We start from the raw sequence: 115,343 nt of genomic DNA, 5'->3' as shown, positions 1-115,343 counted from the left end.
TAGACCGATCAGTTCATCATACGGTATCGTCATCGTCGATAGAACGATCGGTCTATCGAGAGAGGGCACGATGACCACCACCACACACCACCCCGAAACGCCGGATTTCGCGACCATGAGCGGCCTCGACCTGCTCCGCGCGGCTGCCGCGATGCCCGATCGAGTAGGAATCGGCTCGCTGCTCGGGATGACGATCGAGGAACTCGAGTTCGGCCGGGTGTCGTTCAGCCTCGTCACCCGACCCGATTTCGCGAACCCCCTCGGCACCACCCACGGCGGCATCTGCGCGACCTTGCTGGACTCGGTGATGGGTTGCGCGATTCATTCCGCGCTGGAGGCCGGGGTCGGTTACGGCACGTTGGAGCTGAAGGTCAACTACATCCGATCCGTGCCGATCCACGGCCGCTGGCTCAACGCCACCGGCTCGACGCTGCACGTCGGCCGCACCACGGCGACAGCGGAAGGCAAGGTGCTCGACGAAGCGGGCAAACTCGTCGCCCACGCCACCACCACCTGCATCATCCATCGCTGACGGGAGAAGTCGATGCCGGTCGAGGAGGCTCACGTGACCAACGACAGCGGGGAATGGCAGGCCAGTGCGTGCATTCTGTGTGAGAACAACTGCGGAATAACCGTCAAGGTCGAAGGACGGCGGTTCGCGAAGATCCGCGGCGACAAGGCCCATCCCGGGTCCGCCGGGTACACCTGCAACAAAGCGTTGCGGCTGGACCATTATCAAAACGGCGGCACCCGGATCACCTCACCGCTGCGCCGCGAGAACGACGGCACCTACACCGAGATCAGCTGGGATGTCGCGATCACCGAGATCGCCGAACGGCTGCGCGCGGTGCGCGACACCCACGGTGGGGAATCGATCTTCTTCTACGGTGGCGGCGGACAGGGCAACCATCTGGGTGGCGCGTACAGCAGCGCGTTGCTGCGTGCGGTCGGCGGACGCTATCGCTCCAACGCGCTCGCCCAGGAAAAACTCGGCGAGGCCTGGGTCGACGCCCATCTGACCGGCGGACACACTCACGGCGACTTCGAACACGCGCAGGTCAGCGTGTTCGTCGGTAAGAATCCGTGGCAGTCGCACGGCGTTTCGCGTGCCCGCACCGTGCTCCAGAACATCGCCAAGGACCCCGCGCGCACCATGATCGTGCTCGACCCGGTGCGCACCGAGACCGCCGATATGGCCGACATCCACCTGCAGATCAGACCGGGCACCGACGCTTGGTGCCTGGCCGCGATCCTCGGCGTGATCGTCCAGCAGGATCTCCTCGACCACGAGTTCCTGGCAGCGCACACGACCGGGGCCCAGCCGGTGCTCGCCGCCCTGCGCACCATCGATGTCGACGCGTATGCCCACCTGAGCGGCGTCGATCCCGCATCGGTCCGCAGGGCCGCGCAGGTGATCGGGACCGCGGAGAGTGTGTCGACCTACGAGGACCTGGGTGTGCAGCAGAGCCCGAACAGCACCCTGGTGTCGTATCTGAACAAGCTGACCTGGTTGCTCACCGGAAACTTCGCCGCCCGCGGCGCCATGCAGATGCACTCCTGGGTCGTCCCGCTGATCAACTACTCGGTGAAGCTGAAGACCACGCCGGTGACCGGGGTGCCGATGCCCGGCGGTCTCGTGCCCGCCAATGTCATCGCCGAGGAGATTCTCACCGACCATCCGAAGCGGTTCCGCGCGATGATCGTCGAATCCTCGAACCCGGCGCATTCGCTGGCGGATTCGCAGCGCTTCCGCGAGGCGTTCGATTCCCTCGAACTCAGCGTCGTGATCGACGTCGCGATGACCGAGACCGCTCGTCGCGCCCACTATGTTCTTCCGGCGGCGAGTCAGTTCGAGAAGTGGGAAGCGACCTTCTTCAACCTCGAATTCCCGATCAACACCTTCCAGCTGCGTGCCCCGCTGCTCGAGCCGCTGCCCGGGACGTTGGCCGAGCCGGAAATCTATGCCCGACTCATCCGCGAGCTCGGGGCCGCCCGCCCGCTGGCCTTGTCGGTGCTCAAAGGCGCGTTGCGCTTCGGCCGCACAGTCTATGGTCTGACGTTTCTCGCGCTGCTCGCACTCGACAAGAAGGCCGCGGGCATGGCCCCCTTCCTGCTGCACGAAACGCTCGGCCCGACCCTGCCGGGCGGCGCGCGGTCAGCGGCAGTGCTGTGGGCGCTGGCCCAGCGCGTCGCGCATCGGCATCGGAAATCCATGCGCCGTGCCGGCCACGCGAACGCCGAGGCACTGTTCACCGCGATGCTCACCGAACGATCCGGCGTCGCGGTGACCGTCGACGAACTCGACGGCGGCTGCTGGACCTACGTGCCCGCACGCAATCTGCCGATCAACCTGACCATCACACCCCTGCTCGAATCCCTGCGAGGTCTCGACCGCGGGGAATGGGCGCACACCAGCGACGAATACCCCTTCGTGCTCTCCGCGGGCGAGCGCCGCGCGTTCACCGCGAACACGATCTTCCGTGACGACAGTTGGCGGCGCCGCGACGCCACCGGCGCACTGCGTATCAGCCCTGCCGACGCCGAGCGCCTCGGATTGACCGACGGCGGTCGAGCGCTGATCACCACCAACCGCGGCTCCGCGATCACGACAGTGGAACTCAACGACCGAATGCAGAACGGCCACATCTCCCTCCCCAACGGTCTCGGGCTCGACCTCCCCGGAACCGACCAGCGCACCGGTGTGGCGCCCAACGACCTCACCGATCTGCGACGGCGCGACGAGTACTCCGCCACCCCCTGGCACAAACACGTACCCGCCCGGGTCGAACCGCTCCCGACAGCCTGACCCGGGCCCTTTTCACTGATTACGTTGTGGCGCTTCGGCATTCGAGTGGCGCAGCGGGGCGCCGACGCGGTGCAGGTGCGTCAGTGCCTCGCGGTAGGAGCTGACGAGTCCGGTTTCGTGGTACGGCACGCCGATCTCGGCGCAGTAGTCGCGGACGATCACCTGGGCGTGGCGCAGGTTCGGCGTCGGCATACTCGGGAACAGGTGGTGTTCGATCTGGTAGTTGAGTCCGCCGAGGGCGAGATCGGTCACCGCGCCACCGCGCACATTGCGGGAGGTCAGGACCTGGCGACGGAGGTAGTCGGGGCGGTCGTCACCGGTCAAGGTCGGCATGCCCTTGTGATTCGGGGCGAAGATGCAGCCCATGTACAGGCCGAAAAGGCCCTGGTGGACGGCGAGGAACACGAGCGCTTTGTCGGCGGGCAGCACCGCGAACACCGCGGTCAGGTAGAGGGCGAAGTGGGCCAACAGCAGCGCACCTTCCCATCCGCGGTGTTTGACCGACCGATTGCGCAGCGCGCGGACGCCGGCCACATGAAGGTTCAGACCCTCGAGCAGCAACAGAGGAAAGAACAGGAACGCCTGGGCCCGTCCGATGAGCCGGGGCAGACCGCGGCTGGACCGGGCCTGCTGCTGTGACCAGACCAGAATGTCGGGCGCGACATCGGGGTCGAGTTCCTCGTGGTTCGGATTGGCGTGGTGCCGGGTGTGCTTGTCCTGCCACCAGCCGTAGCCCAGGCCGATGCCCGCGTTGCCGACGAGTCTTCCCACGAGCTCGGTCGGCTGTCGTAGCCGGAAGACTTGACGGTGTGCGACATCGTGCATCACGAGCGCGACCTGCGCGAACGTCACGGCCATGAACGCCGCGACCAGCAGCGTCCACCACGAATCGCCGACGAGGACGAACGCCGCCCACCCGCCGACGAACGCGATCCCGACGAGGCCGAGCCGCACGGCGTAGTAGCCAGGACGTCGGTCCATCAGCCCTGCCTCGGAGATTCGGCGGAGCAGGCGGGCGTAGTCGCCGTCGGCGCCGCGCCGCGGTGATCGTGGAGAAGACTCCGGGGCAAGAGCAGGTTTGGTCATGAACCCGAAGCTATCGCTGAGATTCTCGTCGGCCGTAATCCCTTGGTATGAGACGGAATCGGACTGCGGGGTGATATCGCGGGGCAACCCCGCGGCACCGGCAGTCGAGTCCCTGCTCGAATCGGAGGGTTCGAACGAGACGTTCCTGGGTAAAAAGATCTGGATACCGTTCGCGAATCGGGCGAACGGGACGTCTGAGCAGGCGTTTCACAGTGTGGAGACCAGGTTGCTGAATTTGATCGAGCTCGTACGCAGACCGGCGCAGTCGACGATCCCGACCGAGCCCCCCACCGCGGCCGGTTCGCTGCGGGCGGGCGATGTCGTCCTCACCGCCAAGCGCAGCTACCGGGTGGTCAGCACCAGCTTCGCCGACGACGCGCGTCGCGCGGGCCGGGTGGTCGCCGACACGGTCGACCTGGTCACCGGCCGTCTGCGCGTGCTCGATTTCCCCAGCGCCGACACGATGGTCACCGTCAAAGCAGCGTAGTCGGTCAGACCGGCCGGTGCCGGACGTCGGTGGTCGGAGGAAAGCGGCGGGTAGTCGATTGCTTCCCGTCGGCGGGAACCACCACTTCTTCCTCGACCACACGGCGTTGATCGACGCCACGCGTGCGTTCGGCGAAGGCGATATCGCGCGCACTGCGCACCGACAGGCGTCCCAGTGAGCTCGCGGCGAAGAACAGGATCAGCGCGCCGAGTCCGTAGAAGTACGTCAGCTCGAGCAGCGCGCGCTTCAGATCCGAGGTGGCGACCGGCTCGCCGATGTCACCGAGTCGCAGCAGGTCGGCCAGGAACGGCCCGATCACGAACCACACGCCCGCCGCCACCGCCAGCCAGCCACCGAAACTGGCGACCAGCCGGTTGCGGCTCAGCAGCATGAGCAGCCCACCGACGATCGCGACGGCGCCCGGCAGAACCTCGAGCCAGCCGCGAGCCGATGTCCAGGTCCACGCCTCGTCGGGGGTGTACGCGAAATCGAAGGAGGGGCCGATAAACGGGATGAGTGCGCCCCAGATGCCGAGAAGCAGCACCACCAGCCCGCCCAGCGCGCCCCGGCTACGCGGAATATGAAACCGTCCGCCGTTCTCGGTCGAGACTTTGTCGTCGACTTTCATCATGAGGCCTCCATCATCGGAGAACAGAACTTATGGGGCGCTTACCCCGCCCCGTCCCGATTACGCACTGACACCGAAAACAGCTTCGTCCGATCTAGATGTCGCCGAGAAATCTCGAGATCTGTTCGATAACGGGCAGTGGCTGCTCTTGTTGGACCCAATGACCGGCATCGGGTATCAACACGGAGCCGGCGAATCGAGCGCAGACGACGTCCGCCATGGCGCGCAGCGCACCAGGTGATTGCCACACACCCCAATCGGACCGTCCGGCGATGAATTGCGCGGGCACCTCGATTCGCGTGCCACTCCGCGATGCGGGGTTCGGCAGTGTTCGGGCCGCGTACCAATTGAGTGCGCTCTGGAATCCGGTTCGACTGAATTCCTGTGCGTAGAAATTCAGTTCTTCGTCGGTCAGCCATTCACATGTGGCCCGTTGCTGCGGGGAAGGAAGGTGCGGCGCGACGGTTTCCGGCATGCTGACGCCCGCGTCCATGACGTAGTAGCGCGGCAGCAGGGCAAAGTCGTGTGCGGTAGCTCCCGGCAGTTCCCCGGCGTCCGCGTTTCCCGGCCAATCCGCGCTCTTCATGTGGAAATACGCGCGTAAGAAGGCGGCGATGCCTTGCGGGGCGTCGGCGATGTCGGCAGCACTCGTCGTGCCCGCGAAGTAGTGCTGGTAATGCCTGCGTGGCGGTGACAGCGCCCGAAGCGCGGCGTCGAGTTCGGCCGACGACTTGGCAACGCCCGCCCCGGCGAACGGCGCGCTCATCATCGTCAACGATCGGATGACACGCGGGTCGCCGAGCGTGGCCCAGCCCGCGACGACCGGACCGAAGTCGTGCCCGACCAGATGAGCCCGGTCGTAGCCGAGCGCGCGAATGAGCTCGAGGGCGTCACCGGCCAGGTTGTCGGTGCGGAAGGATGCGAGGTCGGTGACATCGCTGCCGGTGGTCCGGCCGTAGCCGCGCTGGTCGGGGGCCACCACGTGGAAGCCTGCGTCGGCCAGCGGCGCCAAGATCTTGCGCCAGGAGTACGCCAACTCGGGAAAGCCGTGCAGCAGCAATACCAGCGGACGATCGGAACCGACGTGGCCGGATTCGAGGATGTGGACCCGCAACCCGTTGACGTCGTCGAGGAATCGGGACCTGACTCCGTCCGACAGTCCCGGAAAGTCGACTTCCTGGCCCATAGTGCCCCCTCCTCCAGCGATGAATGTGGTTGCGCCGCATTCATGGTGTAGCTCACCACACCATGGACTCGGTGGGCAGCTCGATCGAATTTCGGCGTCGCGACGACAACCATGGGGTCATGACCGAGAAACCAGCCGAGTCGACCCTCGTGATCGACCTCGCCGACGAGCCGACCGTCGCGCTCGACGCACCACAGGATGCACCGCGACGTCGAACCGGACCGCTGATCGCGGTACTGCGCGCGCCGATCGAAGCCAGGACCTGGAAGGAGCTCGCCTATCTGGTCCTGTCGTTCGTGCTCGGCTGTGTGGCCGTGTGCTACCTGTTCTTCGGGTTCGGCGGCGGACTGTACACGTCGATCCTGCTCATCGGCATCCCGTTGCTGGCTACCGTGCTGCTCGGCGGGCGGGTGTGGGGCCGGATCTATCGGTTCCTCGGCAGCGCGCTGCTCGGGACCCGGGTCGACTCGCCACCGGATTTCACCAGGGCGAGCGGCCTGTTCGGCTTCCTGAAGAGCGCGTTCACCGATCGGCCGAGCTGGCGGGTCGTGGTGTTCCTGATCGCGCAGTCGGTGCTCGGCGTCGCGGTCGGCTACGTCGTGCTCATGGTGATCGCGATGGTCGGGTTCACGGCGCTCTCGCCCATCCCGTGGGCGCTGCTGGATCCGGTCCAGGTGGACGACAACGGCGTCGAGCACCACAGCCTCGCGCAATTCGGCACGTTCTACATCGACACCTGGCCGCGCGCGCTCGCCCTGTCCGGGATCGGCGTCCTGCTGTGCTTCGCACTGCCGTGGCTGGTCCGCAGCGTCTGCTGGTTGCATCGAATGCTGATCGTCAGCCTGTTGGCCGCGACACCGCGCGACCGGCAACTGGCAGAACTGCGGGCCAGCAGACGGGCCGCGGTGGACGATGCGACCGCCACTCTGCGCCGGGTCGAACGCGACCTGCACGACGGCACACAGGCTCGGCTGGTCACCATCGCCATGGCGCTGGGCAGGGCCGAAGAACGCCTGGCCGCGGGCGGCGACGCCCGCGACCTCATCGCCGAGGCGCGTGCCAACTCCAAGGAAGCGTTGACCGAACTGCGCGAACTGGTCCGTGGCATCCATCCCCCCGCGCTCGAGCTCGGCCTCGGCCAGGCGCTGGAAACGCTCACCGCCCGCTGCGCGGTGCCGGTCGACCTGCGGGTGCAGATCCCCCACCGGCCGAGCCCGGCCATCGAGGCGATCGCCTACTTCTCCGTCGCCGAGCTGCTCACCAACGTCGTCAAACACGCGCACGCGAACCAGGCCACCGTGTCGGTGCTGCCCGAGAGCCGACACCGCATCGCGGTCACCGTGCGCGACAACGGAATCGGTGGTGCGCCCCACCCCGGTACGCCGACCGTGACCGGTAGCGGGTTGGCCGGGCTCGCCGCGCGTGCGCTGGCCGTCGACGGCACACTCACCGTCGACAGTCCGGTCGGCGGGCCTACCGTGGTGACCATGATCCTGCCGAACGAGGGCCCGCGGTGACCGCGGGCAGCGCAGCGCACGGACCCCTGCGGGTGGTGATCGCCGAGGACAGCGCCATCCTGCGCGACGGGCTGGCCGGGCTGCTCACCGAACGTGGACACGAGGTGGTGGCGATGGTCGGCGACGCGACGTCGCTGAGCGAGATCGTCGAGACCCACCGGCCCGACGTCGCGGTGGTGGATGTGCGGATGCCGCCCACCTTCACCGACGAGGGCCTGCTCGCCGCCATCGAACTGCGCGGGAAACATCCCGGCACCGGCGTGCTCGTGTTCTCACAGTGGATCGAAACCCGATACGCGACAGAACTTCTCGCCGCCGGAGCGGGCGGCGTCGGCTACCTGCTCAAGGACCGCGTCGCCGACGTCGGTGATTTCGTCGACGCGCTGCATCGGGTCGCCACCGGCGGCACCGCCCTCGACCCCGAGGTGGTGAGTCAGCTGATGGGCGCGTCCCGGCAACAGGATTCGCTGGCCCGGCTCACTCCGCGCGAGCGCGAGGTACTCGAGCTGATGGCCCAGGGGCTCACCAACAACGCCATCGCCGCCTCGCTCACCGTCACCGAGCGGGCCGTCGAGAAGCACATCGGCAATATCTTCACCAAACTCGATCTGCCGCCGTCGGATACCCGCCACCGCCGGGTGCTGGCGGTGCTGCGGCTCAAAGGGTGAACCGCGCAACGCCATGCACGCCGGCTGTTACTCGCCTGCGGTCGGCGCCGTCGCGGCGACGCGGCCCACGATGCCCTTGGCGATGGAGCCGGTGATCCGCTCGGTCACCGCGCTCGTCGAGCGCAACAGCAGTTGCAGGGCGGGCTTGCCCTCCACCGCGAAGGTCCACGTCAGCCGGGTTCCGGTGGCGGTCGAGGCCAGCTCGATGTCCTCGGCGAAGCGACGCAAGCCCGGGATCGAGGCGGAATCGACGGTGAAGGTCATGCGCCGCTGGTCGTCCCAGCGGTAGAACCGTTCGGTGAGCGCGGCGATGCGTCCGAGGGTGACGACGCGGCGGGAGCCGACGCCGAACGGACGCGGTGTGATCCACCGCATGCCGGTGACCAGCCCGGACCACGACACCAGCGCGTCGTCGGCGATCAGGGCCGCCCAGACCGCCGAGGGCGGTGCGGGAATGTCGAGGACGTGGACGTAGCGGTTCGACGCGCTCGCGAGGAATTCGTCGTCGGATTCGGTCAATGCGAATGCCTGAGCCATAGCTATCGGTGTTCTTCCTGTTGTCGATCGACTGTCGATAGTCCGTTCCAGCACAGGGCGGACGCGGTGTCGACCGCGTCCTTTTTCGAGATGGGCCGCCCCGCCTCCAGCCAGTGGCTGGCCGCGAGACGGCTCAGACCGACCAGTCCCCAGGCGTGGATGTCGGCCCTGGTCGCATCCACGCCCACCGCCCGCAGTTCGGCGCTCACCAGGACGGCACAGTCACGCATCGCGTTGCGCACCCGCCACTCGACGCACGGTTCGCTGGGCACCGGCGATTCGAACACCAGCACATACCCGCCGAGGTCGTACTCGACGAAGTCGAAATAGGCCTGCACCGCCCCGCGTACCCGGCTGCGCGGCTCGGCGTCGGCCGTGACAGCCACCCGGACACCGTCGACCATCCGGTCCAGATTGAGTTGCAGCACAACGAGATACAGATCCAGCTTGCTCGCGAAATGATCGTAGAGCACCGGCTTGCTGATCCCGGACCGTGCGCTGATCTCGTCCATCTTGGCGCCGTGATATCCGTAGGCGACGAATACCTCTTGCGCGGCCTCGACCACCATCCGGCGCCGCACGGCCCGTGCCGCAGGCCCGCGAAGCCCGGTCACCGACGTGGCCGATCCCCCGGCACCCGGGGCCACCGGGTGCCGGGTCTCGCCGCGCATCGTCGTCATCGCAGACCGATCACTAGCGATGGGTGAAGTTCGGCGGCCGTTTGTCGACGAAGGCGTTCATGCCTTCGGTCTGGTCCTCGATCGCGAACAGCGAGTGGAAGACGCGGCGCTCGAACCGGATTCCCTCGGCGAGGGTGGTCTCGAAGGACCGGTTCACCGCTTCCTTGGCGATCATCGCGACCGGCAGTGACTTGGCCGCGATGGTCTCGGCCACCTCCGCCGCGACGTCGAGCAGGTCGTCGGCGGGCACGATGCGCGAGACGAGTCCGGCGCGTTCGGCTTCCTCGGCGCCGATCGTGCGGCCGGTCAGCACCATGTCCATCGCCTTGGCCTTGCCCACCGCGCGGGTGAGCCGTTGCGAGCCGCCGATGCCGGGGATCACGCCCAGCTTGATCTCGGGCTGGCCGAATTGCGCGGTGTCGGCGGCGAGCAGGATGTCGCAGAGCATGGCCAGCTCACAGCCGCCGCCCAGGGCGTATCCCGCGACCGCGGCGATGGTCGGCTTGCGGAACTGGGCGAGCCGATCCCAGCGCGCGAAGTAGTCGTCCATGAACATGTCCATGTACGACTTGGGCGCCATCTCCTTGATGTCGGCGCCCGCCGCGAAAGCCTTGGCGGAGCCGGTGATCACGACCGCGCCGACCTCGTCGTCACGACCCAATTCCTCGAGCGCGGCGATGATGTCGTCGAGCACCGCGCTGTTGAGCGCGTTGAGCGCCTTCGGCCGATTCAGCGTGATCCAGCCGACGCGGTTCTTGGTCTCGACCAGGATCGTCTCGTAGTCGCTCATTCGGAAACCTCGTCGGAACGCTCGCGGATGTCGGTGACGATGGCGGAGAAGTCCCGCCCGCCGTGGGTCTGGTTGAACCGCGCGTAGATCGCGGCGGCGAGCTCGCCGAGCTGACCGTCGATCCCGTTGGCCTGCAACGCGTTCGCGGCCAGGGTGAGGTCCTTCGACATCAGCGCGGTGGCGAAGCCGGGCTGGTAGTCGTTGTTGGCCGGGCTGGCGGGCACCGGACCCGGCACCGGGCAGTAACTGGTCAGCGCCCAGCTCTGGCCCGACGCGGTGGACACCACATCGAAGAACGACTGGTGACTCAGGCCCAGCCGCTCACCGAGCACCAGCGCCTCCGACAGCCCGATCATCGAGATCCCGAGCAGCATGTTGTTGCAGATCTTGGCGGCCTGACCCACACCGGCGCCACCGCAGTGCACCACCTTGCCGCCCATCACCGCGAGTACATCGCCCGCATCGGCGAAATCGGCCGCCTCGCCGCCCACCATGAAGGTGAGGGTGCCCGCGGTGGCACCGGCGACGCCACCGGAGACCGGCGCGTCCAACGGACGGTGTCCGGCTGTGACGGCCAGTGCCGCAACCGCTTTCGCGTCGGCCACATCGATGGTCGAACAGTCGATGAACAGTGTGCCCGCCGTGGCGGCGGGCAGCAGTTCGGCGTAGACGTCGAGCACGAGTTTGCCGTTGGGCAGCATGGTGATCACCACGTCACGGTCGACGGCGGCCTCGGCGGCGGTGGCCACCACGGTCGCGCCGTCGGTGCGGGCCTGTTCCTGTGCGGCGGGCACCGGGTCGTAGGCGAGCACGTCGTAGCCCGCGCGCACCAGGTTCGCCGCCATCGGGCCGCCCATGTGGCCGAGCCCGAGGAAACCGATCTTCTTCGTCATCGCTGTGCCTTCACTGTCGTCGAATCCAGTTCCGCCGCACCGAGATCAGCGAAGTAGGCCGCCACCTGATCGTCGGTCACCTCGGCGAGGGTTGCCGGCCGCCACTGGGGATTGCGGTCCTTGTCGATCACCTGGGCGCGGATGCCCTCGACCAGGTCGTCGGAGCCGAGCGCGGCGACCGAGACCCGGTATTCCTGGTCGAGCACCGCCTCGAGGCTCGTCAGTTCTCGTGCCGCCCGCAGCGAGCGAAGCGTGACCTTCAGCGCCACCGGCGATTTGGCCAGCAGGTCCTCGGCGGCTTTCGCGGCGTCGGGTGATTCGTCGGCGCGCAACCCGGCCACGATCTCCTCCACGGTGTCCGCGCCGTAGCAGGCATCGATCCAGCTCTGCTGAGCGAGCAACTCCGATTCCGGCGCGGCCGCGGTGAACTGTGCGATCGCCTCGTCGGCGCTCGCCGTGCGCAGAGCGTCGAGCAGGGCGTCGATGTCGCCGGAAGGCACGTAGTAGTCGGCGAACCCGGCCGCGATCGCGTCGCCCGCGTTCATCCGCGCGGTGGTCAGCGCCACGTGGGTGCCGATCTCGCCCGGCGCCCGCGAGAGCAGGTAGGTGCCGCCGACGTCGGGGACGAAACCGATGCCGACCTCGGGCATCCCGATCTTGGACCGTTCGGTGACGACGCGGTGGCTGCCGTGCCCGGCCAGGCCGACGCCGCCGCCCATCACGATGCCGTCCATGATCACCACGTACGGCTTGGGATAGCTGCCGATCAGCGCGTTGAGCAGGTACTCGTCGCGCCAGAACCGTCCGGTCGGCGAATCGGCGCCCGCCGTACCGCCTTTCGCGTCGGCATGGATGGCGACGATGTCGCCGCCCGCGCAGAGTCCGCGCTCGCCCGCGCCGGTGACCACGACGGTGCGCACCGCGTCGTCGTCGGCCCAGGACCGCAGCGCGTCGGTGATGGCCAGTGTCATCGCGTGATTGAGCGCGTTGATGGCCTTGGGCCGGTTCAGGGTGATCAGGCCGAGGCCGTCACGGACAGCGATCAGCACTTCGGGTTCGTCGGTCATGCGGCTCCGATCAGCGAGCGGGCGACGACCACCCGCATGATTTCGTTGGTGCCCTCGAGGATCTGGTGCACGCGCAGGTCGCGCACGATCTTCTCCAGGCCGTATTCGTGCAGGTAGCCGTAGCCGCCGTGCAATTGCAGCGCCTTGTTGGCCACCTCGAAACCGGTGTCGGTGGCAAATCGCTTCGCCATCGCGCACAGGGTGACCTTGTCGGGCGCGTCCGCGTCGAGCGCGGCCGCGGCCCGCCACAGCAGCGTCCGCGCCGCCTCCAGTTCGGTGGCCATATCGGCGAGCTCGAACTGCAGTGCCTCGTTGCGCGCCAGGGGTTTACCGAAGGCGTGGCGTTCGGTGAGGTAGCGGACCGTCTTGTCGAGCGCTGCCTGCGCACCGCCGAGCGAGCACGCGGCGATATTGAGTCGGCCGCCGTTGAGGCCGTTCATCGCGATCGAGAAGCCCTCGCCTTCCTCGCCGAGGCGATTGGCGACCGGCACCCTGGCGCCGTCGAGCAGGACCTGGCGGGTCGGCTGGGCGTTCCAGCCCATCTTCCGTTCGTTCGGTCCCACCGTCAGACCCGGTGTATCTGCGGGGACGATCAGCGCCGAAATGCCGCGCGGGCCTTGCCCACCGGTGCGCACCATCATCACGTACACGTCGTTGGAGCCCGCGCCGGAGATGAATTGCTTGGCGCCGGTGAGGATGTAGTCCTCGCCGTCGCGAACGGCCTTGGTGCCCAGGGCCGCCGCGTCGGAGCCGATGCCCGGCTCGGTGAGGGCATAGCTGCCGAGCAGCTCCAACGCCGCCATCCCCGGCACCCACCGGTGACGCTGCTGCTCGGTCCCGTAGGCATCGATCATCCAGGTCGCCATGTTGTGGATGGAGATGTACGCCGACACCGAGGGGCACCCGGTGGAGAGCTGCTCGAAGATCCGCACCGCGTCGAGCCTGCGCAGTTCGGAGCCGCCCACATCGGCGCGTACCGAGATGCCGCCGAGTCCGAGCGGGCCCGCCTTGCGCAGCACATCGACCGGAAAGTGTTTGCGCTCATCCCAATCCAGCGCGTCGGGCGCCAAGAACTCGTCGGCGAATTGGCGCGCGGTGTCACCGATCGCGCGCTCGTCCGCATCGAGAGTGAACATCGCCGCCTCAGTCCATCGTCGGGATCACGAACGCGTTGGACTCCTTGAGCCCGGCAGGCCAACGCTGGGTCACCGTCTTGGTCTTGGTGTAGAACCGGATCGAATCCGGGCCGTGCTGGTTGAGATCGCCGAAGCCCGAGCCCTTCCAGCCACCGAAGGTGAAGTACGCGATCGGGACCGGGATCGGCACATTCACACCGACCATGCCGACCTGCACGCGAGCGGAGAAATCGCGGGCGGTGTCGCCGTCGCGGGTGAAGATCGCGACGCCGTTGCCGTATTCGTGCTCGTCGACGAGCTTCAGCGCTTCCTCGTAGTCGCCGGCGCGCACCACGGTGAGCACCGGGCCGAAGATCTCTTCTTTGTAGATGCGCATCTCGGCGGTGACGTTGTCGAACAGGCTCGCGCCCACGAAGAACCCGTCCTCGGCGCCGTCCACGGACAGTCCGCGGCCGTCGACCAGCAGCTCGGCGCCCTCGTCGACACCTATCTGGACGTAGTCGTTGACCCGGTTCACACCATCGAGTCCGACCAGCGGACCGAAATCGGCGCCCGGGTCGTCGGAGCGGCCGACATTGAGCTTGTGCACGCGCTCGGTGAGCTTGGCGACCAGCCGATCCGCGGTCTCCTGCCCCACCGGCACCGCCACCGACAGCGCCATGCAGCGCTCTCCCGCCGACCCGTACGCCGCGCCGATCAGCTGATCAGCGACGTCGTCGAGGTCGGCATCGGGCATGACCACCGCGTGGTTCTTGGCCCCGCCGAAGCACTGTGCGCGCTTGCCGTTGGCGGTGGCGGTCTCGTAGATGTACTGGGCGATCGGGGTCGAACCGACGAAGCCGACCGCCTTGATCCGGCGATCGTGCAGGATCGCGTCGACGGCTTCCTTGCCGCCGTTGACCACGTTGAACACACCCGGCGGCAGACCGGCCTCGAGGAACAGCTCGGCCAGGCGCAGCGGTACGGAGGGATCACGCTCGGAGGGCTTGAGCACGAAGGCGTTACCGCAGGCCAGCGCCGGTCCGGCCTTCCACAGCGGGATCATCGCCGGGAAGTTGAACGGCGTGATGCCCGCGACGACGCCCAGCGGCTGCCGCATCGAGTACACGTCGATGCCGGTGCCCGCGCTGTCGCTGTACTCGCCCTTGAGCAGGTGCGGGATACCGATCGCGAACTCGATGACCTCGAGACCACGCTGGATGTCGCCCTTGGCGTCGGCGATGGTCTTGCCGTGCTCGGACGAGAGCAGGGCGGCCAGGCTGTCGATCTCGTCGTTGACCAGGCTCACGAACTTCATCAGCACCCTGGCGCGCTTCTGCGCGTTGAACGCCGCCCACACCGGCTGAGCCGCGGCCGCGTTGTCGATCACCGCGGTCACCTCGGCGGTGTTCGCCAGCGGAACCCTGGCCTGCACCTGACCGAGATTCGGATCGAAGACGTCGCCGAAGGCGCCGGATGTGCCGGTGACGTGCTTACCGCCGATGAAGTGCGTGAGTTCGCGAGCCATGCCAGTCCTAGTCGTTGAGGTCGGTGCGCGCCGCGCACAGTGGAAGGTTGTCCAATAGTTGGACGTCCAAGCAATTGGTACGATCGCAGTACCGTCGCCCTTTTGTCAACAGTGGATTCCGCTATTGCCGCAACGCCAACAAGATGCCCACGCGCGGACCCGCGCCTACGACCCGGGTACCAGAATCGGGAGCACGTAGGTGCGGGCGAACGCCGCCAGGGCCTGCTCCGAGCCGGTATCGATGGTGCCGACCGGCTGCAGGATCAGCGAGTGCACCACCCGGCAGACCACTTCCACCCGGGCGCTGAGATCGGGGATGTCGGGGAATCGATTGTCCTCGAGCACCTTTCGGATGATCTCGGTGGACGCGGCGACCGAGAGCAGGAAGAACGACGCACCGTCGACGGTGAGCTGGGGCAGCAGGCGGTCGGCCTCCAGCGTCAGCAGCCGCTCGACCAGCGGGTGCGCCCGCCAGCGCGTGATCACGGTGGTGAAGACGTCGACGACGATGTCGTCGAAGGTGTCGTGGCGTGCCGGGATCTCCCCCAGGTCGACCAGCAGCCTGCGAACCTCCCGCTCGAAGGCCGCGCTCACGACATCGTCGCGCGATCCGATGCGCCGGTAGACGGTGGCGCGGTCGACGTCGGCGGCCTTGGCGATGTCCTCGATCGTCGTTTTGCGCACGCCGACCCGCTCGAACTGCACGAGGGCGGCATCGAGAATTCGTTCTTCGACCGAGTCGGCGGTGGGCGAATTCCCCGAGGTCGCGGCGGTGGAGAGCACGCTTCGACGGTATCAGGCGCAACGGGGTGCCGATCACGACGACGGCCCGGATTCGGTCTGCAACATTGCGATACTATTTGTTGCACTGTACGGTTCCGGTATGGCTGATAACAGTGCAACGGCGCGCTCCTATCAGGAAGAAGCGCACGCAATTCACGCGCGGGATGTGCATTTCGACTTCTCGTCGGTGCCCATGCACTACATCCCGGGCGAAGTACTCGCGACACATGTCACCAATGTGATGCATCTCGTACTCCCCGAAGGCGAACGAGCGATGGCGACCTGCCTCGCCGAGGCCCTGCCCTATATCGAGGACGAGCGGCTGCGGGAGGAGGTCACCGGGTTCATCGGCCAGGAATCGATGCACGCCAGCAGCCATGAGGGCGCGCGACGGCATCTGCAGTCGATCGGACTCGATGTCGAGTCCTATGTCGCCAAGATCGGCTGGCTGGTCGACCGAGTCCTGGGCGACCAGGGACTCACCGGCCGCGCCAAGGAGGAATGGCTCAAGGAACGTCTCGGCCTGTTCGCCGGGATGGAACACTTCACCGCCGTCATCGGCGAGTGGCTGCTGGAATCGGAGGTGCTGGCCGAGCTCGGGATGGATCCGACCATGCTCGATCTGGTGCGCTGGCACGGCGCCGAAGAAGTCGAGCATCGCAGCGTGGTGTTCGACGCCTACATGCACGTCGACGGCGGCTACGCCCGACGACTGCGCACCGGGCTGCTCGCCAGCGGCACCCTGCTGCCACTGTTCATCATCTCGACGGCGTACCTGTATCGCCAGGATCCGAGCAAGGACAAAGGCCGTTCCTGGGCCAGGCAGTTCGTGAGCGCGACAGTGCGCGGCGTGATCCCGAGCTTCACCACCTTCGTCACCGAGATGCCACGCTATCTGCGGCCGAGTTTCCATCCCTCCCAACTGGGTTCGATGGACAACGCCCTGCGGTACCTGGCGCATTCGCCGGCGGCGCGCGCGTGAACCCTTCCACCGCGGCCGCGACACCGAGCCTGCGGGTCATCGGTGCCGCCGTCGACGTCTACAAGAAGGTGTTCACCCAGCCCACGCTGTCGCCGCCACGTCCGGTGCGACACCACGGCTTCGACCTCGACGTCCGGGTAGAAGCGGTCCACGCCGAGGCCGCCGACGTGGTGAGCCTGACCCTGGCAGGCCTCGAAGGAGGGTCTCTGCCGTCGTGGCGGCCGGGTTCTCACATCGATGTCTTCCTGGCCTCGGGTCGCCAACGCCAGTACTCGCTGTGCGGCGATCCGCGCGACCGTCACCGCTACCGCATCGCGGTGCGGCGCCTCGACGACGGCGACGGTGGATCGCGGGAGATGCACACCCTTCGCTCGGGTGATCGGCTGCGCATCCGCGGCCCGCGCAACGCGTTCACCTTCGTCGAGACCGCCCCGTCGTACCTGTTCATCGCCGGCGGCATCGGGATCACCCCGATCCTGCCGATGGCGCGCGCCGCCGGTGCTCGCGGACGGCTGGTCTACCTGGGCCGATCGCGGGAGACCATGCCGTTCCTCGGCGAGCTCCCCCCGGGCACCGACGTGCGCCCCGACGACGAGTTCGGCACACCCGACCTGCCCGCGTTGCTCGCCACCGCCGCCCGCGGCGCCGCGGTCTACGTGTGCGGGCCTGTCCCGGTGCTCGACGCCGCCCAGCGCAGCCTGTTCACGCTGAATCCCACTGCCTCGCTGCACACCGAACTGTTCTCGGCGCGGCCGGTGACCGACGGCGAGGAATTCGACATCACCCTCGCCCGGAGCGGCGAGACCCTGCGTGTGGGCAGCACCGAGACCGCGCTCGACGCGATCCGCCGGGCCCGACCCGACGTCGCCTACTCCTGCCGGCAGGGCTTCTGCGGCAGTTGCAAGACCAAGGTCGTCGCGGGCGAGATCGATCACCGCGACCGACTGCTCCCGGCGGGCGAGCGCGCCGACCAGATGCTCACCTGCGTGTCCCGTTCCGCCGGTGGCGCGCTCACGCTGGATCTCTGACCGCGAAAGGCATGGTCCCCATGACCACCACCCTCACCTTCGACGTCCACAGTCCGGCGACCGGCGCCCTGGTCGGTTCCTATCCCAGCCACGACGAGAGTGCCGTCGAGGCGGCCGTCGACCGGGCCCACGGTGCCGCGACCTGGTGGCGGGCAGCCGGTTTCGACGAGCGCGCCCGTCGCCTCGATCGCTGGCGAACCGAGATCACCCGCGGCCGTGACGAACTGGCCCGCATCATGAGCCAGGAGATGGGCAAGCCCCACTCCGATGCCGCGCTCGAGATCGTGATGGCGCTCGAACACCTGAAATGGGCCGCGCACAATGCGAAAGACGTGCTCGGTTCGCGTTCGGTCGCGCCCAGTCTGTTGACCGTCAACCAGGCCTGCCGGGTCGAGTACCGCCCCTTCGGCGTGGTCGGGGTGATCGGCCCGTGGAACTACCCGGTGTTCACCCCGCTCGGCTCGATCTCGTTCGCCCTGGCCGCGGGCAACGCGGTCGTGTTCAAGCCCAGCGAGTACACCCCGGGGGTCGGTGTCTGGCTCGCCGAGGCGTTCGCGCGCGCCGTCCCCGAACAGCCTGTCCTGCAGGTGATCACCGGCGGCGGTGAGACCGGCGCGGCGCTGTGCCGCAGCCGGGTCGGCAAGATCGGGTTCACCGGTTCCACCGAAACCGGCAAGCGCGTGATGGCCGCCTGCGCGCAACGGCTCACCCCGGTGCTCATGGAATGCGGCGGCAAGGACGCACTCGTCGTCGACGCCGACGCCGACCTCGGCGCCGCCGCCGACGCGGCACTGTGGGGCGGCATGTCCAATGCCGGGCAGACCTGCCTCGGGGTGGAACGGATCTACGTCCACACCGACGTCTACGACGCGTTCCTCACCGAATTGCTCGACCGCGCGGCCGACCTGCGCGCCGGGACGGGCGCGGCGAAGATCGGTCCGATCACCATGCCCAAGCAGCTCGCGGTGATTCGCCGCCACATCGAGGACGCCCTCGCACGCGGCGGCCGGGCACTGCTCGGCGGGCCCGATGCCATCGACGGCCAGTTCGTGCAGCCGACCATCCTGGTCGATGTGCCGCACGACAGCGCGGCGGTCACCGAAGAGACCTTCGGCCCGACGCTGGTCGTGACCCGGGTCGGGTCCATGGACGAGGCGATCGAGCTGGTCAACGATTCCGAATACGGACTCGGCGCCACCGTGTTCGCCCAGCGCGACGGCGACGCGATCGCCGACCGCATCGAGGCGGGCGCCACCTCGATCAACGCGTTCGTCGCGCACGCCACCATCCCCGCGCTGCCGCTGGGCGGGGTCGGCGCCTCCGGCTTCGGCCGCGTGCACGGTCCCGACGGCCTGCGCGAGTTCACCTACGCCAAAGCGACTACCCGGCAACGGTTCTCCTCACCGCTGGCGCTCACGACGTTCACCCGCAGCACCCGGATCGACACCGTCGTCGATCGCCTGGTGTCGGTGCTGCACGGAAGGATCGGCTGACCCATGCCCACAGAACACACGCACATCGTCGTGCTCGGCGCCGGATTCGGCGGCATCGGGCTGACGATCAAGCTGCGCGAAGCCGGGTTCGACGACATCGTCGTACTCGAACGCGCCGATGACCTCGGCGGCACCTGGCAGGCCAACACCTACCCCGGCTGTGCGTGCGATGTCCCCTCCCAGCTCTACAGCTACTCCTTCGCGCCCAACGCGGACTGGTCGCGCACCTACGGCAAGCAGCCCGAGATCCTCGACTACCTGCGCTCGGTCGCCCAGGACAACGACGTGATCCGGCATGTGCGCCTGGGCACCGAGCTGCTGGACGCGCGCTGGGACGACGAGCAGTCGGTGTGGCGGATCGAGACCTCGCGGGGTGCGCTCACCGCGGACTACTTCCTCTCCGCGGCGGGCATTTTCGCCGAGGCGAAGTACCCGTCGCTGCCCGGCATAGAGAACTTCGAGGGCACGGCCTTCCACTCCCTGCACTGGGATCACGATCACGATCTGACCGGCAAGCGGGTGGCGGTGATCGGTACCGGCGCCTCCGCGGTCCAGTTCGTGCCGGAGATCCAGCCGAAGGTCCACGCGCTGACGGTGTTCCAGCGATCGGCGCCGTGGATCGTGCCGCGGATGGACCGCGCGACCATCGGGCTCGAACGTCGGCTACTGCGGCATATCCCGTTGGCGCAGAAGGCTGTTCGCGGTACCTGGTATTCGTTGATCGAGGGATTCGGCCTGGTCGGATTCGTCGACAACCGGTTCCGTCATCCCTACGAGCTGCTCGGCCGGATCCAGCTGCGGCGTCAGATCCGCGACCCGGAACTGCGCGCCAAGGTGACGCCGGATTACATGATCGGCTGTAAGCGGGCGATCTTCTCCGACGCCTACCTGCCCGCCCTCGACAAGGACAATGTCGCGGTGGTGACCGACGGCATCGCCGAGGTGCGCGCGCACTCCATCCTCACCCGCGCCGGGGTCGAGATCCCCGTGGACACCATCATCTACGGCACCGGATTCACCACCACGCCCAGTGTTTTCGACCGCATCGTCGGCCACGACGGGCGCTCGATGGCGCAGGTCTTCCAGCAGCGGCCGCAAACCTATCTCGGTGCCGCGGTGGCCGGATTCCCGAACTTCTTCTGCACACTCGGTCCGTTCGGTGCGGCGGGCAACCAATCGGCGGTGTTCATGATCGAGTCGCAGATCGCCTACATCGTCGACGCGCTGAGCACGCTACGCGCCCGCGGCGAGACCAGGGTCGAGGTCCGTCCGCAGGTGCAGCGCGATTTCGTGGAGGAGATGGGCAAACGCAGCGCCGACACCGTCTGGCTCACCGGCGGCTGCGAGAGCTACTACACCACCGCCGAAGGCGGCAACGCCGGGCTGTATCCGAACTGGAGTTTCGAATACCGCCGCCGCACCCGTCGATTCGACATCGAGTCCTACGAGGTATCCGCATGATGCGCCTGCCCGATCTCGCGCCGTCCAACTGGTTCGCGCCCTCCTATGACGTGGCGGGCAAGGTCGTCCTGATCACCGGTGCGGCTCAGGGCATCGGCCGAGAGCTGGCCGCGATCCTGTCCCGCCGTGGTGCGCGGGTCGTCGTGGTCGACATCGAGGAGGTCGCGGCCCGCCGAGCTGCCGACGAGTTGGGGCTCGATGCCCACGGTCTCGGCGCCGATGTCGCAGATCGAGCGCAGATGGCAGCGACGGTCGACGAGGTGGTGCGGCTGTTCGGCACCCTCGACGTGGTCGTCGCCAACGCGGGGGTGACGCCGGTGCCCGCCACCGTGCGCACGATGGACCCGGCGGATTTCGACCGGGTGATCGGGATCAACCTCACCGGCGTGTTCAACACCGTGCATCCCGCGCTGGACCACATCGTGTCCGCGCGCGGGCATGTGGTGGTGGTGTCGTCGTGCGCGGCCTTCGCACCGGGGATGGGCGGGTCGCCGTACATGGTGAGCAAGGCCGCGGTCGAGCAGTTGGGACGGGCACTGCGCGTGGAACTCGCCGCGAGCGGGGCCAGCGCGGGCGTGGCCTACTTCGGCATCGTCGACACCGCGATGACCCACGACATGCTCGATACCGACGACCTGGGCAAAGAGCTCGACGGGATGCTGCCGTGGCCGCTCAATGTGCGGATCACCGCCGAGTACGCGGCCCGCACGATCGCCGACGGCATCGCCCGCCGGGCGCCTCGCACCATCGCCCCCAGCGGGTGGGAGCCCTACGCGCTGCTGCGCGGGGCGATCAATGTCGTCCTCGACCACCGGCTCGCCGCCGACACCACGGTGCACGAGCTGATCCGGGCGATCGAGCGTCGCCGATGAGCACCGAACGCGGGTCGCTGCGGGCTCGCACGCTTCGGCAGATGTCGGCGTTCACCGTGGGACAGTTGGCCGCGCTCGCACCGGTGAACGCCTACACGCTGCCGCCGTCGCGACTGCTCATCGAGCAGGCCATGCGGGCGGGCGCGCCGCCGTTGCGCGCGACGACCACCGAGCGCGTGGACACCGACGGGATTCGCGGCGAGTGGGTGCGTGGGCCGCGCGCCGACCGCACCGACGCGGTCGTCCTCTACGTCCACGGTGGTGGGTTCGTCGCGGGCTCGGCCCTCGGGTATCGCGGTGTCGCGTCCCGATTGTCCACCGCGACAAAGCTTCCGGTGTTCACCCTGGACTACCGGCTCGCCCCCGAGCACCCCTACCCCGCCGCGCCGTCCGATGTCGCCGCCGCGTTCGGGTGGCTGACTCGGCGGTACAGCGCCGACCGGATCGTCGTCGCCGGAGACTCGGCCGGTGGCTTCCTGGCGGCGCACCTGACCGTCGAGAACGCCCGCGCGGGGCGACCCGAACCGGGTGCGCTGGTGTTGTTCTCGCCGATGGCCGACCTGAGTCTGGCCATCGCGGTCGACCACGAGAAGCACGAGCACCGCGACGGTCTGCTGTCCACCCAGATCGCCAGGCAGGCGATCGCCGCCTTCACCACCGAACCGTTCGAGCTACAGCCCGTCCACGGAATGCGGTTGCCGCCCACCCTGATCCACGCCAGCGACACCGAGTATTTCGGCGCCGACGCGACCGAACTGGCGCGGCGCTGGCGGGCCACCGGGGCGCACTGCGAGCTACAGGTGTGGCCGGATCAGATGCATGCCTTCCAGACACTCCCCGCCGTCGTCCCCGAGTCGAGGACGGCCTATCGCGCGGCGGCCCGTTTCGTCGCCGCCCATCTCGACACCGCCCCCGCGGTCATGACCCAGAAAGTTCCTGCCTCGTGAGCATTTCCCGTTTCGACACCCTGCCCGCAGCGTTCCAGCACACCGCATCGCGCTATCCCGACGCGGTCGCGCTGCGCACCCCCGGTGACACCAAGACCATCACCTGGGGCGAGTACGCGGCCCAGGTTCGCGCGGTCGCGGCCGGGCTGGCCGGTCTCGGGGTGCGCCGCGGCGACACCGTCGCGTTGATGATGAGCAACCGGGTGGAGTTCTATCCCCTCGAGGTCGGCGCACAGCATCTGGGCGCCACCTCGTTCTCGGTGTACAACACCCTCTCCCCCGATCAGCTCGCCTATGTGCTCGGCAATGCCACGGCGCGCGTGGTGATCTGCGAGCCGCAGTACGCGAAGCTGATCGCCTCCTCCGGCGTCGACCTCGACCACATCGTCTGTGTCGACGAGGCACCCGAGGGCACCCTGTCGGTGGCCGACCTGCTGGCGGCGGGCCGCGACGATTTCGATTTCGACGCCGCCTGGCGTGCGGTGCGCGGCGACGATGTCGCGACGCTGATCTACACCTCGGGCACCACCGGCGCGCCCAAGGGCGTCGAGACCACCCACGCCGCACTGCTGTTCCAGGTGTACGGCATCGCCGAGATCCTCGGCATCGAATTCGGTGACACCATCACCTCGTTCATGCCGACCGCCCACATCGCCGACCGCCTGACCGGGCTCTATGTCCAGGAGGTGCTCGGCACCCAGGTGACCAGCGTCGGCGACCCCAAGCTGATCGCCGCCGCGCTCGCCGACCTGCATCCGACGATCTGGGGCGCGGTGCCGCGGGTGTGGGAAAAGCTCAAGGCCGCCATCGAATTCAAGGTCGCGGCCGAACCCGACGAAACCCGCCGCCAAGCCATGGCCTGGGCGCTGTCGGTCGCCGCGGCCCGCAGCGCCCACCAGTTGGCGGACGAACCGGTGCCCGCCGAGCTCGCCGCCGAATGGGCGCGCGCCGACGAACTGGTACTGAGCAAGCTGCGCGCCGCCCTCGGTCTGGACCGGGTGCGGTGGGCGATGTCGGGCGCGGCCCCGATCCCACCCCAGACGCTGGCCTTCTTCGCCGGCCTCGGCATTCCGATCGCCGAGATCTGGGGCATGTCGGAGCTGTCGTGCATCTGCAGCGTCAGCCATCCCCGCGACGCCAAGCTCGGCGCGGTCGGAAAGCTGTTGCCCGGCATGGAATCACGGCTGTCCGACGACGGTGAACTGCATGTGCGCGGACCGCTGGTGATGAAGGGCTACCGAGGGCTGCCCACGCAGACCGCCGAGGCGATCGACGCCGAGGGCTGGCTGCACACCGGTGACATCGTCAGCATCGACGACCAGGGCTACCTCCGGGTCGTCGACCGGAAGAAAGAGATGATCATCAACGCGGCGGGCAAGAACATGTCGCCCACCAATATCGAGAACGCGATCAAGGCCGCCACCCCCCTGATCGGCGCCATGGCCGTCCTCGGCGACGGCAGGTCCTACAACACCGCGTTGATCGTGCTCGACGCCGAATCCGTCGAGCCCTACGCGCGCGAACACGCGCTGCCCGATGCCTCCGCCGCCGCGCTGGCTGTCGACGCCACGGTGCTCGCCGCGATCGAAGCCGGGGTGGCAGCGGGAAACAGCAAGCTCTCGCGCGTCGAGCAGGTCAAGCGCTTCCGCGTTCTGCCCACGTTCTGGGAGGCGGGCGGCGACGAGGTCACGCTCACCTTGAAGCTCAAGCGCAAGGTGATCGCCGAGAAGTACTCCACGCAGATCGACGAGCTCTACGCCGTGCACCCGTCCGCCGACATCGTCAACGTCGGATAACCGCCTCAGCCGAAAAGCCAACAGCCCCAGCTGATTCCGGCTGGGGCTGTTGGCGTCCGGCGGACGTCAGCGTTGTCGGACGGCGTCGTAGGCCAGCGGCAGCGCATCGCCGGAATTCAGCGCCAGCAGCGCTCGATGCAGGTCGGTGCGCTCATCGGGATCGAGACCTTCGAGCAGGTCGTTGTTCAGTGTGCCGACCAGCTCGTCGGCCTGCTCGACCGCGCGCATCCCCTCCTCGGTGATCTCGATGAGAAAACGTCGGCGGTCGCGGTGATCGCGGATCCTGGCGGCGAGCCCGGCGGCCTCCAGATGGTCGATCGCGGCGACCATCGTGGTCGAGTCGATGCGCAAGCGTGTGCCCAGTTCGAGCTGCGAGCTGGCCTTGTCACCGGCCAGCACCTTCAAGATCATGAAGTGCCTGGTCCGCAGCCCCAGCGTGGCGAGCCGGTCCTCGCTGACGCGGAACATCACCTGTCCGAGCTTGATCAGCAGGCAGGTGGTGTGGTCGGCGACCATATCCGGGAGCAACGGTTCGGTCACTGGCGGGAACCTCGATTTCTGGACTGGACAGCAGACCGATAGTAGTCGGGACGAAACCCTGCCTCGGCCACCGCGGCCGATAATCGTGACAAGTAATAGTTCGTACTACTGATAGTCTGCCTCGCATGGAGTCAGAATTCATCCAGAAGATCGACCTGGCCGACAAGGTCGTCGTCGTCGCGGGCGGGACCAGCGGCATCAATCTCGGTGTGGCCGAGGACTTCGCGCGAGCGGGCGCTCGGGTCGCGGTGCTCAGTCGCTCCACGGACAAGGTCGATGCGGCCGTCGAACGGCTGCGCGCGCTCGGCGCCGAGGCGATCGGCGGGAGCGCCGATGTGCGCGATTACAGCGCGACCGAAGCGGTCCTGGCATCGGTGCATGAGCAGTTCGGCGACTTCGACGTGATGATCTCCGGTGCGGCAGGCAACTTCCCCGCCGCCGCCCTCGGCATGTCCGCCAACGGGTTCAAGTCGGTGGTCGACATCGATCTGCTCGGCACGTTCAACGTCCTGCGCGCGAGCTACCCATTCCTGCGCAAGCCGGGCGCCTCGGTCATCAACATCTCGGCGCCGCAGTCGGAGTTGCCGACGATCACCCAGGCGCACGTGTGTGCCGCCAAGGCAGGCGTCGACATGCTCACCAAGGTCCTGGCGCTGGAGTGGGGCCCGCACGGCGTCCGCGTCAACGGCGTGATCCCCGGCCCGATCGATGGCACCGAGGGCATGGCCCGTCTGGCGCCGACCGAGCAGGATCGGGCTCTGGTCACCGACAGCGTCCCGCTGCGCCGCTACGGCACTCCCCGTGACGTCGCCAACGTCTGCCGATTCCTCGCCTCCCCGCTCGCCGACTTCATCTCCGGCGTCGTGCTGCCCGCCGACGGCGGCTGGGTGCTCGGTGGCGCCTCGCAGGCGATGGGCGTCATCGGACAGCCCCTGCTCGATGCCGCACATCAGAATTCCTGATCACCGACCTCACCCGCGAAAAGCGCCCGGCACACCAGATGGTGTGCCGGGCGCTTTCGGCTGTGCTCAGCCCTCCTTGACCAGTTCCGGGGCCGACTCCGTCTCTTCCATCACCGCTTCACCGCGCGCGACCATGCCCGCCTCGTCGGACAGGGTCAGGTGCGGGATGAACAGCGCGAGTCCGAACGCGAGCACCGCACCCGGGATCAGGTACCAGAATCCGGGAACCAGCGCGTCGACGTAGGCGCCGACGATCGCGTCGTGGAGCTTGTCCGGCAGGTTCTTGACCACCGAGGGGATCAGCGCGCTCGGGTCGATTTTCGCCGCCATCGCCTCCTGCCAGTTCGTCTGGAACGCGACGGTGAGATTCTCGGTCAGCCTGCCGGTGAAGATGGAGCCGAAGATGGCGATGCCCAGCGCGCCGCCCATCTCGCGGAAGTAGTTGTTCGCGCTGGTCGCCGTGCCGATCTGGTCGGGCGCCACCGCGTTCTGCACCACGAGCACGATGATCTGCATGATCAGGCCAAGGCCCGCGCCCATCACGAACAGCATGGCCGAGACCAGCCACATCGAGGTGTTGGCGTCCAGGCGGGTCAGCCACAGCATGTCGATCGCGATGAGCGCGGCGCCGATCGGCGGATACACCCGGTAGCGACCGGTTTTGGTGATCGCGTTCATCGAGGTGATCAACGTGAGCATCATGCCGATCATCATCGGGATCAGCAGCAGGCCCGACACCGAGGCGGAGGTACCGCTGGCCATCTGCAGGTAGGTCGGGATGAAGCCGATCGCCGCGAACATCACCAGGCCGACGAGGAAACCGATGAGCGAGGTCAGCACGAAGGTCCGATTGCGGAACAGCCACAGCGGCAGCATCGGCTCCGCGGCCCGCGACTCGACGAACACGAAGGCCCCGACCACCACGACGAAGGCGGCGATCATCGACACCATCACCGTCGAGCCCCAGTCGTACTGCTTGCCGCCCCAGTCGGTGATCAGGATCAGCAAGGTGGTCGCGCTCGACATGAGCACGATGCCGAGGTAGTCGGGCCGGGACTTGGGGCGATGGCTGGGGATGTTCAGGTAGCGGAAGGCGATGAACAGCGCGGCCAGGCCGATCGGCACATTGATCCAGAAGCACCACCGCCAGTCGAGGTGGTCGGCGAACAGACCGCCGAGCAGCGGTCCGGCGACCGAGGTGATGCCGAAGACCGCGCCCATCGGCGCCATGTACTTACCGCGGTCCTTGGCGGGCACCACATCGGCGATGATGGCCTGCGCCAGAATCATCAGACCACCGCCGCCGACGCCCTGCAGGCCGCGGAAGGCGATGAATTCCCAGAACCCCGTCGACGCGGCGGCGCCGATGGACGCGGCGGTGAACACCGCGATCGCGAACAGGAACAGCCAGCGCCTGCCGAACATGTCGCCGAGTTTTCCGTAGATCGGCATCACGATGGTGGTGGCGAGCAGATACGAGGTGGCGGTCCAGGCCATGTGGGAAACCCCGCCGAGTTCGCCGACGATCGTCGGCATCGCGGTGCCGACGATCATCTGGTCGAGGCTGGCCAGGAACATGCCCGCGATCAGAGCGGAGAAGATCAGCCAGATCCGCTTCTGCGTCAAGACGATCGGGGTGGGCGGCGAGTCGGCCGTCGTGGTCATCGGAGCGTCTCCCTTGTGCTGTCGTCCGGCCGATCGAACAGCCGGGCGGCCATGGCGCAGTGCTCGTGCAGCGCTGCCGCCAGCGACCCGTTCGGGTCAGCGGCCAGCGACATCGCTGCCCGCGTGGTGATGGTGGTCATGATTCCCGCGGTGAGCGAGGCGAATTCGGGAGCGACGTCGGCCCCGAGCCTGGCCGAGAGGAGTTCGGCCGTGGCGGCCTCCATCCGAGCGCCGGAGGCGATGAACGCCGCGAGCACCCTCGGCTCGGCCATCACCAGTTTCGTGACCAGCGAGATCCCTTCGCGCACTTCGCTTTCCGGATGGAAGCCCGCAGCGTGCAGCCAGGTGAGGTCCTCGATGAGCACACCGGTCGGGCCGCCTGCGACGAATTGCCGCCTGGCTTCGGGCGTGCCGATCTCCTCGATCGGTCCGACCACCGCGTCGAGTTTGGTGTCGTAGTAGTTGAAGAAGGTGCGCGAGGAGACACCCACCGATTTGGCGATGTCGTCGACGTTCGTCGCATCCAACCCGTGCTCGACCGCCAACCGCCGTGCAGCCAGGCATAGATCGAGCAGAGTCCGTTGCTTCTTCTGTTCGCGCAGCCCGATCGAGGCCTGTTCGGCCGGCTCCTGAGTCACGTCAATAAATTAGCACAAACTGCAATATTTCAGAAACTGCAAATCATTGCTCGGTGTGCCCGGCCGCTTGCCCAGTGAGTAGTCGGCGCAACGCGACCGGGGTGTGGCCGAGGTGCTCACGAACGGTTCGAGTCAGGTGGGGTTGATCGGCGAAACCGAGGTCGGCGGCGAGAGCGGCGAGGCCGGTGTCGCCGTGGGCGAGCCGATCGAGGGCCCGGCCGACGCGCACCCGGTTGCGGTAGTGGGTCAGTGAGACACCCGTGTGGTGGGAGAACGCCCTGCTCAGCCGGTACGGCGAGACCGTCAGCAGTCCGGCCAGCGGCCGCAACCCAGCGGCTTCGGGCGCACCGGCGAGGATCGCGTGGCGCGCGGCGGCGACCATCGCCTGGTCGGCAGGACGGGGACGCAACGCCGACCGGCCGGTGGCGAGAGCGACGAGCCGGAGCAGTTCCTCGGTCAGCGCGTCATCGATATCGCCGAGGGCGGCGGCACCGAGCAACCTGCGATGGGCCAACTCGACGCGCGCGTCGATGTACACCGCTCGCGCAACCGTCGGTCCCTCCCAGAACTCGGGCGCGATGCTCACCGCGGTGCAGACGTCCCCACCCGCGGGATGGGCGAAGCGTTCTTCCTCCCCGGGCGCGCCCAGGTAGCCGAAAGTCGGGTCCAGGTCTGCCTCGACCCCGTCGGCTCGACGCCGGAATCTACCGCGCCGCACGAGAACGAGGCGGTGCTCCCCGCAAGCCTCCGGCACCGACCATCGGGTGTGGTCGGCGTGGCAGGTCACCGTGGTCACGGTGAAATCCGGCCGGGCGGCAAGGGGTACGGCGCACAGCATGGGCTGACCGTACGCCGAGGCTACGACACATCGACCCCGCAAAGATCTTCAAGACCGGGAACCGGTCGGGACTGAATGCTGAGTGGGCACGAACCCATGCCGAGGAGACCATCGCCACGGCTCGACCAGGAGTACACCATGGCATCTGTTCACCACGAGTTTCTCGTCGACGCCACACCGGACGAGGTCTGGGATGTGCTGCGCGACTTCGGCGCTGTCCACGAACGACTAGCTCCGGGCTTCGTCACCGATACCCGGCTCGACGCCGACACCCGCACAGTCACCTTCGCCGACGGGACCGTCGTCGTCGAACGGCTCGTCGACCTCGATCCGGTGCGCAGGCGTGTCGCCTACACCGTGGTCGGCGGGAGTCTGCACCCCTCGCATCACCATGCTTGGATGCAGGCCGTACCGGAGGCTGACGGCAGGACGCGGTTCATCTGGCACACCGATGTTCTTCCCGAAGTGCTCGCCACACCGATCGCCGAATCCGTCGAACACGGAGCCGCGGTGATCCGTTCGGCGCTGGAGGCGGGGGCGAGCAAGCCGATCTCGTGACGCGGCTCGTCGGTGGTGCTCATTCGTTGCCGGTGAGCACCGCCGCATCCGGTGTGTCGTGTTGCACCAGCGCCGGTCGAGCGATCAACTCCACCACCACCAGGGCCGCTACCGCGACGAGCACGGTCACCACCACGACCACCCCCGACGGGTACGGCCAGAACACCAGGGTCGCCACCGCGATCAGAATGATGATCACCCGCAGCGGAACCCGGAACCGCGCGACCGCGGACTCGATCGGATACGGTGCCCGACCGTTCTTCGGCACCCGCAACGCGTCGAGCGCCTTCGACCCCGCGCCACGGACCGCGACGGCCGATCCCGACGATCCGGTGAGATAACCGACGACAGCGACCACCACCGCCAGCACGAAAACCGCCCGCAACATGGTGCGCAACGGGACCAGTATCGTGTCGATCAATACCGCGGCACTCTGCGGGGACAGAGCGTCGGCCGGGACGGCCCCCATATACAGCGACCGGCCGATCGCGATCGCCACGGCCAGCAGCGCCATCGCCACCGCGATACTGACTCCCACCAGCGAAATGGCCCGTCGGCGTGCGCCTTTCGGTGCCACCCACACCGCAGCCGCGGCCACCAACAGCACCAACCAGGGCAGTACCGAGGATGCCTTGTCCAACGCTGAGGTCGCCCGCTGTGCCGTGGCGAGTTCGGATGATTCGAACAGCACGAACGACTTGTCGATCGTGGGGATCTCGTTCGCGAACGCGAATCCCCGATCGATCAACGCGGCGCGGACCCGGTCGATGATCGGGGCCAGCGAGATGCTGACCACGCCCTTGTCACTGACCTCGACGCCAGGTCGGGTATCCCCGGTCAACACCGCGACCAGCCGCTCGTGCGCCCGCCGGTTGGCCTCGATCCACAGGGCCTCGAATCGGTCGGAGGCGACGAACGATTCCACCGTCCGGTGCACCAACGACTCGGCCTCGTCGGCGATCACCGGCGCCAGCCCGACCACGGCGGGCGGCACCCGAGGAGCCTCTTCGGCGATCGACCGCAGTGCGTCGGCGGTGACGGCCTCGACGTCGAGGCGGGTCACGATCTCCTCGGTGATCCGATCGGAGAGTTCGGCCTGCAACACCGGATTCGATCCCAACGACGCCATCGTCTGGACATAGCGGTCGGAATCGAGGACCTCGTTGTGGGTGTAGCGGGCCAAGACCGCGAAAAAGGACAGAACGACGACCAACACCAGCAGTATCGCCGCACCCGTCCACCGCAATCCGCGGTGACCGGATGCTTGTGCGCGGCCCGCGGTCGAGGTTTCGGCGCCGAGCAGCTCCGCACGCTCCCGTCGCAAACGCTCGAGTTCCTCGCGCTCGGAAGCGTTCAGAGGTTCATCAGCTCCGGATGAGGCATTCACGATGCTCCTTGGATGTGACGATTTCCCTGGTCGAGGGCGAACGGTGAGATCAGCGGACTACTGTCGCGAAATCGCGACCCGGGAGATATCAGCGGGATCGATGAGATGGGAATGGTCATCGTCGCCGACGTCGATCTGGACGACGTCGATTCGGCCGGTGAACTTGCTGGCACCGGCATAGGCGGCGCTCACGGGCATCCCGTAGTCCTCGCCGATATCGGTGGTCTCGTCCGCGGAGAAGACCATCGGCTGAGTCTGCTCGATTCGGCCGTTGCCGACCTGAACGCCGTCATAGAACACAGTGAGGTCACCGCCTTTCGCCAGCCCACCTCCGTCGTAAGCGAACTCGGCGCGAACCTGATGGACCCCGGGCGTCACGGGTTCGGTTGCGACCGTGGTGAATTCGGTCTGGCCGAGAAGGTTGTAGACGAACGCCGCGTGTCCGTCTGTGAAATACAGCGCCCAACCACCGAATCGGCCGCCCTGGGCGATGATCACACCGCTGGTGACGCCCTTCTGCGGTATCTCGATCGAGGCGGTGACGCTGAAGGACCTGTTCTTGATATTGATGACGCTGTGCTCGCTGAGTCGCTTCATTCCGGGGAACAGCACCTGTGTGGTGCCTTTGATCAGCTCCGGGCGTCCGGCGATGGTCGGATTCAGCCGTTCGAACCGACGGTCGTCGATGGGTAGCACGTTGTATTTGACGGCTTCGATCAACCACAATCGCTGGAGGTAGGCGAGCTTGTCCGGGTCTTCTTCAGCGAGGTCCCTGGCCTGAGACCAGTCGACATTCCCGTCGTAGAGTTCCCAGATATCGTCGTCGAGGGCCGGGAGTTCTTCGTTGGGTAGCCACGGTGTGCTGTGTCGAGTGACCGCGCTCCAGCCCTGGAAGTAGATGCCCCGGTTGCCGGCCATTTCGAAATATTGCAGGTCGTGCCGTTCCGGTGCGTCGGCGTCGTCGAAGCTGTAGTTCATGCTCACGCCCTCGATCGGCGATTGCTGAACGCCCATGACGAACGTCGGTTCGGGAATCCCCGCCGCTTCGAGAATCGTGGGTGCGACGTCGATGACGTGGGTGAACTGTGAGCGGATCTCACCTTTTCCGGTGATTCCGGCGGGCCAGTGCACGATGGTGCCGTTGCGGGTGCCGCCCCAGTGTGAGGCGACCTGTTTGGTCCATTGGAAGGGCGTGCACATCGCCCATGCCCAGCCCACCGAATAGTGGTTGTAGGCGTCGGCACCGCCGAGTTTGTCCTTGACCTCGGCCATGAACTCCGGGGTCTCGATCGCGGCCAGCCCGTTGAAGTTGGCCATTTCGTTGAAGGCGCCGTTGACAGTGCCTTCTGCCGAAGCGCCGTTGTCGCCGATGATGTAGTAGATCAGGGTGTTGTCCAGGGCGCCGATGGATTCCACCGCATCGATGACCCGGCCGACGTGGAAGTCGGTGTGCTCGAGGAATCCGGCGTAGACCTCCATCTGCCGTTCCAGCACGGGCTTGAGTTCGTCGCTCATCTCCGCCCACGACGGGATCACGTCCGGTCGCGGCGTCAGCTCAGCATCAGCCGGTACCACCCCGAGTTCCTTCTGCCGGGCAATGATCGCTTCGCGCTGGGCATCCCAACCGTCGGCGAACTTGCCGACATATCTATCGGCCCATTCGGCGGGGACATGGTGTGGCGCATGGGTGGCGCCGGGGGCGAAGTAGACGAAGAACGGCTTCTCCGGCGCCAGCGCCTTCTGGGTCCGTACCCAGTCGATGGCGCGATCGGCGAGATCTTCGGTGAGGTGGTAGCCCTCTTCCGGCGTCCCGGGCGGTTCGACCGGGGTGATTCCCTCATAGAGGGCCGGGTAGTACTGGTTGTTCTCGCCTCCGATGAATCCATAGAAGTGCTCGAAGCCGCCACCGCCGGTCGGCCACGAGTCGAAGGGGCCGACCGGTGAGGTCTGCCAGGGCGGTACCTCGTGGCACTTGCCGAACTGCGCTGTCGAGTAGCCGTTGAGTTTCAACGTCATCGGCAGCGCGGCCTTGGTGTTCGGTCGCAGGCCGGAGGACCCGGGTGCCGCGGTCGCCGTCTCGGTGATCATTCCCATGCCGACCGAATGATGGTTGCGGCCACTGAGTAGCGCCGCGCGGGTCGGGGCACACAGCGCTGTCGTGTGGAAGCGGTTGTAGGTCAAGCCACCGTTCTGCAGGCGTTCGGCTGTCGGTGTCGCCGCGGGTCCGCCGAAGGCGCTGCTGGCTCCGTACCCGACATCATCGAGCAGGATCACCAGCACATTCGGTGCGCCTTCCGGCGGCAGCAGCGGCTCGATCGGCGGAAACGTCGTCTTGGGGTCTTTGGCGTCATAGGTCACTAAACCCAGGTGTTGGCGATCGGGTATCGGGAGGTTCGTCCGACCTGCCTTCGGTTCCGCCATGACCAGGCTCCTGGTTGCGCTCGGTAGATTCGGGGGGTACTCCGCTTCGGACTGCGGTGCCGAGGAACGTCTGTGCGTGCTGAACCGCCGTGCCGACGACCACCGTGCGGCCCGACATCGACCCCAGCGGTGCTCGGTTCGAGTCTCGACCGGTGATGGCCGATAGTCCTCACCCCTTTGGGATGAGATCACGAGGGGTTGATAGTGACTCCCACTACTGATCACCCCGACGAAATGGCTCGACGACGTCGGCAGAACGGTCCCCTGCTCGAACAGTCCGAAACCGCTGAATGCGGCCTGTGGGCGCAATACAGTGTCCGGATGCGTGGAAGATCTCGAATTCTGCTGTGTTCGACCGCAGCAGTCACCGCAGCACTGGCGCTGCCTGCACTCCCGACGGCGGCAGCAAACCCGGTTTCCCAGCCCGACGGCTGCGCGCAGGTCCGGGTCGTCACCGTGCGGGGCACCCTCGAACCACAGTTCGGCAGCCTGCTGCTCACTCCGCTGGGCGGACGGATCGCCCAGGAATCCGGCCGCCGCACCACGGTGACCGAACTCGAGTACCCAGCCTCGATGGCCTCCGACAGCGCCGTGCGCGGTGTCGAGAATCTGACCGCGCTGCTGAACGAGACCGCTGCCGCATGCCCTGACCAGCGGCTCGTCCTACTCGGCTACTCGCAAGGCGCGCGCGTTATCGGCAACTCCCTCGCCGCGCGAACCGCGTTGACCGACCAGGCGGCCGCGCGAATCGACGCCATCGCACTGTTCGGCAGCCCGCTGTTCAACGGTGCGGAGCCCTACAACCGTGGCAACTTCGATCCGGCCCTGTCCGGGACCGGTGCGCTGCGCGCCGGCGCGCTCACCGAATTCGCCGACCGCCTGCGCGACTTCTGCAATGCCGGTGACCGCGTCTGCCAGGGCGGCGACCCGGCCGCCGGGTTCGGAAACGCGGTGAGTTACGGCCACGTCGCGTACTTCCTCAACGACACCCGCGACCAAGCCGCGGCATTCGTCGGCGAACAGCTCGGCGGATAGCCGGCCGCGCCGTCACCGAGTCCGGGTCAACGGTTCAGGCACACCATGACGAGCAGCGGACCATACCGATTCTCGGCACTACCCGCCGCGACCAACAGACCACCGACCGGGCTGCAGAGCACGTCCAGACTCGACGAGCCGCTGTCTGCCACCGGCTGCTGGGCATGCGCGGAGCTCGCGCCGACGGCGGAGGCGAGCAGGAAGAGAGCGAGGGCGGACGACGCCGCGAGCTTGTTCATGGCTCAACCGTGCCGTGCATCCTCGCGCCGCGCACGCCCCGAATTGCTGGGGCGCACAACGGAAAACCGCACCATCCGATCCTCGAACGAGGGCGCCTCCGCTGCAAACGGATGCGTCCGTGAGCTGAACACACAACCGGGCCGAGGAGATTCACCGGGCCAGCGCGATCGTGTTCATGCCGACGCGGCAGTGGCGCGGCCGATCTGGCGGCCGATCCGGGTCAGCAGCTGCCGGGTCAGTTCGGGGTCACCGGCGGTATCCCTGACGGTGTAGTCGCCGAGGGAATAGATGCCGGTGAATCCCGCCGCGTCCCACCGATCCGGGGACAATGTGCTCCGGCCCGCGACGGCGACGACCGGAACAGGACGGGCGCGCCGGGCCAGAACCGCAGGCAGTTTGCCGTTCGCGGTCTGCTCGTCGATGCTTCCCTCCCCGGTGATCACCAGGTCGAATCCGGGCAGGTGCCGGTCGAATTCGAACAGTTCGAGGAAGAACTCGGCACCGGACACGATCGTGCCGCCGAGCAATAACGCGGCGAAACCGATCCCGCCCGCGCTGCCCGCCCCCTCGGTGGCCGCGACAGCCATCGCGTCCGGGTAGCCGCTGCGGCCGAACGCTCGCACGAGGTTGCGCAGAGCGGCGTCGAGGAACGCCACCTCGGCGTCGGTCGCCCCCTTCTGCGGCCCGTAAACGGCCGCCGCACCGTCCGGCCCCAGCAAGGGATTGGTGACATCGCTTGCGATCACGATGTCGACCCCGGTCAGCCGCACCGCCCGGGAGGAGTCGACGGTGTGGACGCGGGCGGCGTTCCGTCCGCACGCGCGCAGTTGCCTGCCGCTGACATCGGCGAAGGTGACGCCGAGCGCGGCGAGCAGCCCCATCCCTCCGTCGGTGCTGGCACTGCCACCGAGAGCCAGCACCAGCCGCCGCGGCCGCAACCGCAGCGCTTGCGAGATCGCCTGTCCCATACCGAGACTGCTCGCATCCAACGGCAGCATGCGGCCACTCGGCAGGGTGGCGAAGCCACAGGTACTGGCGACCTCGACCACGACGGTGCCGCCGGCGACCGCGATCCGCCCGTATCTCGGGGTACCGGCAGCCCCGGCCACCGTCACCGGGTAGGCAGCGAAACCGGCCGCTATAGCAGCGTCGACGCTCCCGTCACCGCCGTCGGCGAGCGGCATTCGGTGACTGTCGACGCCCGCCGACGCCAAGCCCGCCGCCAACCGGTCGGCCACCTCGGCGGCGGTCAGGCTTCCTTTGAACTTGTCCGGGGCAACCAGAACCCTCACGCGAATGACTTCCTATCAGTCCGCTTGCGCCACCGAGCCGAGCAGATCCCGGACCCGGTTGGCGACCGTGATGAATTCCGGCGTCTCCATCGTCGCGGCGTAATCGCGGTGCGCGGGCAGGTCGACGTCGAGCAATTCGATGATCCGGCCCGGCCGCGGACTCATCACCACCACACGGTTGGCGAGGTAGACGGCCTCGGCCACCGAATGGGTGACCAGCAGTACCGTGGTGCCCGTTTCCCGCCAGATCCGATGCAGCTCGACGTTCATCCGTTCCCTGGTGAGCGCGTCGAGTGCGCCGAACGGCTCGTCCATCAGCAGCACTTCCGGTTCGTGCAGCAGGGCCCGGCACAGCGAAACCCGTTGCTGCATACCGCCGGAGAGTTCGTGCGGTAGGGCGTTCTCGAACCCGCCGAGTCCGGTCATCTCGATCAGACGCGCGCATTCGGCTTCGGCGGCCCGCTTGTTCATGCCCCGCATCTCGGCTTGGAGCAGGATGTTCTTGCGGACGGTCCGCCATTCCAGCAGTGCGGCTCGCTGAAAGACGTAGCCGATATTGCGCTGCGGCCCGCGCACGGGGGCGCCGCGGAGTTCGACGCGGCCCCCGCTCGCTTCGGTAAGCCCGGCAACGACTTTCAGCAGCGTCGATTTGCCGCAGCCCGACGGGCCGACGATGGACACGAATTCGCCGGGGCGGACCCGCAGATCCACCTTGTGCAGGGCGGTGACCTCGCCGCGTTTGGACGCGAACCGCACGGTCAGGTCATCGACCGCGACTGCGGTATCGGTGGGGGCGATGGTATCGGTGGGTGTGCTCATATCGTCACCTGTTCCGGTCACGGCTTGCTGGTCGGCGTGAATTTCGAGTCCCAGTACTTGGCCGGGTCCTCGGCTTTGTCGAGCAGCTTCGCCTGGCTGAGCACCTCGACAGTGGCGCGCCAATTCGCTTCGACATTGGTTCCGGGCGCCTTTCCGGCGGTTTCCGGGGTGCTCAGCAGCGGGATGGTCTGCTGCCACTGCTGCAGCAGTACCTGCTGGGGCGGCAGCTGCGGGTCCTTGCCTTCCATCGCGGCGACCGCAGCCTCGGGCTTGGCCACCGCGGCCGCGAAGGCCTCACTCGTCGCGTCCACCATGGCCTGGACCAGCTTGGGCGAGGACTCGATGGTGGCCTGGTTGGCGATCAGGCCGTTGCTGAAGAAGTTCAGCCCCTGGTCCGAATACCGAAGGTAGCGGACCTCTTTGCCGCTCTTGTTCGCGATGGTGGGGCCCTGATCGTGTGCGAAGCCGATCAGCCCGTCGACGCGACCCGAGAGCATCGCCGACATCTTGCCCGCCGAGTCGAGGCTCTGCTGGGTCACCTGATCAGCGGGGACGCCGGCCTTGTCCAGATAGATCGGGAAGGTGGTGGTCGGCGCGTCGCCCGCGGAGACTGCGATGGTCTTGCCCGCCAGATCGGCCGGTGTCCGAATATTCGAATCGGCGAACACCTGCACCGCCGACGGCGTGGTCTGCAGGAAGACACCGACGCTCTTGATCTTGACGCCCTTGTCGATATTGCTGAGGACGGCCGGGGTATCGGCCCAGCCGAAGTCGGTCTGCTTGGAACCGGTGGCCTGTGCGGTCTTGGTCGAGCCCTGCCCGGCCGAGATCTTCAGGTCGATGCCGTGCTTGGCGAAGATGCCTTCTTGCACCCCGTAATAGAACGGGGCGTGCTCGCCGTAGGGGTACCAGTTGAGCATCAGCGACACCGCGGTGGTCTTGCCGTCGGTCCCGGGGTCCTTCGCGTCGTTGCCGCCGCCTCCGCAGCCGGTCAATGCCACCATCGAGGCCACCGCGGCGGCGCCGATCATCGTGCGTGTGCGTGTTCGGAATTTCATGCGAGTTCTCCAGCTGTGGCGCGAGTACGGGGTGCGTTCGACATGCTCATGCGCCACCGACGACCGAGGCCGTGGAGCGACGGGAGGCGTGCCATGGGATGAGGAACTGCTCGGCGATCTCGATGATCGCGAACAGGATGATGCCCAGCATGGACATGATGATCAGGGCGGCGAACAGCATCGCCGTGTCGATATTTCCGTTGGCTTGCAGGATCACGTAGCCGAGTCCCTCGTTGGCGCCGACGAATTCGCCGACGACGGCGCCGGTGACCGCGAGGGTGGCCGCGATCTTGAGCCCGGACATCAGTTGCGGCAGCGAGGCGGGAAAACGCACCTTCACGAAGGTCTTCCAATTACTCGCGCCCATGGTGGAGGTGAGTTCGAGGATTTCCGGATCCACCGAGCGAAGCCCGGCCATGCCGGCGATGACGATCGGGAAGAACGCCATCAGTACGGCCACCAGGATCTTGGGGCTGGTGCCGAAGCCGAGCCAGACGATGAACAGCGGTGCGATCGCGATTTTCGGGATTACCTGCGCGAAGAGGATGAGCGGATACATCGTTCGCTCGATGCCGCGTGAGTAGATCATCACCAGGGCGACGGCTTCGCCGATCAGCGCGGCGATGACGAAACCGACCACGGTCTCGTAGGTGGTGACCCAGGTGTTCTCGAGCAGGTAGGTCGAGTTGTCGACGGTGGTGCGCCAGGTATCCGCCGGCGAGGGCAGGATGTAGGGCTCGACGAGCTCGAACTTCGTGACTGCCCACCATGCGGCGACGAGCGCTGCCACCAGCGCGAGCGGCCGCCACACGGTCGACCACACAGTGGCGAGGGATGGGAGCTTCCGGCGCCGAGTGCGGACGGGTTGCGCCGCTTTCGGTGCGGAGGAACTGGCCTCGACGGACGTGATTACCGCCATCTGGAGTCCTAAAGCTAGTAGTGGAGCGGGGTTCGAACTGCACCCGCTGGGAATGCGCTTTCCGAAGCTGGGACCGAGGCTAGTGTGACCGGCCACACAGTGTCAAGGGTTTCGAATTGCCGCAGGTCAGGAGGGCCGAAAAACAGTGCTGCCACGCAGGATCACGCGGCCGGGCGCGAATTCGTGTGCCTGCGAGGCCGTCGCCGAGTCGTCGAGCGCGAGCGCGACGGCGCGCTCGCCGATGTCGACCAGCGACAGCGCTACGGTCGACAGGCCGGGCACATGGTCACGCAGCGTCGGGATATCGTCGAACCCGGCGACACAGACGTCGTCGGGGACCGCGAGGCCGAGCTCACGCCATGCCGCGATCGCCCCGATCGCCATCACGTCGCTCACGGCGAAGACACAGGGCGCGGCGGTGTCGGCCTGGCCGGGACGCAGCTCCAGCGCCGCGGCGAGGCGTCGAGCGGCGCTGAAACCACCGTCGCGGGAGAAGTCGCCCGCGATCTCCACCAGCGGCGTCACGCCCTGCGTCGCGAGCGCTTCGACGAAGCCGTTGCGCCGGTCGACAGCGGTTCTGATGTGGCCGGGCCCGCCGATGAGGGCGAAGTCCCGGTGCCCGAGAGCGAGCAGCGCATGCGCCAATTCCGCTGATGCGACGCGGTTTTCGGGCTCCACGGCCGCGCCGAAGGACAGCGGCTGGCCGATCACGACCACCTTGCCGCAGTTGTCCAGATACCGCGCGCATTCCTTCTCGAGATCGCGGTCGAGATCACCGCTCTGGCGTGAACCGGCCAGGATGATCGCATCGGCGCGGTGCGAGATGAAGGTGCTCACGGATTCGCGTTCGATGTCGAAATCGCGTTGCGTGCTGGCCAGCAGGACGAGTTTGCCCGCCCTGCGCGCCGCCGTCTGCACACCCTGCACGATCGAGGAGAAGTAGGGATCGGCGATATCGTGCACGACCAGTCCGATGAGCCCGGTCGACGACCGCGCGAGCGCCTGGGCCTGGGCGTTTGCCACATAACCCAATTCGGCGGCGGCCGCGCGAACCCGGTCGGCGACGCCTTCGCCGGGCACCCGCGACGATCCGTTGAGCACGCGTGACGCGGTCGCCTGGGAGACGCCCGCCCGGGTCGCGACGTCTTGCAATCTCACAGCCGCCATGGCTTGGTGCCTCGTTCTCTCGGTGCGCGGGGGGGTTGACCGAACTTCGTGACTAGCATAGCTTGGAAAGCGCATTCCGACGCTGACTTGTCCACTCGATGTGTGCGGGCCCCTCCGCACCGTCCACGACCCATTCTGCGGTCGTCAGCCACGCAAATCAGAAGAGGCACATACCAATGCCCGATTCCCCCACTCCCCCGCGCACGCTCCGCATCGCCATGAACGGCGTCACCGGTCGCATGGGTTACCGCCAGCATCTGATGCGGTCGATCCTGCCGATCCGCGACGGCGGTGGCCTGCTGCTCGCGGACGGCACCCGCGTCCAGGTCGAGCCGATCCTGGTCGGCCGCAATGCCGCCAAGCTGGCCGAACTCGCCGAAGAACACGGCATCGCCGAATGGAGCACCGACGCCGCCGCGGTCATCGCCGACCCGTCGATCGATATCTACTTCGACGCGCAGGTCACCTCGCGTCGCGCCGAGGCACTCACCGCGGCGATGAAGGCGGGTAAGCACGTCTTCACCGAGAAGCCGACCGCCGAAACGCTGGCCGAGGCCGTCGAACTCGCCAGGGTCGCCGCGAACGCGGGAATCACCGCGGGGGTCGTGCACGACAAGCTCTATCTGCCCGGCCTGGTGAAGTTGCGCAGGCTCGTCGACGAAGGCTTCTTCGGTCGAATCCTCTCGCTGCGTGGCGAATTCGGTTACTGGGTCTTCGAGGGCGACGGTCAACCCGTCCAGCGACCCAGCTGGAACTATCGGGCCGAAGACGGCGGCGGCATCGTCGTCGACATGTTCTGCCACTGGAACTACGTGCTCGAGGGCCTGCTCGGCAAGGTCGAGGCGGTCACCGCGAAGGCGACGACCCACATCCCCACCCGATGGGACGAACAGCGCGAGCCCTATCCGGCCACCGCCGACGATGCCGCCTACGGGATCTTCGAGATGGAGAACGGCGTTGTCGCGCAGATCAATTCGTCGTGGGCGGTGCGCGTGTACCGCGATGAGCTCGTCGAGTTCCAGATCGACGGAACACACGGCTCCGCGGTCGCCGGTCTGCGTAAGTGCGTCGCCCAGCACCGCTCGCATACGCCCAAGCCGGTCTGGAATCCCGATCTCCCGGTCACCGAGCCGTTCCGCGATCAGTGGCTGGAGGTCCCCGCGAACGCTGAGCTGGACAACGGTTTCAAGCTGCAGTGGGAGGAGTTCCTCGCCGACGTGGTGAACGAACGGCCGCACCGCTACGGGCTGCTGTCGGCCGCACGCGGGGTTCAGCTGGCCGAACTGGGACTGCGCAGCTCCGCCGAAGGCCGTCGGATCGAGATCCCGGAGGTCACGCTGTGACCGCGACATCCACGGGTCTGTCGGTGGCGCTGCCCGTCGACGGCCGACTCGAACCGTACGTTCTCGGTGCCCCAGGTGTGTGGACGCGACCGCAGCGACCGATCATCTCGCGCGTGGCTTTCGCTGCCGCGCATGTGATTCCGCGTGCGACGGGCGACAACACGCCGGGGGCGCCCGCTGCCGTCGACTGGGAAGCGACGCTGGCCTACCGGCACGAATTGTGGTCCTACGGACTCGGCGTCGCCGATGCCATGGACACCGCACAGCGTGGGATGGGCCTGGACTGGCGGGCGACCGCGGAATTGATCCGCCGATCGGGCGGCGAGGCGGCATCGGTGGGCGGCAGACTCGCCTGCGGTGCGGGAACCGATCAACTCGACCTCGCCGCACTCCCCGCCGGATCGGCGGGGTTGGCCAGGATCGTCGATGCCTACCGTGAGCAGATCGACGTGGTGACCGAGGCGGGCGCGCAGGTGATCCTGATGGCCTCGCGGGCACTCGTGCAGGTCGCGCGGTCGAGGGCCGACTACCTCTCCGTCTACGAGAAACTGCTGGCCGGTGTCGATCGTCCGGTGATCCTGCACTGGCTCGGCACCATGTTCGATCCCGCGCTGCACGGCTATTGGGGCAGCGCCGATATCGACACCGCCACCGAGACCTTCCGCACGCTCATCGAGAACAACAGGTCGAAGATCGACGGGGTCAAGGTCTCGCTGCTCGACGCGGCCCACGAGGTCGCGCTGCGACGCGCGCTGCCCGACGGGGTGCGGCTCTACACCGGTGACGATTTCAACTACCCCGAGCTGATCATCGGTGACGCGCAGGGGCATTCGGATGCCCTGCTCGGCATCTTCGCGGCGATCTACCCGGCCGCGTCCACCGCGTTGCAGGAACTGGACAACGGCAATGCGGCGCGTGCGTCGCAGATCCTCGGCGCCACACAGGAACTCGGGCGCCATATCTTCGCCGCACCGACGTATTACTACAAGACGGGCATCGCGTTCCTGTCGTGGCTCAACGGTAAGCAGGCGGGCTTCTCGATGGTGGCGGGATTGTCCACGGGTCGATCCGTGTCGCATCTGGCCGAATTGTTCCGGCTCGCGGACAAGGCCGGACTGCTCTCGGACCCGGAACTGGCCGCGCACCGCATGCGGATCTACCTCGAACTGAACGGACTGGGCTCATGACATCGGTTGCGGCACAGCACATGCCATACGATCTGGCCGATCCGTATCGGTCGTTGTCGTTGAACACGGCGACGACCAAGCGGTGGACCCTCGCCGAGGCGGTGGACGGGGCCGCGCGCGGCGGGCTCGGCGCGGTCGGACTGTGGCGCGACCGGGTCGACGAGATCGGTGTCGCCGCGGCGGCCAAGCTCGTCGCCGACGCGGGGTTGCGGGTGTCGAGTCTGTGCCGTGGCGGCTTCCTGACCGAGCCGGGCGACGGCCGGGCGGCACTCGACGACAACCGCCGCGCCATCGACGACGCCGCGACGCTGGCCACGCGGGAACTGGTCATGGTGATGGGCGGTATTCCCGACCGCGACCTCGCCGCCGCGCGGGCGCGGGTCGAAGAGCGGCTCGCCGCGCTGGTTCCGTATGCCGCCGAACGCGGCGTCCGTATCGCTTTGGAGCCGCTGCACCCGATGTTCTGCGCGGACCGCGCGGTGATTTCGACACTGGCACAGGCGTTGTCGATGGCGCAGCCGTATTCGGCGGAGACCGTGGGTGTCGTGGTCGACACCTTCCATCTCTGGTGGGATCCGACCCTGGAACAACAGATCGCCCACGCCGGTGCGTCCGGCCGGATCAGCTCGTATCAGGTGTGTGACTGGTTGAACCCGATGACCGCCGATCCGCTGTTGTCGCGGGGCATGATGGGCGAGGGCGTGATCGACTTCGCGACTATCGGTGGGTGGGTTCGCAGTGCCGGTTACCGCGGCGACGTCGAGGTCGAGATCTTCAATGCCGCGGTCTGGGCCGCCGACGGCCACGACGTGATCGAGACGATGAAACAGCGCTACCGAGATCTGGTCCTTCCGTCCCTGGTGGGCTGAACTGGACGCGGGCGAATTTCGGTCGGCCGGAAACTCCCATCGACACGGCCGGGTCGGTAATGTTGGCAAGTGGCCAACTACGAGGAGACGACGGCGATGCCGAAGATTGTTTTGTTCGGGGCAACCGGGTACACCGGGCGCCTGACAGCCGAGGTCCTCATCGCACGCGGCGCTTCGCCGGTGCTGGCGGGACGCAACGGGGCCGCGCTCGACAAACTCGCCGCCGACCTCGGCGGGGCGCAGACCGCGGTCGCCGATGTCACCGACCCTGATTCCGTGCGGGCTCTGCTCGGGCGCGGCGATGTCCTGGTGACGACGGTCGGCCCGTTCCTGCGCCACGGCCGTCCAGCGCTGGACGCGGCGATCGCCGCGGGCGCGCACTACTTCGACTCGACCGGCGAAGGCCCCTTCATCCGCACCGTGTTCGAGCACGACGAGCAAGCCCGCACCGCCGGGTCAGCGCTGCTGAGCGCGTTCGGGTTCGACTACGTGCCGGGCAACCTGGCCGCGGGGCTGGCATTGCGTGAGGCGCCGACCGCTGTTCGTGTCGATGTCGGCTACTTCATGGAGAAGCCGAGTACCAGTGGCGGGACCCGCGCGTCCATGGCGGGAATGTTGTTCGAACCCGGCTTCGCGCTGCGCGCCGGTCAGGTGGTCGCGCAGCGCACCGGCGCACGTCTGCGTTCCTTCGACGTGGCGGGAAAGAGCCTGACCGGTACCTCGATCCCGGGCTCGGAGCATTTCGCGCTGACTCGCTCCTACCCGAACCTACGTGAGGTCGACGTCTTCCTCGGCCTGCCTCCGCTTGCCGCACAGGGGCTGCGCGCGAGCTCGCGACTGACCGCGGTCGTCGCGAAGGTGCCGCCGCTCAAGCGAGGACTCGACGAAGCCCTTGCTCGAATCGTCAAGGGCTCCAACGGCGGTCCCGGCACCGAGACTCGCGACCGCAACCGCACCTGGGTGGTCGCCGAAGCGCGCGACGCCGCCGGGAAAACATTGGCGAGCGTCACCCTGGCGGGTGGCGACCCCTATGATTTCACCGCGGCGATCCTGGCCTGGGCCGCCGATACGGCACTGGGTGGCGGCCTGCTCAGATCCGGCGCGCTGGGCCCGGTCGACGCGTTCGGCCTCGACGCGCTCCACGCCGCCGCCCTCGACGCGGGCTGGACCCGCCACCCCGCCACCTCCGCGAGCTGAACGGGCAGTTCCGCTATTGCCGGGTCTTCGGCGCCGTGGGTGTCGCCGACGGGGTCCGCGCCTCGCTGCGATGCTGGTCCCACCAGGAGGGGCCGTCATCGTGGGCGGGGTTCGGGTCCTTCGGCGGCGTCGACGGGCTCGGTATGCCCAGGACCCGCAGTCGCCAGTCGTCCTCACGGATCGCGGCCACGATCCGGACGGGAACGACTGCCGTGAGCAGCAGGTAGTTACCCACGCAGATCATCAGGCAGATCGGCGGAATGGAAACCACGATCGCGGTCCCGAGGGTTCCCATCTCGATCGGATCGCGGGAGATGGCGAGCAGGTTTCCGCAGATGCTGGACAGCACGGCGGCGACGAGCAACAACTCGTAGACCCGCACCAGGGAGGTGGCCTTCTCGTCGCGAATACCGACCAGCGTGATGAAGGTGCAGGCGACGAGTGCGACGGTGAGACCGACCACCACCGGCCACAACCAGGTCAGGTGTTCGGCGACGCCGGCCACCCGCGCGAGGGTGGAGGTGAAGGTGAAGGATGCGATCGCGGCAGCGACAACCAACGCTGACCCTAAGCCCACTAGCAGCTTCGGCACCGTGACTGGAATAGGGCGGGGGAAAGGGTCCGTGTGGTCCATCAGGCTCCATCCTACGGTCTACGGTCACCAAACATGCACGCACTCAACAGAGTACGGGCACCCACGCCGCAAGACGCCGTAGAAAACCGTCACGGGGGCGGTCACCCACCGCCGCGCACCCCTCCCCCGACGCCCACAGGGTCTACTTCGACTGCCCCAGAAGCGCTTCGACGGCACGTTCGGCGCTCTGGACGGCGCTTTCCATCGTGGCCGACCAGTCGGTGCGAGTCCAGTCGCCGACGAGCATCAGATTCGGGACCGAGGTGCGCTGTCCGGGGCGCAGATCGTCGGTGCCGAGCACCTGCGAGAAGGTGGCCTTCGGCATCTTCACCACATGGCCGGTCACGACTTTCGCGTCGGCGGCTTCCGGGTAGTAGCGGCGGATGAGATCCATCTGCTCGGTGACGATCTCGTCGTTGCTCTTGTGGATCTGCTCGTAGGCGCCGCTGGTGGTCAGGCAGTACAGCCAGGTTCCGTCGGGGGTGCGGTTGTGCATGCGCTGACGGTCGAAGACCTGATCGATCACGCCGGTGCCGCCGATGATCGCCTCCATGGCCGACTTCGTCTTCAGCGGCCGGTCCAGGTACAGGTTCGTGCTCACGATCGGGGTGACGCCCAGTTTGTCTGCGGCGGCATAGATTTCGGCGTGTTCGGGCAGGTCGTCGAGGAGTCCGCCGATATTGGAGTTCGGGACGGCGCAGATCACCGCGTCGGCCTCGATCACCGAGCCGTCCGCCAGCTGCACACCGGTCGCCTTACCGTCGGCGATGACGACCTTGCGGGCCACCGCCCGATAGCGCACGTCGACTCCGTAGCGCTCGAAGACCTTCTTCGCCCCATCGATGTAGAGGGTGTCCAGGTCCACGGTGGGGTAGCCGATCGTGACCCCCGACCGGTCCTGCATCCCGATCCGAACCCCGGTGGCGAGCACATCAGCGAACACCTTCGCCGACTCGATGTGCACCGGCTCCGCCGCGATGCCGAGTGCCAGCCAATCCCACAGGGCCTCACGGGCTTTCGCGGGCATGCCGACGCGCTGGAACCACTGTTCGGTGGTGATGTCGGCGAGGTCCTTCGGCTGCCACAGCGCCTGACGAACAAGTTCCAGCGCGGACCGCAGGGCACGCAGCTTCTCGAGCGGGCCCGCGTCGGGATGGGCGCCCATCAGCGTGCGCCATGCCCCGAACCCCTTCGTGTACAACATCACCGCGCGCCCACCCGGCCAGCGCAGACTTCCCGCACCGGGAAACTCCACGTACCGGCGGGTGCCGACGCTGTCCAGGTACCGCCACAGGCTGCGATATCCGCTGGCCACCACGTGCTGGCCGTTGTCGGCGAGGTCGTTCACTTCGGCGACGTGCATGGCCTGTGTGCGTCCACCCAGTCGGGCGCGCCGCTCCAGCAGGGTCACTTGTTTGCCTGCCTCCGCCAGCCACACCGCGGCTGCCAGGCCAGCCAGGCCTCCCCCGATGACGACGAACCGACGAGGGTCATTTGCATCCACCATTGATGCAATGTATCGCTAACTCTCTCTTTGCATCACGGAATGACCGGTTCGGATCCGCCTCCACCGTTGGTCAGTGCTGTTTCAGGCTGCCCACCGTGAGCGATCCGTTCGCCGGGGTCTGCCCGTTCTCCGCCGCGCGGACGTAGCTGTCGGGATCCTTGTCGACGGCCCGCACGCCGGCGTAGTTGCGCGCTTCGTACGCGGCGAAGGTGACGGCGAGCTGGTGGCGCTGCGACAGTCCGGCCAAGCGCCGGAAGTCGGTGAGGCCTTCGCGTTCCTCCTCGGCCATGTGGTCGCTGTTGGCGAGGTTGGCTGCCGCGACGGCGGCGTACCAGTCGTCGGTACCGACTCCATGACGCGCCACGTCGGCTACCGCGTCCCTGATGTCGTTGTGGTCATGGATGGCGTCGAGTGTCTCGTCCTCGACCGCGCTCGTGCGTTTCGCCGCGATCCCCGTTTTCAGCAATGCGGGGTAGAAGATCTCCTCCTCGGCCTGCGCGTGTAGCTCCAGAAAGGCCGCGAGCCTGTCCCAGATCGCCGACAGCGCGCCGGTGTCGGTGCGGTTGATCTGTTCCAAGATGGCGAACAGTCTGCGCTGCTCACGGTGGTCGTCGAGAATCAGCTCGGTAATGTCCACGATTCCTCCCTGATACGGCTGGTCAGATCAGCGCCGACGTTAACGCACCGCCGCCGTTTCCGGTCCGCACCAGCCCGAGTTTCCGGCGCCGCGTCGGGATCGGACCCGGGCGGCCTGCTCTTCGCCCCGAACCTGCCCGACGCAACAACGGCCGCCATCGTCGAACTGCGTCCGGGCGCGGTGGAGGTCTACCCGCGTCGGCACGGTCGAACCAGATCGGTGGCACCCTCGCCGAACCTGTATCAGGCGGGGTCGGTGGCGAATGCGGCGAGACGGGCGGAGACCACCTCGGGTCGACCGTCGTTCTGACGAGCCGCGGCGGTGAGGACGTCGATGTGGTTGTAGCCCGGGAGGTGGATCACCTCGTCACGGGGGCTGCCCGAGTCGGCGACCGGGATACCGCCGCTGCTGCGGAAGGTCAGGATGGGGTTGCGATCGACGCCGTCGAGGTGGATGTGATGACCGGCGAACGACGGTGCTGTCGTCTGTTGGAGGTCGAGACTCAGACGGGTGGGGAAATACCATTCGGTGAAGTCGAGGGGCGGTTCGCAGAGGCTGCGGGCCAGTTCACCGATGGCGGTTACTTCGCTGGTCGGGGATGTGTAGGGGGCGGTCAGTTCCGCTGTGTCGTCGTAATCGGCCCAGCGGTAGAGCGTGTCGGGGTGGTAAACGGTCGGCGAGACCTTCGGTGCGTCGCCGAACATGCCCATCGCCAGTGGACTCAGCGCGATCGAGTCGGGGAGAGGAAACGATTTCGAGCCGATCGGTCCGCCGACGGGGAAACCCACACTCGCTTGGAGGAATCCGAGTGGTTGGGAATTGTCGTCGAGGATCGCCCCGAGCACGGCTTCGTTGGTGGCGTTCAGGTCACGCACATCCGGTTGTCCGGTGACGAACATGGCGGCGTCCCGGGAGAGCAGGGTTCGCAGGGTCGCGGCGACATTGGGATTGTCGGGCAGTCGCCGGACGAGGTCGTTGACGCCGTCGGGGCTCAGCCTCGCCGCGAGGCCCGCCAGGGCGAGCAGGTTGGTGGTTTCGGGGTTGATCACCGCTGGCAGACGCAAGACCGGCAGCGCGGTATCGAGTTGCCACGACGCGGCTTCCACCGATCCGGCGATCGGTGCGGGAAGCTCGGGAACCTGGAGGCCACGCAGGCTCAGTCCGGCCTGGATGGCGGTGTCGAGCGCGAAATAGCCGGAGCACTGGTTGTATCCGGCGTCGTCGGTGGTTGCCGGATTCCCGTCGAAGTCCCACTCCGCGAAATAGCCGGTGACGAAGCCGCCCAGCGAATGCCCGCCGCACAGCACCTTTCGCTTGCGCACCGCCTGGTCGGGGAATTCGATTCGCAGCACGTCGTATTCGTCGCGCAGGGTTTGGGCGAGTCCCTGATCGCGCAACCACGCTGTAGCCGCGCCCTCGGCGTATCCGCCGAACCGGCGACCGTCGGCCTCGGCGCCGCCGAAATAGTAGTCCGCCGCGGTATCGAACGACCCGGTCCGTAAAGCGGCGGCGACCCCGGTGTGGTCCTCCAAGCAATTCGACCGACGATCCAGTGCCCAGAATTCGATATATCGTCCCGAGTCGGCGGCCAGCGCGACGGTATTGCGCGCCACGCTGTCGAAGGCGCCCGCACCCTCGAAGACGCCGGGTTGCGCGACCAGGACCCGCTCGGCGTCGGCCGAGGACCGCGGCCCGTCGACCGCTCGCCACCGCAGATACGCCAGGGTGTCGCACGCCTGCGGATGCGGGCTGCCCGGCGGCAACGGCACCGCGAGAGTCACTTTCGATGCGACGACCGACGTCACCGGCGACGAAGTCGAGTACACCGTTTCCGTGCGTCCGGGCACCTCACCACTGGCGACCGGTGTCGCGGCAGACACCCCGAATGCGGCCATCGCCACCGCTGTCACCAATGCCGAGACGCTGTTTCGCCGAAGTCGCATACGAACTTTCCTTCATTCACGGTCACCGATATCGAACCCTGTCCCACTGTGGGGTAACAGGAATAGGCCCACACCTGTTTTCGATCACAACGGCGAGCCGATCGAAGCGCAGCGGCATCACAGCGAACAGCCGGGTCCGAGAACACTTTTCCGGTCGCGGAATGGAATGTCATGCGTTCATCGAGTGAATGGTCCGGAGCCACGCCGTTTCAGCGTCAGCGAGAGTTCGTGGGCGTGGCGGAGCAACAGCGTACCCAGCACCTCGTGACGTTCGGCGCGGAAACGGCTCTCGACCCCGGTCAGACTCAAGGCCCACCGCGGCTCGTCGCGGCGGTCGAACACCGCCGCTGCCATTCCCCAGCTGCCCTCGACGAGCAGGCCCGGATTCACGCACCAGCCGGTTTCCCGGGTCGCGTCCATACGCGGCACGAGCTCGGCACGGGTATGACTCGCACCCCACTGCGCACTCAGGTCGGTGCGGCCGAGATAGTCCTCGATATCGCGGTCGGGTAGGTGCGCGAGAATCGCCAGGCCCGCTGAGGCGACACCGAGCGGGAAGCGGATGCCGACGTGCAGCACGTGCGAGCGCAGGGGAAAGCTGCCTTCCTCGCCCGCCAGGCACACCGTCTCGTCGCCACGGCGGGCGGACAGGAACGCACTCTCCCCGGTCTCGCGGGCGAGCTCCCGCAGCACGGGACGCGCCACATCGGTGATGTCGTAGCGCTCGGCGGCCAGCGAACCCATGAGGAACAGTTCCGGTCCGAGAAACCACAGACCCGAACCCGCGTCGCGGTCGAGAAAGCCCTCCTCGGCCAGCGACGAGAGCAGCCGATGCGCGGTGGGCCGCGCGAGATCGGCCCGACGTGCCAGATCGCTGGTCGACGCTCCCACATCGCCACCGGCGGCAACCGCACGCAGCAGCGACGCCGCGCGCCCGAGCACAGATGGATTCGGCTCTCCACTCACGCCCGCATCCTACGTCCACTCAATGGACGACATGACCCCTACCTGTCCACTCGCCGAGCAATTTCAGCTCCCCTGGATTTCTATATTGCCAGTATGAGCTGCTGGAGTGTTCTGTGAGGACATCGAAAGCAGGCGTCCAAGGAATGAACGGTAAGCAGAAGGGCAAGTCACGGATGAACTCGAAAGTGGTGGAAACGGCAGTCGACGCCGTCGCCGATATCGGCTCGGGGGCGACGGTGGCAGTCGGCGGGTTCGGGTTGTGCGGTGTCCCGGATGCGCTGATCGCGGCGATCGCCGAGGGCGCGGCCACCGACCTCGCCGTGTTCTCCAACAACTGCGGCGTCGACGACTACGGGCTGGGGATCTTGTTGTCGGCCGGGCGGATCGCACGGGTGACCGCCTCGTATGTGGGTGAGAACAAGGAGTTCGCACGCCGGTACCTCGGCGGAGAACTCGAGGTGGAACTGATCCCGCAGGGAACCCTCGCCGAACGCCTGCGGGCCGGCGGGGCAGGCATTCCCGCCTTCTACACCCCCGCCGGCGTCGGGACTCCGATCAGCGACGGCGGCCTCCCGTGGCGCTACGCACCCGACGGGTCGGTCGCGCTGGCCTCACCTCCGAAGGAAGTGCGCGAGTTCGGACAGCGCCGCTATGTCCTCGAGGAATCCATCGTCGCCGATTTCGCCCTCGTCCACGCCGCCGTCGGCGACACCGAGGGAAACCTGGTTTTCGACAAGTCGGCCCTGAACTTCAACCCGTTGGTCGGCATGGCAGGCCGGATCACCATCGCCCAGGTCGAACGGCTCGTCCCGGCCGGTGAACTCGACCCGGCACACGTTCACCTGCCAGGGGTGTTCGTCCAGCGCATCGTGCACACCGGCGCCCAGGACAAACGCATCGAGAAGCGCACCGTCCGACAGGAGGCCACCCGATGAGCTGGACACGCACAGAAATGGCCGCCCGCGCGGCGCGGGAACTCTCCCCCGGGGAGTACGTCAACCTCGGCATCGGTCTGCCCACCCTGATCCCGAATCACCTGCCCGACGGCGTAGCGGTGGTCCTGCACAGCGAGAACGGCATCCTCGGCACCGGCCCCTACCCCCACGACGCCGACGTCGACGCGGATCTGATCAACGCGGGCAAAGAGACCGTCACAGTCGAACCCGGTGCCTCGTTCTTCGACTCGGCGCTCTCGTTCGCCATGATCAGGGGCGGACACATCGACACCGCGGTGCTAGGCGGGATGCAGGTCTCGCGGAACGGTGATCTGGCGAACTGGATGGTGCCCGGCGCGATGGTCAAGGGCATGGGCGGCGCGATGGACCTCGTCCACGGCGCCCGCCGGGTGATCGTGCTGATGGAGCACACCACCCGCGACGGCGCACCCAAGATCGTCGAAACATGCACCCTGCCCCTCACCGGCCGAGCCGTCGTGCAGCGGGTGATCACCGACCTCGCTGTCCTCGACATCGCCGACGACCAGGTGATCCTGCGCGAGACCGCGCCCGGTGTCAGCGTCGAGCAGGTGCGCCGCGCCACCGGCACACCGCTGACGATCGGTACCCCCGCGCTCACGCCACAATTCTGAGCGGACTCTCGAGCAGTACCTTCAGGTTCGCCAGGAACTGGGCCGCCACCGCGCCGTCGATGGCGCGGTGGTCCGCGGACAGGGTCACGCGCAGGGTCTTGCGGGCAACCACCTTCTCGCCATCGAGGCGGAGCTCGTCGGCCGCCGCCCCGACCGCGAGGATCGCGGACTCGGGCGAGTTGATGACCGCGGTGAATTGCTCGATGCCGAACATGCCGAGGTTGGAGATGGTGAAGGTGCCGCCCGACATCTCCTCTGCGCGCAGCTTGCGATCGCGGGCGCGGGTCGCCTTGTCTCGGCTCTCGGTCGCGATCTCGGAAACGCTCTTGCGGTCCGCGTCCCGAATCACCGGAACGAGCAGCCCGGCCGGGGTCGCGACCGCGACACCGAGGTGTATTCCTTTGTGCCGCAACAGCTTGTCGCCCGCGAAGCTGACATTGACCGCGCCGTCCTTTCGCAGCGCGACGGCGACCGCCTTGACGAGCAGATCGTTCACACTGACCTTGCTCTCGCCCGCCGCGTCCAGCGTCGCGTTGATCTGTGCCCGGAAGGCGAACAACTCGGTGACGTCGATCGCGCTGGTCAGATAGAAGTGCGGCGCCTGCTGCTTGCTCTCGGTGAGCCGGATCGCGGAGACGCGCTGGATGTTCGTCAGCGCCACCTCCTCGAACTCCCCTGACGCCGGAACAGGTTGCACAGCAGTCACACTCGTCTCAGGTGACGACGTCGTGGCATCAGCGGGTTCGGCGGTCACGGCGCTGTGGGCCGCCTCCACGTCACGTCTGGTGATCCGCCCACCCGGACCGGTGCCGACGACAGCGTCGATATCGACTCGCATCTCGCGCGCGATCTTGCGGGCCAACGGCGAAGACTTGACCACCCCGGTCCGGCGCAGGCCGGCGTGCGCACCGGGCTGTGGCGCGGCGGCCGGGGTAATCGAGGGCGCCACCGCGGCACTTGTCGGATCCGCAGGTGCCGCAGTCGATGCGGTGCCGTCTCCGACGATGGCGATCGGTTCGCCGATCGGGACACGAACTCCCGGCTCGGCGAGGATCTTCTCGAGAACGCCGTCGTCGTAGGCCTCGAGCTCCATCAGGGCCTTGTCGGTCTCGATTTCGGCGACGATCTCGCCGCGGGTGATCTGGTCGCCGACCTGCTTGAGCCAGGCGGAGACGACGCCGTCCTCCATGGTGTCGGAGAGCCGGGGCATGACGATTTCGGGCATGATTGTGTCCGTCCTGTTCCTGGTTCTCAGCGCCGCCGGCCGACGGCCGCCAGGGTTTCGGTCACCGCTGTGTAGAGCGACTCCGCGGACGGCAAGGCCAGCTTCTCCAGCGGCTTGGCGTAGGGCAGCGGAACCTCGGCCATGGCGACGCGACGGACCGGCGCGTCGAGGTAGTCGAACGCACCGTCGGAGATGGACGCCGCGATCTCCGCGCCGATGCCGTAGGTGAGCCAGTCGTCCTCGCCGATCACCGCGCACCCGGTCTTGCGCACCGAGGCCACGATGGTGTCGCGGTCCAGCGGTCGCAGGCTGCGCAGGTCGATCACCTCCACCGAAATACCTTCGCCGGCAAGGCGTTGCGCGACCTCGGTCGCGACGGTGGCCATCCGCGAGTAGCCGATCAGCGTGATGTCGGTGCCCTCTCGGGTGACCGCCGCCTTGCCGATCTGGACAGGCGGAAGATCCTCGGGGACTTCGCCTTTGGTGTTGTACAGTGACAGGTTCTCCAGGAACAACACCGGATCGTCGTCGGAGATCGCCGCCTTGAGCAGCGCCCGCGCATCGGCGGGAGTGCTCGGCGCCACGACCTTCAGGCCGGGCACGAAGGCGTAGTACAGCTCGATATTCTGCGAATGCGTCGCCCCGAGTTGTTGGCCGCCGCCACCGGGAGTCCGGATCACCATGGGCACATTGGTCTGCCCGCCGAACATGCCGTAGATCTTCGCGGCGTGGTTGACGATCTGATCCAGCGCCAGCAGCGAGAAGTTGATCGTCATGATCTCCACGACCGGACGCAAACCGAGCATCGCGGCGCCGATCGCCGCACCGACGAACCCTTCCTCGGCGATGGGGGTGTCGCGCACCCGCTTCTCGCCGAACTCCGCGAGCAGACCGGCGGTGATCTTGTAGGAGCCTTCGAAGACGCCGATCTCCTCACCGATCAGAAATACATCGTCATCGCGGCGCATCTCTTCGCGCAGGGTTTCGCGCAGCGCTTCGCGATAGGTCATGACAGGCACAGTGGAAGTCCTCAGTGGGTGAAGAGCGGATCGGCGGGCAGACGGCGGGAATCGCCCGGCACGGGGGTGGCGTAGGTGTAGTCGAACAGGCTCGACGGCTCCGGGTGCGGGCTCGAATCGGCGAATTCGACGGCGGCGGCGACGCCGTCGGCCACCTCGCGGTCGACATCGGCCAGCGTCTGTTCGGTCAGCACGCCGGCGGCGAGCAGTCGCCGCTGCCACAGCTCGATCGGATCGTGCTCGCGTGCCGCGGCAACGGTATCGGTGCTGCGGTACTTGGCCGGGTCGACCACCGAGTGTCCCTTGAGTCGATAGCTCACCGCTTCGAGCAGCGCGGGTTTGCCGTCCCGGCGGGCGCCTTCGATGAGCTCGCTGGCCAGGTCGCGTACGGCCAGCACATCGGTGCCGTCGACCCGCTCGCCCCGCATGCGGTAGGCGGCGGCGCGCTTCCACAGATCCGGTTCCGCCGAGGACTTCTCGACCGTGGTGCCCATGCCGGTCTGGTTGTTGATCACCAGGAACACCACCGGCAGCCGCCACAGCGCCGCGATATTGAGCGACTCGTGGAACGCGCCGATGTTGGTGGTGCCCTCCCCCATCTGACACACCACGACATCGTCGCCGTCGCGGTAGTCGATGGCCAGCGCCGCACCGATCGCCAGGGGAACCTGTCCGCCCACGATGGCGTAGCCGCCCAGCAGCCGGGTCGCGGTGTCGTACATGTGCATCGAGCCGCCCCAGCCCTTCGAGGTGCCGGTGGTGCGGCCGTAGAGCTCAGCCATCACTCGACCGGGTTCGATGCCCTTGGCCAGCGCGTAGCCGTGTTCGCGATAGTTGGTGAACAGGTAGTCGGTGGGGCGCATCGCGGCGCCGAGGCCGACCACGGTGGCTTCTTCGCCGAGGTTGAGGTGGCAGTAGCCGCCGATCTTGGCCTGCTGGTAGCTCTGCGCGGTGCGCTCCTCGAAGCGGCGGATGAACAGCATGTCGCGGTAGAGACCGCGCAGAGTCTCGGGGTTCTCGGCCGCGACAGCGGGGTCGGCATCCGAAGCGGCCTCGGTCTGCTCGCGGGTGGGCTCGCTCCGCGTGGTGGTCGTGGTCATGGTCTAGCTCCTCAACGCTTGCGTGGCGCGATGTGCACCGGCAGTCCGAGTCCGGCCATGGCCGCCTCCATACCGATCTCGCCGAGTGTGGGGTGGGCGTGAATGGTGTCGGCCAGCTCGTCGAGCGTGGCTTCCAGCGAGATCGCGAGTGCGCCCTCGGCGATCAGATCGCTGGCGGACGGGCCGATGATGTGCACGCCGAGCACTTCCTGATGTGCCTGCCCCGCAACGATTTTGATGAATCCTTCGGTCTCGCCGAAGGTCTTGGCCCGCCCGAGTGCCGCGAACGGGAACTTGGCGGTGATCACCTCGTGTCCGGCGGCGCGGGCGGCTTCTTCGGTGAGACCGACGCTCGCGATCTCCGGGTGGGTGAACGTCGCGGCCGGGATGACCGTGTAGTCGATGTGGGCGTCGTGCCCGGCGATCACCTCGGCCGCGGTGATGCCCTGGTGGGAGGCGACGTGGGCGAGCAACGCCCGACCGGTCACGTCGCCGATGGCGTAGACGTGCTCGACTCCGGTCCGCAGTCGGTCGTCGACGTCGATGAAACCGCGTGCGTCCGTAGCGATTCCGGCGACATCGAGCCCGAGTTCGGCAGTGTTGGGGCGTCGCCCGACGCCGACGAGTACGACATCGGCGTCGAGTTCCTGTGCCGCCGGGCCGCCGACCGACGTCCGCAGCGCGTCACCTTCGGTGATCGCCGTGACGGTGGCGCCGGTCAGGACGGTGATGCCGCGCTTGCGAAACGATCGACCGAGCGTGTCGCCGATCTCCTTGTCCTCCAACGGAACCAGTCGGTCCTGCATCTCCACGACCGTGACCTGGCTGCCGAATGTGGCGAACAGGCTGGCCCATTCCGCCCCGACCGCGCTGCCGCCGATGATGACCAACCGTCGCGGCACCTCGGTCAGCCCGAACGCGCCGTCGGAGGTGACGACGCCGGGCAACTCCGCGCCCGGGATCGGCAGCTGCGCGGGCACCGAACCGGTCGCCACGATCACATCGCGCGCACTCACCCGGCGAATCGCCGTTCCCGCGGGCGCGGCGTAGCGAGGGCCACCGTCGAAGATCGGCGAGGCGCCGACCTCGTGCACCTCCACTACGGTCGGCTCGACGAACCGGGCGTGACCCTCGATCACCGTGACCCCGTTGGCCTTCAGCAGACCCGCCACACCGTCGGTCAGTTCTTTGACGATGGAGTCCTTGCGTTGCCGCACCGCGGCGAAGTCGTAGCGCACATTGTCGGCGTAGACCCCGAATTCAGCTGCGCTCGCCAGCGTTTGGAAGACCTCCGCCGAACGGAGCATCGCTTTGGTGGGGATACAACCCCAGTTCAGGCAGACACCACCGGGGCGCTCCTTCTCCACCACGCAGACCTTCAGGCCACGTTGGGCGGCACGGATGGCGGCTACATATCCGCCCGGTCCACCACCGATCACCAATAGATCGAATTCCGGCACTCGTGGTGCTCCTCAGCTCGACGATCGACCCGTCCACGGTCGTGGCTTGGATCATCTATCGAGTCTCAAGGTCCACAAATGCACAAACAATCTACCGACAGCCCAGAATTTCGGGCTCGAAATTGGGCGCATCGCCCAATCAGTCCTGGTGGTGGCCCATCTCCAGTGCGGCCAAGGCGAGGGAAAGCTCCAGGTAGGACCGCTGCCCTTCCAGTCGTCGACCCAGCAGGACGGAGATCCGCTGTAGCCGGTTGATCACGGTGTTGCGATGACAGTGCAGTCGCGGCGCGGCATTCGCCGCCGAACAGTTCTCCTCCAGCCAGATCGCCAGCGTGCGCAACAAGATCTGGCGCTCCTTCGTCGGCAGTTCCAGCACGGGGCCCAGGGTGCGAGCCACCATCAGTGCGGTCAGATCGGGCGAGCGCAGCAACAGCGCTTCGGGGTAGCGCTGCTCCAACGACACCACACCCCGCTCGGTGTCCGGCAAGGTCTCCAAGCCGAGCATCGCCAACGCATGGCCGGTCTCGATCTGCGCCAGGCCCTGCACCACGGGTGACGCCGCTGCTCGACCGCGGATCCGATTCCGTACCTGGTCCAGCACGGCGGAACCGTCGCGCTGCTCGAGCGAGACCAGTCCCACCACGGTCTCGACGCGATCGTGCCAGACCGACCTGATGCCCAGAGCCGCCAACGCGGCCTCGGTACCTATCTCCACGTTCGGGCGCTCTCCGCGCACCGCGACCACCAGGTACCCGCCGTGGGCGGGCAGGTTCAACTCACGCGCGGCCCGGGCGGCGAAGGTCGCGTCGCGGGCACTACCCGCCAGCAGATCCTCGATCAAGCCGTGGCGACGACGCTCGTCGCGGCGGACCTGCTCCAATTCGGTGCTGCGATAGGAGGTGACCAGCGCCGACGACATGCCGTCGATAGCCGACCAGGTGGCCACACCGATCCTGCGTACCTCGCCGGGCGGAAGTTCGCCTGCTCTGTCGAGCAGCGCCTCCCACACGATCTGACCGCCGAGCCGGAACGTCCGCAACATCACCTCCAGCGGCACACCCTGCGCCGCACGATTGCGGCCGATGGCAGCGGCGACATCATCGCGATCGGGAACGGTCACCTCACCGGCCACCCGGTCCAGCACCCTGGTCAAATAGCGGCAACACGCGGTGTGCAGGTCATCGCGGCTGACCGGCGAGTAGTCCGTCCATTCCGGGATATCGGTGAAGATCGCGGCGATCAGCTGCCGAGTCAGCACCGGGATATCGGTTCGGCACGCGGCCACCAGCCGCCTCGTACCCGACGAGGTCGGGGTGTGCTCGGTTCTCGCAGCCATAACGCCAGACGCTACGCCCGGCCGCGCCGCCGATCCCGCACGCTTACCGTGTAATCGAGGTTCGCCCGACACCGAAGGACACCGATGGGATTCGAGGACGAGGAGTTCGATTGTGACAGCCCACCATTGGCGATCTCACCCCACGACGCCCGCCGGTACTGGGGCGAGCACAGCCGCCACGATTGCGAGCTCGGCGCCGCCGCGCGGGAGGTCCTGACCGGATTCCGTGGCCTCCCATGGTCGAACGCGGCCTACCTCCACGGCCCCCGGGACTGGATGGACGCCTACCGACACCGAGGTCTGCCCACCGAGATCACCGCTGACGGGTCCGGCGTGGAGTTGGTCTGCGACGACACGGTCACGGCATTGCTCGTCCCCGCCGGACTCGCCGCCGCGACCTACGACCACAACGCGTTGGCTGTCCCCACGCTCGCCACGGCGCCACCGTATGTTCCGCTGCACCGGTGGGCGATGCTCACCAGGACCGCGCCCCTGTCCGACGAAGCCGGCGCAGTCCTCGCCGATCTCCACGTCACCGTCCTCGTGCCCGGCGATCGGCTACGGCTCCCCGCCGGCCCCGACAGCCGACTCGACCCACCGCACTACTGGCATGAATGGCCCCGACAGTCCCATCCGGGCAAGCCGGCCCTCGTTCTGCTTCTCCAAGTCGCCAACCTCCTGCTGCTCGGCAGCACGGCCGAGTGCCACCTGACGCCGATCAACGGCCGGCTCGAGGTCCGGCGCCACCGGTGACCACGCCCCGGTAGGAGGCGGCGTTCTGTCCGCGCGACAAATTCGAAGGACGAAATTCTCCGAATGATGCAGTGACACAACATATTCCCTGCGTCGATACTGGCTCCGGCCCGGGTTGCGGGATGGCACCGGCGCCGACCCCACCTGCCCGAGCCGCCGCGGTGGAGATCTCCGCCGCGCCGAAACGGCGCCGGAGTACACGTGCGGTGCCCGCCATGAAATGAGGGACAGTGCGAGTACTCGCGCGGATGGCTGTGGGTCGACCGAAAACCGTGGTCGCGGTGATCGCGCTGGTGCTCGTCCTCGCGGGCGCGGGCGGGGCCTCGCTGCAGCAGCGACTGTCCGGCGGCGGGTTCTGGAACGCGGACGCCGAATCCGCGCGCGCCGCTCGAGTACTGGCGGAGAAATACACCACCGGAACATCGAACGTCATTGTGCTGGTGGATGTCGCGGCCGCGTCGGGAACCGTCGATACGCCCTCGGTCACCGCCACCGGCCTGCGGCTGACCACCGAACTGGCCGCGGTGGCGGGCGTGCGTTCGGTGAGTTCGTACTGGTCCACCGGATCACCGGAGTTCCTGCGCGATGCCGATCGCGACAAGGCGCTGGTCGCCGTGGATGTTCCCGGTGACGAGATCGTGGTGGACGCGGTGGTGTCGCGACTGATCGACAGCTATCGGGATCGGGACTACGGCGAGTTCCACCTGCGCCTGGGTGGGGCCGCGGTGAGCTACCACGACGTGACCGAGCAACTCTCGCACGACATGAAAGTCACTGAGGCGGTGACGATTCCGATCCTGCTGGTGTTACTGGTGTTGGTCTTCGGCAGTCTGGTCGCCGCGGGACTGCCGCTGGTGCTCGGCCTGGTGTCGATCATCGGTACGCTCGGCATACTCCGATTGCTCACCGAGTTCACCCAGGTTTCCAGCTACGCGCTGAATCTGACCACCGTGCTCGGTCTCGGTCTGGGCATCGACTACAGCCTGTTCCTGGTGAGCCGATTCCGGGAGGAACGCCACGGTGGCCGCGACGTGCCGACCGCGGTCCGGGTGACGGTGACGACCGCAGGCCGGACCGTGCTGTTCTCCGCCGCGACGATCGTCATCGCGATGTCGGCGATGCTGCTGTTCCCGATGCCGTTCCTGCGTTCCCTGGCCGCGGCCTGCCTCTCGGTGACACTCCTGGCCGCGCTCGCCACCGTGACATTGCTGCCGGCCCTGCTGATGCTGTTCGGGCACCGCATCGACGCGCTCGACCTGCGCCGAGGACTCCGACGGCTGCGTGGTCGACCCGATCCGGCACCCCACCGGCCCGAAGACGGGTTCTGGTATCGCGCCGCGCGGCGAGTCACCGCGCGCCCCTGGGCATTCGGTGGTGCCGCGTTGCTGGTGGTGATCTTGCTCGGCGTGCCGTTCGCCGGGTTGAGATTGGGATTGACCGACGATCGGGCCTTGCCCGTGACGGTGGAGAGCCGCCAGGTCGGTGACGTCCTGCGCGCCGAGTTCCCCGCGACCGCGGCGGGCCGGTTCGACGTGATCGTCGACGGGCCGATCACCACGACCGAGCTGGCCGAGCTGACACAGCGCATACAACGCCTCGACCATGTCCGGCTGGTTCGTAGCGTGCCCGGGCCCGAGGGCGCGCACCTGACGGTGATCCCCGACCTGGACCCGTACTCGGGCGCCGCCGAAACCCTGCTCGACGACATCCGGCGGACGGACTCGCCCGCACCGCTGCTGGTCGGCGGCGCCACGGCCGAGAATGCCGATACCAAATCCGGCTTGGCGGGGCGACTTCCGTTGGTCGTCGCTCTCATCGTGGTCGCGATGCTCGTGCTGTTGTTCGCGTTCACCGGCAGCGTGGTGATCCCGCTGAAGGCGGTGCTGCTCAACACGTTGAGCCTGTCGGCGACATTCGGCGCGATGGTCTACATCTTCCAGGACGGACATCTGAAATGGCTGGTCGGCGATTTCACCGAGACCGGCTATCTGGCCGCCCCGGTGCCGGTGCTCGTCTTCTGCTTGGCCTTCGGGTTGTCGATGGACTACGAGGTATTCCTGTTGTCCCGAATCGCCGAGGAGCACCGCGCGCGGGGCGTGACCGCAGACGCCGTCGCCTACGGACTGGAGCGCACCGGCCGCATCGTCACCGCCGCGGCCGCGCTGATGGCGATTGTCTGTGTGGGACTAGCTTTTTCGGAGGTCGCCTTCACCAAGTTGATGGGCGTGGGGTTGACGCTGGCGGTGCTGATGGATGCCACGGTGGTCCGTGGCGTGTTGGTACCCGCCTTCATGCGCCTGCTGGGAGCCGCGAACTGGTGGGCACCGGCATTCCTGCGACGAGTCCACCGTCACATCGCGGTGCGTGAGAACTGACTCGTCGCCTCGCGAAGGTTTGGTTCCCGATGCAGTTTTTCGGGGTCGCATTCGTTTCGCGGAACCAATTATCCGGACAATTCGGCGTCCGGCCGGTTGGTTTTGCGCCTAAGTGACTTCCGTTACCGCACAACAACATTGGCTATCGGATAGCCCGAATGACACAGTGATCGGAGCGCCGTTTGGGCGCACGGACCACTCGTGAAATCGCCTGATCAGCCGGGCGAAGATCGCCACCGGACGAAATTCGGATCGCAGCAGCGTCGCGCGATCGAGCACATTTCAGCTCTTCACCTCAGGGGTACATCCATGTCCGTTTCCATGCGTTATCCGCTCACCGCCTATCAGCGCGACATCTGGACGATCGTGGAACATTTTCCCGGTCTGCCCAGCTATCTCTCGAACGTGGTCGGCCGCTTCTCGCTCGCCGTCGATGTCACCACGATGGTCGCCGCGATCGAGCGGACCTGGGCACGCAACGACGGCCTCCGGCTGCGGTACCGCGTCCTCGACGGTGTTCCCTACCAGGAACTCTCGACCGACCCGATGCCGCCGGTCCAGGTGATCGACGTCGGCGACGCCCCCGATCCGCGTGCCGAGGCGCAGCGTCGGATCGAGCTGCTCACCGGTTCGGCCATCGACCTCACCGGGGCGGTGCCCTTCCGGGCGCACGTCATCCGCGCCGGCGCGGAGTCCTCCTACCTCGTCTTGACCACCCACCACGTCGCCGCCGACGCGACCGGGCTGTTCCACATCGGCGCCCAGATTCTCACCGACTACGCCACGACGATGGCGGGGAATCCCATCGAGTTGCCGGGCTCGTCGTTTCTGGGGTGCCTGCCGTTCGAACGCGACTATCGGGCGAGCGATCAGTACCTTCTCGACCGCGACGCGGTGGTCGGCGGGCTGAACACCATCACCCCCGCGCTGTTCGACCGGCCCCGCGCCACCGATGGGCTGGCACCGGTCACGGCCTACGAGTTTCCCTTGGATCGCTTGCTGGTCAACCGAATTCGTGATGCAGGCCTGTCGCTGTACCCGTACTTCTGTGCGATGCTCGGCCTCTACCTGTCGCGGACTCTGCGCGCCGAGGAGGTCGCCATCGGCATCCCCTTCGGCAATCGCGGCAACCCCACCGAGCAGGCCACCATCGGCAACTTCGCCAACACGCTTCCGCTGCCCATCCGCACAGCAGGCCATCGCACCCTGCGCGACTTGGTGTCCACGGTGAAAGCCGATGTGCGCCGGATGAAGCAGCACGAGCGTTATCCGCTCGGCGATCTCATGGGCGAGTTGCGTCGCCTCGGCAACCCGGCGAGACAGCTGTTCGACGTGACGGTTGCCTATCCGCGCCTGCCCTCGGCCGCCGGTTTGATCGACGGGCTCGAGGAGGTGCAGCAACCCTCGCAGGGGTACAGCCCACTGGTCATGGCCTGGACGATCTCGGAGATCGATGACGACGGGCCGCTGCTGATCCGGCTCGATCACGCCGCCGACGTCTTCGATGTCGACTACCCGATCGAGTCCGTCGCCGCTCACCTGATCACGTTGCTGGAGGCGGGGATCGACGCCATCGACACCGATCCGTCGCTGCTGCCGATGGTGTCGGCGCCCGAGCACGACCTGCTGGTCGACCGCGCTCGCGCGACGGCGCGCGGCTACGACGACCAGACCACCGTCATCGCCCGGATCGCGGCCCAGGCCGAGCGCACGCCGGACGCGGTGGCGGTGCTCACCGCGGCCGGAACCACGATCACCTACCGCGCTCTCACCGAGCGTGCCGCCGCCCTGTCCGGCGTGCTCCGCGATTCCGGGGTCGAGGCGGGCGATCTGGTCGCGGTGCTGCTCGAGCGCGGTCCGGACATGCTCGTCGCGATCCTGGCCACCCTGCACGCCGGAGCCGCCTACGTCCCGATCGACCCCGGCTACCCCGCCGACCGGATCGCCTACCTGTTGGCCGATAGCGCCGCCGCAGTGGTGCTGACCGATGCCGAGCTGTCCAGCGAGGCAGTCGTGCTGTCACCGGAGAGCTGGTCGACGGACGCACCAGCACGGACTCCGGTTCCCACGGGTTCGGACCCGGCCTACGTGATCTACACCTCCGGCTCCACCGGTCGCCCCAAAGGCGTTGTGGTCGAGCATCATTCGGTGCTCAATCGCATCGGCTGGATGCAGCGGCGGTATCCGCTGAGCCCCACGGATGTGATCTTGCAGAAGACGCCGTCCTCGTTCGACGTGTCGGTGTGGGAGCTGTTCTGGTGGGCGGTCGAGGGCGCCCAGGTGGCGTTGCTGCGACCCGGTGGCGAGAAGGATCCCCGCGAGCTACTCGCCGCGGTCGCCGACTTCGGCGTCACGGTCATGCATTTCGTGCCGTCCATGCTGACGCCTTTCCTGGATCTGCTGGAGTCCGACCCGACCGCGGTGGCCAGGGCCGCCGGTCTGCGGACGGTGTTCTGCAGTGGTGAAGCGCTACTGCCCCACCAGGTCAACCGCTGGAATCAGACTTTCGCCGGGCTGGGCGCCACCGCGCCCCGGCTGGTCAACCTGTACGGCCCGACCGAGGCCACCGTGGACGTGTCCTACTACGACTGCCCCGTCGACCCGGCCCACACGGTGACCCGGGTGCCGATCGGCCGACCGATCGACAACACCCGCCTGTATGTGCTCGGCCCCGCCGACCAGCCCCAGCCGGTCGGCGTCGCGGGCGAATTGTGCATTGCCGGAGCCGGTCTGGCGCGCGGCTACCGCGACCGCCCGGAACTGACGGCGGAGAAGTTCGTCGCCGACCCCTTCCATCCGGGCGAGCGGATGTATCGCACCGGCGATCTGGCGCGCCGCCTGGCCGACGGAGAACTGGAGTATCTGGGCCGCATCGACCGGCAGGTGAAGATCCGCGGGAACCGGGTCGAGCTGGGCGAAGTCGAGAACGCGCTGGCCGCACTGCCCGGCATCACCGCTGCCACGGTCATCGATCGTCAGTCGCCCGAGCGCGCCACCTATCTGGCCGCCTATTGTGTGGCGGCGTCCGCACCCGAGCCCGCCGCGCTGCGTGCGGCCTTGGCCGAGACTTTGCCGGAGTTCATGATTCCGTCGCTGTTCGTTCGGGTCGACGCGATTCCGCTGACCCCGAGCGGGAAGGCCGACCGCGCCGCGCTCGCCGCGCTCACCGCCGAGAACCCGACCGTCGGGCACACCGCGCCCCGGACACCGGTCGAGGAACAGTTGGCGCTCATCTGGCGCGAGGTGCTCGACCGCGAGTCGGTGTCGGTGTTCGACAACTTCTACGACCTCGGTGGCGACTCGATCCTGCTGCTGCGCGTGCGAGCCAGGGCCGAGGCCAGGGGGCTGGTGATCAGCGCCCGTGACATCGCCGAATGCCCCACCATCGCCGAACTGGCCGAGCGAGCGGGCACCGGCGCTGTCGCCGCTGCGACTCTCGCGCCGTTCGAACTGGTGGCAGGCATCGACCGTGCCCGCTTACCGCACGTGGTGGACGCGTACCCGTTGACCAGGTTGCAGCTGGGCATGTTGTTCCACAGCCGCGAACGCGCCGAATCATCGCTCTACCACGATGTTTTCCGGTATTCGCTGCGGATGCCGTGGGACGATGCCGCCCTGCGCGCCGCACTGCGGCGATCGGTCGCCCGGCACCCGATGCTGCGCACCTCCTTCGAGCTCGCCGGCTACTCCGAGCCACTGCAGCTTGTGCACGCCCACCTCGATCCCCCACTGATGACCATCGACCTGCGCACAACCGACGCCGACGAGGCCGAGGCCTTGATTCGCGACCACGTCGAGCAACGACGCCTGCGCCGATACGTCTTCGAGCAACCGGGCCTGTTCGATCTCGCGGTATTCCGACTCGCCGACCGGATCGAACTGGTGCTCTCGTTCCACCACGCCATCCTCGACGGCTGGAGTGTGGCGACGCTGGTCTCGGAACTGCTGGCGGACTATCGGGGCACGGGCGACTTCCCCGCCGAACTCCCCTCCTTCGCCGAATACGTTCGTGCCGAGCGTGCTTCGCTGGACGATCCGGCCGACCGGGAATACTGGACAAGGGAACTCGAGGGCGCGGAGTCGATCCGGGTCCCCGGATCGCGTCCCCACGTTCCCGTCGACGCGACGCCTGCTGTGGGTCCGCCGCAGGCGCGTGTTTCGGTGTCGGTTCCGGTCGGCGCCGATCTGCTGGCCCGCGCCGACGCGGTGGCCGCCGCCGCGCATATCCCGGTCAAGGCGGTGCTGCTGGCCGCGCACTTGTGCACCGTGGGCCTGCTGTCGGGTCGCACGGATGTGACCACCGGCGTCGTCACCCACGGGCGGCCCGAGCGCATCGATGCCGAGCGCATGGCCGGGCTGTTCCTGAACACGATGCCGCTGCGGCTGGACTTCACCGGCCGTAGCGGGCGCGAGGTGCTGACAGGCGTCTTCGAGCGCGAGCGCAACAGCGCACAGCACAAGCGCTTTCCGCTCACCGACATCCAGCGGGAGACGGGCGTCGTCGTCGACACCGCGTTCAACTACGTGCACTTCCACGCCGCGGGCGCGGCCATGGACGTGCTGGACGTGACCCTGCTCGGCATCGACATTCGCGAGGACACCAATTTCGCCCTGCTGATCAACGCCATCCGAAACCCGCTCGACGCAACGCTGGCGCTGCGCGTCGACGGCGACCCCGCGTCCTACACCCGCGATCAACTGGTCGGCCTCGGCGAGACCTACCTGCGGGTCCTCGACCTGCTCACCGGCGATCCCTCGGCCACGGTGGACTTCGGCTCGCTGGGCCCTGTCCCACAACCACTGGTCGCCGCGCCCACGCCCGGCACGGTGATCGAACTGTTCGATGCCTGCGCGGCCCGCACACCCGATGCGGTCGCCGTCGAGTTCTGTGGCTGGACCATGACTTACGCGGAACTGCTGTCGATTGCCGACCGCATCGCGGCGAGCCTGGTGGCACGCGGAGCACGCCCGGGCGATCGCATCGCGATGGCACTGGACCGATCGCCCGAACTGATCGCGACGCTGCTCGGCATCGCCAAGGCGGGAGCGGCCTGCGTACCCCTCGATGTCAGCTATCCGCCCTCGCGTCTGCACGCGATGCTCGAACAGGCGCAGCCGTTCGCGGTGATCACCAGCGCGGGCCACGAAACTCTGGTGCCACCCCGGTATTCGCGACTCACCGTCGACGAACTGATCGCTTCGGACGTCACCGTCACGCTGCCGACGGGCGATCTCGACGCCACCGCGTATGTGTTGTTCACCTCCGGCTCCACCGGGACGCCGAAGGGCGTGGCCATGCCGCATCGCGCGCTGGCCAATCTGATCCGCTGGCAGCTCTCGGCCGCCGGCGGCTCTCTGCCCGTACCGGCGACAACACAATTCGCCCCGTTGTCGTTCGATGTGTCGTTCCAGGAGATCTATTCGACGCTGTGTGGCGGCGGTCGCCTCATCCTGCTCAGCGAGGAGCAACGCCGCGATCTGCCCGCGCTGGCGCGACTGCTGGCCAGCACCGGCGCCGAGCGGATCTTCCTGCCCTACGTGGCCCTGCAGCAGCTGGCCGAGGCCGCGATCCGGCTCGGCACGGCACCGGCCGGGCTGCGGGTGATCATCTCCTCCGGCGAACAGCTGCGCGTCACCGACGAGATCCGGGCGCTGTGCGCGGCAGGCACCGAGGTGGTACTGGAAAACCAGTACGGTCCCACCGAAACCCACGTCGCCACCCGATACACCATGACCGGCGACCCGGCGCTGTTCCCGGCGCTGCCACCCATCGGCACCGCTATCGACGGGGTGGAGATCCTCGTCCTCGACGACCGGTTGCGCCCGGTACCCGACGACGTGCCCGGCGAGATCTATCTCGGTGGAGCCGCCCTCGCCGACGGCTACGAGCACCGGCCCGACCTCACCGAGGCGGCCTTCGTGCCACACCCGTTCGCGCCGGGGAATCGGCTCTATCGCACCGGCGATATCGGTCGCAGGCTGCCCAGCGGTGCGGTGATCAGCGACGGCCGACGCGGCGGCCAGGTCAAGATTCGCGGGCATCGGGTGGAGCCGATGGAGGTAGAGCTGGCGCTGCACCGCGTCACCGCGGAATTGTCCGGCGTCAGCGAGGTCGCCGTCGTGGCGCACACCGCCGCGGGAAGTTCCAGCGCACAGACGCTGCTGGTGGCCTTCCTGGTCGGCTCCCGCGGCGATGCCGACGAATCGGCGATCGCTGCCGCGCTGCGGGAATGGCTGCCGGACTACATGATTCCCAGTCGCCTGGTCTGGCTCGACGCGATGCCGCTGACACCGAGCGGCAAGCGAGCCGACGCCGTCCTGGCCGGCATGGCACTGCCCGCCGCTACCTCGGCGGGTCGGGTTCGCCCGCGCACACCCGCCGAGTCGGGGCTGGCGGCACTGATGGCCGAAGCGCTCGGCCTGCCCGAGATCGGCGTGCACGACGACTTCTTCGCTCTCGGGGGTACCTCCCTCACCGCGATGCGGCTGATCGTGTCCATCGAACAGCGCTACGGGGTGTCCCTGCCGGTCTCCACCCTGGCCACCGGTCCCACGGTGGCCGCGCTGGCCGCGCAGCTCGACGAACGGGCCGAGGCGGGATTCGATCCGCTGGTGCCCCTGCGACCGGGCACCGGGACGCCACTGTTCCTCGTGCATCCGATCGGCGGAAATGTGCTCTGCTACCTCGAATTGAGCAGATACCTGCCCGATGACCAGCCGCTGTACGGCCTCCAGGCCGCGGGTCTGGAGACGGGAAGCACCCCGGCCGAGTCCATCGCGGAGATGGCGAGCAACTACATCGCCGCGCTGCGCCGCGTCCAACCGTCGGGGCCCTACCATCTGGGCGGCTGGTCACTGGGCGGGATGGTCGCCTTCGAAATGGCCCGCCAACTGGCCGAGGCCGGTCACGAGGTGGGCACGCTGGCGCTCATCGACACCATGACCGTGCGCCACGGTGACGGTATGCCGGTGCCCGAGCACGCGCTCTACGAGTTCTTCCTGTGGGAGTTGCTCTGGCTGGCGCGAGGCGCCGACACCGCCGTGATCGAGATACCGCAGGAACTCGACACCGACGACGCCGTCTTCGATTTCATCCTCGCCACCGCCGTCGAAGCAGGCGTGCTGCCGCCGACCGGATCCCGTGCGCTGGTCCGACGATTGTTCGAGGTGTTCGTGGCGGGGTGGCGAGCGATCGACGCCTACCGGCCGCAGGCTTACGACGGTGACATCACCCTGCTGCGCGCCGCACAGCCGCTGCCGCAGGTGCTGCGTCCCGCCCACGACCGGGCGGGCACCCTGCATCGCGATCCCACCAACGGCTGGGATGCCTACGCCACCGGGCATCTCGAGGTGATCGAGGTGCCGGGTGATCACCTGACGTTGATCCAGTCCCCTCATGTCGCCGAGGTAGCCGCCCGACTCACGCGATTGCTCGAACAAGCGGCGGCGACCGCATCATGACCCTGCCGAATCCCGCTACACAGCAAGGAAATTCAGTGAACTCTCCCGTGAAATCGGCACTGGTGGTCGGCGCAGGCATCGGCGGTCTCACGGCCGTCGCGGCCTTGCGCCGGGCCGGAATCGATGTCGTGCTGTGCGAGCGCGGCCCGGACCTGCGCGCGGCCGGTTTCGGCCTGTCGGTGCAGTCCAACGCCATGAACGCACTGCGCACGCTCGACCTGGGCATCGACGAGAAACTGCTGCGCGTCGGCGGACAGGCTCGATCGTTCACCTTCCGCCGACCCGACGGTTCGGACATGCGACGGGTCGACGTGACCGAGATCGACGCCGAATTGGGCGCTCCCGCAGTCGCACTCGCCCGCAAGGACCTCCACGACGTGCTGCTGGCTGCGTGCGGCGACGATCTGCGGGTCGAGCTCGGCGCCGAGGCGGTCGGCTTCACTGAGACCTCCGACGCGGTGCAGGTCGAATTCGCCGACGGTCGCACCCTCAGCGCCGATGTCCTCATCGGCGCCGACGGCATCAACTCCGCGATCCGCGCCCAGCTGCACGGCACCGAGGCCCCACGACCGGGCAAGTTCGTGTGCTGGCTGGCGCTGGTGCCGTTCGCGCACCCGGCGATCGAGCCGGGCGCCTCGATCCACTACTGGGGCAGGGGCATGCGCTTCGGCATCCACGACATCGGGCACGGCAATGTCTACTGGTGGGCCACCCTGACCACCACCGCCGAGCAGGCCGCCGACTGGCAGCACGGCAAGGACGATCTGCTGAGCAGATTCGCGGGCTGGGCACCGGAGATCGTCGACATCATCACCGCCACCCCGGAATCGGACATTCTCGCGCTGCCCGCGCAGGACCGGCCGCCGCTGACCGAGTGGGGCAGCGGTCGAGTGACCCTGCTCGGCGACGCCGCCCACCCGATGCTGCCCAGCCTCGGGCAAGGCGCGAACTCGGCGATCGAGGACGCGGTGGTGCTCGCGCACGCGCTGGCCACCCACGACGACGCCCGCACCGCGCTGCGGGTCTACGAACAGCGGCGGATTCCGCGCACCACGATGCTCGTCGACGGCTCCCGCAAGCTGGGCCGCCTCGAACAGACCCGCAATCGCGCACTGATCGTCGTTCGCGACGGCTTCATCGCCAAGGGCAACGAGGCGAAGCTGCAGGCCAGCCTGGCCGAACCGATGACCTGGCCCGGCCTGGGCGATCCAGAACCGGTCGCCGCGCTGCCCCGGCCGTTGTCCACCCTCGAACGCTGGCATTGGACCGTGGACCAGGTAGCGCCACTGCACATCGTGTCGCGGGTGCGCGTCACCGGCGATCTCGACGCCGACGCGGTCCGCACCGGGCTGTCCGCCCTGACTCGCCGGCATCCGATGCTGCACGCCGTAGTGCGCAGCGAAGACGGTCGTCGGCCACGCTTCGTTCCGATCGCGATGCGGCCGATTCCGTTGCGCGAGCTGACATCCGGGGACTGGACCGCCGAGTTCGACACCGAGTTGCGGACGCGATTCGACCCGGCGGCGCCGCTGCTGCGCGCCACCTTGATCACCGCCGCGCCCGGCGTCCACGACCTGGTGCTGACCTCCACCTACACCATCGCCGACGCGGTGACCGTGCTGTCGTTCGCCCGGCAGGTGCTCGAGCTCGCCGCCGAAGCAGGCGGCTGGATCGCCGAGGTGCCTGCGCCGCCTTCCCCGGAAGCCCTGTTCCCCCGGCCTTTCCGAGGTGGGCGGGGCAAGCTCGAGGCCATCGCCCGGCTCGCGGCTGACGGGTTGCGCGATCTGCGGGTCAAGCCGGTGCGGGTCAGCGCCGGTGCCGAAGTCCCACCCACGCAACGTTTCACCAAGCTGACCCGACGGGTAGTGGACGGGAGCCAGTACCGAGCGCTCCTCGCTGCCTGCGAGGAACACGACGTACCGCTGTCGAGTGTGGTCGCCGCCGCACTCGCCCGCGCGGCGGGAAACGACGCCGGTGCGCCGGAAGCCCACTTCCCGGTCGGTGTCTCGGTGCTGTTCCGTGAGCAACTCGATCGACCGCTCGATGCCACCCACACCGGCGCCTACCAGGCGATGATCGCGCTGCCGACACCGGCGGGACAGCCACTCTGGAAGACCGCCGCCGCATTCGCCACCGACTTCGCGAGTCGTATCGAACAGCGCCAACACCTGGCCAACCTGGGCGGAATCGGCTTCATGCTGCCCAAGACACCGGCACAACCGGAGAAGGTGGTGAACCTGCTGGACGCTCGCGGGCCGGGCAACCTGTGCCTGACCTTCGTCGACACCCGTGATTTTCCCACCCGCATCGGTGCGTGGGAGGTCTCCGGCGCCGAGGTCGTCTCCGGTATGTCGATCAGCGGTCTGATGATGCTGACCGTCGGCCACGGCACCGACGAATTGTCGTTGAACCTCGGCTACATCGAGGGACTGCTGTCGTCCGACCGCGCGGACGCGTTGATCGACACCCTCGTCGACGCACTGCTCAGCCTGGTTTCCACGCCGGAAGTCGCTGCTGTGCACTGAGTTCCGCGGCGAAAGCGATCGTGACCGGACCGGCTACGGCACTTCGGCATCGACACCGAAGTGCCGTAGCGGTGCGGATCGAGGCACATCGCCGGACGCGGCGTGGCGCCTAGACGGCCTGCACGGAGTCCCGTGAGATCCATGCGAGGAGTTCGTTCTCCACCTCGTCGCGGTTGATCTCGTTGAGGATCTCGTGGCGCGCGTCCGGGTAGACGCGGTAGGTGATGTCGGTGAGTCCGGCATCGCGATAGCGCTGGACCTGCAGATCACTCAGTCGCGCACCGGCATTGAGCGGGTCGCTGCCGCCGACCATGACATACAGCGGCAGATCCGTCCTGATGCCACGGGGCCGGGCGAGCCGTTCGTTGCCCAGCTTCGCCAGCAAGGCCATATTGACCGCATCGATTTCGAATCCACACCATGGGTGGGCCAGATACGCGTCGACCTGGGCTTCGTCGCGACTGAGCCAGTCGGCGGGGGTGCGGGTCGGTTGGAACCGACGGTTGAACAGGCCGAGCAGATCACCTTCGGCGGCGGCGATCTCGACGAACAATTCGTCTACCGCGGTGGTGCCGCACAGGACCGCGGCGTCGACCAGCGCGTCGTGATCGAGCAGGTACTGCTGCACGGCGAACGAGCCGAGGCTGTGCCCGAACAACAGCACCCGCCGCTCGGGATGGATCTCGCGCAGGATCGTGGTGAGCGCGCTCATGTCCTCGACGAGCAGATTCCAGCCGTTGTCGCCCAGGTCGCCCGGCGCTCCGGCCATGCTGTGACCGTGTCCGCGATGGTCGGCGGCGTAGACGGCGTAGCCCCGCGCTACCAGCCGTGCGGCGAGATGGCTGTAGCGCGCGCTGTGTTCGCCCATGCCGTGCGCGATCTGGACCACGCCGGTGACATCGTCGCCGGTGGGCAGCCAGGACCGGACGTGGATGGTCGTGCCGTCACTGCTGAGATAGCTGAACATGAATCACTCCTCTGTGATGTGCTGGCTGATGGCGCGTTTGAGAATCTTGCCGGTCGGCCCGGTCGGCAGGGCGTCGAGAAGCCACACCTGCCGCGGGTACTTGTAGGCGGCGACCCGGTCGCGGACGAATTCCTGGATCTGCTCGCCGGTGGTGGTCGCGCCGACGCGCAGGGCGACGGCGGCCACGATCTCCTCGCCCAGATGCGCGTCGGCGATCCCGATGACGGCGGCCTGGGTGATCTCGGGGTGCTCGTAGAGCACCTCCTCGATCTCGCGGGGGTACACGTTGTAGCCGCCGCGGATGATCATGTCCTTCTTGCGGTCGACGATGTAGAGGTAGCCGTCCTCGTCGCGGCGGGCTAGGTCACCGGTGCGAAACCAGCCGTCGGGGATCGCCGCGGTGGTGTCGGCGGGACGGCGCCAGTACCCCAGCATCACGTTGGGGCCACGCACCGCGATCTCGCCGATTCCGTCGATGCTGTCGACGAGTTCGACCTCGACGTCACGGATCGGCGTGCCGATCGAGCCCGGTTTGCGTGGCCTGCCCGCGTGGTTGAACGCGACCACCGGACTCGTCTCCGACAACCCGTATCCTTCGAGAATCACGCAGCTGAAACGCTTTTCGAAGCCGTGCAACAGCTCCACCGGCAGCGAGGCGCCGCCGCAGACGCAGCGGCGCAAGGTCGAGACATCGGCTTCGGCGGCGCCCGGTGCGTACAGCAGCGCCGAATACATCGTCGGCACACCGGCGAACACGGTGACGCCATCGCGCGCGATCGCCTCGAAGACCGCCGCGGGCTCGAAACGCGGCACCAGGGTCAGGCACGCGCCGCTACGGATCGCCGCGTTCATGGCGCAGGTCTGGCCGAAGGTGTGGAACAGCGGCAGACACCCCAGGATCACGTCGTCGGTGCCGATATCGAGCACGGTCGTGGCATAGATGTCGGCGTTGTGGACCAACCCGGCGTGCGACAGCGCGGCACCTTTGGGCGTGCCGGTGGTGCCGGAGGTGTAGAGGATGACGGCCGGTTCCTCGGCACTGATCGAGTGATCGGCACGGCGGGGGTGGTGTCCGGCGAGCAGTTCGGTCAGGAGGTCGGCGTCGATCGTGAGCGCTTCCGTCCCGGTCTCCCGCGCACCATGCGGACCCTCGCCGGGTCCGTCGACCCAGTCGAACAGCAGCACCGCCCCCGAATCCCGCAGGTAATAGGCGACTTCGCGCGATTTGAGCAGCGGGTTCATCGGCACGACCACCGCACCGGCGCGCAGGATGCCGTAGTACAGCACGACGAATTCCGGCACGTTCGGCAGCATCAGCGCCACCCGGTCCCCCGGTTCGATTCCACGGTCGTGCAGGAACGCGGCAACCCGCGCGGTGCACTCCTCGAGCTCGTCGTAGCTCAGCACGGTGGTGTCCGAGCGAAGCGCGGGCCGATTCGGGTGGCGCAGCGCGGAGTGCAGCAGGTTCTCGCTCAGAGCGGGCATCGGCAGATCCTCGGGACGATAGCGGTCGACAACGCGGAAATCGTCGCACCGCTGTGACGCCGATCCCATGGATCGCCGGACAACATCGCCGTGAGAGCATTGTCCCCAGGGACAATCACACCCCCGGTAAGCTGCGGAAATGGTTCGAAAATCGCCGCCAGGACCGATCGCCGATGTCGCCGCCGCACTGCTCGCGCGCATCGACGATCTCGGGCTCCAACTGGCCGAGCGCTTCATCGATGAACTCGAGACCTACCGCAACGAGAATCAGGTGCCGTTCGACACGATCCGCACCTCCTGCACCCGCAATCTGACGCTGATGGTCCAGCACTTCACCACCGCCGAACCGGTGGATCCCGAGCCGCCGAAAGAGACCGGCAGGTTGCGCGCCCAGCAGGGCGTGCCGCTGGCCGAGACCCTGCATGCCTTCCGGATCGGATTCGAATTCCTGTGGTCGGAACTGGTCGCCGAGGCCAGACGTCATCCGGCGGTCACCGACGCGGTGCTGGTCGACCTGGCGGCCGAGGTGTGGGCGTTGGCGGGCGAGTACTCCGTCGCGGTCGCGGCCGCCTACCGGGAGATGAGTTCGGAGCTCGTGCTGCAGCGTGAACACGAGCGGTCGGTGCTGGTCGAGGCGTTGTTCACCGGCGTCATCGCCGATCCGACCACGCTCGGTGAGGCCACGCGCGTCCTCGGGTTGCCGCCGCGTGGGCGCTACGTGGTGGTCGCCGCCGAGGTCGGCGTCGCGGGCCGGGAGGCGCTGCCCGGCATCGAGACCACATTGCGCCGTGCCCAGATCATCTCCGCCTGGCGGCTCCGGCCGGATCAGCAGATCGGCGTTCTCGCGCTCCCGGCGAATCGGGAGTCCGCCACGCTGGCCGCGCTGCGCAAGTACCAGGCGCGTATCGGTATGAGCCCACCGTACGAGTCGCTCACCGACACCCCGCAGGCGCTGCATTTCGCCCGGCTGGCGGTGGTCGGTCTCGGCGATCGTGCCGCCGGTGTCGCTCGATTCGACGACAATCCGCTGGGCATGGTGGTCGCCGCCGCGCCACTGGAGGCGGCGCACATGGTCGACATGCGCCTGCGCGAGTTACTGGCCCTCCCCCACGACGACCGCCTCCGCCTGTTGGAAACCCTCGAAACCTGGTTCGCCGCAGGCGGTTCCGCAGCGGCCACCGGCGAACGCCTCTATCTGCACGCGAATACGGTGCGCTATCGCCTTCGCCATATCGAGAAACTCACCGGCCGCTCCCTCACCGATCCCGCCGCGGTGCGCGATCTCGGTGCGGCACTGCAGGCGTGGAAGGTTCTGGCCACGGTGCGCGCGGATCCGAGCAGCTGACTGCTCAGGGAACCGCCGGCGGTCGCTCGGGGACCAGCAGGGTACTGATCACCGTGCCGATGCCGACGGCGTTGTTCTGGTTCGAGTTGGAAGTCGGTCCCAGGGTGGCGTAGACGACGACGGTCGTCTCGGTTTTCGTGTCGTAGAAGGCGACGCCGTCGTAGCCGCCGTAGGACGGGTTCATGAACAGCCAGTCGGCGAGATGGACAACGCCGAAGGCGAAGTATTTTTCCGTGGTGAAGGGTCCGAGGCCCGCGGTCGAGGGGCCCATCATCTGCTGGAACTGCTCGGGGGTGAGTCGTTCGCCCGTGCCGAGGGCGCGAACCCAGCGGCCGACGTCGGCGACGGTGGAGTTCATGTTGCCGCTGTGTAGGAAGGCGGTGGGGTTCCAGAAGGTGGAGTCTTCGAAGAAGTTTCGTTCGTTGGTGTAGCCGTGCAGGATCGGTTCGTCGATCTGCGGATTGAGCACTACGGTGCTGGCGTGCATCCCCAACGGGATGGTGATGTGTTCGGCGATCAGCTCGCCCAGCGGCTTGCCTGCCGCCTTCTGCAGGACTTCGCCGAGCACGACCAGATCGCTGTGGGCGTAGGCGAAGCTGGTACCCGGCTCGAACAGTGGTGGGCGGGCGTTGGCGCGCTCGAGCAATTGCGGTGCGGTCCATTCGCGGATCGGGTTCTCACCGAAGATCTTCAGGAACTCCGGTTCGGTCACGTAGTCGGAGATCCCGGAGGTGCTGTCGGCGAGCATCCGCGGGGTGATCTTGTCGGCGCGCGGAAAATCGGGCAGCCAGCGAGCGATGGGTTCGTCGAGTTTCAGCACGCCCTGTCCGTCGAGTCGCCACAGGACCGTGGACAGCATGGGTTCCATCGGCTGGCCCACCCGCAAGCGCATATCCGTGGTCGCGGGCACCCCGAGCGGTGATCCGCCCAGCGCCCCGAGAGCGATCCGATCCTCGCCGCGCCATGCGCCGTAAACCACGGAACTGAGGTCGAGTTCGCGCATCTTGGCGCCCACGATATCGGCGATCTTCGCCGCTTCGGCACTGTCGACCGGCGAAGAGTCGTCGGACTTCTCCTGTGCGGTACAGCCGCCCGCGGCGATGGCGAGCACAACCGCGAGCACCGCACCTGCTCTGCGGCATCGGCGATGCCCGGGCGACTTGCTCATGACAGAGATCCCTTCGTCGAGGAACGCTCACAATCAGCAGCGATGCCGAATCTACGCCTCCACGGAGCACAACCGGCTCAGACTCGCGAGCTGTCCGAAGCCGCCGACGCCGGAGTACGGCGCGTTCTCAGCCCACCTCGTCATCCCGGAAATGCGCGGCCGGGACGACGCGGTGGTTCGCCACAGAGACGAGGGCTGATCAGCTGATTTCAGCGGTCAGCGGAAGTGCGGATACCGAGGTTCCGACGTGCAGGGTGAATATGCCCGGTTCGACGACCCAGCCCTGGTCGGTCCAGTGCTCGAAGGCGCGTCGCGGCAAGTCGATAGTGGCGGTGACGGTTTCGCCCGGACCTGCCTCGACCGCGGCGAAGCCCGCGAGCCACCGCACCGGACGGTCGACGCCGCTGTCCGCGCGGGACAGATACGCCTGCACCACCTGGCGGCCCGAACGCTCACCGATATTGCGGACGGTGACGGTGGCGGTGTGACCGCTCACGGTCAGATCCACCAGCTCCCAACTGGTGTAGCCGAGCCCGTGTCCGAACGGATAGGCAGGAGCCACACCGGATTTCAGCCAGGCGCGATAGCCGACGTGAATGCCCTCGGTGTAGGGCAGGGCATTGTCGGCGGCGGGCTTGGTGTCCAGAACCGGCACGTCGGCCATGACCTTGGGCCAGGTGGTGGGCAGACGGCCGCCGGGCTCGGTCGCACCGGTGAGCACATCGGCGAGCGCATCGCCGAATTCTTGGCCCGGGAACCACGAAAGCAGGACGGCGGCGACGTCGTCACGCCACGGCATCTCTACCGGCGCACCGGAATTGACGACCACGATCGTGCGCGGGTTCACCGCGGCCACCGCCGCCACCAATTCGTTCTGGCGGCCGGGCAGCGACAGATCCTTGCGGTCGTAACCCTCGGATTCGATCGCCTCGGTGGTGCCGACCACGACCACAGCGACCTCGGAGGTCCGCGCCAGTTCTACTGCGGCAGTGAACTCTTCGTCGGCAGAGCGACGCGGGCGACCGATGCCGAAGGTGAGGCCCATGGCGGGCAGACCCTTGTCGAGCGCGGGAACCAGTTCGATGAGCACATCGACCTCTTCGCCCTCGGTGAGGGTGCGGCTGACCCAGCGCTGCGGCGGATTCAGCAACATCTCGACCGGATCGCCGCCCTCGGGGAAGACGGTCTCCGTGTGCGCGGTCTCGCCGTCGAGCTCCAGCCGCAGCGTGCCGACACCCGCGTAGCCGATCCGCCACTCCCCCGCCACATCGGGACGCAGGCGACCGCGGATCTCGAAGGACTTGGCCTGCGCGGCGAAGGGCGTGCCGAAGAGCATGAGATTGCCCGCGGTGCGGTGCTCGGAATTCAGGACCGTCTCACCGTCGAGGAAGCGCAGGTTCACACCCGCCGTGCCGGTCTCCGGATCGGTGACCAGATCCAGCGGCACCGCGATCATGTTCTCGTTGAGGTGAACGCCCGGCGTGTACACCACCGGCAGCACCTCGCGCAGGCCCTGCAGCGGTGAACTCGTGTGCGATGGAACGACCGTCGCGCTCCCACCACCACCGAAGCGCGGCTCCGCGGCGGCCGCGCCCAGCAGGGCGACCTGGGCGGGCTCGCTCAGCGGCAGTACACCGTCGTTGGTGGCCAGCACCATCGCTTTGGCGGCGGCGTCTCGGACCAACCGGCGTGCCGCTTCATCCGTGAAAGCCGGCGTCTGCCGCGGGGTTCCGTTCAGCGCACCCACTCGCTGCGCGAATCGCAGTATGCGGCGGACTTTTTCGTCGATCGCGGTCTCGGGCACCGTACCGTTGCGCACGGCCTCGATCAGCGGCGCGGCCCAGAGTTCCCACGGGCCGGGCATGGCCAAGTCGGTACCGTTGGCGGCGCCCTCGGTGGAGCGCACGGCGGTCCAGTCCGAGACCACCACGCCGTCGAAGCCCCACTCACCCTTCAAGGGCTCGTCCAGCAGCGGGTTTTCGGTCATGGTGACGCCGTTGACGGAGTTGTAGCCGTCCATGATCATCCACGCGCCCGCGTCCACGGACCGCTCGAACGGGTAGAGATACAGCTCGCGCAGGGTGCGATCGTCGACGATCACGTCGGCGGTGAACCGCTCGGTTTCGGAGTCGTTGGCGACGTAGTGCTTCGGGCACGCGCTGACGCCGTGATCCTGGACGCCGGTCACATAGGCGGCGGCCATCTCAGCAGTGAGCATCGGGTCCTCGGAGAAGCATTCGAAATGCCTTCCGCCGAGCGGGGATCGGTGCAGGTTGATGGTCGGGCCGAGCACCGCGTACACATTCTTGCGGCGCGCCTCGGCGGCGATGAGCCCACCGATCTCGGCGAGCAGCTCGCGATCCCAAGTCGCGCCCAGCGCCGAACCTGACGGCAGGCTCACCGAGGGATCGCGCTCGTCCCAGGTCTCGCCGCGCACACCGGAGGGGCCGTCGGAGACAGGCATCTCGGCCAGTCCGATGCTCTCGTCACCGGCGAAGCGGAAGATATTGGATCCGGAGATGAGCCGGATCTTGGCCTCCAGGTCCAGCTTTTCCAGCAGCTGTTCGATGTTGTCGCTCATGCCAGCTCTTTCCAGAAGTTCACCAGGTCGGCGGTTACTTGTGCGGGGACGTCCTCGTTCGGCACATGTCCGATGCCCGGGTACACCGCGGTCCTGGCCCGCAGCTGTCGAGCGAAGTTTTCGTGGACCTGCGGATCCCACAGATCGTTCGTGTCGCCGTAGGCGATGAGCAACGGCACGCCGGCATCGCGCAGCGCGGCGGGATCAGCCAGCGGCGGGGTCTCCATACATTTCAGAATGCCGAGGATGTTCGCTCTTTTGGTCTGCAGGAGCCGGTTGTGCAGGAATTCCGCGCGCTCGGGCGATGGCGTCTGCCCGGCGGCGTCCATGGCATCGCTCATCTGCTGCCAGAGAAATTCCCCGCCGGCGGACTCCACCACCTGCGCCACCAGCTGTGGCGGCGAGAATTTGATGTCCTCGACCGAGGAGGGGCCCGAGGCCAGCAGCGTGAGGCTGCGGAATCGCGCGGGCTCGTCGACCACGCTGACACGGGAGACGTAACCACCGAAGGAGTGCCCGACCAGGTGCACGGGCGCGTCCGGCGAGACCTGATCGACAACACCGCGCAGGTCGGCGACGAAATCGGCCATCGTGTAGCCGGCGATATCGTCGGGTCCCTCGGACTGCCATTGGCCGCGCTGGTCGTAAGCGACCGCGCGATAACCGGCCGCCGCGAGCAGCGGGAGCATGAGTTCGAAGTCTTCTTTGGAACCGGTGAAGCCCGGCACCAGCACCACGGTGCCGAGGTTCGGCGTACCCAGGGGCGGGTTGACCTCCCATCCGGCGAGCGAACCCGCACCGCCTAGAAGCGTGATCGATTCGATCGGCATCTCGGTGCCCTGAGTCATCGGCTGTCCTTCCTCGCACGTCCCGTCTCGGTACGGCTGGCACGAGTGTGCCAGCGGATATCCAGTCTACCGAGTGACCACTCGGGAGTGTGATCCTTTTGTTATCTATTGGGTTTTCCGGGTCCCCGGGTTCGACTACTGTCGCTGCTCATGACGCCGCACCCCCAACGCCGGAGACGGGGTGAGGACCGCCGCGAGCAGATCATCGACCAGGCGCTCGGGAGCTTCGCCGAAAACGGCTACCACAACTCCTCGATCGCCGACATCGCCACGCGCTGCGGGCTTTCCCAGCCCGGCCTGCTGCACTACTTCCCCAACAAGGCGGCCTTACTCGCCGCGGTCCTGGACTACCGCGATCGCCTCGACTACGACCGCCTCGGCATGGACCGCCGACTGCGCGGCAAAGAAGCTCTGCGGCAACTGGTCCGGCTGGTCGAGCACAACATGCACGTCCCCGGCCTCGTCCAGCTCTTCACCGTCGTCACCGGCGAAGCAGTCACCAGCGACCACCCCGCCCACTCCTGGGTGGTCAATCGCTACCGCATCCTGGAGACCTACCTGGCCGACGCCCTCGACGGCGGCGTCACCGACGGCACCTTCCGCCCCGACATCGACACCCGCGCCGTAGCCCGTCAGATCTCGGCCATGATGGACGGCCTGCAACTGCAATGGCTCCTCGACCCCGAGCGCGTCGACATGGCAGAACTCTTCCGCACCTACATCGACGACTTGACCACCCGACTGTCGACATAGGTATCGCGTCGACGGAGTCCTCGCACTCCATGCACTCGATGGTTATCGGTGGGCTAGTCGTGCGCCGGATCGGAGATCCGTTGCAAGTGCTACCCCGTCGGTCGCTGGAGATGACATGCTGAGGCTGTCGATGCGAGGAGGCGGCGCATGTTGGTAAAAGTATTGTCGGACAACGTAAATGAGCAGTTGAGTCGATCTCGTGACCAACTTCGTTCCGTGTCGACGAACCGAGCGGGGTGGCAGGAGGAGCACATTCGATCCCGCGGTGAGTTGAATGCTGCTCGGCGTTCCAAGCCACTGTGGCGGCAAGTGCTGTCGGTTCCCAGTGCTTCGGAAAAACTCGCTGCCGCCCGCGCCGACTTCTCAGCACGGGAGGTCGTTAAAGCGGGCCGGGATGTGCAAGATGCGGACAGACAGGTGCGTCAACATGGCGCAGGAGCTCACGGCGAAGATCTCTTCGCCCTGAATTTGTCTGCCCTGCGTGATGAGTGGGTCATGCTCCGGGGTTACTGCAACCGGCGAGGCGAGACCGACTGTGTATTGGTGGGTCCGGCAGGGGTTTGGGCTGTAGAGGTCAAGCGCCGACGCGTGTTGTTGCATGCGGTCGGTGACCGTTGGTTCTTGCAGAAGCTCAGTGCACGCGGAAACTCGTTCGAACTGGAGCCAGCAGCCGACCGGGCAGGACGTAGTTGGCCGCAGCAGGTCGGAGAGATCGCTCAGGATCTGGAGACCTGGCTACGTAGGCAGGGCCATGACGTCCCGGTCCGGACAGCGGTCATGGTTGTCCACGAGCAAGCGCGAGTCGTCGAATGCGTTGGTCCGGGCGTCGACTTCGTCGGAACTAATCCGCGCCAGTTCATGGAATACATGACTTGCGGAATCGACGTTCCGTTACTGGCTGCGGACCGCTGCGCGGCGATCGTCGATCTGGTAGTGCGCGATCACAAATTCCACACCGGACGCCGAAGGTCGAACAAAAATCGCCCACGGCCGCGTTGACCAAACCCTTGTCGAGCCATTTGCTCTAAAGACATCGTCGGGCCGGCAGATCGAGACAGACTGCTCTTCCGCCAGCACCGAAGGTTGTAGTCATTGGGAGACGACCTAGTCGTCAGGCCAGAAAATTGCCGCTACGAGCACAACCGCCGGAACGGCGAAGGCGATCACCAGGCCCGCCGTCATCAAAGGTCCGCACTGAAACCGACAGCCGTAGATGTGACACTCCGAATGTCACGCTCCTCCGCGGCTGTCAGGTACGCGTTTAGGTTGTCCAACGTCCCCGTGACCACAACCCGCCACGGGCTTTCCAGCTGGAATCCCCCAGGGGATGGACGAACACGCATAGAGCGGAGCGCGGCTCGTTCGTTCAACGACTCGACCGTAGGCCGAACTGGCTCCGTCATGACGTCTTCTGCTCCCGGCGCTCGAACCGTTTCAGCGCTTCGAGCAATCGCCGGATCACGGTCGGGGGTGCTACCTCAATTGGGTGTAGGCGCGTCGTATCGGGCGGCTGGCACTGTGGAAGCACGATTCCCCTCCTGCTCGGTGGCGAGCCTGCCCAGGCAACCGGGCTGGGATCGAGTTACCTGGGCGGCCCGTTGGCTACGGGACCATTCCCGCTCCGATGTCCAGAATTCCGCTCAGTGATGTTTTGCGGCAGTGGCATTGCCGGTGCCACGAGGTGGCATTCCTAGTGGCACACAAGCGAACCGGTCCGTACCGGGGCATCATGAGTTCATGCACACGGGCAAGCTCATTCGCGATCTGCGAGACGCGCGCGGGTGGTCGCAAAGTCGGCTTGCGTATGAACTCGGGCAGCACTCGGGGCAACCGATTACGCGGGAATACATCTCGCGTCGGTGGGAGTCGTGTAAGTCGGTGCCCTCGCCGTTCTGGCTCAGGCACCTAGCCGCCGTCCTAGATGTGCCCCTTGCTGTAATGGAGTCCGATACCGTGCAACGCCGACAGTTCCTATCCACGATCGCCGCTACCGTGGTGGCCCCCGTTGTCGCCTCCGACTTGCTGGCGGAGGGGTTCTCGGCACGCCTGAGGGGCGCGGGTCCCTCGGTCGACCGGTGGGCCCACACCCTCACCGGGTACGGAGCTGACTACATGACATCCGGGGCCGCCGAGATTCAACAGCGGCTAGCGATTGACCTTGCGGTGATTCAGCAGCAGTGCGATACCCCGCAGATGTGGACTCATGCCGCACGGCTGATGACGTTGTTCGCCAAGACTTTTCCGGGTTCGGACGGATCAAGAGCGGTCAGTTGGTATCGGATGGCCGCTGAGTCCGCCGACCATTCCGGCGACGTCGACACTCGGGTTTGGGTCCGAGGTCGGGCCGCTATCGCGCTGGGCTACGAAGGTGCGTCGCTTCCCATCGCTGAAATGTTCGCCGACCAAGCCCTGGCTATCTCCGACCAACCATCCCTGGGACGGTTGAACGCGTTGTACGGCAAAGCTCACGCCGCCGCCATCGTGGGCGACGCCGACACAGCGCGAGCTCTCGACCTCGAGGGCCGCAGGGTCTTCGACCAGGCCGGTTCGGAAGACGGCGAAGCCTCCGACTACGCCGTCCCGCATTGGCGGCTAGGCGTTTTCCGATCGCTGTTGCGAGCTCGTCTCGGCGACGAGGCCGAAGCCGTTTACGCCCAAGACGAAGCTCGGCGGGAGCTTCCGGCCACTCTTCCACGCTTCCGAACGCACCTGGAGATGCATCGCGGATTGATGCTCGTCCGCGCTGGCGACCGCGAAGCCGGGGTGGAGTACGCACAGACCGCGCTCAATGCTCTGCCGCCCGAAAAGCATTCGCTCACACTGCGAATGCTCATGGATGAGATAACCCGCTGACAGCGCTCAGGAAACAGGGCATCCAAGCCATGTAGGGGCGATCAATCTCCGATGCAGCGTGCTCCTTTGATCCCGACCGCGAGTTCGGCCCCATCGGCGGAGACAACCGAGACGCTGTTCACGTCCTCGGTGTAGGCGACAGCCGCTGCCGCAGTACAGATTCGGAGTGCGGTCTGCGCGCCGGCCGGATCGTCGGCCAGGTTCGTCTCGATCTCGACGGCGGTACATTGACCAGTTATCGAGACTCCGGTGATGGCGAACTCGGAAACGGCGTTCCTGATCTGGTCGACATCGCCGCACCCGTCGCCGGCCGGCTGGAGACTCGCGGTAGACGACGCTGATGCCGGTCCCCCGGCCGAGGTGTCCGATGTGCTCGCGCATGCGGCCGACATACCCAGTGCCGCACAGACAGCGAACCACCGCAACGCGGTGTAGGAGCTGCTCATCACATGGTCTGTGCGTCGATGAGCGTGCCGGTCGCGTGCACGACTTCGAGATGCTCTACCACCGGCTCGCCCGGGCGGTGACCGGCGAAGGCGGTGTCGACGGCGGGATGGATGCGATCTTCGAAGGCGCGAGAGCAGTGCGCCTCGGATTCCCACACGTCGATGTAGCGCAGCCCGCCGTCGGCGCGGCGCACACACAGGTGCAGAAGTGAGCCGTCCAGCGGCTCAGGACCGAGCTCTTCGATGATCCGGCGGTAGAGCTCCTCACCGATAGGGACGTCTTGAATGTAGGCGTAGACCATGGCGGTATCCCTTCTGAATTGATCCGAATTGGGTTCGGATCAATATTGGGTAGGATAGGCGTCCATGGACGAGAACGTCAAGGTCGGCAAGCGCCGATACAACGCTCCGCGGCGTGCCGCGCAGGCGGCGGATACGCGTCATGCGGTCCTCGACGCCGCCCGGCGCCTGTTCGTTCAGAACGGGTATGCCGCCACCACCGTGAGCGAGATCGCTACGGAGGCAGGCGTTTCCGTCGACACTGTCTATGCGTCCATCGGTCGCAAGCCGGTGCTGGTCCGAGAACTCGTCGAGACCGCCCTCTCCGGCACCGACCAAGCGGTTCCTGCCCAGCAGCGGGAGTATGTTCGCGCGATCGGCGAGGCGCGAACGGCCGAAGACAAGATCGCGATCTACGCCGACGCGCTGGCCGCGATCCAGCAACGACTCGCGCCGATCTTCCTCGCCCTGCGCGATGCCGCGACCACCGACGCGTCCTGTGCTCGGGTGTGGGCGGAAATCGGCGATCGGCGTGCCGCCAACATGCGTCGATTCGCGGCCGACCTGCGCAGCACGGGTCAGTTGCGCGCGGATCTGTCCGACGACGAGGTAGCCGACATCCTCTGGAGTATGAACGCGACCGAATATTGGGTTCTCCTTGTCGGCGAACGCCGTTGGACCGCGGAGCGCTTCCGGGACTGGATCATCGACGCATGGAGCCGCTCGCTGTTGACCGACCCCGAAGCGCCCCACGCCTGAGCCGGCACTGCCCGCCTGTCCCGACCCCCCGTTGGGGAACTGTCGAGGTGGCGGTCGTGTGCCATGATCGGCAGGGTGAACAATGTGGGCGATTCCGCATTCGATCGAGCCGAGTTCGATCAGCTCGTCGGCTCGCTGCGCGCGGAGTTGCACGTGCACTGCTATCGACTCCTGGGCTCGGTGCACGACGCCGACGATGCCCTGCAAGAGGCGATGCTGCGCGCCTGGCGTTCCCGTGCGAATCTCACCGACCCGCAGAAGTTCCGGCCGTGGCTGTACAAGATCGCGACGAACCGGTGCCTGACCATGCTCTCCCAGCGCGGACGCCGCGAACTGCCGATGGACAGCGCACCGAATGAGCCTGCGGCCGAGCGGATCTGGCTCGATCCATTGCCAGGTCTCGGTGCGGGCGAGCCGGGACCGGAGGCTCGCTACACGGCGAGGGAGGCCGTGGAATTAGCTTTTGTGGCCATGATCCAGCAGCTGCCGGGACTCCAGCGCGGCGTCTTGATCCTGCGCGATGTCCTCGGCTTCACGGCACACGAGACAGCCGAATTGCTCGACGTGACGGTCGCCTCGGCCAACAGTGCCCTGCAACGTGCGCGAGCGCGCGCCGAACGGGACGCGTCCACACCGTCACAGGACCCGGGTGATCCGCGGACCCGTCACCTCGCCCAGCGCTACGCGGCCGCGTGGGAGGCCGCCGACGTCGACGGCATCGTCGAACTGCTCGCCGCCGACGCCAGGTACGCCATGCCACCGCTGCCCGAATGGTATGCCGGGCGGGCAGCCATCCGAGACTTCCTGGTGGCCGAGCCGTTGCGCTGGCGCTGGCGTTTCCTGCCCACCGTGGCCAATGGTCAACCAGCCTTCGGTACCTATTCGTGGGATGAAGAGAGCCGCGTTTTCGCTGCCATGGCACTCGATGTGCTGGTCGTGCGCGACGGCGCGATCACCGACGTGGTGTCATTCCTCGATCCCACGCTCTTCCCCCGTTTCGCGCTACCGGGCACCGTGTCCGACTGATTTCTCGCCCGACGATTATTTCGGCACCCACCGCAGGGTCATATGGGCAGTGGGATGTTCCCACCGGCCGAGACCCGAGCGCTCGGCACATCGAAGGGAGACCGACATGTCGGAAGACCAGGCCCAGATCCGCACCCTGGTGCACGCGTGGGCGAGCGCCGTCCGTGACCGTGACCTCGACCGTGTCCTGGCCGACCACACCACTGACATCGTCATGTTCGATGTTCCGCCGCCGCAGAACGGGGTCCGCGGTATCGACGCCTACCGGGAAACCTGGCCGCCCTTCTTCACCTGGCTGGCGCGCGGCGCGGAGTTCGACATCGTCGAACTCGACGTGACCGCGGGAGCCGACGTCGCCTACGCGCACGCTCTGCTGCGCTGCGGCACTCCTGAAGACTTTGCCGCACAACCGGATACGCGCTTACGCCTCACTCTGGGCCTTCGCAAGGACCACGGACGCTGGGTCGTCGCGCACGAACACCACTCGTTCCCGGACACAACCGTCCCAGACCCGCAGCCGCGTCAGGACGCACCAACTTTGCGCTGAGTTGGAATTCCGCGGCTCCGGATCAGCCTTCACCGCCCGGCCACGTCCGTGCCGTGGCCGGGCGGTGTTAGTGACCCCGATCGCGCGGTGTCAGCAGTCGCGGTCCGCGGCCAGTGCCGCGAGCAGGTCAAGGTCTGCCAGGGCTGCGGCGTCGGATCCGACCTGCGAAATCGTCGCCATCGCTTCCTCGTACAGCTGTCGCGCTTGCAGGCGGCTCCATTCCCGTCCGCCTGCGGCTTCGATCAGCTCGGCGGCGCGGACCAATTCGCTGTCGTCGAGCGGCTTTTCGCGGAGGTAGAGGTCGGCGAGCGCGCCGGATTCGGGGGTGTTCGAGCGCAGGGCGAACACCACCGGCAGCGACTTCTTGCGGCTGCGCAGGTCGGAGAACACCGACTTGCCGGTGACGTGCGGGTCGCCCCAGATGCCGAGCAGGTCGTCGGTATGCTGGAAGGCGCGGCCCAGGCGTCTGCCGAACTCCTGCAGGCGCAGGAGTTCACCGGAGTCCGCGTTTGCGAACAGGCCGCCGAGGGCCGCCGAACATCCGAACAGCGCCCCGGTCTTCTGGTCGACCATGGTGAGGCATTCCTCGACCTCGACATCGGTGCGCCGCTCGAATCCCAGGTCGGCGCACTGGCCCTCGACGAGGTGCAGCACCGAGCGGCTCATCAGGTTCGTCGCTTCGACGATCGGTGTGTTCGGCTCCGCGGCGAGCAGGGAATAGGCCTGGGCGACCAGGGCGTCGCCGGCGAGGATGGCGGGCCCGATCCCGAAAGCGGTCCACGCGGTCGGGCGGTGCCGTCGGGTGGTGTCTCGGTCCATCACATCGTCGTGGAGCAGCGAGAAATTGTGCACCAGTTCGACCGCGACGGCTGCGCGCACGGCAGCTGCCACGTCACCGCCGGTCAACCGGGCGGCCGACAGAACCAGCGCGGGGCGAATCGCCTTGCCGCCGTCGTGCTTTTCCGGCCGCCCTGTCGGGTCCCACCAGCCGAAGTGGTACCCGACGATGGTGCGCACCGTGGCAGGCATCATCTGCACGGCCGCGTGCAGGGTGGCGGAGCAGGCCTCGCGACATTGCTCGAGTACGTCGACGGCGGTGCGGGGGCTCGGTGACACCGCGGGTGCTGTCACGGGTGCCTGTGCCAGGATCGGCGTGGTCGCGGCCTGCGGTGTGCTCATCGATTCACCTGCACTTCGGTCAGTGCACCGAGGGCGTCCGGAACAAGTACGGCCGCGGCATGATTGGCGCTGATGAGGTAGGAGGCGATCGCCCGGTCGTCGATGCCGGTGAAGCGGACGTTGATGCCCGGCTCGACTTCGTCAGGCAGGCCGGTCTGGCGCAGGCCGATCACCCCGTCGTCGGATTCACCGATCCGCATCGCCAAGATCGTGCTGGTCCCGCTCGGCGAGATCGGGATCTTGTCCGAGGGCAGTAGCGGCACATTGCGCCACGCGTGCACCCGCTTTCCCTCGACTTCGGTGGGATCCGGGTAGATGCCTCGCGCCGTGCATTCGTGGCCGAACTGGGCGATCACGCGGGGGTGGGCGAGGAAGAACGCGGTCTTGCGACGGCGAGCCAGCAGTCGATCGAGGTCATCGGGTGTCGGGCGGCCGGTGGCAGAGCACAACCGCTGACTCGGGTCGACGTTGTGCAGCAGGCCGTAGTCGTGGTGGGTCAGCAGGTCGCGTTCCTGGCGTTCCCGCAGCGCTGCTATCGACAGGCGCAGCTGCTGGTCGAGCTGGTTCATCGGCTTGTTGTAGAGGTCGGTGACCCGGGTGTGTACGCGCAGCAGCAGTTGCGCGATGCTGAGCTCGAGTTCGCGTGGTCGCTGGTCGTAGTCGACGTAGGTCCCGGGCAGGGTCGGCTCGCCCTGCTGGCCCGACAGCAGGCCGATCGCCGCCTGACCGTATTTGTCGGCACCGGTTCGTTCGGCGGCGACCGCGGTTCCGAGGTCGGCGACGTGGGCGGCCAGGCGGGGTTCACGGGCACACAATGCGTCGAACACCGCGCGCGGCAACGCCAGCACCGTGCAGGCGGTGCTCGCGGTAGCCGTGTATTCCCAAATGGCTTGTCCACCGAGCAGAGTGGCGGCGCCGAGGTGGCTGCCGTCGTCGAGCACGTCGAGCTGTACCTGCTGGCCGTAGTCGCCGGGGCCGGTCAGCACGACCCGGCCGTGGGCGAGCACATAGGCCGCATCGATTTCGTTGCCGAACTCGCAGATCGTCTCCCCGGCCGCGAACTCCTGCTGCGTGAACAGGCGGGCGAGCTCGACCAAGGTGTCGTCGTCGTCGAAATCGCGCAGCGCCCGCAATTCGCGCAGTTCGGCCGGGATCACCTGATAGCGGCCGTTGGCCAGCGTGCAGGTGACGTATCCGTCCCCGACGGTGTAGGTCAGGCGCCGGTTGACCCGGTAGGTCCCGCCGTCGACCTCGACCCAGGGCAGCATGCGCAGCAGCCAGCGGGGCGTGATTCCTTGCATCTGCGGAACAGATTTGGTGGTGGTCGCCAGTGTGCGGGCGGCGGCGACACCGAAGGCTGTCGGTGGGTTCTGGGCGGTGCTGGTCACGAGGAAATCCTTCCCGGCGAGGTGGCATGGGTGGCGACGCGCGGACGAATGCGGGCGGCGGCGGTGCCGATACCCGAGGGTCCCCACGTTTGGACCGGGCGGGCGGCAGTGTGCGATTGCCTGCCGATCGGGTAGTGCAGGTTCTCCGGGCGGTATCGGCTGGTGGCGCGATGCCAGTGCAGGATGCCCGCGATCCAATCACGCAGTTCGTCGATGTAGCTGGTGAGCGCCGCGCGAGCGGTGTCGTCGAGCCGGTGGTGTTCGAACAGGACCGGCAATTCGTCGTCGACGAGTCGCTGGAACTGCCGCATTCTGGCGCGCATCAGGTCGTCGACGACCTCGGCGGCGATGTCGCGGTCGCAATCGAAGAACGACTCGACCACCAGGATCGCGTTGTGCAACTCGGCTTCGAATTCGATCTCTTTTTGATAGGAGAAGAAGTCGTTGATCAAACAGCCGTAGTCCTGCGCGGCGTGTTCGATGCCGCGCATGGTGGTGGACTCGAACACCGCATCGGGGATCAGGCCGCCGCGGGCGATCTTCGACAGCGCGATCGTCAGATCCGAGCCGAAGGTGCGCCGGCGCATCTCCAGGTAGTCGACCGGGTCGGGGACCCGATGCTGGATGTGGTTGGCCAGCTCCCACAACCAGCTCTCGGTCATCGATTCCACCGCTTGCCGGAATGTGCGCCGAGCGGCCTGCGACATCGGCCGCGCGGTGCGCGACCACAGGTCCACCAACGATCGTTCCAGTGGATTGACCGGTGCCCCTCCAGGTTTCAGGTCCAACGGCATGAAGGTCGACAGTCTGGCGTTGCAGGCTTTCGCCCCTGCCATCGCGGCGGCACCCTGGGTGGGCGGGAAGACCGTGGGAAAGTAGTCGTCGCCCCAGGTCCCCCAGGTGAGCCATTCGGCCGACAGCGTCAGCGCCTCGAGATCGGCGTCGGGATCCAAACCGGCTGAACACAACGCGAAATCGAACCCGACTGTGTCCTCGCGAGCCCACAACTGCCGCCCACCGAGCTCCGGCAGCGGGTCGTGGAATCCGACCTGTTGCGCCCACTCGATGCTCGCCGCGCGCGCCACGGGCAGGTGCGGTGACAGACTCAACTCGAACGGCACGTCGAAGTCCGGCAGCGGCAATTGCCCGGTGCGGCGCAACGGAACCTGGCGATGACTACGCGCTCCGCCCGGCCCGGCCAGACCCTTCCAGAACCCGGGTCTGGCCAGTTCGGTGCCGAGCCCCGCGGGACCGAACGACATCGATCCCATCGCCGCGGAGCCGTTCATGTACCGATTGGACCGCAGATGCCATTCGTGGCCACCGGACTGCCAGTCCTGCAGGCCTTGCGCATACGACAGCGTCGCCGCGCACTGCACCGCGTCCAGCCCGTGCTCGTCGAACAGCAGGGGCAGTTCGGTGAGCACGGTGTTCTCGAACTGGTGGATTCGCGAGGTGAGCTGGTCGTTGACGATGTCGGCGGCCTGCTGCGGCGAACAGTCGAAGAACCGCTCCACCACCAGGACTCCGTTGTTCACCTCGCCTTCTTCCTCGGTCTCGCGCTGATACGAGAAGATGTCGTTGCGCAGGTGCACCGCGTCGGAGAAGGTGTCCTTGAGCACGCGCATCGGCCGGGTGCCGACGACGGTTTCGGGAATCTCGGTGCCGCGGGCGTACTCCACCAGATCGGCCGACCACGGTGCGCCGCCGACCCTGCGCCGCATCTCGATGTAGTCGATGGGGTTGGGAATCCGGGCGGTATTGATATTGCCGATCTCCCAGACACAGTCGAGCAGCAGGTTCCGGGTGCTTTCGCGAAACCGTTCCTGCCAGCCCTGCGACATCGACGGCACCGTCCGCGTCCACAGGTCGGCGAGACCGCGTTCATCGGGGTTGGTCGGTTCGGGCATCGCGGCACCGTCGGGCGGCATGAACGTGGCCAGGCGGTCGAGATACCGCCGGGCGCCGTCCATGTCGCCGGTGCGTTTGAACGCGTCGAGGAAGTGGTCGTCGAAGTAGAAAACCCAGGTGTACCAGTCGGTGACGGTGTCGAGCACCGGTGCGCTCGCCTCCGGATGGGTGTAGGCGCACAGGCCGGCATAGTCCATGCCGTCGAAACTCGCCTCCTCCCAGACCACGTCGCCACCGACGGTGTCGCCGAGCATTCCCATCTCGTAGGCCCACTGTTTGGTATGTGCCCGTGCTTGTTCCACGTGCGCGTTCAGCCGCGCGGGATGAGCGACGTAGAACTCGGGCAGCTCGAAGGGCTGCACGATGTCAGACCTCGGCGCCGAGCTGCACGTTCTCGAGGATCGCGAGGGCGTCGGGCACCAGCACGGCACCCGAGTAGTAGGTGCTGACCAGGTAGGAGATGATCGCCTTGTCGTCGATGCCCATGAAGCGCACGTTCAGTCCGGGCTCGTACTCGTCGGGAATCCCGGTCTGGCGCAGGCCGATCACGCCCTGAGCCGCTTCACCGGTGCGCATCAGCATGATCGAGGTGGTGCGACTGGCCGAGGTGCCGATCTTGTTGCACGGCAGGATCGGTATGCCGCGCCACGACGGCACCCGGTGCCCGTTCAGCTCGGTGCTCGTCGGGTAGATGCCGCGGCGGCTGCACTCGGCGCCGAAGGCGGCGATGGCCTTCGGATTGGCCAGGAAGAACGCGGGTTCCTTCCAGACCAGGGCGAGCAATTCGTCCAGGTCGTCCGGTGTCGGCGGGCCGGTGCGGGTGCTGATCCGCTGCCGTGGCGCTGCGTTGTGCAGCAGACCGAAGTCGCGGTTGTTGACCATCTCGTCTTCTTGGCGCTCGCGCAGGGCCTCGATGGTCAGCCGCAGCTGCTGTTCGATCTGGTCCATCGGCTTGTTGTAGAGGTCGGCGACTCGGCTGTGGACCCGCAGCACGGTCTGCGCGATGCTCAACTCGTATTCGCGCGGTGACAGGTCGTAGTCGACGAAGGTGCCCTGCAACTGCGGCTCGCCGTCATGGCCGGAGGCGAGCTCGATCGAACTCTCGCCGTAGGGGTTTGCCCGCTCATCGGCCACGGCATCGTCGAGCTGAGCCACCCGCACATGCTCGCGCAGTCCTTCGATCCGTGCGCTGACCTCGGCCAGAGCGCGGGAGGTGAGGACCAGGCAGGTGCACGCGGTGACGGCTTTGACGGTGAAGTCCCATGGCTGCGCGTCGGCACCGAGGATCCGTTCCCCGATGAACCGGCCGTCGGTCATGATCTCGAGAACGGTCGACTCGTCGTAGGCGCCGGTGCCGAGTTTGTCGGCCTTGCCGTGGGCGAGCACCACCAGCTCCTCGGCCGGCTGACCGGCTTCGGCGATGATGTCGCCGGGCGCGTACTGCCGTTCGACGAAGGAGTCCGCGAGCACCTGCAGGGCAGCGTCATCGGAGTACTGGCGCAGATAGCGCAGCTCACGCAGATCGGGTGCGAGAACCCGGGCCTGGCCGGCGGTGTCGTAGCAGGTGATCAAGCCGTCGCCGACCGTGTAGGTGAGGCGACGGTTGACGCGGTACACACCACCGTCGGCCTGCACCCAGGGCAGCAGTTTCAGCAGCCACCGAGAGGTGATGCCTTGCATCTGCGGCACGGATTTGGTGGTGGTTGCCAGGTTTCGCGCGGCCACGGTGCTGAGGCTCAGCTGGGCGGCGGCAATGGTTCCAGAGAATGGTTCAGCCAGTTCAGTCATGAGTTCTTCCTGCTTCTAGAGACATGGGAGAAACGAGATGACACACCACGGGGGAACGAACGAATCAGTTATCCACCGGCTATCGATTGTGGCAAAACGACTGTAGCGGAAAGCATGCAATACCCGAGGGCGATTGAGCTGAATTCTGTTGTGCACTAATGTAATTCAAAGCCTGGGCCGATTCGCGGCATGCGAAAACCCAGGTAGGAGCAGCCCTCGTGACACTGCAATGGGGATGCGAGGTAGTTGCTGCTATGGCTCACGAACGTCGCAACGCCGCCCTGGCCGCACCCGCGCTTCCCATGACCAACACCAGGGCGGTCAGCGCCCAGCGCCGCTGTTCGACGGCCACCGGCTGGGCGACCACCGCCTCCGGTTCCTGCTCGGGGGGCGGAAGAAACCTCATCGGTGGGGCGACCGGGACGGGTGGGCTCGGTACCTCTGGCGTGGGTGACGGAAGCGGCGGTGCGGGAGTGACCGCCACGCTCGGTGGTGGTACCGGGGGTGGTTCTCGAACCGGTGACGGTTCGGGTGCGGGCGGCACTGTCGGCGGCGGGGCCGAGGGCGATGGCATCGGTACGGGCAGCGGCGGCGGCGTGGGAGCAGGCAAGGGAAAGGGCGCGGGCGCCGGAACAGGCAACGGAAGCGCAGTCCGGGGCTCCGGAACAGGCATGTCCCGTCCATCGAACGGGCGGGCTGGAGCCGGCAACTCCAGACCTGCGCGGGGCGGTACCCGCTCCGGAGCAACCGGCAGCTCGTACGAGCGTTCGGGAACGGGTATCTCCAACCCACCGAACGGAGGAACGACCGGGTTCTCGAATGCCCTTCTCGGCGTAGTCGTCTCCGGTCGTTCACTCTGACCGGGGAACAGTGGTTCCGCGAACGGCCGCCGGGCGTCGGGGGGCTCCGGTTCCTCGAACCGAGGCGCCGATCGAGGAATCCCGCCCGGCGTCGGTTGCACGGTCGTGGCGCCGGGCGGCACGCGAGGCGTGTCCACGGGTTCGGCCGGAGCGGTGGTGAGCGCCCCGGCACGCGGAGTGCTTCGGGGCAGCACGACACTCGGCGGCTCGACCGACGGGGACATCGGAGTCGCACCGACCGACCCCGGCGCGAACAGGCCCATCCCCGACAGCAGGGCAGCCCAGATCCCTCTCCGCACAGTCATTTTCACCTCAGCTGCGCCAGCACAGCGTCGAAGGCTGTCGGTGCCACCGCAGCGGCCCGGCCGTAGGGATTCTGCAGTTCGAAGATGGTGAAGATCATGAACGTCACCACCGCCGCGAAACTGGCCACCACGACGACATGAATGCGTGCGCTGGTGCCGGAGAACAGCAGTGACAAACCCACCGACAGAATCGCGCCCAGCGCCAGCGCCAGCCACATCATCGGCGACAACGCGCTGCCCGCGGCCTCGATCCTTGCCTGCCTGGCCTCGTAGACCTCCCACAGCCGATCGGCCGCCGCGATCTGGCGCGAACGTTGCCATTCGTCGGCGGCGGGGGTGGCGGCAATGGCGGTGCGCACCGTCGAGAGCTGGTTCCACGCCTTGTCGTCGACATCTTCGCCGGAGGTCATGGCGGGCCATTCGACCTCGATCACCTGGCCGGTGTAGGCATGGACGGCCCTGGTGACGGTGCTGCGGGCAGGTTCGGACAACGCGTCCCCCGACCATTGCAAGGCGAGCAATCGGTCCGCTTCGTCGGACGCGGCCTTCGCCGCGCTCGCGTTGGTATCGAGCACGCCGATGAGCAGGAACGACGCCAGCACCACCTGCAGACCGCCGACGAGGGTGAAGACCTGCCCCACCGACTCGTTGGTGGCCTCGCCGTCGTGGCCCTTGCCTCTCCTGCGCAGCAAGTAGGCGGCGCTCCCGGCCAGTCCGGCGGCCACGATTACCCACAGCAGTGCTTCCCAGAGCATGTCTCGGTAGTCCTTCGTCGTCGAGGTGGGCGATGATGCGCGCCGGAAATCACTGAAGATTCATGTGGACCACCTCCGCGGAAGGGAGGACACGATGAGGAATCCTGCGACCGACAACCACGGAATAGCAAGGGGGCCAACGGTGTCGAGATTAGGCCGCGGGAACGAGTGCCGCAATGACCAAGCAAACCATCGACGAGCTCCGGTACAGACCGCCCGATGACCGAAATCGGCAGGCGGGACCGTCCTTCGAGGCGGTCGACCGCGCGGCTCTCGCACACGGTCCTGGCACGACATCCCGGCGAACCTGGCACGGAATGCGAGTGTCGTCCCCGCGTCGACGACGAGATCGACCCGACCGCATCAGGTCACCGAATTACGCTGTTATCCTTGACCTTTCGAGAGCGATTCCAGATTGTCGACAGGTGCAGGCAACCGGTGACGGATCCGCGTCCTACCCGTTTCCGGCGACCGCGCACCCCTGCGCGGAGGTGGGATATGCACAGCGAGGCAGACGCGCACGAGATCGAGGCCCGACCGCAGACCGAGCCCGACGGGCGGCGCTCGGATCGAACGACGATCGATCCGAGGAGCTCGACGCGAAAGAAGTCTGTTTTGTTCGAATTGGGGCAATCGACGAGCGAATTGATCCGACCGGAAACAATCTGTCCGCTGGAACGCCCCGGGCCCGCCGACGACCAGGGCGTGCCTCTGCGTGGATCGCGCGATCTACAGCGGGTGGGGTTCGGCTGCGAATTGCGCGCCCGCGAGGATTTCGCTGCCACGCTGTGGACTTCGAGCACCGGGTCGGTGTTGGTCGCCCGGCTGCGATCCTCGGACATCACCGCCGAGCGTGGTATCGGCGTCGACGACGACCACTACAGCCAGTACCTGCAACTGGGTTTGGTGCTGACCGGACGAGCCACGCTCGAGCAACGGGGCCATCGATCGACCGCGGTAGCCGGTGAGGCTTTCGCGCTGTGCCTCGACAGCCCGTTCCGCTCGACTCTCGCCCGATGCGACGCCCCGGCCACCGACGTGCTCTACCTCTACCTCCCGGTGGATTCGCTGACCGCCTGGGGCCTGAACGCCGCCGCGGCGGCCGGCCGGTCGTGGCCGCTGTCGCGGGCGGCGGTGTCCGCTCTGACGGTCGCTCGCGATATAGCCTGTGGCGCAACAATTCCCGGCAGCCTGCGGATAGTCGCGCGCATCGACGAGATCCTGTTCCGGGCGGCGGTAGTCGCTCTGCTGGAACGAGACCTCACCGACGCGACAAAGGAACTCACCGCCGAGGATGTGCTGCGCCGCCGCGCGGCCGACTTCATCGACCGCAACTTCGCCGACCCGACCGTGAACCCGGATGCGGTCGCGGTTCGGTTGCACGTGAGCAGGCGAACGCTGTTCCGGGCGTTCGAACTCCAGGGCATGTCCGTCGGGCGGCTCATCCGCACCCGCAGACTGGCGGCCGCGGCGAGCGCGCTCGGTGACGACACCCGCGGGCTCCGCGATATCGCCGACAGCTGCGGTTTCCGCACGGTCGACCAGCTTTCGCGAGCCTTCCGCGCCAAGTACGGGGTAACCCCCGCCGCCTACCGCACCGCACGACGCAGGGATGCCATGGCGGGGTGGTGACCGCTCACAGCTCGACGCCGAGCACCTCACGGCCGATCTCGCCGGCCAGCACCTCGGTCGAGTACGCCATGAGCTGCCCGGCCTCGGCATCGCGCAGGTGTCGCTGGATCGGCGACCCACGCAGATAGCCCGACGCTCCACCTACGCGCACACCCAATTGCGCGACGTCCACGGCCACCTTGTTCGCCAGATACTTCGCCCGTGACAGCGTGGCGAAGAAGGCGGGATTCGCGCTGTCGGCCTCGCGTAGGCCCTGGTCGTAGAGGGCGTGCGCGGCGGCGAGCCGGATCTGCACGTCGGCGACCTCGTGCTGCACCCACTGTTGGTCGGCCAGCGGATTGCCGAGGATCATCCGTGAGCGCGCGTGCGCGACCAGCGCGGCAAGCGCCGCGTCGGCGACACCGAGGGAGATGGCAGGCAACCCGGCCGGGATCACCGCGAAATCGCCCGGTCCCGGTGCGCGACCGCGATATTCGGCGCGCAACACGGTGTTGTCGAAGGCCAGCAGCTGACTGCGGGTCGCGCGCAACCCGAGGGTGTCCCAGATCGGGATGATCGATACCGACTCGTCCGGGATCACCCCGAAGAACGTCGGTACTCCCGAAACCAGCGCGTTCACCAGCAAGTAGTCCGCGATCTCACTGCCGGAGACGAACCGCTTCGCACCGGAGAGCGACCAGCCGCCCACCGCGGGCTCGGCCACCTGCTGCGGCTGCAGAAAGCGGTTGCCGCTGCCCGGTTCTGACAACGCGTTGGCGAACCGTTTACCCGCGAGGAACTCCTCGGCGAAGAACGACCCGGCCGAATCGCCGGTCAACTCCGCCAACGCGACGCCCGCACCGGCGTGCATCACCCAGATCGTGGCAGTGGACGGATCGGCCTTCGCCAGTATCCGGACCAATGTCCCGAACGACTGGTAGCTCAATCCGAGCCCACCCAGTCGGCGAGGCAGCACCGCCCGATCGACCTGAGCATCATGCAGCGCGGTCAACTCCGCGAGCGGAATCTCGGCCCGTTCGTCGTAGTCGGGCGCGTCGGCGGCGAAACCCACCGCCAGTTCGGCCACCCGATCCAGGATCTCCTGTTCGCCCGGCTCCGGCGACGATCCGACCTGCGCGCTGATCACGAATTGTCCTCCGCTCGAAAGGGTTTCGACCAGGATACGCAGTGCGTCGCAGGCTGCCGCGAGATCGGGATTTCGGTCGGCGGGCACCGCGGCGGTGAGCCCGAATCTGTCGCTCTCCTCGATCATCTGGGTGCTCGGCCTGTTTGAGAATCGATTGTCGAGGCATTCCGGGACCAGAGGCTCGTAGAAGGAGAACTTGTGACTTCCGGAATTCTGGTAGCTGTCATTGTCATCGTGGTCGTACTCGCCGGTGCGGCATTTCTGGCCCAGCCATACCTACGCCGGAGGCGTCTGCGAGGCCGTTTCGGGTCCGAGTACGACCGGGCCCTCGAACAGAGCGACGATCGCCGCGCCGCCGAACGCGAACTGGTGGAACGTGAGCGCAGGCACCACTCGCTCGAGCTGCGTGAACTGACTTCCGAGCGCAAGCAAGAGCTCACCGCGGCCTGGACGACCGTGCAGGAGCGCTTCGTCGACAAGCCCGCCGAGGCTGTCGGCGAGGCCGACCGGCTCGTCACGACCGTGATGGCCGAACGTGGCTATCCCACCGAAGGTTTCGATCAGCAGGCCGCCGATCTCTCCGTCGAGCATGCCGCGACCCTCGGTCACTACCGCGACGCCCACGACATCGCGATCAAGCACGCGGACGGAAAGGCGAGCACCGAAGACCTTCGGACCGCCCTCGTGCATTACCGCGCGCTGTTCCTCGATCTGACGAACGGCCACACCACGCACAAGAAGGACACCGTTTCATGAGCACCGAAAACAATCGAACCAAGACCGATGCGCGCACCGACGATGTCGAGCACGCCCCTCTCGGCGAACGCGATCGCCTCGCGGCGGGCAAGCATGTCGATCACCAGGTGATCGACGCCGAGGTCATCGATCCGGATTCCGGACGGGATCCGAAGGCCTCCGCTGCCACGGACGAGACGCGGCCGGATCACCGCCGCGACAAGACCGCCGCCGGCGGTCTCGCAGACGGCAAGCACACGCCCGTGGCGGCCCGCACCGCCGGCGAGGCCGAGGCGGATCTCACCGGTACCCGACCCGAGGTCGGCACCGACCGCGACGCGATCGTCGCCGAGGGGCCCGGCCACGAGAAAGACGCCGTTCACGCGGGGCGCGAGCAGGCAGTTACGCAGAAGAGCCCGGCCACCGAGGTGGAGGACGACGTCGTTCCGCTGTTCGACGAAAAGTCCCTGGAACAGCTGCGCGGTCGCTGGCGTGATCTGCAGGGCTCCTTCGTCGACGATCCCCGCGATGCGGTGTCCCAGGCCGACAATCTGGTCGGCGAGCTGATCCACGAGCTGACCAGCACCTACGCCGAACGTCAGAAGACCATCGCGGGCCGGTGGTCGGAGACCCCGGACACCGAGTCGTTGCGGCGCGCGCTGCGCAGCTACCGCGCGTTCTTCGACCAGCTCCTGACCCCCACTGCCTGACCTCGGCATCTGCCACAGAACCGTACGAGCGCTCGATACAGTCGAGCGCTCGTACGGTTCTGCCGTCTCCAGAGCCCTGCCAGTGATTGACCCGCACCGGTATGGGTACGCGCGCCGTATGGAAATCATCGTGATCGTCGCGCTGGTCGTGCTTGTTGCGGTTGTGCTGCTGAGAAGCAAGCGCACCACAAAGCCGCCGGACCGTCCCGACCGTCCGTCGTCCAGGGAAAACGACCCGAAATAGGTCGCAGGTGCCGCCGATTCGGAGCCGCGGGACCGGGTATGCGCCTGTGAGCAGCGAGGATGACCGAGAGCCGAGGAGACGATCCACGACATGGTTCAGGTGACGCGCACGATCAAGGCCCCGGTGGACGAGGTGTTCGCGGTGCTGGCCGACGGATGGTCCTATGCGAGTTGGGTCGTCGGCGCCTCCCATATCCGCGGAGTGGACGACGCGTGGCCTGCCGTGGGAGCTCGCATTCATCACAGTGTCGGACCATGGCCGGGCACGATCCAGGACACGACCGCGGTTCGCGCCATCGATTCGCCGCACAGCGTCGAACTCGATGCCAGGCTCTGGCCGTTCGGCAGCGCAATTGTCCGGCTGGAACTACGCGCTCTCGGCCCCACTTCGTGTGAGGTAGTGATGACCGAGCGAGCCGTTCGTGGACCGAGTCGATTCATTCCGCACGCGGCGCAGGCGCTGCTACTCGCGCCACGTAATCGCGAGTCGTTGTCACGGCTCGCCGATCTCGCCGAGGGCGGGTACGCGGACGCGAGGCCCGATAGTCGAGACAGGTGAAGCGCTCCCCCGGAATTCCCATGAGCCGAGTTAGAGTTGCACCGCGCGGCATTTCCCCTCCTGAGCAAACGCCGATCGGAGAATCATGGGACACCGGACGAATATCGCAGTGTTGGTCGCGACCGCGGGTTTGTTGATCGCCACGGGCTGCGGCACGAACTCGGACTCCGGCGGCAGCGCCACGAGCACGCCGGTCCCCGCGCAGGCCGAGCCCGCGTACGCCGCCACTCTCCGGCCGATGATCACCCAGCTGATAAAAGACAATGTCATTCCAGGCGCCGTCGTGGTCGTCAAATCGCCGACGAAGGGGAACTGGACCGAGACATTCGGCACCCGCGTCATCGGGGCCGACGACCCCATGTCGGTGGACGACTACTTCCGCATCGCCAGTAACACCAAGACCATGACGTCGACGGTCATCCTCCAGTTGGTTCAGGAGGGCAAGCTCGCGCTCGATGACCCGATCGGCAAATACTGGCCGGGTGTTCCGAACGGGGATCGCATCACGATCGCTCAGCTCTCCGAAATGCGAAGCGGGCTATACAGTTACACGTTCGACCCGCAATTCAACGCCTTGCTCGACAGTGACCCGAACAAGGTGTGGACGCCGGAGGAATTGCTCGCGATCGCCTTCTCGCACCCTGTTAATTTCGCGCCGGGTGAGAAATTCGATTACTCCAATACCAACATCATCCTGCTCGGTCTCGTCATCGAGAAGATCACGAAGATGTCGGCCGCCGAGAATTTCCAGCAGCGGATCTTCGAGCCGCTGGGCCTGAAGCACACCTCGCTGCCCGCGGCGGCGGACCCCTCGATCCCCGATCCGCACCCACAGGGGTACGCGTTCGGCACCAATGTCTCCACCATCGACACCTACGCCCTGCCGCCCGAGGAGCAGGCAGCCGCGCTCGCGGGCACGCTGCAACCCAGCAACGCGACCGACGAGAGCCCGTCGTGGACGTGGACCGCGGGCGCCGCGATATCGACAGTCGATGATGTGGCCACGTATGTGCGGGCACTGGTCGAGGGCGACCTCCTGGATGAACAGACCCAGCGGGTTCGCATGGACAGCATCCAGCCGATCGATCCCGCCGCTCCCGATGTCGCCGGATACGGTCTGGGAATCGTCCGGTTCGGTCTGCATCTGTTCGGGCACGACGGTCAAATGCCGGGATTCATGACCTTCATGGGCCACGACCCCGCCTCGGATCTCACGATCGTGGTCGCCACGAATCTCGCGACGGTGCCGTCGGGCGAGGGGTCGGCGCTGGTGCTGGTCAAGGCCATGCTGCCGACCTTCTACGGTCCCGAGGCGGTGCCGGGCAACCCGGCCGCGCCGAGCACCGGCGCGACGACCTCGCCCACCAGCCCTGCCGGACCGACCACGACGGGACGCTGAGGCCGCACCGAAGGACGACCAGAAGTTACTTTCTGTTCTCGTCCCATGCGAAGGCTGCCCGGCAGCAGATACGTGGAGCGCCGACCGAATTGGTGCCCTCATACAGACTGCACGCAGAATCATCGAACTCGAGGGTAACCACAAACAGGCTTGATAAGTTACTATCCATTCTAGATCCACGCACAACGGCCGACGAGGGTCGTCGACCGCACGATCGAGGTCCGTGGGCTCTCGATGAACAAGGATGCCGCGGACGGCCGCTGTCGACACAGCCGGTCGACGGCCGATGTCGTGTGGGCTGCGACCCGAAGGAGCCACGATGTCGATCGAACTGGACCGCTCGCCGTTGCCTGATCCGGCAAGTCTCGCAGGCCAGCTCGTCAGCCACTTCATCGACAATATAGCCACCCGCGACACCCAATTGGGCGACGCGATCCACGGTGACATCGCCACAGTGACGAAGAAGTGCCTGGAGATCGGCGACGGCGTCATCGCCGGCCGCAACGTCTCCGACCAGCTGGACTGGTTCTCGGCCGCCGCAGCGGGCTGGGCCCGCGAAGCCGTGCCGATCGACACCATCTTGGACGCCTTCTACGAATCACTGCGGGTGAGCGTCGACCGGATCTGCACTTCCGACGCGGCCTACGATCGCGACGCGCTGATCGACAGACTCCGCACGACCATGGCGATCTCGAACCTCATGTCCACCACGATGATCAACGCCTACCTCCGCGAGTACCGCGGGGTGGTCAGCGAACACCTCACCGCGACGCGCGCATTGACCGCCGCCCTCCTCGCAGGCCGAGCCACGACCAGCATGGCCCGCGACTGCGGCGTCAGCGTCGCCGAAACCTATGCGGTGATGGCAGTGTCGATCCCCCGAGACCCCGACGATCACGACCCGCAGATCGACGACGACACCCTCGCGCGGCGAAAGCTCCGCAGAGTCCATACCGCACTCGCGGAGCACTACGACGACGCTCTCGCCATGCTGTCGGTCGACGGCGGGACCATTCTGATTCCCGGTGCCGATACCGACGACACCCGACTCGACATCCTGATCGAGGCGCTCTCCCGCGCTGCCAGGGTCGACATCACAGCGACCCTGGTAACGACCACGACCGACCAGATCCCGGACACCGCACAGCTCGCTCATGACCTTCTCGACATCATCGAGCGGCTCGGCTACAACCCGCGCCTCTATCGATTCGAAGACCTGGCGCTCGAATACCAGCTCACGCGACCGGGCCCCGGCCTGACCAAGCTCGGCGAGCTACTCGCACCGCTGGACAACCATCCCGATCTGTATCAGACCCTGCAGATGCTCATCGCCAATGACATGAACCGTCAGCGCACCGCCCGACTCCTCCACATCCATACGAACACCATCATCTACCGGCTGCATCGGATCGCGAGCTTGACCGGGCTCGACGCGATGCACGCGTCAGGCCTGTGGCAGCTGAAGTCCGCGGTGATCGCCCGCGCATTCGAACTGGCACGGGCATCCCACCAGCGGCCGACCGAGGGCTCGGCGGCGACGCATGTCCGCCAGGCACGACTCGAACGGATACAGCCGCCATCGTTCGGGAAGCGCTGACAGCACGTGCCGACCGGTGACCTCTGCCCAGCGACGAGCAGACACGCTGCGCCGTCCACAAAGCCCGCGGCGCCCAGCTTGTAAGTTACCAAGCATTTCACTGATCTTCCTCACTGGAACACTTCCATGTTCACACTCGCGCCGCGAATACGAGCGGACGACCGTGTGCGACAAGGGGGCTGAATACCACCCTGGCCAGTAAGTTTACGGTCGACCTGCAACGATGTCACCAGCGCGAGCAGCGGGGTCCCGCAGGTTCTTCAAAAGCCTCGACCGCGACTCCAAACCTTGATAAGTTACTACTCATTCCGAGGTTCGACTAGCTGAGACACGGGATAGTTTCATCACACGCCGGGCCTGCGCATACTCAATGAGGAGTAATTTCATGGACGGGCTGAATAGACGCAACGCGTTGAAGACCGGCGGAATCCTGGGGGCGATCGGCGCACTGTCGATCGTGACGCCCGTACGAGCCGAGCCATGGACCTGGTCCCCCCAGGGATCGGTGGCCGGCAGCGGGTCCGGCGTCGACCCGATGACCGTGTGGGATCCCGAAGCCGACGAGCTCGTCGCCGGACTGATCGATCGCGGGGAAGTGCCCAGGGTCAACGAACTGTTGCGGACCTGGACCCGAAACGGTCAATCGTTACCGGGCGGTTTACCCACAGAGCTGCGCGACTTCATGGAGTACGCCCGCCAACTGCCGCAGTGGACCGATCTGGGCGCGCTGGGGACCGCGATCGAGTTCAACAAGAAGCGTGGACTGTATCTCGGTGTCCTCTACGGGTTCGCCAGCGGCATGATGAGCACCGTCATCCCCAAGGAAGCGCGGGCCGTCTACTACTCCAAGGGCGGCCACGACCTCAAAGACCGCATCACCAAGACCGCGAAACTCGGCTATGACATCGGTAGCGCGAATGCCTATGCCGCCGACGGGGAAATGATCGTCACCTGCGTCAAGACCCGCCTCGTTCACGCCGCGGTGCGCCACCTGCTGCCGCAGTCGCCGCACTGGGTGCAGTCGGCCACCGAAGACATCCCGATCAGCCAGAACGACATCATAGTCACCTGGCACAGCCTGCCCACCACCGTCATGAAGCACCTGACCGCCTGGAACGTGCCGATCCCGGCGCACGAATCGGCGGCGTTCCTGCATTCGTGGCAGGTGGCCGCGCATCTGCTCGGCGTCCGCAACGAATACATCCCCAAGTCATGGCCCGACGCGAATTCCCAAGCGGCACAGGTCCTCGACCCCATCATCGAGGCAACGCCGGAAGGGGCGAAGCTCGCCGACCGACTGTTGGGTTTGGGCGCCAATATCGACTTCGCCCTGCTGAGCAAGCCGATCCTCGGCGCGTTCACCCGCTTCCTGCTCGGCGATGCCATCGCCGACGGACTCGCGATTCCGCGGGAACCGGTCTGGGACCCGCTACTGCGGTTCAGCTGGGGTCCGTTCATCGCCGTTCGCGAGGGTCTGCTGACCGCGGTCCCGCCCCTGGGCGACCCCTACTGGCTTCTCGACGAATTCCTGCGCAAGGCCGCCCTGGTCTACCTGGCCGAACTGCGGATGCCGATCAGCATCGAGATTCCGACGATGAACCGCGACATGAACCAACCCCACCGCTGAACCACGGCAGGCGCTGCAATGACGTTCTACCCGCTCCAGTCCGAAACCCCCGAACCCTGCGAGGCCTCGTCGATCTACGAACAGGTCGGCGGCTATGAAGCATTACAGGCTGTCGTCGACGCGTTCTACACGCGAGTACTCGCCGACGAGGCGCTGGGCCCATTCTTCGCCGGCACCAACATGACTCGTATGAAGGGCCGTCAGGTCGAGTTCTTCTCCGCCGCCCTCGGTGGTCCGGACCCCTACATAGGCGCTGCGATGAAGCAGGTCCATCGAGGCCGCGGCATCACGAAGGTCCACTTCGACCTCGTCGCAGCCCACCTCGCCGATGCCATGACTGTCGCCGGAGTCCCGTCGGAGTTGCTGGCCCAGATCCTTGCCGTGGTGTCGCCGCTGGCCGATGACATCTGCTCGGGCCCGTGACCGAGGACAACATCCACCGTTCGACTCACCCACCGAAACCGAGGACCACCTATGCGTACCACCTTGAATATCGCCGCCGTCACTGTCGCGGCAGCGGCGCTCGTCGGCACCACTGCCGCTGTCGCCGAAGGGCAAACCGGGTCGGCGGCAATCGATTACGGCTCGTCGGCAGTGCAGTCGGCCGGCAGTTTCGTCGAGCGCGGCGACATCATCGGGTTGATAGTCCTGCTCGGTATCACCCCGATCCACATGCTGACCGGCGGCATCTGCGATCTGGCCACGTTCTCGGCCCTTCCTGATCCCTGCTCCCCCACCCGCTACTGACCCGAGCGATCCGCCGGCCGCCGCCCGTACAACCTGAGGCCGTAAACCGTTGACGTGGCTCATGCGGCCAGTCGTTTGGTCGAGCGGCGAAACGCCCAGACGACAACCACCAGGGCCAGCGCCAGCAGTGGGGCTCCCATGACGATCCTGGCGGTGGCGAGCCGGCCGGTGGCTTCGATGTCGTAGAGCCAGTCCTGGACGAAGTAGCGTGCCGCGAACATCGTGGCGAGCACGAGGGTGGCGAGATCGTGCCCGCGCAGTGACGGGCGGTCGCCTCGCCAATCGAACTTGTTTCCGTGCAAGGCGTTCCACAGCAGGCCGGTCAGCGGTCGACGTACCAGCAGCGAGACGAAAGTGACGACGGCACCGGCCAGACTGGCCCATATACCGACCAGGAAGAACCCGCCTGCCGAGCCGGTCCACGCGGCGACGCCACCCGCGACGACTACCCCGGCGAGCCCGCCGCTCGCCTGCATCACCGGCTCGCCGCGAGCGATCCTGAGCCCCATGATGCCGAGGGCGATGGCGATGGCCGACCCGATGGCAATCGGTAGGGCCACCAGCGCGTTCGCCACGACGAAGGCAACGACCGGGACGGCCGTGTAGATCATGCCCGTCGTACCGCCGAGTTGGTCGATCAGGCTCTGTGTCGGATCGTTCGTCGGTACACGCGGGACGGCGGTCTCGTCGACGCTGCCGGGTGTGCGGTGGGATTCGGGCTCAAACATGGCGCTCTCCGAACTGTTGCGCGGGAAAGGTCTTGTGCGAGGCACAGTTCTAACGTTCGTCGTCCCGGAGGCGGGAAAACAGTGCGCCCCAACACTGTTTCGAGTGACAACGCCACGGATGCGGCATGACATCTGTCATGACAGGGACGGCTGACAGGACCGGATTTGACCATGCCGTAGGGGCATGGTGTCTGATCCTGGCGACGAGCCCGTACGTCCTACTAATGACGGAGTCCGAATGAGCACCGTGATCGGTAATTCCCCACCCGAACTGATCGAGGTGGAGGGGTTCTTCGCTGACCCCTGCTTCGCAAGCCCGTCGATCTCGCCGGACGGGAGACGACTGGCGTATCTGGCTCCGAAGTACGGGCGAAAGAACGTGTGGGTCCGCGGAATCCACCAAGACCACGACGAGGCGGTCTGCGTCACGCACGACGACCGGCGTGGAATCTCGACGTTTCAATGGACCGGCGACTCACGTTGGCTGCTCTATCTACAGGACACCGACGGCAACGAGGACTGGCATCTACATCGGGCGGACCCAGATGCTCCCGAAACCGAATCGGTCGATCTGACTCCGTTGTCTCCTGGATCGCGGGTGTTCGGTTTCGAACCGCTGGCGTCGGCACCCGGCAGTGTGCTGGTCTGGATGAATTCGCGGCCGATGTTCATCGACGCCTTCCGGATCGACGTCGCTGTCGGCGAAACAGTGCTGCACGGAGAGCAACCCGAGCCGACGATCTCGGTCCTGCTCGACCGCGCCGGAGAACCCGCCTTCGAAACACGGCAGGCCGAGGACGGCACGCTGGAGATCTCCGCCGTGGACCCGGCGACCGGCGACCGGCGTCTACTGCGTCGGCTGGGAGGGGCCGAACACCCACTCGGCATCTACCCACAGATCGTGACACCGGACGGCAAGGGACTGCTGGTCGGCAGTTACCAGGACTCCGACGACCTGCGGTTGGTCCGCATCGACCGCGACACCGGCGAGGAAACCGTGGTCTGCGCGGTGGCAGGACACAGCCTGTGCACACTGGATCTCCACGCCCCGGGCGTCCTGCCACCCGCGGTCTTCCTCAGCCGTCGCACCGGCGAGGTGATCGCCGCACGGTTCGTCGGGGACAGGCCGAGGATCGAAGTGGTGGACCCAGATTTCGCCGAGGTCTACGCGCAGCTGGCGAAGCTCTCCGACGGGGTGTTGGGCACACTGTCGTCGGACGAGGCGGAGCAGCGTTGGATCGCGACGTTCGTTCACGACCGCGATCCAGCGGTGACCTGGTTCTACGATCACAGCACCGGTGCGAGCAGGCAATTGTTCAGGCCGTACCCCCATCTGGATCCGGCAGCGCTGGCCCCGATGAGCGCTGTCGGTTTCCCGGCGCGAGACGGGTTGCCGTTGACTGCCTTTTTGACACTCCCGGTCGGGATCGAGCCGCGCGACCTACCGCTGGTCCTGCTGGTCCATGGTGGGCCGTGGGCTCACGATGCGTGGGGCTACAGCCCCGAGGCGCAGCTGCTGGCCAACCGTGGTTATGCGGTGCTGCAGGTCAACTTTCGGGGCTCGACAGGGTACGGGCGGCGACACGTCACGAGCGCGATCGGCGAATTCGCGCGCGCGATGCACGATGACCTCATCGACGCCACCGACTGGGCCGTCGCCCAGGGGTACGCCGACCCGGACCGAATCGGAATCTTCGGCGGATCCTACGGTGGCTACGCGGCCCTGGTCGGCGTCACAGTGACCCCCGATCACTTCGCCGCCGCGGTCGACTACGTGGGGATCTCCGATCTGGCGAATTTCATGAACACGCTGCCTCCCTTCGCACGCGCGCACTTCACCAACAGCTGGTACCGCTACGTCGGAAATCCCGATGATCCCGAGCAGAAAGCCGACATGCTGGCACGCTCGCCCATCACCATGGTCGACAGGATCCGCACCCCGCTGCTGGTAGCCCAGGGCGCGAACGACGCCCGCGTCGTCCGCGCCGAATCCGACAACATCGTCCGATCCCTGCGTGCGCGAGGCGTGCCGGTCGAATATCTCCTCGCCACCGACGAGGGGCACGGCTTCGCCAACCCCGAGAATCAGCTGCAGCTCTACCACGCGGTCGAGCGCCATTTCGCCGAGCACCTCGGTGGGCGCCGTGGCTCATCGCGGCCACAGTAGCTGTTACGACTCAGCGGACCTGTCCTGGTCGGCCGGGTGACCGGATGCGGCCATAGACCGAGATGTACGGGCGAGGACGTCGATCTGTGCCGGGTTGTAAAGCTCTTCGATCGCGACCCGCAGGGCATGCCCGGCGACACGCGGACCCACCGGGGCGTCGACTGTGACGTCGAGCAGATCGGGGAATTCGGCGTGCACGGCGTCGAGATGGCGGCTCATGCGCTCGGCCAGTTCGGCGCGAGTGTCCACGTCGGCATCCGGTGCCAGCGCGTCGAGTTCGGCCAACACGGGGTCGGCTCGTGTCGCCTCGATCATCGCCAGGTACGCATCGAGTATTCGCGGGCTGACGATGCGCGCGAGCACGACCAGGAACGACCGATCGGGTTCGGTGAGCGGATGATCGGCGATGGGGGCCAGCTCGATGCCGAGATCGGCGGCATCACCGGCATCGCGCAGGAGCACGGCCAGCTGGTCTCGGCGTTGCTGGATGCGGGTCATCTCCTGTTCGAGTTGCGCGTCCAATCGTCGCAGCGCCTCGGACGGATGCTCGCGACGCTCGGACATGCCCGCGATCTCGGGCAAGGTCAATCCCAGCCCGACCAGACGTCGGATGCGAATCAGCGACAGCAAGTGCTCGACCCCGTACTGCTTGTAGCCGTTGGCCGCTCGTGCGGGCAGCTCCAGCAAGCCGATGTCGTGATAGTGCCGCACGGTGCGCAGTGTGGTCCCCGCGAGCTGAGCGACCTCGCTCGTACTCCACGTCATGCTCGACAACCTCCCCGCATTCGCGCCTCCGCCTGGACTGTGCTGTAACGGCATGCTGCCCACTGGCGCCTGACCTTCTTGCTTTCACCATGCCACCAGGAAGAGCATGATTGCTGACATCGCACGTCGACCTCATGCCCCGGCCGGGGCCGTTCTCGCCCAGCATCGTGGGGACAACTGACTATCGAGGGTGAGCGGCAAACCGTCGCGCAAGCGGGAATCAGTTTGTGCGTCAACGACATCGTGGCGGCGGCCTACCTGACCGAATTATCGATTCCCACCGGCACGCCGATCTGTCGCCTCTCACCGCGAATCCCGCAGCCGGTGTGCCGCGCATAGTCCCTCGGCCCGACCCATGGTCTCGACATCGACACGATGGCCTACATCGTGCTCAACGCAGGCTTCTCCACCGCGCTGCGCGCGGTCAAGATGGAAGAAGAGGGCATGGACCGCGATGCGGTGATCGACCAGACCGCCGACATGATCGGGCTCTGGATCAGCGCGGTAGCGCTGGAAGGCTCACCCGGCACCGAAGCGCTACGGGAGCGCACCCGACGCTGATCGCTCGAGCATGGCGATGCGGTTCGCCTCGACCGGCCAGCCGACCGAGGCGAACCCTTCCCCATGCACCCACACTCCGCCGCCACGTCGCGGGGCAAGGTTCACTCTAGGCGCTGCAGCGGCTCGAACACGGGAGCCGCGCCAGCGCAATCACAAGTGGCACAGGCAGCTTCGCCCGGACCGGCTCCGACGCGCGGTGCGGCCGCCTATCGAGCGCACTCAGTTGACTGGAACACCGCTCCGTCTCGGATCCACGCGCTCGAGCTTGGTCCAACCGGTCCAGCCCCGCTGCTTCAGCAACTCGATCAGTCGACGGGTCGGTGGTGCGGCGTCGAACGCCAGTGCGTCGAGCAATTCGACCAGGGACGGCTCGAAGCCGCCGCCGACGTAGTCCTCGCCCTGCTCATCAGCGAGCTGTGTGAGATAGGCGGCCATCTTGTCGACCAGGTCGATCAGCATCGAGTCGTTGTCGGTTCGGTCGAGGGCTTCGCCCAGGGTGCGGTAGAAGTCGACAAGCTGCGGGTGGGCGATTTGCGCCCGCTTGCGCGCCATCAACTCCAGAACTCGCTCGGGTGAGTGCGCGACCAGCGGGATCCAACCGTCGCGTTCGACCTCGACGATCCGCTCGTCGACACCGAGTGCCCGCAGGTGGTCGAGAAACTCCACCACCTCCGGCGGCAACGCCAGACTGTCCCCCGCGGCGAGGCGGGCGATCCGTTCACGGTGCCGCTGCCGCTGCCAGATCTCTGCCCGCAACCGCGTATCGATGTCCGCGATCGCCGCCGCGAATTCTTCGGCGTCGGCCTGGAGCAGTTGGCGCACGCGCGCCAACGGAACCCCGGCCCCGGCGAGGGTCCGGATTCTGATCAGCTCCACCACGGTGCCCGCGTCGTACCTGCGATAGCCGGAGTGGTCTCGTTCAGGCTCCGGCAGTAGACCTTTGGCGTGATAGTGCCGCACAGCGCGCACGGTCACTCCGGCATACGATGCGAGCTCGCCGATCGTCAGCATCGGATCAGTCTCCTCGGCCGCGACCAGTTCACGAAGCCGCCCGGTCGGCCGGAGTTCGCCCGCTCCGGATGATCCGGGCGACTTCCGGAGCATGCGTGAGGACGAGCGCGTGACCGGCATCGAGCCAGGACGGGCAGATGTCCGGCCGCTCGCGGACCAACCGGTCGATGCCTGCCCGCCAGAGCCGATTGTGCCGCGGCGCTCGCCCCTCGACGCTGTCACCGGCCATCGAGCTCGACATGATCACGCGGATCGGACGGTCGATCCGGCGGTACCGGTCGAGAATTTCGGACCGGATCACATCGAGCTCGAGATTGAGGTCGAGGATTTCCCGTCCGGTGAGCAACACCTGGCGCGCGGTGCCTTCGACGGTCTCCGGCCGGATCGCCAGGTCCTCCCAGAGTGCGCGAAATTCCGGCAGGTCGATCTCGGTGACGAACGGCTCAGGGATCGGATTCGCCCCATCGATGACAACGAGTTCGCTGACAGCGTCGGGATATTCGCCGGCGTAGTGCACGACCAGATCCGCACCGTAGGAGTGACCCGCGAGCACGGGCGCGGCGGGCAGGCCGCGGCGGCCCAGCTCCGCCATCACGGCGACGAAATCGCCGAAGAACGCCTCGAAGGAATAGCGGTCCCCGGCGGAGGAAAGGCCGTGGCCCCGTAGGTCGAAGGTCACCACGTCGAAGTCGCGCCGCAACAGGTGGACCAGTTCGTGCAGGTCGGCCTGTGTCGAAGCCAGACCAGGACACAGAACCAAGGGCCGCCCTTCGCCACCGCGAGACACCGGGATCGTGACGCCGTCGTGGCGGACCGTGAAGTGATCGGTTGTCGTAGTCATGCCGACCATGCTGCGGGGTTTCCCCTACGTCAGGGTCAACCGTGCGTTAGGCCATCAGACTCAGCAACCCCAGGTCCTCGGCCAGCGCGCCGTCCTGACCGAGCGCGGCGAAGTCGGCCTCGACGTCGGAGAGGGCGAGTTTGCCCGCGCGCACCGCTCGGTAGCGCACATACGACCAGAGGAAGACGTCGAGGTTGTCGAAGCGGGTCCCGCCCTCGAGCACTTCCTCCTCGTGGAACCACACCGCGACCTGGCCGGAGGTGAGCAGGACATAGAGGTTGCCGCCGCCGTCGGCGCCGAGGGAGAACACGTCCTCGTCGGTCAGTTCGGTGGTGTAGTCGGCATCGAGAATCGCGCAGCCGTTGTCGGCGAAGTCGAAAGCGTAGGACCAGTCGAAGATGTCGAGGAACTGCGGCAGCCGACCGGAGCGGACCCGGCGGTCGAAGGCCGCCAGCGCGGCGGCGTCGACAGGGGCCAATCTTGCGAGAAACGGCTTTACCGAACGGGTTTCGGCCGAGATGACGACGGGTTCACTGTCATCCGGGAACCAGCGGGCGAGATCGGCATCGAGGCCACGATCGGTGTAGCCGACGAGGTCGGCGAGGGTGAGCGTCACGCCGATATTGTAGAAACGATGTCCGACATGCGCAGTCCGGCATGACGTTCGGAAAGTCAGTGCTCGAGCGAGGGATCCCAGCGGTTGGCTAGCAGCGTGAAGCTCGGGAGGTCCTCGAGCGAGGTCAATGCCTCGTAGATGCGCTCGTACCGCGTCGAGGCGATCCGCCACGCCCCGTCCCGGTCGCGACGATAGGTGTCGCAATAGTATCCGCCGCCGCGGATCTGGACCTTCGCGCTCGGCACGAGGACAGTGTCCTCGAAGGCCCAGGAACCCGTCGCGGTATCGCCGTCGACCTCGATCTCGGGGTGGTTGGCGATGTGGATGGTGACGATCCCGGGCCCGAGGTTCTTCTCCATGAACGCCACGACGTCGGCCCGGTTGTCGTAGTGCAGCGGCTCGCCCATGGCTTGCGTGCCATAGCGCGCGGAGACGTCTTCGGCGAGGCAGTCCGCGAACTCGTCCCACAGCTTCAGATCGAGTGTGCGGAAGTAGCGGTGCTTGAGACGCTTGATCTCCTCGATAGCGACAAGGTCCATGGCAGGATTGTAGAACGTGTTCTAGATCCGGGTGGGCGTTCGGCCGACGTCGAAAACTTAGGATTGGCTAACCTTACTACGGTCAGTAGCGTGCTGAGCACTATCGGAGGTAACGACGGCAGCCGATCCGCGCCGTCTCGATTGTCCGCGAAGGAATGTCATGAAGAAGATCGCCGGCCTGCTCGCCGTCCTGGGTCTCGCCGGTCTGCTGACGGTGGGCGCCGCAACGCCCGCGCTCGCGGACCGCTCGGTGCGGGATGCGACCGTCGCCGACCTCTACATCCGGGACGCGGACCCGTCACTCGACGCCATCGCCGCGCAATTCGCGGCGCTGTGGAACCCGAATCTGCCGATGAGCGCCAAGCAGGAGGTCAGCTACCACGGCTCGACCGTCGGCCCGGCGCTGCAGGGCATTCTGTCCCAGGGTGGGGTCTACGACTTCCTGTCCATCCAGGAGCGCGCGACGTCGAAGAACATCACCGGCAACACCATGACCGCGACCTTGTCCGGCGTGATGGCGGGCTTCCCGGCCACGAGCGGGTCCTACAGCTACGTCCGCGAAGACGGCCTGTGGAAGGTCGACTGGAAGGCCACGTGCGAGGCCATGGGCGGCTGCACCGGCAATCCGGATTTCGGCTACTGACCACGATCCGTAATCGATGACTCGATCGCCGATGATCAAAGTTTCCAGAATATCTAAGCGATTCGGCGACCGGGTCGCGGTCAGCGACGTCAGCTTCGAGGCGGCCGCCGGGTCGATCACGTACCTGCTCGGGCCCAACGGCGCCGGAAAATCCACCACCATGCGGATGATCGCCGGGCTGACGACACCGGACACGGGCATCGTGCAGATCAACGAGCGGTCACTGCGCGAACTCACCCACACGATGCGCGAGGTCCGCTTCAACCTCGATACCTTCGCCAGGAACCCCAAGCACACGGCGAAACAGCATCTGACATGGCAGGCGCGCCTCGGCGGCATTCCCACCGGCGAAGTCCAGCAGGCACTCACGCGCGTCGGACTGGCCGACGTCGAAAATCGCCTGGTCGGAAAGTTTTCGCTCGGCATGCTGCAGCGGCTCGGCATTGCCACCGCGCTGCTGGGCGACCCACGGATCATCGTGCTCGACGAGCCCGACAACGGCCTCGACGTGGACGGCATCCTGTGGCTGCGCGAACTCCTGACCGGATTGGCCCGCCAGGGACGGACGCTGCTGGTCGCCTCGCACAATCTGACCGAAGTCGAGATCACCGCCGACCGGATCGTGATCATGGGCCGAGGGCGGGTTCTCTCCGATGCCGACCGTGACGAGACGATCGCGCTCGGCTCGGGCCCGCGTCGGCTCGAATCGGCGTACCTGACGGTGACTCGCGGCAGCGTCGAGTATCGCGGCGACACCGGTGCGCCGGGCGAGGTGGAACAGTGAGCGCACCAACGGATCTGAGCCGCGCGGTGCGGAGCGAACTGGCGAAATTGTCTTGGCGCAGCCCGGTGTGGTTCGCGATCGTGCCGCTCGCCGTCTTGCTGCCGATCGTCTTGAACGCGAGCTTGGCGATCGCCACCGCGATGAACAAGGTCAACGGTAGCGGCGGCATGGACACCAACAATGCCGGCTACTGGGTGATGATCTTCTCGACGATCGTGCTGATGTCCGGGGGCGTCTCCTCGCTCAGCAACGAATTCAAGTACGCGACAGTGGAATTGGTCTATTGCGCGCAGACCCGGCGCTGGATGCTGCCGGTGGCGAAGCTCATCGTGTTCGGGCTGATCGCAGCGGCGGCCACGCTGGCCACCGTGATCATTCTGCTAGCAGCTTTTCCGGTGATATTTCCCGACGTGTGGGGACGAGTCGAGCTGACCTCCTCGGCGGGCCTCCGATTGCTGTGGGGGCTTCCGGTTTTCGCGTTCTTCGTCTCCGCGTTGGGGATCGGGATCGCCGGGTTGATACCGCGTCCGGGCGTTGTCGTCGGTGTGGTGCTGCTGTGGAAGTTCGGTATCGAAACGTTCTCCGCCATGCTGCCGGTGAAGATCGGGAACGTCGTCGCGCAGTGGATGCCGTTCAAGAACGGCGAACTGGGCGCGGGCCAGTACCCGACGATGCGCCCGATCTTCGGCGGCGCCAACGGCTCGCTGGCGTATTTCGCGTTCATCGCTTCGGTGTTCTTCGTGCTCGGGATGGTGCGGCTTTCGCGCCGCGATGTCACGACGGACTGATCAGCGGAGCGTCACCGGAGCAGCGGGGATCGCAAATCGGGTAGCGTCTAATGCGCGCTTCTACTCGTTCGCATCGCTGCGAACGACCCTTCTCCTCGATCTGCGCGAATCTCTGGCCGCTCTCCAGAACAGCACCAACCATGAATGCGGAGATTCGTATGTCGCAACCCATCGACCCGAGGACGCCGCCATGACCGTCACAGACGAATACCTGAGCAACAACACCGCGTACGCCGCGCAATTCAAGGGCCCGCTCCCGCTGCCGCCCAGCAAGCACGTCGCCGTGGTGGCGTGCATGGACGCCCGCCTCGACGTTTACCGCATCCTGGGTCTGCAGGACGGTGAAGCGCACGTCATCCGTAATGCGGGCGGCGTGGTCACCGACGACGAGATCCGCTCGCTGGCCATCAGCCAGCGGCTGCTCGGTACCACCGAGATCATCCTGATCCACCACAGCGACTGCGGCATGCTCACCTTCACCGACGACGATTTCAAACGGGCCATCCAGGACGAGATCGGCATCAAACCGACCTGGTCCGCCGAGGCCTTCGGCGATCTCGACGAGGACGTCCGCAACTCGTTGCGCCGCATCGAACGCAGCCCCTTCATCACCAAAACCACTTCCCTGCGCGGGTTCGTCTTCGACGTCGCGACCGGGAAACTGAACGAAGTGCTCGACTGATCGTCGGTTGAGAATGCCCGAGCAGCCGCGCTGCTCGGGCACCTTCATCACTCGGCGCGCTTCAGGTGATGAGCTTGCCGAGGATGTCCCGCAGCGAGGCACGCTCCTCGTCGGTGAGCCTTCCGAAGAAATCGTCGGCGTCCTTCGTGCGTGCCTCGGTCAGGGTGTCGAGAGTTCGCCTACCCCGTGCGGTCACCGACACGAGGGTGGCGCGACGGTCTGTGGAGTCGGGCTCGCGCGTGACCAGTTCCGCCTTTTCGAGCGCGTCCACCACTTCGGTGGCCGACCGGGGGCTGATCCGCAACGCGTCGGCGACGGCCGACAACCGCAGCCCGTCGTGCTCGCCCGCCACCCGAAGCGCGCGGGCCTGGTGCGGGGTCAGCCCCATCGGCGCGTACACCGCCGACCAGCGACGACGCAGCGTCCTGGCCACCTGCATCAGCAGATCGCTCTCGTTGTCGGGCATAAACCCGCCTCTCGCCTTGTTTCCCCTACCAGATAGTGAGGTAACCTCAGCATAAACACAACCCAAGGGGGTTGCAGATGGAAGTGAAAGTCGCCGCCGGTGGCGGCCGCACCCGCCGAC

At 66.9% G+C, this 115,343-nt stretch carries 103 protein-coding genes and 1 pseudogene (1 of these 104 running past the window's edge); 50 read left to right on the top strand and 54 right to left on the bottom strand.

What is annotated here, in order from left to right:
• Positions 1–70: 70 nt before the first annotated feature.
• Together QX204_RS10985 and QX204_RS10980 are read left to right on the top strand one after the other, a co-directional pair.
• Positions 71–532, top strand: coding sequence for a PaaI family thioesterase (locus tag QX204_RS10985; protein WP_301906567.1), 462 nt, complete (start codon positions 71–73; stop codon positions 530–532).
• 33 nt (positions 533–565) lie between these two features.
• A complete protein-coding gene (locus tag QX204_RS10980; RefSeq protein WP_301906565.1) occupies positions 566–2,806 on the top strand; it encodes a molybdopterin-dependent oxidoreductase in 2,241 nt (746 codons plus the stop codon).
• Positions 2,807–2,818: 12 nt separating this feature from the next.
• On the opposite strand, the gene QX204_RS10975 is transcribed toward QX204_RS10980, so the two are convergent.
• Positions 2,819–3,892 carry a fatty acid desaturase family protein gene (locus QX204_RS10975; RefSeq protein ID WP_301906563.1) on the bottom strand — a complete coding sequence of 358 codons (1,074 nt, stop codon included), beginning with the start codon at positions 3,890–3,892 and terminating at the stop codon, positions 2,819–2,821.
• Positions 3,893–4,127: 235 nt separating this feature from the next.
• On the opposite strand from QX204_RS10975, the gene QX204_RS10970 reads away from it, so the two are divergent.
• A complete protein-coding gene (locus QX204_RS10970) occupies positions 4,128–4,379 on the top strand; it encodes a hypothetical protein (RefSeq protein ID WP_301906562.1) in 252 nt (83 codons plus the stop codon).
• Between the two features lie 4 nt (positions 4,380–4,383).
• On the opposite strand, the gene QX204_RS10965 is transcribed toward QX204_RS10970, so the two are convergent.
• Positions 4,384–5,010 (bottom strand): hypothetical protein, encoded by a 627-nt coding sequence (locus tag QX204_RS10965; protein WP_301906560.1) that lies wholly within the window; start codon positions 5,008–5,010, stop codon positions 4,384–4,386.
• A gap of 91 nt (positions 5,011–5,101) precedes the next feature.
• Positions 5,102–6,193, bottom strand: coding sequence for an alpha/beta hydrolase (locus QX204_RS10960; protein WP_301906558.1), 1,092 nt, complete (start codon positions 6,191–6,193; stop codon positions 5,102–5,104).
• 119 nt (positions 6,194–6,312) lie between these two features.
• Between QX204_RS10960 and QX204_RS10955 the strand changes: the two genes are divergently transcribed.
• Both QX204_RS10955 and QX204_RS10950 read left to right on the top strand, forming a co-directional pair.
• The gene (locus tag QX204_RS10955) at positions 6,313–7,710 is read left to right on the top strand and encodes a sensor histidine kinase (RefSeq protein ID WP_301906556.1); all 1,398 of its coding nucleotides are present in this window, start codon (positions 6,313–6,315) and stop codon (positions 7,708–7,710) included.
• Between the two features lie 26 nt (positions 7,711–7,736).
• The gene (locus QX204_RS10950; protein ID WP_301907968.1) at positions 7,737–8,378 is read left to right on the top strand and encodes a response regulator transcription factor; all 642 of its coding nucleotides are present in this window, start codon (positions 7,737–7,739) and stop codon (positions 8,376–8,378) included.
• 27 nt (positions 8,379–8,405) lie between these two features.
• Here the strand turns inward: QX204_RS10950 and QX204_RS10945 are convergent, their stop codons facing one another.
• From QX204_RS10945 to QX204_RS10910, 8 genes are all read right to left on the bottom strand, one after another.
• Positions 8,406–8,915 (bottom strand): SRPBCC family protein, encoded by a 510-nt coding sequence (locus QX204_RS10945; protein WP_301906554.1) that lies wholly within the window; start codon positions 8,913–8,915, stop codon positions 8,406–8,408.
• A 2-nt stretch (positions 8,916–8,917) separates the two neighbouring features.
• Positions 8,918–9,595 carry a TetR/AcrR family transcriptional regulator gene (locus QX204_RS10940; protein WP_301906553.1) on the bottom strand — a complete coding sequence of 226 codons (678 nt, stop codon included), beginning with the start codon at positions 9,593–9,595 and terminating at the stop codon, positions 8,918–8,920.
• Positions 9,596–9,608: 13 nt separating this feature from the next.
• Entirely contained in the window at positions 9,609–10,385 is a 777-nt protein-coding gene (locus QX204_RS10935; RefSeq protein WP_301906552.1) for an enoyl-CoA hydratase, read from the bottom strand.
• Positions 10,382–11,278 carry a 3-hydroxyisobutyrate dehydrogenase gene (mmsB, locus tag QX204_RS10930; protein ID WP_301906550.1) on the bottom strand — a complete coding sequence of 299 codons (897 nt, stop codon included), beginning with the start codon at positions 11,276–11,278 and terminating at the stop codon, positions 10,382–10,384. The genes QX204_RS10935 and mmsB overlap by 4 nt, the downstream gene beginning before the upstream one ends.
• Positions 11,275–12,345 carry an enoyl-CoA hydratase/isomerase family protein gene (locus tag QX204_RS10925; RefSeq protein ID WP_301906549.1) on the bottom strand — a complete coding sequence of 357 codons (1,071 nt, stop codon included), beginning with the start codon at positions 12,343–12,345 and terminating at the stop codon, positions 11,275–11,277. Before QX204_RS10925 ends, mmsB begins: the two co-directional genes overlap by 4 nt.
• Complete coding sequence (locus QX204_RS10920; RefSeq protein ID WP_301906547.1) at positions 12,342–13,481, bottom strand: acyl-CoA dehydrogenase family protein; 1,140 nt, start codon at positions 13,479–13,481, stop codon at positions 12,342–12,344. Before QX204_RS10920 ends, QX204_RS10925 begins: the two co-directional genes overlap by 4 nt.
• Positions 13,482–13,488: 7 nt before the next feature.
• A complete protein-coding gene (locus QX204_RS10915; protein ID WP_301906546.1) occupies positions 13,489–14,988 on the bottom strand; it encodes a CoA-acylating methylmalonate-semialdehyde dehydrogenase in 1,500 nt (499 codons plus the stop codon).
• A 165-nt stretch (positions 14,989–15,153) separates the two neighbouring features.
• Positions 15,154–15,771: a TetR/AcrR family transcriptional regulator gene (locus tag QX204_RS10910; protein ID WP_301906545.1), complete on the bottom strand. Its 618-nt coding sequence runs from the start codon at positions 15,769–15,771 to the stop codon at positions 15,154–15,156.
• A gap of 100 nt (positions 15,772–15,871) precedes the next feature.
• On the opposite strand from QX204_RS10910, the gene QX204_RS10905 reads away from it, so the two are divergent.
• Genes QX204_RS10905 through fadD11 form a run of 7 tightly spaced genes read left to right on the top strand, consistent with a single transcriptional unit; the run spans position 15,872 to position 24,350 of the window.
• Positions 15,872–16,753 (top strand): metal-dependent hydrolase, encoded by an 882-nt coding sequence (locus QX204_RS10905; protein ID WP_301906544.1) that lies wholly within the window; start codon positions 15,872–15,874, stop codon positions 16,751–16,753.
• 29 nt (positions 16,754–16,782) lie between these two features.
• Positions 16,783–17,781 (top strand): PDR/VanB family oxidoreductase, encoded by a 999-nt coding sequence (locus QX204_RS10900; RefSeq protein WP_301907967.1) that lies wholly within the window; start codon positions 16,783–16,785, stop codon positions 17,779–17,781.
• 20 nt (positions 17,782–17,801) lie between these two features.
• On the top strand, positions 17,802–19,274 hold the full coding sequence (locus tag QX204_RS10895; RefSeq protein ID WP_301906543.1) for an aldehyde dehydrogenase family protein: 1,473 nt from the start codon (positions 17,802–17,804) through the stop codon (positions 19,272–19,274).
• 3 nt (positions 19,275–19,277) lie between these two features.
• Entirely contained in the window at positions 19,278–20,735 is a 1,458-nt protein-coding gene (locus QX204_RS10890) for a flavin-containing monooxygenase (RefSeq protein ID WP_301906541.1), read from the top strand.
• The gene (locus QX204_RS10885; protein WP_301907966.1) at positions 20,735–21,607 is read left to right on the top strand and encodes a short-chain dehydrogenase/reductase; all 873 of its coding nucleotides are present in this window, start codon (positions 20,735–20,737) and stop codon (positions 21,605–21,607) included. The genes QX204_RS10890 and QX204_RS10885 overlap by 1 nt, the downstream gene beginning before the upstream one ends.
• Entirely contained in the window at positions 21,604–22,554 is a 951-nt protein-coding gene (locus QX204_RS10880) for an alpha/beta hydrolase (RefSeq protein WP_301906540.1), read from the top strand. Before QX204_RS10885 ends, QX204_RS10880 begins: the two co-directional genes overlap by 4 nt.
• Positions 22,551–24,350, top strand: coding sequence for a fatty acid--CoA ligase FadD11 (fadD11, locus tag QX204_RS10875; RefSeq protein ID WP_301906539.1), 1,800 nt, complete (start codon positions 22,551–22,553; stop codon positions 24,348–24,350). Before QX204_RS10880 ends, fadD11 begins: the two co-directional genes overlap by 4 nt.
• A gap of 66 nt (positions 24,351–24,416) precedes the next feature.
• Here the strand turns inward: fadD11 and QX204_RS10870 are convergent, their stop codons facing one another.
• Positions 24,417–24,890 (bottom strand): MarR family winged helix-turn-helix transcriptional regulator, encoded by a 474-nt coding sequence (locus QX204_RS10870; protein ID WP_301906538.1) that lies wholly within the window; start codon positions 24,888–24,890, stop codon positions 24,417–24,419.
• A gap of 125 nt (positions 24,891–25,015) precedes the next feature.
• On the opposite strand from QX204_RS10870, the gene QX204_RS10865 reads away from it, so the two are divergent.
• Positions 25,016–25,852 (top strand): SDR family oxidoreductase, encoded by an 837-nt coding sequence (locus tag QX204_RS10865; RefSeq protein WP_301906537.1) that lies wholly within the window; start codon positions 25,016–25,018, stop codon positions 25,850–25,852.
• 66 nt (positions 25,853–25,918) lie between these two features.
• On the opposite strand, the gene QX204_RS10860 is transcribed toward QX204_RS10865, so the two are convergent.
• The 3 genes from QX204_RS10860 to QX204_RS10850 are packed head-to-tail and all read right to left on the bottom strand — an operon-like array spanning position 25,919 to position 28,993.
• A complete protein-coding gene (locus tag QX204_RS10860; protein ID WP_301906536.1) occupies positions 25,919–27,517 on the bottom strand; it encodes an MDR family MFS transporter in 1,599 nt (532 codons plus the stop codon).
• Positions 27,514–28,155 (bottom strand): TetR/AcrR family transcriptional regulator, encoded by a 642-nt coding sequence (locus tag QX204_RS10855; protein ID WP_301906535.1) that lies wholly within the window; start codon positions 28,153–28,155, stop codon positions 27,514–27,516. Before QX204_RS10855 ends, QX204_RS10860 begins: the two co-directional genes overlap by 4 nt.
• A 43-nt stretch (positions 28,156–28,198) precedes the next feature.
• Positions 28,199–28,993 (bottom strand): helix-turn-helix domain-containing protein, encoded by a 795-nt coding sequence (locus QX204_RS10850; protein ID WP_301906534.1) that lies wholly within the window; start codon positions 28,991–28,993, stop codon positions 28,199–28,201.
• Positions 28,994–29,131: 138 nt separating this feature from the next.
• Here QX204_RS10850 and QX204_RS10845 point away from each other — a divergent pair, with 138 nt between their 5' ends.
• Positions 29,132–29,551, top strand: a complete 420-nt coding sequence (locus QX204_RS10845) for an SRPBCC family protein (protein WP_301906532.1) — start codon at positions 29,132–29,134, stop codon at positions 29,549–29,551.
• A 19-nt stretch (positions 29,552–29,570) separates the two neighbouring features.
• Here QX204_RS10845 and QX204_RS10840 read toward each other — a convergent pair whose 3' ends face one another.
• Both QX204_RS10840 and QX204_RS10835 read right to left on the bottom strand, forming a co-directional pair.
• Entirely contained in the window at positions 29,571–30,938 is a 1,368-nt protein-coding gene (locus QX204_RS10840) for a hypothetical protein (protein WP_301906531.1), read from the bottom strand.
• A 57-nt stretch (positions 30,939–30,995) separates the two neighbouring features.
• Complete coding sequence (locus QX204_RS10835; protein ID WP_301906530.1) at positions 30,996–33,359, bottom strand: arylsulfatase; 2,364 nt, start codon at positions 33,357–33,359, stop codon at positions 30,996–30,998.
• A 321-nt stretch (positions 33,360–33,680) separates the two neighbouring features.
• On the opposite strand from QX204_RS10835, the gene QX204_RS10830 reads away from it, so the two are divergent.
• On the top strand, positions 33,681–34,394 hold the full coding sequence (locus QX204_RS10830) for a cutinase family protein (protein WP_301906529.1): 714 nt from the start codon (positions 33,681–33,683) through the stop codon (positions 34,392–34,394).
• A gap of 26 nt (positions 34,395–34,420) precedes the next feature.
• Here QX204_RS10830 and QX204_RS10825 read toward each other — a convergent pair whose 3' ends face one another.
• The 6 genes from QX204_RS10825 to QX204_RS10800 all read right to left on the bottom strand — a co-directional run bounded on the left by QX204_RS10825 (position 34,421) and on the right by QX204_RS10800 (position 39,889).
• Entirely contained in the window at positions 34,421–34,633 is a 213-nt protein-coding gene (locus QX204_RS10825) for a hypothetical protein (protein ID WP_056820737.1), read from the bottom strand.
• 174 nt (positions 34,634–34,807) lie between these two features.
• On the bottom strand, positions 34,808–35,926 hold the full coding sequence (locus tag QX204_RS10820) for a glycerate kinase (protein ID WP_301906528.1): 1,119 nt from the start codon (positions 35,924–35,926) through the stop codon (positions 34,808–34,810).
• A gap of 15 nt (positions 35,927–35,941) precedes the next feature.
• The gene (locus QX204_RS10815) at positions 35,942–36,745 is read right to left on the bottom strand and encodes an ABC transporter ATP-binding protein (RefSeq protein ID WP_301906527.1); all 804 of its coding nucleotides are present in this window, start codon (positions 36,743–36,745) and stop codon (positions 35,942–35,944) included.
• A 17-nt stretch (positions 36,746–36,762) separates the two neighbouring features.
• Positions 36,763–37,803 carry an ABC transporter substrate-binding protein gene (locus tag QX204_RS10810; protein WP_301906526.1) on the bottom strand — a complete coding sequence of 347 codons (1,041 nt, stop codon included), beginning with the start codon at positions 37,801–37,803 and terminating at the stop codon, positions 36,763–36,765.
• 46 nt (positions 37,804–37,849) lie between these two features.
• Complete coding sequence (locus tag QX204_RS10805; protein ID WP_301906525.1) at positions 37,850–38,722, bottom strand: ABC transporter permease; 873 nt, start codon at positions 38,720–38,722, stop codon at positions 37,850–37,852.
• A 126-nt stretch (positions 38,723–38,848) separates the two neighbouring features.
• Positions 38,849–39,889 (bottom strand): LacI family DNA-binding transcriptional regulator, encoded by a 1,041-nt coding sequence (locus QX204_RS10800; protein WP_301906524.1) that lies wholly within the window; start codon positions 39,887–39,889, stop codon positions 38,849–38,851.
• Between the two features lie 176 nt (positions 39,890–40,065).
• Between QX204_RS10800 and QX204_RS10795 the strand changes: the two genes are divergently transcribed.
• From QX204_RS10795 to QX204_RS10780, 4 genes are all read left to right on the top strand, one after another.
• Positions 40,066–41,232, top strand: coding sequence for a Gfo/Idh/MocA family protein (locus QX204_RS10795; RefSeq protein ID WP_301906523.1), 1,167 nt, complete (start codon positions 40,066–40,068; stop codon positions 41,230–41,232).
• Positions 41,229–42,419, top strand: coding sequence for a dihydrodipicolinate synthase family protein (locus tag QX204_RS10790; RefSeq protein WP_301906522.1), 1,191 nt, complete (start codon positions 41,229–41,231; stop codon positions 42,417–42,419). Before QX204_RS10795 ends, QX204_RS10790 begins: the two co-directional genes overlap by 4 nt.
• 20 nt (positions 42,420–42,439) lie before the next feature.
• Positions 42,440–43,288, top strand: coding sequence for a sugar phosphate isomerase/epimerase family protein (locus QX204_RS10785; RefSeq protein ID WP_301906521.1), 849 nt, complete (start codon positions 42,440–42,442; stop codon positions 43,286–43,288).
• A gap of 96 nt (positions 43,289–43,384) precedes the next feature.
• Complete coding sequence (locus QX204_RS10780; protein ID WP_301906520.1) at positions 43,385–44,485, top strand: saccharopine dehydrogenase family protein; 1,101 nt, start codon at positions 43,385–43,387, stop codon at positions 44,483–44,485.
• A gap of 13 nt (positions 44,486–44,498) precedes the next feature.
• On the opposite strand, the gene QX204_RS10775 is transcribed toward QX204_RS10780, so the two are convergent.
• The 5 genes from QX204_RS10775 to QX204_RS10755 all read right to left on the bottom strand — a co-directional run bounded on the left by QX204_RS10775 (position 44,499) and on the right by QX204_RS10755 (position 50,172).
• Complete coding sequence (locus QX204_RS10775; protein WP_301906519.1) at positions 44,499–45,044, bottom strand: hypothetical protein; 546 nt, start codon at positions 45,042–45,044, stop codon at positions 44,499–44,501.
• Between the two features lie 217 nt (positions 45,045–45,261).
• Positions 45,262–46,626, bottom strand: coding sequence for a hydroxysqualene dehydroxylase HpnE (gene hpnE / locus QX204_RS10770; protein ID WP_301906518.1), 1,365 nt, complete (start codon positions 46,624–46,626; stop codon positions 45,262–45,264).
• A gap of 70 nt (positions 46,627–46,696) precedes the next feature.
• A complete protein-coding gene (locus tag QX204_RS10765) occupies positions 46,697–47,263 on the bottom strand; it encodes a hemerythrin domain-containing protein (RefSeq protein WP_301906517.1) in 567 nt (188 codons plus the stop codon).
• Between the two features lie 242 nt (positions 47,264–47,505).
• Positions 47,506–49,206, bottom strand: coding sequence for a hypothetical protein (locus QX204_RS10760; RefSeq protein WP_301906516.1), 1,701 nt, complete (start codon positions 49,204–49,206; stop codon positions 47,506–47,508).
• A 177-nt stretch (positions 49,207–49,383) separates the two neighbouring features.
• Positions 49,384–50,172, bottom strand: a complete 789-nt coding sequence (locus QX204_RS10755; RefSeq protein ID WP_301906514.1) for an IclR family transcriptional regulator — start codon at positions 50,170–50,172, stop codon at positions 49,384–49,386.
• 173 nt (positions 50,173–50,345) lie between these two features.
• Here QX204_RS10755 and QX204_RS10750 point away from each other — a divergent pair, with 173 nt between their 5' ends.
• Entirely contained in the window at positions 50,346–51,107 is a 762-nt protein-coding gene (locus QX204_RS10750) for a CoA transferase subunit A (protein ID WP_301907965.1), read from the top strand.
• Entirely contained in the window at positions 51,104–51,760 is a 657-nt protein-coding gene (locus tag QX204_RS10745; RefSeq protein WP_301906513.1) for a CoA transferase subunit B, read from the top strand. Before QX204_RS10750 ends, QX204_RS10745 begins: the two co-directional genes overlap by 4 nt.
• On the opposite strand, the gene QX204_RS10740 is transcribed toward QX204_RS10745, so the two are convergent.
• The 5 genes from QX204_RS10740 to QX204_RS10720 all read right to left on the bottom strand — a co-directional run bounded on the left by QX204_RS10740 (position 51,744) and on the right by QX204_RS10720 (position 57,900).
• Positions 51,744–52,985, bottom strand: a complete 1,242-nt coding sequence (locus tag QX204_RS10740) for a dihydrolipoamide acetyltransferase family protein (RefSeq protein WP_301906512.1) — start codon at positions 52,983–52,985, stop codon at positions 51,744–51,746. The genes QX204_RS10745 and QX204_RS10740 overlap by 17 nt on opposite strands.
• A 26-nt stretch (positions 52,986–53,011) precedes the next feature.
• The gene (locus tag QX204_RS10735) at positions 53,012–53,995 is read right to left on the bottom strand and encodes an alpha-ketoacid dehydrogenase subunit beta (RefSeq protein WP_301906511.1); all 984 of its coding nucleotides are present in this window, start codon (positions 53,993–53,995) and stop codon (positions 53,012–53,014) included.
• A gap of 20 nt (positions 53,996–54,015) precedes the next feature.
• Positions 54,016–55,104, bottom strand: coding sequence for a pyruvate dehydrogenase (acetyl-transferring) E1 component subunit alpha (gene pdhA / locus QX204_RS10730; protein ID WP_301906510.1), 1,089 nt, complete (start codon positions 55,102–55,104; stop codon positions 54,016–54,018).
• A gap of 11 nt (positions 55,105–55,115) precedes the next feature.
• Positions 55,116–56,564 (bottom strand): dihydrolipoyl dehydrogenase, encoded by a 1,449-nt coding sequence (gene lpdA, locus QX204_RS10725; RefSeq protein ID WP_301906509.1) that lies wholly within the window; start codon positions 56,562–56,564, stop codon positions 55,116–55,118.
• Between the two features lie 139 nt (positions 56,565–56,703).
• Positions 56,704–57,900, bottom strand: a complete 1,197-nt coding sequence (locus tag QX204_RS10720) for a PucR family transcriptional regulator (protein ID WP_301906508.1) — start codon at positions 57,898–57,900, stop codon at positions 56,704–56,706.
• Between the two features lie 84 nt (positions 57,901–57,984).
• On the opposite strand from QX204_RS10720, the gene QX204_RS10715 reads away from it, so the two are divergent.
• The 4 genes from QX204_RS10715 to QX204_RS10700 all read left to right on the top strand — a co-directional run bounded on the left by QX204_RS10715 (position 57,985) and on the right by QX204_RS10700 (position 71,014).
• Positions 57,985–58,653 carry a hypothetical protein gene (locus QX204_RS10715; RefSeq protein ID WP_301906507.1) on the top strand — a complete coding sequence of 223 codons (669 nt, stop codon included), beginning with the start codon at positions 57,985–57,987 and terminating at the stop codon, positions 58,651–58,653.
• Positions 58,654–58,907: 254 nt separating this feature from the next.
• On the top strand, positions 58,908–61,028 hold the full coding sequence (locus tag QX204_RS10710; RefSeq protein WP_301906506.1) for an MMPL family transporter: 2,121 nt from the start codon (positions 58,908–58,910) through the stop codon (positions 61,026–61,028).
• A 309-nt stretch (positions 61,029–61,337) separates the two neighbouring features.
• On the top strand, positions 61,338–68,489 hold the full coding sequence (locus QX204_RS10705; protein WP_301906505.1) for a non-ribosomal peptide synthetase: 7,152 nt from the start codon (positions 61,338–61,340) through the stop codon (positions 68,487–68,489).
• Between the two features lie 35 nt (positions 68,490–68,524).
• The gene (locus QX204_RS10700; RefSeq protein WP_301906504.1) at positions 68,525–71,014 is read left to right on the top strand and encodes an FAD-dependent monooxygenase; all 2,490 of its coding nucleotides are present in this window, start codon (positions 68,525–68,527) and stop codon (positions 71,012–71,014) included.
• Between the two features lie 109 nt (positions 71,015–71,123).
• Here the strand turns inward: QX204_RS10700 and QX204_RS10695 are convergent, their stop codons facing one another.
• Together QX204_RS10695 and QX204_RS10690 are read right to left on the bottom strand one after the other, a co-directional pair.
• Positions 71,124–71,981 carry an alpha/beta hydrolase gene (locus QX204_RS10695; RefSeq protein ID WP_301906503.1) on the bottom strand — a complete coding sequence of 286 codons (858 nt, stop codon included), beginning with the start codon at positions 71,979–71,981 and terminating at the stop codon, positions 71,124–71,126.
• Positions 71,982–71,984: 3 nt separating this feature from the next.
• Positions 71,985–73,466 (bottom strand): long-chain-fatty-acid--CoA ligase, encoded by a 1,482-nt coding sequence (locus QX204_RS10690; protein WP_301906502.1) that lies wholly within the window; start codon positions 73,464–73,466, stop codon positions 71,985–71,987.
• A gap of 139 nt (positions 73,467–73,605) precedes the next feature.
• Between QX204_RS10690 and QX204_RS10685 the strand changes: the two genes are divergently transcribed.
• Positions 73,606–74,811: a PucR family transcriptional regulator gene (locus tag QX204_RS10685; protein WP_301906501.1), complete on the top strand. Its 1,206-nt coding sequence runs from the start codon at positions 73,606–73,608 to the stop codon at positions 74,809–74,811.
• Between the two features lie 4 nt (positions 74,812–74,815).
• Here QX204_RS10685 and QX204_RS10680 read toward each other — a convergent pair whose 3' ends face one another.
• The 3 genes from QX204_RS10680 to QX204_RS10670 form a co-directional block, all read right to left on the bottom strand.
• The gene (locus tag QX204_RS10680; protein WP_301906500.1) at positions 74,816–75,979 is read right to left on the bottom strand and encodes a serine hydrolase domain-containing protein; all 1,164 of its coding nucleotides are present in this window, start codon (positions 75,977–75,979) and stop codon (positions 74,816–74,818) included.
• A gap of 199 nt (positions 75,980–76,178) precedes the next feature.
• On the bottom strand, positions 76,179–78,560 hold the full coding sequence (locus tag QX204_RS10675) for a glycoside hydrolase family 3 protein (RefSeq protein ID WP_301906499.1): 2,382 nt from the start codon (positions 78,558–78,560) through the stop codon (positions 76,179–76,181).
• Complete coding sequence (locus QX204_RS10670) at positions 78,557–79,408, bottom strand: alpha/beta fold hydrolase (RefSeq protein ID WP_301906498.1); 852 nt, start codon at positions 79,406–79,408, stop codon at positions 78,557–78,559. The genes QX204_RS10675 and QX204_RS10670 overlap by 4 nt, the downstream gene beginning before the upstream one ends.
• Before the next feature lie 150 nt (positions 79,409–79,558).
• On the opposite strand from QX204_RS10670, the gene QX204_RS10665 reads away from it, so the two are divergent.
• From QX204_RS10665 to QX204_RS10655, 4 genes and pseudogenes are all read left to right on the top strand, one after another.
• Positions 79,559–80,161: a TetR/AcrR family transcriptional regulator gene (locus QX204_RS10665; RefSeq protein ID WP_301906497.1), complete on the top strand. Its 603-nt coding sequence runs from the start codon at positions 79,559–79,561 to the stop codon at positions 80,159–80,161.
• 147 nt (positions 80,162–80,308) lie between these two features.
• Positions 80,309–81,160: a nuclease-related domain-containing protein gene (locus QX204_RS10660; protein ID WP_301906496.1), complete on the top strand. Its 852-nt coding sequence runs from the start codon at positions 80,309–80,311 to the stop codon at positions 81,158–81,160.
• 738 nt (positions 81,161–81,898) lie between these two features.
• Positions 81,899–82,042: pseudogene (locus QX204_RS34425) on the top strand (transcriptional regulator); the annotation flags it as partial.
• 231 nt (positions 82,043–82,273) lie between these two features.
• Positions 82,274–83,014 (top strand): DNA-binding protein, encoded by a 741-nt coding sequence (locus QX204_RS10655; protein ID WP_301906495.1) that lies wholly within the window; start codon positions 82,274–82,276, stop codon positions 83,012–83,014.
• Positions 83,015–83,055: 41 nt separating this feature from the next.
• Here QX204_RS10655 and QX204_RS10650 read toward each other — a convergent pair whose 3' ends face one another.
• A complete protein-coding gene (locus tag QX204_RS10650) occupies positions 83,056–83,460 on the bottom strand; it encodes a hypothetical protein (protein WP_301906494.1) in 405 nt (134 codons plus the stop codon).
• The gene (locus QX204_RS10645; protein WP_301906493.1) at positions 83,460–83,762 is read right to left on the bottom strand and encodes a hypothetical protein; all 303 of its coding nucleotides are present in this window, start codon (positions 83,760–83,762) and stop codon (positions 83,460–83,462) included. The genes QX204_RS10650 and QX204_RS10645 overlap by 1 nt, the downstream gene beginning before the upstream one ends.
• Positions 83,763–83,826: 64 nt before the next feature.
• Between QX204_RS10645 and QX204_RS10640 the strand changes: the two genes are divergently transcribed.
• The 3 genes from QX204_RS10640 to QX204_RS10630 all read left to right on the top strand — a co-directional run bounded on the left by QX204_RS10640 (position 83,827) and on the right by QX204_RS10630 (position 86,071).
• Positions 83,827–84,498 (top strand): TetR/AcrR family transcriptional regulator, encoded by a 672-nt coding sequence (locus QX204_RS10640; protein WP_301906492.1) that lies wholly within the window; start codon positions 83,827–83,829, stop codon positions 84,496–84,498.
• 84 nt (positions 84,499–84,582) lie between these two features.
• A complete protein-coding gene (locus QX204_RS10635; protein ID WP_301906491.1) occupies positions 84,583–85,524 on the top strand; it encodes an RNA polymerase subunit sigma-70 in 942 nt (313 codons plus the stop codon).
• Between the two features lie 106 nt (positions 85,525–85,630).
• The gene (locus tag QX204_RS10630) at positions 85,631–86,071 is read left to right on the top strand and encodes a YybH family protein (RefSeq protein ID WP_301906489.1); all 441 of its coding nucleotides are present in this window, start codon (positions 85,631–85,633) and stop codon (positions 86,069–86,071) included.
• 90 nt (positions 86,072–86,161) lie between these two features.
• Here the strand turns inward: QX204_RS10630 and QX204_RS10625 are convergent, their stop codons facing one another.
• The 6 genes from QX204_RS10625 to QX204_RS10600 form a co-directional block, all read right to left on the bottom strand.
• Positions 86,162–87,250 carry a family 2 encapsulin nanocompartment cargo protein polyprenyl transferase gene (locus QX204_RS10625; protein WP_301906488.1) on the bottom strand — a complete coding sequence of 363 codons (1,089 nt, stop codon included), beginning with the start codon at positions 87,248–87,250 and terminating at the stop codon, positions 86,162–86,164.
• Positions 87,247–88,638, bottom strand: coding sequence for a family 2B encapsulin nanocompartment shell protein (locus QX204_RS10620; protein WP_301906486.1), 1,392 nt, complete (start codon positions 88,636–88,638; stop codon positions 87,247–87,249). The genes QX204_RS10625 and QX204_RS10620 overlap by 4 nt, the downstream gene beginning before the upstream one ends.
• Positions 88,635–90,911, bottom strand: coding sequence for a terpene synthase family protein (locus QX204_RS10615; protein ID WP_301906484.1), 2,277 nt, complete (start codon positions 90,909–90,911; stop codon positions 88,635–88,637). The genes QX204_RS10620 and QX204_RS10615 overlap by 4 nt, the downstream gene beginning before the upstream one ends.
• A gap of 4 nt (positions 90,912–90,915) precedes the next feature.
• The gene (locus QX204_RS10610; protein ID WP_301906483.1) at positions 90,916–92,337 is read right to left on the bottom strand and encodes a family 2B encapsulin nanocompartment shell protein; all 1,422 of its coding nucleotides are present in this window, start codon (positions 92,335–92,337) and stop codon (positions 90,916–90,918) included.
• A 259-nt stretch (positions 92,338–92,596) separates the two neighbouring features.
• Positions 92,597–92,743 (bottom strand): hypothetical protein, encoded by a 147-nt coding sequence (locus QX204_RS10605; RefSeq protein ID WP_301906481.1) that lies wholly within the window; start codon positions 92,741–92,743, stop codon positions 92,597–92,599.
• Positions 92,744–93,504: 761 nt separating this feature from the next.
• Positions 93,505–94,257, bottom strand: a complete 753-nt coding sequence (locus QX204_RS10600) for a bestrophin-like domain (protein ID WP_301906480.1) — start codon at positions 94,255–94,257, stop codon at positions 93,505–93,507.
• A 705-nt stretch (positions 94,258–94,962) separates the two neighbouring features.
• On the opposite strand from QX204_RS10600, the gene QX204_RS10595 reads away from it, so the two are divergent.
• Positions 94,963–95,889: a helix-turn-helix domain-containing protein gene (locus QX204_RS10595; protein ID WP_301906478.1), complete on the top strand. Its 927-nt coding sequence runs from the start codon at positions 94,963–94,965 to the stop codon at positions 95,887–95,889.
• A gap of 4 nt (positions 95,890–95,893) precedes the next feature.
• Here the strand turns inward: QX204_RS10595 and QX204_RS10590 are convergent, their stop codons facing one another.
• On the bottom strand, positions 95,894–97,141 hold the full coding sequence (locus QX204_RS10590) for an acyl-CoA dehydrogenase family protein (protein WP_301906477.1): 1,248 nt from the start codon (positions 97,139–97,141) through the stop codon (positions 95,894–95,896).
• 72 nt (positions 97,142–97,213) lie between these two features.
• Between QX204_RS10590 and QX204_RS10585 the strand changes: the two genes are divergently transcribed.
• From QX204_RS10585 to QX204_RS10545, 9 genes are all read left to right on the top strand, one after another.
• Complete coding sequence (locus QX204_RS10585; RefSeq protein ID WP_301906476.1) at positions 97,214–97,771, top strand: hypothetical protein; 558 nt, start codon at positions 97,214–97,216, stop codon at positions 97,769–97,771.
• On the top strand, positions 97,768–98,460 hold the full coding sequence (locus QX204_RS10580; protein WP_301906475.1) for a hypothetical protein: 693 nt from the start codon (positions 97,768–97,770) through the stop codon (positions 98,458–98,460). Before QX204_RS10585 ends, QX204_RS10580 begins: the two co-directional genes overlap by 4 nt.
• Before the next feature lie 118 nt (positions 98,461–98,578).
• The gene (locus QX204_RS10575; RefSeq protein WP_301906474.1) at positions 98,579–98,704 is read left to right on the top strand and encodes a hypothetical protein; all 126 of its coding nucleotides are present in this window, start codon (positions 98,579–98,581) and stop codon (positions 98,702–98,704) included.
• Positions 98,705–98,794: 90 nt separating this feature from the next.
• Positions 98,795–99,262 carry an SRPBCC family protein gene (locus QX204_RS10570; protein ID WP_301906473.1) on the top strand — a complete coding sequence of 156 codons (468 nt, stop codon included), beginning with the start codon at positions 98,795–98,797 and terminating at the stop codon, positions 99,260–99,262.
• Between the two features lie 85 nt (positions 99,263–99,347).
• A complete protein-coding gene (locus QX204_RS10565) occupies positions 99,348–100,661 on the top strand; it encodes a serine hydrolase domain-containing protein (RefSeq protein ID WP_301906472.1) in 1,314 nt (437 codons plus the stop codon).
• A 319-nt stretch (positions 100,662–100,980) separates the two neighbouring features.
• Complete coding sequence (locus QX204_RS10560; protein WP_301906470.1) at positions 100,981–102,258, top strand: PucR family transcriptional regulator; 1,278 nt, start codon at positions 100,981–100,983, stop codon at positions 102,256–102,258.
• A 385-nt stretch (positions 102,259–102,643) separates the two neighbouring features.
• Positions 102,644–103,885 carry an oxygenase MpaB family protein gene (locus QX204_RS10555; RefSeq protein WP_301906468.1) on the top strand — a complete coding sequence of 414 codons (1,242 nt, stop codon included), beginning with the start codon at positions 102,644–102,646 and terminating at the stop codon, positions 103,883–103,885.
• An 18-nt stretch (positions 103,886–103,903) separates the two neighbouring features.
• The gene (locus tag QX204_RS10550; RefSeq protein WP_301906467.1) at positions 103,904–104,308 is read left to right on the top strand and encodes a group I truncated hemoglobin; all 405 of its coding nucleotides are present in this window, start codon (positions 103,904–103,906) and stop codon (positions 104,306–104,308) included.
• Positions 104,309–104,359: 51 nt separating this feature from the next.
• Entirely contained in the window at positions 104,360–104,632 is a 273-nt protein-coding gene (locus tag QX204_RS10545; protein ID WP_301906466.1) for a hypothetical protein, read from the top strand.
• A 59-nt stretch (positions 104,633–104,691) separates the two neighbouring features.
• Here the strand turns inward: QX204_RS10545 and QX204_RS10540 are convergent, their stop codons facing one another.
• A complete protein-coding gene (locus QX204_RS10540; protein WP_301906465.1) occupies positions 104,692–105,360 on the bottom strand; it encodes a DUF3159 domain-containing protein in 669 nt (222 codons plus the stop codon).
• 238 nt (positions 105,361–105,598) lie between these two features.
• Here QX204_RS10540 and QX204_RS10535 point away from each other — a divergent pair, with 238 nt between their 5' ends.
• Positions 105,599–107,527 (top strand): S9 family peptidase, encoded by a 1,929-nt coding sequence (locus QX204_RS10535; RefSeq protein ID WP_301906464.1) that lies wholly within the window; start codon positions 105,599–105,601, stop codon positions 107,525–107,527.
• A 3-nt stretch (positions 107,528–107,530) separates the two neighbouring features.
• Here QX204_RS10535 and QX204_RS10530 read toward each other — a convergent pair whose 3' ends face one another.
• Positions 107,531–108,292, bottom strand: a complete 762-nt coding sequence (locus QX204_RS10530) for a MerR family transcriptional regulator (RefSeq protein ID WP_301906463.1) — start codon at positions 108,290–108,292, stop codon at positions 107,531–107,533.
• A 375-nt stretch (positions 108,293–108,667) separates the two neighbouring features.
• Between QX204_RS10530 and QX204_RS10525 the strand changes: the two genes are divergently transcribed.
• Complete coding sequence (locus QX204_RS10525; RefSeq protein WP_301906462.1) at positions 108,668–108,853, top strand: hypothetical protein; 186 nt, start codon at positions 108,668–108,670, stop codon at positions 108,851–108,853.
• Between the two features lie 219 nt (positions 108,854–109,072).
• On the opposite strand, the gene QX204_RS10520 is transcribed toward QX204_RS10525, so the two are convergent.
• The 4 genes from QX204_RS10520 to QX204_RS10505 are packed head-to-tail and all read right to left on the bottom strand — an operon-like array spanning position 109,073 to position 111,860.
• On the bottom strand, positions 109,073–109,864 hold the full coding sequence (locus tag QX204_RS10520) for a MerR family transcriptional regulator (protein ID WP_301906460.1): 792 nt from the start codon (positions 109,862–109,864) through the stop codon (positions 109,073–109,075).
• A 28-nt stretch (positions 109,865–109,892) separates the two neighbouring features.
• Positions 109,893–110,705, bottom strand: a complete 813-nt coding sequence (locus QX204_RS10515; RefSeq protein WP_301906458.1) for an alpha/beta fold hydrolase — start codon at positions 110,703–110,705, stop codon at positions 109,893–109,895.
• Positions 110,706–110,751: 46 nt separating this feature from the next.
• The gene (locus tag QX204_RS10510; protein WP_301906456.1) at positions 110,752–111,321 is read right to left on the bottom strand and encodes a hypothetical protein; all 570 of its coding nucleotides are present in this window, start codon (positions 111,319–111,321) and stop codon (positions 110,752–110,754) included.
• 56 nt (positions 111,322–111,377) lie between these two features.
• A complete protein-coding gene (locus QX204_RS10505) occupies positions 111,378–111,860 on the bottom strand; it encodes a nuclear transport factor 2 family protein (RefSeq protein ID WP_301906451.1) in 483 nt (160 codons plus the stop codon).
• A 160-nt stretch (positions 111,861–112,020) separates the two neighbouring features.
• On the opposite strand from QX204_RS10505, the gene QX204_RS10500 reads away from it, so the two are divergent.
• The 4 genes from QX204_RS10500 to QX204_RS10485 all read left to right on the top strand — a co-directional run bounded on the left by QX204_RS10500 (position 112,021) and on the right by QX204_RS10485 (position 114,757).
• Complete coding sequence (locus QX204_RS10500) at positions 112,021–112,503, top strand: MTB12 C-terminal domain-containing protein (RefSeq protein ID WP_301906447.1); 483 nt, start codon at positions 112,021–112,023, stop codon at positions 112,501–112,503.
• Positions 112,504–112,534: 31 nt separating this feature from the next.
• The gene (locus tag QX204_RS10495) at positions 112,535–113,287 is read left to right on the top strand and encodes an ABC transporter ATP-binding protein (RefSeq protein WP_301906445.1); all 753 of its coding nucleotides are present in this window, start codon (positions 112,535–112,537) and stop codon (positions 113,285–113,287) included.
• Positions 113,284–114,075, top strand: a complete 792-nt coding sequence (locus tag QX204_RS10490) for an ABC transporter permease (RefSeq protein WP_301906443.1) — start codon at positions 113,284–113,286, stop codon at positions 114,073–114,075. The genes QX204_RS10495 and QX204_RS10490 overlap by 4 nt, the downstream gene beginning before the upstream one ends.
• 190 nt (positions 114,076–114,265) lie before the next feature.
• Entirely contained in the window at positions 114,266–114,757 is a 492-nt protein-coding gene (locus QX204_RS10485; protein WP_062982090.1) for a beta-class carbonic anhydrase, read from the top strand.
• A gap of 61 nt (positions 114,758–114,818) precedes the next feature.
• Here QX204_RS10485 and QX204_RS10480 read toward each other — a convergent pair whose 3' ends face one another.
• Positions 114,819–115,223: a MarR family winged helix-turn-helix transcriptional regulator gene (locus QX204_RS10480; RefSeq protein ID WP_301906441.1), complete on the bottom strand. Its 405-nt coding sequence runs from the start codon at positions 115,221–115,223 to the stop codon at positions 114,819–114,821.
• Between the two features lie 77 nt (positions 115,224–115,300).
• On the opposite strand from QX204_RS10480, the gene QX204_RS10475 reads away from it, so the two are divergent.
• A protein-coding gene (locus QX204_RS10475; RefSeq protein WP_301906440.1) for an ABC transporter ATP-binding protein crosses the window boundary here: on the top strand, positions 115,301–115,343 show its 5' portion. 1,778 nt of this gene lie beyond the right edge of the window; the window shows 43 of its 1,821 coding nt (coding positions 1–43); its start codon is at positions 115,301–115,303; the stop codon falls past the right edge of the window.

Source organism: Nocardia sp. PE-7 (assembly GCF_030486425.1).
GTDB lineage: Bacteria > Actinomycetota > Actinomycetes > Mycobacteriales > Mycobacteriaceae > Nocardia > Nocardia salmonicida_A.
Note: the sequence above shows the minus strand (reverse complement) of the source record. Positions and strands in the feature narration are given on the sequence as shown.

Excerpts from the sequence above, each read along its gene's own strand:
- QX204_RS10985 (WP_301906567.1), top strand. The coding sequence starts at position 71 with ATGACCACCACCACACACCACCCCGAAACGCCGGATTTCGCGACCATG.
- QX204_RS10975 (WP_301906563.1), bottom strand. The coding sequence starts at position 3,892 with ATGACCAAACCTGCTCTTGCCCCGGAGTCTTCTCCACGATCACCGCGG.
- QX204_RS10965 (WP_301906560.1), bottom strand. The coding sequence starts at position 5,010 with ATGATGAAAGTCGACGACAAAGTCTCGACCGAGAACGGCGGACGGTTT.
- QX204_RS10960 (WP_301906558.1), bottom strand. The coding sequence starts at position 6,193 with ATGGGCCAGGAAGTCGACTTTCCGGGACTGTCGGACGGAGTCAGGTCC.
- QX204_RS10955 (WP_301906556.1), top strand. The coding sequence starts at position 6,313 with ATGACCGAGAAACCAGCCGAGTCGACCCTCGTGATCGACCTCGCCGAC.
- QX204_RS10945 (WP_301906554.1), bottom strand. The coding sequence starts at position 8,915 with ATGGCTCAGGCATTCGCATTGACCGAATCCGACGACGAATTCCTCGCG.
- QX204_RS10940 (WP_301906553.1), bottom strand. The coding sequence starts at position 9,595 with ATGACGACGATGCGCGGCGAGACCCGGCACCCGGTGGCCCCGGGTGCC.
- QX204_RS10935 (WP_301906552.1), bottom strand. The coding sequence starts at position 10,385 with ATGAGCGACTACGAGACGATCCTGGTCGAGACCAAGAACCGCGTCGGC.
- mmsB (WP_301906550.1), bottom strand. The coding sequence starts at position 11,278 with ATGACGAAGAAGATCGGTTTCCTCGGGCTCGGCCACATGGGCGGCCCG.
- QX204_RS10925 (WP_301906549.1), bottom strand. The coding sequence starts at position 12,345 with ATGACCGACGAACCCGAAGTGCTGATCGCTGTCCGTGACGGCCTCGGC.
- QX204_RS10920 (WP_301906547.1), bottom strand. The coding sequence starts at position 13,481 with ATGTTCACTCTCGATGCGGACGAGCGCGCGATCGGTGACACCGCGCGC.
- QX204_RS10915 (WP_301906546.1), bottom strand. The coding sequence starts at position 14,988 with ATGGCTCGCGAACTCACGCACTTCATCGGCGGTAAGCACGTCACCGGC.
- QX204_RS10905 (WP_301906544.1), top strand. The coding sequence starts at position 15,872 with ATGGCTGATAACAGTGCAACGGCGCGCTCCTATCAGGAAGAAGCGCAC.
- QX204_RS10895 (WP_301906543.1), top strand. The coding sequence starts at position 17,802 with ATGACCACCACCCTCACCTTCGACGTCCACAGTCCGGCGACCGGCGCC.
- QX204_RS10890 (WP_301906541.1), top strand. The coding sequence starts at position 19,278 with ATGCCCACAGAACACACGCACATCGTCGTGCTCGGCGCCGGATTCGGC.
- QX204_RS10885 (WP_301907966.1), top strand. The coding sequence starts at position 20,735 with ATGCGCCTGCCCGATCTCGCGCCGTCCAACTGGTTCGCGCCCTCCTAT.
- QX204_RS10880 (WP_301906540.1), top strand. The coding sequence starts at position 21,604 with ATGAGCACCGAACGCGGGTCGCTGCGGGCTCGCACGCTTCGGCAGATG.
- QX204_RS10865 (WP_301906537.1), top strand. The coding sequence starts at position 25,016 with ATGGAGTCAGAATTCATCCAGAAGATCGACCTGGCCGACAAGGTCGTC.
- QX204_RS10860 (WP_301906536.1), bottom strand. The coding sequence starts at position 27,517 with ATGACCACGACGGCCGACTCGCCGCCCACCCCGATCGTCTTGACGCAG.
- QX204_RS10850 (WP_301906534.1), bottom strand. The coding sequence starts at position 28,993 with ATGCTGTGCGCCGTACCCCTTGCCGCCCGGCCGGATTTCACCGTGACC.
- QX204_RS10845 (WP_301906532.1), top strand. The coding sequence starts at position 29,132 with ATGGCATCTGTTCACCACGAGTTTCTCGTCGACGCCACACCGGACGAG.
- QX204_RS10835 (WP_301906530.1), bottom strand. The coding sequence starts at position 33,359 with ATGGCGGAACCGAAGGCAGGTCGGACGAACCTCCCGATACCCGATCGC.
- QX204_RS10830 (WP_301906529.1), top strand. The coding sequence starts at position 33,681 with ATGCGTGGAAGATCTCGAATTCTGCTGTGTTCGACCGCAGCAGTCACC.
- QX204_RS10825 (WP_056820737.1), bottom strand. The coding sequence starts at position 34,633 with ATGAACAAGCTCGCGGCGTCGTCCGCCCTCGCTCTCTTCCTGCTCGCC.
- QX204_RS10815 (WP_301906527.1), bottom strand. The coding sequence starts at position 36,745 with ATGAGCACACCCACCGATACCATCGCCCCCACCGATACCGCAGTCGCG.
- QX204_RS10810 (WP_301906526.1), bottom strand. The coding sequence starts at position 37,803 with ATGAAATTCCGAACACGCACACGCACGATGATCGGCGCCGCCGCGGTG.
- QX204_RS10805 (WP_301906525.1), bottom strand. The coding sequence starts at position 38,722 with ATGGCGGTAATCACGTCCGTCGAGGCCAGTTCCTCCGCACCGAAAGCG.
- QX204_RS10800 (WP_301906524.1), bottom strand. The coding sequence starts at position 39,889 with ATGGCGGCTGTGAGATTGCAAGACGTCGCGACCCGGGCGGGCGTCTCC.
- QX204_RS10795 (WP_301906523.1), top strand. The coding sequence starts at position 40,066 with ATGCCCGATTCCCCCACTCCCCCGCGCACGCTCCGCATCGCCATGAAC.
- QX204_RS10785 (WP_301906521.1), top strand. The coding sequence starts at position 42,440 with ATGCCATACGATCTGGCCGATCCGTATCGGTCGTTGTCGTTGAACACG.
- QX204_RS10780 (WP_301906520.1), top strand. The coding sequence starts at position 43,385 with ATGCCGAAGATTGTTTTGTTCGGGGCAACCGGGTACACCGGGCGCCTG.
- hpnE (WP_301906518.1), bottom strand. The coding sequence starts at position 46,626 with ATGGTGGATGCAAATGACCCTCGTCGGTTCGTCGTCATCGGGGGAGGC.
- QX204_RS10760 (WP_301906516.1), bottom strand. The coding sequence starts at position 49,206 with ATGCGACTTCGGCGAAACAGCGTCTCGGCATTGGTGACAGCGGTGGCG.
- QX204_RS10750 (WP_301907965.1), top strand. The coding sequence starts at position 50,346 with ATGAACTCGAAAGTGGTGGAAACGGCAGTCGACGCCGTCGCCGATATC.
- QX204_RS10745 (WP_301906513.1), top strand. The coding sequence starts at position 51,104 with ATGAGCTGGACACGCACAGAAATGGCCGCCCGCGCGGCGCGGGAACTC.
- QX204_RS10740 (WP_301906512.1), bottom strand. The coding sequence starts at position 52,985 with ATGCCCGAAATCGTCATGCCCCGGCTCTCCGACACCATGGAGGACGGC.
- QX204_RS10735 (WP_301906511.1), bottom strand. The coding sequence starts at position 53,995 with ATGACCTATCGCGAAGCGCTGCGCGAAACCCTGCGCGAAGAGATGCGC.
- pdhA (WP_301906510.1), bottom strand. The coding sequence starts at position 55,104 with ATGACCACGACCACCACGCGGAGCGAGCCCACCCGCGAGCAGACCGAG.
- QX204_RS10720 (WP_301906508.1), bottom strand. The coding sequence starts at position 57,900 with ATGGCTGCGAGAACCGAGCACACCCCGACCTCGTCGGGTACGAGGCGG.
- QX204_RS10715 (WP_301906507.1), top strand. The coding sequence starts at position 57,985 with ATGGGATTCGAGGACGAGGAGTTCGATTGTGACAGCCCACCATTGGCG.
- QX204_RS10705 (WP_301906505.1), top strand. The coding sequence starts at position 61,338 with ATGTCCGTTTCCATGCGTTATCCGCTCACCGCCTATCAGCGCGACATC.
- QX204_RS10695 (WP_301906503.1), bottom strand. The coding sequence starts at position 71,981 with ATGTTCAGCTATCTCAGCAGTGACGGCACGACCATCCACGTCCGGTCC.
- QX204_RS10690 (WP_301906502.1), bottom strand. The coding sequence starts at position 73,466 with ATGCCCGCTCTGAGCGAGAACCTGCTGCACTCCGCGCTGCGCCACCCG.
- QX204_RS10685 (WP_301906501.1), top strand. The coding sequence starts at position 73,606 with ATGGTTCGAAAATCGCCGCCAGGACCGATCGCCGATGTCGCCGCCGCA.
- QX204_RS10680 (WP_301906500.1), bottom strand. The coding sequence starts at position 75,979 with ATGAGCAAGTCGCCCGGGCATCGCCGATGCCGCAGAGCAGGTGCGGTG.
- QX204_RS10675 (WP_301906499.1), bottom strand. The coding sequence starts at position 78,560 with ATGAGCGACAACATCGAACAGCTGCTGGAAAAGCTGGACCTGGAGGCC.
- QX204_RS10670 (WP_301906498.1), bottom strand. The coding sequence starts at position 79,408 with ATGACTCAGGGCACCGAGATGCCGATCGAATCGATCACGCTTCTAGGC.
- QX204_RS10665 (WP_301906497.1), top strand. The coding sequence starts at position 79,559 with ATGACGCCGCACCCCCAACGCCGGAGACGGGGTGAGGACCGCCGCGAG.
- QX204_RS10660 (WP_301906496.1), top strand. The coding sequence starts at position 80,309 with ATGTTGGTAAAAGTATTGTCGGACAACGTAAATGAGCAGTTGAGTCGA.
- QX204_RS10655 (WP_301906495.1), top strand. The coding sequence starts at position 82,274 with ATGACATCCGGGGCCGCCGAGATTCAACAGCGGCTAGCGATTGACCTT.
- QX204_RS10650 (WP_301906494.1), bottom strand. The coding sequence starts at position 83,460 with ATGAGCAGCTCCTACACCGCGTTGCGGTGGTTCGCTGTCTGTGCGGCA.
- QX204_RS10645 (WP_301906493.1), bottom strand. The coding sequence starts at position 83,762 with ATGGTCTACGCCTACATTCAAGACGTCCCTATCGGTGAGGAGCTCTAC.
- QX204_RS10640 (WP_301906492.1), top strand. The coding sequence starts at position 83,827 with ATGGACGAGAACGTCAAGGTCGGCAAGCGCCGATACAACGCTCCGCGG.
- QX204_RS10630 (WP_301906489.1), top strand. The coding sequence starts at position 85,631 with ATGTCGGAAGACCAGGCCCAGATCCGCACCCTGGTGCACGCGTGGGCG.
- QX204_RS10625 (WP_301906488.1), bottom strand. The coding sequence starts at position 87,250 with ATGAGCACACCGCAGGCCGCGACCACGCCGATCCTGGCACAGGCACCC.
- QX204_RS10610 (WP_301906483.1), bottom strand. The coding sequence starts at position 92,337 with ATGACTGAACTGGCTGAACCATTCTCTGGAACCATTGCCGCCGCCCAG.
- QX204_RS10605 (WP_301906481.1), bottom strand. The coding sequence starts at position 92,743 with ATGAGGTTTCTTCCGCCCCCCGAGCAGGAACCGGAGGCGGTGGTCGCC.
- QX204_RS10600 (WP_301906480.1), bottom strand. The coding sequence starts at position 94,257 with ATGCTCTGGGAAGCACTGCTGTGGGTAATCGTGGCCGCCGGACTGGCC.
- QX204_RS10590 (WP_301906477.1), bottom strand. The coding sequence starts at position 97,141 with ATGATCGAGGAGAGCGACAGATTCGGGCTCACCGCCGCGGTGCCCGCC.
- QX204_RS10580 (WP_301906475.1), top strand. The coding sequence starts at position 97,768 with ATGAGCACCGAAAACAATCGAACCAAGACCGATGCGCGCACCGACGAT.
- QX204_RS10575 (WP_301906474.1), top strand. The coding sequence starts at position 98,579 with ATGGAAATCATCGTGATCGTCGCGCTGGTCGTGCTTGTTGCGGTTGTG.
- QX204_RS10570 (WP_301906473.1), top strand. The coding sequence starts at position 98,795 with ATGGTTCAGGTGACGCGCACGATCAAGGCCCCGGTGGACGAGGTGTTC.
- QX204_RS10565 (WP_301906472.1), top strand. The coding sequence starts at position 99,348 with ATGGGACACCGGACGAATATCGCAGTGTTGGTCGCGACCGCGGGTTTG.
- QX204_RS10560 (WP_301906470.1), top strand. The coding sequence starts at position 100,981 with ATGTCGATCGAACTGGACCGCTCGCCGTTGCCTGATCCGGCAAGTCTC.
- QX204_RS10555 (WP_301906468.1), top strand. The coding sequence starts at position 102,644 with ATGGACGGGCTGAATAGACGCAACGCGTTGAAGACCGGCGGAATCCTG.
- QX204_RS10550 (WP_301906467.1), top strand. The coding sequence starts at position 103,904 with ATGACGTTCTACCCGCTCCAGTCCGAAACCCCCGAACCCTGCGAGGCC.
- QX204_RS10545 (WP_301906466.1), top strand. The coding sequence starts at position 104,360 with ATGCGTACCACCTTGAATATCGCCGCCGTCACTGTCGCGGCAGCGGCG.
- QX204_RS10540 (WP_301906465.1), bottom strand. The coding sequence starts at position 105,360 with ATGTTTGAGCCCGAATCCCACCGCACACCCGGCAGCGTCGACGAGACC.
- QX204_RS10535 (WP_301906464.1), top strand. The coding sequence starts at position 105,599 with ATGAGCACCGTGATCGGTAATTCCCCACCCGAACTGATCGAGGTGGAG.
- QX204_RS10530 (WP_301906463.1), bottom strand. The coding sequence starts at position 108,292 with ATGACGTGGAGTACGAGCGAGGTCGCTCAGCTCGCGGGGACCACACTG.
- QX204_RS10525 (WP_301906462.1), top strand. The coding sequence starts at position 108,668 with ATGGCCTACATCGTGCTCAACGCAGGCTTCTCCACCGCGCTGCGCGCG.
- QX204_RS10520 (WP_301906460.1), bottom strand. The coding sequence starts at position 109,864 with ATGCTGACGATCGGCGAGCTCGCATCGTATGCCGGAGTGACCGTGCGC.
- QX204_RS10515 (WP_301906458.1), bottom strand. The coding sequence starts at position 110,705 with ATGACTACGACAACCGATCACTTCACGGTCCGCCACGACGGCGTCACG.
- QX204_RS10505 (WP_301906451.1), bottom strand. The coding sequence starts at position 111,860 with ATGGACCTTGTCGCTATCGAGGAGATCAAGCGTCTCAAGCACCGCTAC.
- QX204_RS10500 (WP_301906447.1), top strand. The coding sequence starts at position 112,021 with ATGAAGAAGATCGCCGGCCTGCTCGCCGTCCTGGGTCTCGCCGGTCTG.
- QX204_RS10495 (WP_301906445.1), top strand. The coding sequence starts at position 112,535 with ATGATCAAAGTTTCCAGAATATCTAAGCGATTCGGCGACCGGGTCGCG.
- QX204_RS10485 (WP_062982090.1), top strand. The coding sequence starts at position 114,266 with ATGACCGTCACAGACGAATACCTGAGCAACAACACCGCGTACGCCGCG.
- QX204_RS10480 (WP_301906441.1), bottom strand. The coding sequence starts at position 115,223 with ATGCCCGACAACGAGAGCGATCTGCTGATGCAGGTGGCCAGGACGCTG.